The organism is Spirosoma lituiforme (assembly GCF_054776635.1).
Window position 1 is genome coordinate 1 of sequence record NZ_BAAHBO010000007.1, and the last position, 115,343, is coordinate 115,343.

93 protein-coding genes (1 of these 93 running past the window's edge) are annotated in these 115,343 nt (G+C 52.0%); 48 read left to right on the forward strand and 45 right to left on the reverse strand.

From position 1 onward, the window contains the following. Positions 1–669 precede the first annotated feature (669 nt). Together ACYU87_RS20915 and ACYU87_RS20920 are read left to right on the forward strand one after the other, a co-directional pair. Complete coding sequence (locus ACYU87_RS20915; protein ID WP_461136050.1) at positions 670–1,248, forward strand: cupin domain-containing protein; 579 nt, start codon at positions 670–672, stop codon at positions 1,246–1,248. 193 nt (positions 1,249–1,441) lie between these two features. Then, positions 1,442–1,837: a hypothetical protein gene (locus tag ACYU87_RS20920; RefSeq protein ID WP_461136051.1), complete on the forward strand. Its 396-nt coding sequence runs from the start codon at positions 1,442–1,444 to the stop codon at positions 1,835–1,837. A gap of 181 nt (positions 1,838–2,018) precedes the next feature. Here ACYU87_RS20920 and ACYU87_RS20925 read toward each other — a convergent pair whose 3' ends face one another. Continuing rightward, positions 2,019–2,423, reverse strand: a complete 405-nt coding sequence (locus ACYU87_RS20925; protein WP_461136052.1) for an arylamine N-acetyltransferase — start codon at positions 2,421–2,423, stop codon at positions 2,019–2,021. Between the two features lie 208 nt (positions 2,424–2,631). Here ACYU87_RS20925 and ACYU87_RS20930 point away from each other — a divergent pair, with 208 nt between their 5' ends. From ACYU87_RS20930 to ACYU87_RS20965, 8 genes are all read left to right on the forward strand, one after another. Continuing rightward, on the forward strand, positions 2,632–2,814 hold the full coding sequence (locus ACYU87_RS20930; protein ID WP_461136053.1) for a hypothetical protein: 183 nt from the start codon (positions 2,632–2,634) through the stop codon (positions 2,812–2,814). Positions 2,815–3,023: 209 nt separating this feature from the next. Then, positions 3,024–4,373, forward strand: coding sequence for a D-arabinono-1,4-lactone oxidase (locus ACYU87_RS20935; protein WP_461136054.1), 1,350 nt, complete (start codon positions 3,024–3,026; stop codon positions 4,371–4,373). Positions 4,374–5,028: 655 nt separating this feature from the next. Continuing rightward, entirely contained in the window at positions 5,029–6,675 is a 1,647-nt protein-coding gene (locus tag ACYU87_RS20940) for an immunoglobulin domain-containing protein (RefSeq protein ID WP_461136055.1), read from the forward strand. 320 nt (positions 6,676–6,995) lie between these two features. After that, on the forward strand, positions 6,996–9,269 hold the full coding sequence (locus ACYU87_RS20945) for a SprB repeat-containing protein (protein ID WP_461136332.1): 2,274 nt from the start codon (positions 6,996–6,998) through the stop codon (positions 9,267–9,269). Positions 9,270–9,303: 34 nt separating this feature from the next. Further along, positions 9,304–11,031, forward strand: coding sequence for a hypothetical protein (locus tag ACYU87_RS20950; protein ID WP_461136056.1), 1,728 nt, complete (start codon positions 9,304–9,306; stop codon positions 11,029–11,031). Positions 11,032–11,042: 11 nt separating this feature from the next. Then, positions 11,043–17,825: a fibronectin type III domain-containing protein gene (locus ACYU87_RS20955; RefSeq protein ID WP_461136057.1), complete on the forward strand. Its 6,783-nt coding sequence runs from the start codon at positions 11,043–11,045 to the stop codon at positions 17,823–17,825. A 9-nt stretch (positions 17,826–17,834) separates the two neighbouring features. Then, a complete protein-coding gene (locus ACYU87_RS20960) occupies positions 17,835–19,973 on the forward strand; it encodes a fibronectin type III domain-containing protein (protein WP_461136058.1) in 2,139 nt (712 codons plus the stop codon). Positions 19,974–20,222: 249 nt separating this feature from the next. Then, positions 20,223–21,272, forward strand: a complete 1,050-nt coding sequence (locus ACYU87_RS20965) for a methyltransferase (protein WP_461136059.1) — start codon at positions 20,223–20,225, stop codon at positions 21,270–21,272. Positions 21,273–21,299: 27 nt separating this feature from the next. On the opposite strand, the gene ACYU87_RS20970 is transcribed toward ACYU87_RS20965, so the two are convergent. From ACYU87_RS20970 to ACYU87_RS21000, 7 genes are all read right to left on the reverse strand, one after another. Further along, the gene (locus tag ACYU87_RS20970; protein WP_461136060.1) at positions 21,300–21,905 is read right to left on the reverse strand and encodes a DUF1684 domain-containing protein; all 606 of its coding nucleotides are present in this window, start codon (positions 21,903–21,905) and stop codon (positions 21,300–21,302) included. A 117-nt stretch (positions 21,906–22,022) separates the two neighbouring features. Further along, positions 22,023–24,788 carry a putative Ig domain-containing protein gene (locus ACYU87_RS20975; RefSeq protein ID WP_461136061.1) on the reverse strand — a complete coding sequence of 922 codons (2,766 nt, stop codon included), beginning with the start codon at positions 24,786–24,788 and terminating at the stop codon, positions 22,023–22,025. Positions 24,789–25,432: 644 nt separating this feature from the next. Next, positions 25,433–25,798, reverse strand: coding sequence for a VOC family protein (locus tag ACYU87_RS20980; protein WP_461136062.1), 366 nt, complete (start codon positions 25,796–25,798; stop codon positions 25,433–25,435). A 5-nt stretch (positions 25,799–25,803) separates the two neighbouring features. Continuing rightward, positions 25,804–26,841 (reverse strand): aldo/keto reductase, encoded by a 1,038-nt coding sequence (locus ACYU87_RS20985; protein ID WP_461136063.1) that lies wholly within the window; start codon positions 26,839–26,841, stop codon positions 25,804–25,806. A gap of 252 nt (positions 26,842–27,093) precedes the next feature. Then, positions 27,094–27,756: a mannitol dehydrogenase family protein gene (locus ACYU87_RS20990; RefSeq protein ID WP_461136064.1), complete on the reverse strand. Its 663-nt coding sequence runs from the start codon at positions 27,754–27,756 to the stop codon at positions 27,094–27,096. Positions 27,757–27,903: 147 nt separating this feature from the next. Continuing rightward, positions 27,904–28,215: a hypothetical protein gene (locus ACYU87_RS20995; protein ID WP_461136065.1), complete on the reverse strand. Its 312-nt coding sequence runs from the start codon at positions 28,213–28,215 to the stop codon at positions 27,904–27,906. Between the two features lie 29 nt (positions 28,216–28,244). After that, complete coding sequence (locus ACYU87_RS21000; protein ID WP_461136066.1) at positions 28,245–28,415, reverse strand: hypothetical protein; 171 nt, start codon at positions 28,413–28,415, stop codon at positions 28,245–28,247. Positions 28,416–28,839: 424 nt separating this feature from the next. Here ACYU87_RS21000 and ACYU87_RS21005 point away from each other — a divergent pair, with 424 nt between their 5' ends. Then, complete coding sequence (locus ACYU87_RS21005; protein ID WP_461136067.1) at positions 28,840–29,877, forward strand: LacI family DNA-binding transcriptional regulator; 1,038 nt, start codon at positions 28,840–28,842, stop codon at positions 29,875–29,877. A gap of 177 nt (positions 29,878–30,054) precedes the next feature. Then, positions 30,055–30,774: a DUF3108 domain-containing protein gene (locus ACYU87_RS21010; protein WP_461136068.1), complete on the forward strand. Its 720-nt coding sequence runs from the start codon at positions 30,055–30,057 to the stop codon at positions 30,772–30,774. A 125-nt stretch (positions 30,775–30,899) separates the two neighbouring features. Here the strand turns inward: ACYU87_RS21010 and ACYU87_RS21015 are convergent, their stop codons facing one another. Then, positions 30,900–33,380, reverse strand: coding sequence for a ribonucleoside-diphosphate reductase subunit alpha (locus ACYU87_RS21015; protein ID WP_461136069.1), 2,481 nt, complete (start codon positions 33,378–33,380; stop codon positions 30,900–30,902). A gap of 603 nt (positions 33,381–33,983) precedes the next feature. Between ACYU87_RS21015 and ACYU87_RS21020 the strand changes: the two genes are divergently transcribed. The 4 genes from ACYU87_RS21020 to ACYU87_RS21035 all read left to right on the forward strand — a co-directional run bounded on the left by ACYU87_RS21020 (position 33,984) and on the right by ACYU87_RS21035 (position 37,067). Then, positions 33,984–34,256 carry a type B 50S ribosomal protein L31 gene (locus tag ACYU87_RS21020; protein WP_460937723.1) on the forward strand — a complete coding sequence of 91 codons (273 nt, stop codon included), beginning with the start codon at positions 33,984–33,986 and terminating at the stop codon, positions 34,254–34,256. Positions 34,257–34,436: 180 nt separating this feature from the next. Next, positions 34,437–35,219: an acyl-[acyl-carrier-protein] thioesterase gene (locus tag ACYU87_RS21025; RefSeq protein WP_461136070.1), complete on the forward strand. Its 783-nt coding sequence runs from the start codon at positions 34,437–34,439 to the stop codon at positions 35,217–35,219. Positions 35,220–35,283: 64 nt separating this feature from the next. Continuing rightward, complete coding sequence (locus ACYU87_RS21030; protein ID WP_461136071.1) at positions 35,284–36,192, forward strand: 2-oxoadipate dioxygenase/decarboxylase family protein; 909 nt, start codon at positions 35,284–35,286, stop codon at positions 36,190–36,192. 17 nt (positions 36,193–36,209) lie between these two features. After that, on the forward strand, positions 36,210–37,067 hold the full coding sequence (locus ACYU87_RS21035) for a sugar phosphate isomerase/epimerase family protein (protein WP_461136072.1): 858 nt from the start codon (positions 36,210–36,212) through the stop codon (positions 37,065–37,067). Between the two features lie 53 nt (positions 37,068–37,120). Here ACYU87_RS21035 and ACYU87_RS21040 read toward each other — a convergent pair whose 3' ends face one another. The 7 genes from ACYU87_RS21040 to ACYU87_RS21070 form a co-directional block, all read right to left on the reverse strand. After that, positions 37,121–38,296, reverse strand: a complete 1,176-nt coding sequence (locus ACYU87_RS21040; RefSeq protein ID WP_461136333.1) for an exo-beta-N-acetylmuramidase NamZ family protein — start codon at positions 38,294–38,296, stop codon at positions 37,121–37,123. Between the two features lie 131 nt (positions 38,297–38,427). Then, positions 38,428–39,495 carry an aminotransferase class I/II-fold pyridoxal phosphate-dependent enzyme gene (locus tag ACYU87_RS21045; protein WP_461136073.1) on the reverse strand — a complete coding sequence of 356 codons (1,068 nt, stop codon included), beginning with the start codon at positions 39,493–39,495 and terminating at the stop codon, positions 38,428–38,430. Then, a complete protein-coding gene (locus tag ACYU87_RS21050) occupies positions 39,492–40,514 on the reverse strand; it encodes a dipeptide epimerase (RefSeq protein WP_461136074.1) in 1,023 nt (340 codons plus the stop codon). Before ACYU87_RS21050 ends, ACYU87_RS21045 begins: the two co-directional genes overlap by 4 nt. A 27-nt stretch (positions 40,515–40,541) precedes the next feature. Further along, positions 40,542–41,192, reverse strand: a complete 651-nt coding sequence (locus ACYU87_RS21055) for a response regulator (protein ID WP_461136075.1) — start codon at positions 41,190–41,192, stop codon at positions 40,542–40,544. Between the two features lie 257 nt (positions 41,193–41,449). Then, a complete protein-coding gene (locus ACYU87_RS21060) occupies positions 41,450–42,262 on the reverse strand; it encodes a sensor histidine kinase (protein ID WP_461136076.1) in 813 nt (270 codons plus the stop codon). Continuing rightward, entirely contained in the window at positions 42,238–42,876 is a 639-nt protein-coding gene (locus ACYU87_RS21065; protein WP_461136077.1) for a hypothetical protein, read from the reverse strand. The genes ACYU87_RS21060 and ACYU87_RS21065 overlap by 25 nt, the downstream gene beginning before the upstream one ends. A gap of 46 nt (positions 42,877–42,922) precedes the next feature. Further along, the gene (locus ACYU87_RS21070) at positions 42,923–43,135 is read right to left on the reverse strand and encodes a hypothetical protein (protein ID WP_461136078.1); all 213 of its coding nucleotides are present in this window, start codon (positions 43,133–43,135) and stop codon (positions 42,923–42,925) included. 468 nt (positions 43,136–43,603) lie between these two features. Here ACYU87_RS21070 and purQ point away from each other — a divergent pair, with 468 nt between their 5' ends. Beyond that, positions 43,604–44,290 (forward strand): phosphoribosylformylglycinamidine synthase subunit PurQ, encoded by a 687-nt coding sequence (purQ, locus tag ACYU87_RS21075; RefSeq protein ID WP_461136079.1) that lies wholly within the window; start codon positions 43,604–43,606, stop codon positions 44,288–44,290. Between the two features lie 114 nt (positions 44,291–44,404). On the opposite strand, the gene ACYU87_RS21080 is transcribed toward purQ, so the two are convergent. Continuing rightward, positions 44,405–44,959, reverse strand: coding sequence for a Uma2 family endonuclease (locus ACYU87_RS21080; RefSeq protein WP_461136080.1), 555 nt, complete (start codon positions 44,957–44,959; stop codon positions 44,405–44,407). A gap of 140 nt (positions 44,960–45,099) precedes the next feature. Continuing rightward, positions 45,100–46,191 (reverse strand): alkene reductase, encoded by a 1,092-nt coding sequence (locus ACYU87_RS21085; protein WP_461136081.1) that lies wholly within the window; start codon positions 46,189–46,191, stop codon positions 45,100–45,102. Positions 46,192–46,488: 297 nt separating this feature from the next. On the opposite strand from ACYU87_RS21085, the gene ACYU87_RS21090 reads away from it, so the two are divergent. After that, complete coding sequence (locus tag ACYU87_RS21090; RefSeq protein ID WP_461136082.1) at positions 46,489–47,058, forward strand: type 1 glutamine amidotransferase domain-containing protein; 570 nt, start codon at positions 46,489–46,491, stop codon at positions 47,056–47,058. 67 nt (positions 47,059–47,125) lie between these two features. On the opposite strand, the gene ACYU87_RS21095 is transcribed toward ACYU87_RS21090, so the two are convergent. Next, positions 47,126–48,907 carry an ABC transporter ATP-binding protein gene (locus tag ACYU87_RS21095; RefSeq protein WP_461136083.1) on the reverse strand — a complete coding sequence of 594 codons (1,782 nt, stop codon included), beginning with the start codon at positions 48,905–48,907 and terminating at the stop codon, positions 47,126–47,128. A gap of 267 nt (positions 48,908–49,174) precedes the next feature. Here ACYU87_RS21095 and nusB point away from each other — a divergent pair, with 267 nt between their 5' ends. The 8 genes from nusB to ACYU87_RS21135 all read left to right on the forward strand — a co-directional run bounded on the left by nusB (position 49,175) and on the right by ACYU87_RS21135 (position 55,325). Then, complete coding sequence (gene nusB / locus ACYU87_RS21100) at positions 49,175–50,311, forward strand: transcription antitermination factor NusB (protein ID WP_461136084.1); 1,137 nt, start codon at positions 49,175–49,177, stop codon at positions 50,309–50,311. A 98-nt stretch (positions 50,312–50,409) separates the two neighbouring features. Continuing rightward, on the forward strand, positions 50,410–50,712 hold the full coding sequence (locus tag ACYU87_RS21105; protein WP_461136085.1) for a YtxH domain-containing protein: 303 nt from the start codon (positions 50,410–50,412) through the stop codon (positions 50,710–50,712). Positions 50,713–50,802: 90 nt separating this feature from the next. Then, the gene (locus ACYU87_RS21110) at positions 50,803–51,255 is read left to right on the forward strand and encodes a DUF1573 domain-containing protein (protein ID WP_461136086.1); all 453 of its coding nucleotides are present in this window, start codon (positions 50,803–50,805) and stop codon (positions 51,253–51,255) included. Between the two features lie 12 nt (positions 51,256–51,267). Further along, on the forward strand, positions 51,268–51,591 hold the full coding sequence (gene yajC, locus ACYU87_RS21115) for a preprotein translocase subunit YajC (protein ID WP_461136087.1): 324 nt from the start codon (positions 51,268–51,270) through the stop codon (positions 51,589–51,591). Positions 51,592–51,594: 3 nt separating this feature from the next. Then, a complete protein-coding gene (locus ACYU87_RS21120; protein WP_461136088.1) occupies positions 51,595–52,284 on the forward strand; it encodes a hypothetical protein in 690 nt (229 codons plus the stop codon). A gap of 72 nt (positions 52,285–52,356) precedes the next feature. Next, positions 52,357–52,965, forward strand: coding sequence for a dephospho-CoA kinase (gene coaE / locus ACYU87_RS21125; RefSeq protein ID WP_461136089.1), 609 nt, complete (start codon positions 52,357–52,359; stop codon positions 52,963–52,965). 51 nt (positions 52,966–53,016) lie between these two features. Next, positions 53,017–54,684, forward strand: a complete 1,668-nt coding sequence (locus ACYU87_RS21130) for an amidase (RefSeq protein WP_461136090.1) — start codon at positions 53,017–53,019, stop codon at positions 54,682–54,684. A 71-nt stretch (positions 54,685–54,755) separates the two neighbouring features. Further along, positions 54,756–55,325 (forward strand): DUF4136 domain-containing protein, encoded by a 570-nt coding sequence (locus tag ACYU87_RS21135; RefSeq protein WP_461136091.1) that lies wholly within the window; start codon positions 54,756–54,758, stop codon positions 55,323–55,325. A 100-nt stretch (positions 55,326–55,425) separates the two neighbouring features. Here the strand turns inward: ACYU87_RS21135 and ACYU87_RS21140 are convergent, their stop codons facing one another. Then, positions 55,426–56,337, reverse strand: coding sequence for a nucleotidyltransferase family protein (locus ACYU87_RS21140; RefSeq protein WP_461136092.1), 912 nt, complete (start codon positions 56,335–56,337; stop codon positions 55,426–55,428). 592 nt (positions 56,338–56,929) lie between these two features. On the opposite strand from ACYU87_RS21140, the gene ACYU87_RS21145 reads away from it, so the two are divergent. After that, the gene (locus ACYU87_RS21145) at positions 56,930–57,367 is read left to right on the forward strand and encodes a MarR family winged helix-turn-helix transcriptional regulator (RefSeq protein ID WP_461136093.1); all 438 of its coding nucleotides are present in this window, start codon (positions 56,930–56,932) and stop codon (positions 57,365–57,367) included. A 17-nt stretch (positions 57,368–57,384) separates the two neighbouring features. Here ACYU87_RS21145 and ACYU87_RS21150 read toward each other — a convergent pair whose 3' ends face one another. After that, complete coding sequence (locus ACYU87_RS21150) at positions 57,385–59,721, reverse strand: right-handed parallel beta-helix repeat-containing protein (protein ID WP_461136094.1); 2,337 nt, start codon at positions 59,719–59,721, stop codon at positions 57,385–57,387. A gap of 160 nt (positions 59,722–59,881) precedes the next feature. On the opposite strand from ACYU87_RS21150, the gene ACYU87_RS21155 reads away from it, so the two are divergent. From ACYU87_RS21155 to ACYU87_RS21165, 3 genes are all read left to right on the forward strand, one after another. After that, complete coding sequence (locus ACYU87_RS21155; RefSeq protein WP_461136095.1) at positions 59,882–60,064, forward strand: hypothetical protein; 183 nt, start codon at positions 59,882–59,884, stop codon at positions 60,062–60,064. Beyond that, positions 60,061–60,942 carry a flavin reductase family protein gene (locus ACYU87_RS21160; protein ID WP_461136096.1) on the forward strand — a complete coding sequence of 294 codons (882 nt, stop codon included), beginning with the start codon at positions 60,061–60,063 and terminating at the stop codon, positions 60,940–60,942. The genes ACYU87_RS21155 and ACYU87_RS21160 overlap by 4 nt, the downstream gene beginning before the upstream one ends. Before the next feature lie 138 nt (positions 60,943–61,080). Next, complete coding sequence (locus ACYU87_RS21165) at positions 61,081–62,691, forward strand: alpha-amylase family glycosyl hydrolase (RefSeq protein ID WP_461136097.1); 1,611 nt, start codon at positions 61,081–61,083, stop codon at positions 62,689–62,691. On the opposite strand, the gene ACYU87_RS21170 is transcribed toward ACYU87_RS21165, so the two are convergent. Both ACYU87_RS21170 and ACYU87_RS21175 read right to left on the reverse strand, forming a co-directional pair. Continuing rightward, positions 62,684–63,373, reverse strand: a complete 690-nt coding sequence (locus ACYU87_RS21170; RefSeq protein ID WP_461136098.1) for a DUF421 domain-containing protein — start codon at positions 63,371–63,373, stop codon at positions 62,684–62,686. The two genes, ACYU87_RS21165 and ACYU87_RS21170, sit on opposite strands and share 8 nt — an antisense overlap. A gap of 7 nt (positions 63,374–63,380) precedes the next feature. Beyond that, entirely contained in the window at positions 63,381–64,070 is a 690-nt protein-coding gene (locus ACYU87_RS21175; RefSeq protein ID WP_461136099.1) for a DUF421 domain-containing protein, read from the reverse strand. Positions 64,071–64,334: 264 nt separating this feature from the next. On the opposite strand from ACYU87_RS21175, the gene ACYU87_RS21180 reads away from it, so the two are divergent. Continuing rightward, positions 64,335–66,074, forward strand: coding sequence for an alpha-amylase family protein (locus ACYU87_RS21180; protein ID WP_461136100.1), 1,740 nt, complete (start codon positions 64,335–64,337; stop codon positions 66,072–66,074). 59 nt (positions 66,075–66,133) lie between these two features. Here ACYU87_RS21180 and ACYU87_RS21185 read toward each other — a convergent pair whose 3' ends face one another. From ACYU87_RS21185 to ggt, 3 genes are all read right to left on the reverse strand, one after another. Then, entirely contained in the window at positions 66,134–66,700 is a 567-nt protein-coding gene (locus tag ACYU87_RS21185) for a TetR/AcrR family transcriptional regulator (RefSeq protein WP_461136101.1), read from the reverse strand. A 114-nt stretch (positions 66,701–66,814) separates the two neighbouring features. Continuing rightward, positions 66,815–67,297, reverse strand: a complete 483-nt coding sequence (locus ACYU87_RS21190) for a response regulator (protein ID WP_461136102.1) — start codon at positions 67,295–67,297, stop codon at positions 66,815–66,817. Between the two features lie 647 nt (positions 67,298–67,944). Next, positions 67,945–69,753, reverse strand: a complete 1,809-nt coding sequence (gene ggt / locus ACYU87_RS21195) for a gamma-glutamyltransferase (RefSeq protein WP_461136103.1) — start codon at positions 69,751–69,753, stop codon at positions 67,945–67,947. 202 nt (positions 69,754–69,955) lie between these two features. On the opposite strand from ggt, the gene ACYU87_RS21200 reads away from it, so the two are divergent. The 4 genes from ACYU87_RS21200 (at position 69,956) to ACYU87_RS21215 (ending at position 75,074) form a co-directional block, all read left to right on the forward strand. Continuing rightward, a complete protein-coding gene (locus ACYU87_RS21200) occupies positions 69,956–71,200 on the forward strand; it encodes an ABC transporter permease (protein WP_461136104.1) in 1,245 nt (414 codons plus the stop codon). A 689-nt stretch (positions 71,201–71,889) separates the two neighbouring features. Next, positions 71,890–73,041, forward strand: coding sequence for a fatty acid desaturase family protein (locus tag ACYU87_RS21205; RefSeq protein WP_461136105.1), 1,152 nt, complete (start codon positions 71,890–71,892; stop codon positions 73,039–73,041). A 46-nt stretch (positions 73,042–73,087) separates the two neighbouring features. Then, complete coding sequence (locus tag ACYU87_RS21210) at positions 73,088–73,948, forward strand: transglutaminase family protein (protein WP_461136106.1); 861 nt, start codon at positions 73,088–73,090, stop codon at positions 73,946–73,948. A 94-nt stretch (positions 73,949–74,042) separates the two neighbouring features. Beyond that, positions 74,043–75,074, forward strand: coding sequence for a hypothetical protein (locus ACYU87_RS21215; protein WP_461136107.1), 1,032 nt, complete (start codon positions 74,043–74,045; stop codon positions 75,072–75,074). Between the two features lie 148 nt (positions 75,075–75,222). On the opposite strand, the gene ACYU87_RS21220 is transcribed toward ACYU87_RS21215, so the two are convergent. The 13 genes from ACYU87_RS21220 to ACYU87_RS21280 all read right to left on the reverse strand — a co-directional run bounded on the left by ACYU87_RS21220 (position 75,223) and on the right by ACYU87_RS21280 (position 91,564). Further along, complete coding sequence (locus ACYU87_RS21220; protein WP_461136108.1) at positions 75,223–77,277, reverse strand: alpha-1,4-glucan--maltose-1-phosphate maltosyltransferase; 2,055 nt, start codon at positions 77,275–77,277, stop codon at positions 75,223–75,225. Between the two features lie 109 nt (positions 77,278–77,386). Continuing rightward, positions 77,387–79,057, reverse strand: coding sequence for a sensor histidine kinase (locus ACYU87_RS21225; protein ID WP_461136109.1), 1,671 nt, complete (start codon positions 79,055–79,057; stop codon positions 77,387–77,389). Positions 79,058–79,061: 4 nt separating this feature from the next. Continuing rightward, on the reverse strand, positions 79,062–80,075 hold the full coding sequence (locus ACYU87_RS21230) for an ATP-binding SpoIIE family protein phosphatase (RefSeq protein WP_461136110.1): 1,014 nt from the start codon (positions 80,073–80,075) through the stop codon (positions 79,062–79,064). Beyond that, a complete protein-coding gene (locus ACYU87_RS21235; protein WP_461136111.1) occupies positions 80,068–80,496 on the reverse strand; it encodes an anti-sigma regulatory factor in 429 nt (142 codons plus the stop codon). The genes ACYU87_RS21230 and ACYU87_RS21235 overlap by 8 nt, the downstream gene beginning before the upstream one ends. Then, a complete protein-coding gene (locus ACYU87_RS21240) occupies positions 80,474–80,857 on the reverse strand; it encodes an STAS domain-containing protein (protein WP_461136112.1) in 384 nt (127 codons plus the stop codon). Before ACYU87_RS21240 ends, ACYU87_RS21235 begins: the two co-directional genes overlap by 23 nt. A 12-nt stretch (positions 80,858–80,869) precedes the next feature. Continuing rightward, positions 80,870–81,754: an STAS domain-containing protein gene (locus ACYU87_RS21245; RefSeq protein ID WP_461136113.1), complete on the reverse strand. Its 885-nt coding sequence runs from the start codon at positions 81,752–81,754 to the stop codon at positions 80,870–80,872. Between the two features lie 254 nt (positions 81,755–82,008). Then, the gene (locus ACYU87_RS21250) at positions 82,009–83,517 is read right to left on the reverse strand and encodes a PA-phosphatase (RefSeq protein ID WP_461136114.1); all 1,509 of its coding nucleotides are present in this window, start codon (positions 83,515–83,517) and stop codon (positions 82,009–82,011) included. A 65-nt stretch (positions 83,518–83,582) separates the two neighbouring features. Beyond that, a complete protein-coding gene (locus ACYU87_RS21255; RefSeq protein WP_461136115.1) occupies positions 83,583–84,500 on the reverse strand; it encodes a hypothetical protein in 918 nt (305 codons plus the stop codon). 327 nt (positions 84,501–84,827) lie between these two features. Next, a complete protein-coding gene (locus ACYU87_RS21260; protein ID WP_461136116.1) occupies positions 84,828–86,375 on the reverse strand; it encodes a vanadium-dependent haloperoxidase in 1,548 nt (515 codons plus the stop codon). 18 nt (positions 86,376–86,393) lie between these two features. After that, a complete protein-coding gene (locus tag ACYU87_RS21265) occupies positions 86,394–87,224 on the reverse strand; it encodes a hypothetical protein (protein WP_461136334.1) in 831 nt (276 codons plus the stop codon). 96 nt (positions 87,225–87,320) lie between these two features. Then, positions 87,321–89,540: a TonB-dependent receptor family protein gene (locus ACYU87_RS21270; RefSeq protein ID WP_461136117.1), complete on the reverse strand. Its 2,220-nt coding sequence runs from the start codon at positions 89,538–89,540 to the stop codon at positions 87,321–87,323. A gap of 74 nt (positions 89,541–89,614) precedes the next feature. Further along, positions 89,615–90,730 carry a hypothetical protein gene (locus ACYU87_RS21275; protein ID WP_461136118.1) on the reverse strand — a complete coding sequence of 372 codons (1,116 nt, stop codon included), beginning with the start codon at positions 90,728–90,730 and terminating at the stop codon, positions 89,615–89,617. 294 nt (positions 90,731–91,024) lie between these two features. Next, positions 91,025–91,564: a hypothetical protein gene (locus ACYU87_RS21280; protein WP_461136119.1), complete on the reverse strand. Its 540-nt coding sequence runs from the start codon at positions 91,562–91,564 to the stop codon at positions 91,025–91,027. A gap of 204 nt (positions 91,565–91,768) precedes the next feature. On the opposite strand from ACYU87_RS21280, the gene moaA reads away from it, so the two are divergent. Further along, positions 91,769–92,749, forward strand: a complete 981-nt coding sequence (gene moaA, locus ACYU87_RS21285) for a GTP 3',8-cyclase MoaA (protein ID WP_461136120.1) — start codon at positions 91,769–91,771, stop codon at positions 92,747–92,749. Positions 92,750–92,774: 25 nt separating this feature from the next. Here the strand turns inward: moaA and ACYU87_RS21290 are convergent, their stop codons facing one another. Beyond that, positions 92,775–93,731, reverse strand: coding sequence for an ABC transporter substrate-binding protein (locus ACYU87_RS21290; RefSeq protein ID WP_461136121.1), 957 nt, complete (start codon positions 93,729–93,731; stop codon positions 92,775–92,777). Positions 93,732–94,008: 277 nt separating this feature from the next. Further along, positions 94,009–94,779, reverse strand: a complete 771-nt coding sequence (locus ACYU87_RS21295; protein WP_461136122.1) for an NUDIX hydrolase — start codon at positions 94,777–94,779, stop codon at positions 94,009–94,011. A 242-nt stretch (positions 94,780–95,021) separates the two neighbouring features. Between ACYU87_RS21295 and ACYU87_RS21300 the strand changes: the two genes are divergently transcribed. After that, positions 95,022–96,047 (forward strand): sugar phosphate isomerase/epimerase family protein, encoded by a 1,026-nt coding sequence (locus ACYU87_RS21300; RefSeq protein ID WP_461136123.1) that lies wholly within the window; start codon positions 95,022–95,024, stop codon positions 96,045–96,047. 157 nt (positions 96,048–96,204) lie between these two features. Here ACYU87_RS21300 and ACYU87_RS21305 read toward each other — a convergent pair whose 3' ends face one another. Both ACYU87_RS21305 and ACYU87_RS21310 read right to left on the reverse strand, forming a co-directional pair. Then, positions 96,205–97,152: a polysaccharide deacetylase family protein gene (locus tag ACYU87_RS21305; protein WP_461136124.1), complete on the reverse strand. Its 948-nt coding sequence runs from the start codon at positions 97,150–97,152 to the stop codon at positions 96,205–96,207. 193 nt (positions 97,153–97,345) lie between these two features. Continuing rightward, positions 97,346–97,633, reverse strand: coding sequence for a hypothetical protein (locus ACYU87_RS21310; RefSeq protein WP_461136125.1), 288 nt, complete (start codon positions 97,631–97,633; stop codon positions 97,346–97,348). 466 nt (positions 97,634–98,099) lie between these two features. Here ACYU87_RS21310 and ACYU87_RS21315 point away from each other — a divergent pair, with 466 nt between their 5' ends. From ACYU87_RS21315 to ACYU87_RS21335, 5 genes are all read left to right on the forward strand, one after another. Beyond that, positions 98,100–99,068 carry an NAD(P)/FAD-dependent oxidoreductase gene (locus tag ACYU87_RS21315; protein ID WP_461136126.1) on the forward strand — a complete coding sequence of 323 codons (969 nt, stop codon included), beginning with the start codon at positions 98,100–98,102 and terminating at the stop codon, positions 99,066–99,068. Positions 99,069–99,145: 77 nt separating this feature from the next. Beyond that, the gene (locus ACYU87_RS21320; RefSeq protein ID WP_461136127.1) at positions 99,146–100,915 is read left to right on the forward strand and encodes an L-lactate permease; all 1,770 of its coding nucleotides are present in this window, start codon (positions 99,146–99,148) and stop codon (positions 100,913–100,915) included. Between the two features lie 150 nt (positions 100,916–101,065). Continuing rightward, positions 101,066–102,022, forward strand: a complete 957-nt coding sequence (locus ACYU87_RS21325) for a D-2-hydroxyacid dehydrogenase (RefSeq protein WP_461136128.1) — start codon at positions 101,066–101,068, stop codon at positions 102,020–102,022. A 10-nt stretch (positions 102,023–102,032) separates the two neighbouring features. Then, positions 102,033–103,190, forward strand: coding sequence for a glycerate kinase (locus ACYU87_RS21330; protein ID WP_461136129.1), 1,158 nt, complete (start codon positions 102,033–102,035; stop codon positions 103,188–103,190). Between the two features lie 120 nt (positions 103,191–103,310). Then, complete coding sequence (locus ACYU87_RS21335) at positions 103,311–103,613, forward strand: hypothetical protein (RefSeq protein ID WP_461136130.1); 303 nt, start codon at positions 103,311–103,313, stop codon at positions 103,611–103,613. A 384-nt stretch (positions 103,614–103,997) separates the two neighbouring features. Here the strand turns inward: ACYU87_RS21335 and ACYU87_RS21340 are convergent, their stop codons facing one another. Next, positions 103,998–105,491: an FG-GAP-like repeat-containing protein gene (locus tag ACYU87_RS21340; protein ID WP_461136131.1), complete on the reverse strand. Its 1,494-nt coding sequence runs from the start codon at positions 105,489–105,491 to the stop codon at positions 103,998–104,000. A gap of 132 nt (positions 105,492–105,623) precedes the next feature. Further along, on the reverse strand, positions 105,624–107,741 hold the full coding sequence (locus ACYU87_RS21345; RefSeq protein ID WP_461136132.1) for a S9 family peptidase: 2,118 nt from the start codon (positions 107,739–107,741) through the stop codon (positions 105,624–105,626). Positions 107,742–107,885: 144 nt separating this feature from the next. Here ACYU87_RS21345 and ACYU87_RS21350 point away from each other — a divergent pair, with 144 nt between their 5' ends. The 6 genes from ACYU87_RS21350 to mraY form a co-directional block, all read left to right on the forward strand. Beyond that, positions 107,886–108,554 (forward strand): DUF3431 domain-containing protein, encoded by a 669-nt coding sequence (locus tag ACYU87_RS21350; protein ID WP_461136133.1) that lies wholly within the window; start codon positions 107,886–107,888, stop codon positions 108,552–108,554. A gap of 195 nt (positions 108,555–108,749) precedes the next feature. Beyond that, entirely contained in the window at positions 108,750–110,243 is a 1,494-nt protein-coding gene (locus ACYU87_RS21355; protein WP_461136134.1) for a M20/M25/M40 family metallo-hydrolase, read from the forward strand. Positions 110,244–110,336: 93 nt separating this feature from the next. Further along, positions 110,337–110,735, forward strand: a complete 399-nt coding sequence (locus ACYU87_RS21360; RefSeq protein WP_461136135.1) for an FtsL-like putative cell division protein — start codon at positions 110,337–110,339, stop codon at positions 110,733–110,735. Continuing rightward, a complete protein-coding gene (locus tag ACYU87_RS21365) occupies positions 110,725–112,857 on the forward strand; it encodes a penicillin-binding protein (protein WP_461136136.1) in 2,133 nt (710 codons plus the stop codon). The genes ACYU87_RS21360 and ACYU87_RS21365 overlap by 11 nt, the downstream gene beginning before the upstream one ends. A gap of 165 nt (positions 112,858–113,022) precedes the next feature. Continuing rightward, positions 113,023–114,501 (forward strand): UDP-N-acetylmuramoyl-L-alanyl-D-glutamate--2,6-diaminopimelate ligase, encoded by a 1,479-nt coding sequence (locus ACYU87_RS21370; RefSeq protein ID WP_461136137.1) that lies wholly within the window; start codon positions 113,023–113,025, stop codon positions 114,499–114,501. Positions 114,502–114,605: 104 nt separating this feature from the next. After that, positions 114,606–115,343: the 5' portion of a phospho-N-acetylmuramoyl-pentapeptide-transferase gene (gene mraY / locus ACYU87_RS21375; RefSeq protein WP_461136138.1), read on the forward strand. It continues 471 nt past the right edge of the window; only the first 738 of its 1,209 coding nucleotides appear in the window; its start codon is at positions 114,606–114,608; its stop codon lies beyond the right edge, outside the window.

A 115,343-nucleotide genomic window follows, 5' to 3' on the forward strand; every position in this document is an offset into this window, starting at 1 on the left:
GTTTCCCGAGCGCGCTTATTTAGTCATGTGCTGTTTCACACAGCGCATCATGCCGGACAGATATCTCTCACTTTGAGCAGAGGAAAGAAAATGCTACAGTCGTAGTCAACTGGTAAAGTTGGACAGATATTAAAAATCAGCGTCTCGGAAAAACGCTCCCTGTGAGACAAAGAGAAATTTATATATTCTCGATTTGGGCATTTGTGAAATAGATTTCCCAAGAGTCAAGATTACAACGAAACGGGTCGCATTAGCGAATCATACTGGACCTAAAACCTATAGGCCAGTATGATTCGCTAATGCGACCCCGCTTTGTAGAAAACTCTTTACGATCCTGAACATCCCTGGTCCGGTAAGAAGCCGACACCCGTCTTTATCCAGCTAGAGAAAGGAAAGTCGTATTACGTCAAAATTGGGCATATTATGTATAGTCAACATGTAGATATCGAGGAAATGACGGAGCGTGCTTTTCAATTGTACATTGGCCTAAACGAATTGACAGGTCATATCAAGAAATACAAGTTGAGTACTTCTAACGTAGCCTTAATGAGTTCCAACTAAGGCTCCTTTCCAGAATTACTTTCCACTCCCTCAATACCTTTCCTGATCAGTGATAAATGGTGGTAGACTTGCTCCCCGAATCTATTTTAGCTTAGATAAACAACCAACATGATGAAGCGAATCCGTTTTCTCAACATCTGTTTAACCATGGGCACTTCCCTGGCTTCACCTTTCCTGTGGGCTGCCCAAACCATCCGAAGAGTCCGGGTAGAGAAAGGCTTTAAGGTAGAGGCTGGTAAGGACAGGTTTAATCAACCTATTTCGCTGTTTGATGGGGATACATTCATGACAAAAGTATCTACAAAAGATACGAATGCAGATTTATATGTCTATGAATCCCGACGGGTTAAGGAAGGAGGGCCTGCCCTGCATGTTCATTTCGATCAAGATGAACTATGGTATGTGTTGGAAGGGGAATTTCTGATTAAGGTTGGTGATGTCCTTCATCAGGTGAAAGCTGGCGATACCGTATTCGGTCCTCGGAATGTACCTCACTGTTTTGCCAAAGTGGGATCAGGCGCAGGCCGTTTGTTAATGACCTTTCAGCCAGCGGGCAAAATGGAAGAGTGCTTTCAGAAGATCAGTGCCGGAGCGCTAAAAAACCTGAGTGAAGCCGATCAAGATACGTTTCGGGAAGCGCATGGATTCAAGCGAGTCGGTCCACCTATTAATCAGCTCAAACAGTAAGGTTGGCTGATTCGTAGTCTCATCTCAAGCCCTAATCAATACCCAAAACTATAGCTCTTCAAACGCTGGTTTATTACTAGTTGTCTACCTCATTCAGTCGCCTAGGGTGAAATCAGGTAATTATACGCTAAAGCCAATTAGCCTGGCTGAATAAATTTGGCCTTCCTTCAACGACTCATTACTACTTTACCTGATGAAACCATTCTTTGTCATTACTCTTCTACTAGCAGCGAGCTTAACGGCTACTGCCCAGGTGAAAAACCAGTTAGCCAATACCGCCTGGCAAGGAACGGTCGAGACGAGCAAAGTCGTGGATGTTGTTCTTCGGTATGGAGCCGACACGATGACGATGTATACAGTAGCCGACAAGCAGTTGCTCGAAACGATGACTTATAGGATGAAAGGCGATTCGCTGACTTGGAAAAAAGTAAGTGGGACTAGTCCCTGCGACACCCAAGCGATTGGGATCTATCAGGTGCTGATCAAGAATGAGGAGATGGTTTTGAAACTACTCAAAGATGATTGTCCATTACGAGCCGGTTCATTGCTACCAAAGCCCTTCAAGAAGGTGGCATTCATCAGTAAATAGCTCAGAATTTGAGGGGTGTGAAATGACTTTTACGGGATGAAGGTGAAGTTATGACTAGTCAAAATGGTAGTAGCGAAGTGTATGCGACTGATGACCGGTCCGCCGGTGCGGTTTGACAGATAGAAAAAACATAACCGTCTCCTGAAACGCTCCAAAAAGAGACGAAAACAGAGTTGCTTATCTATAACTCGGGCATTTCATGAGACGGACAAGACAAGCAATTCTGTATTTTGCTGACGCCCAGTTTGTAACTACTAATTAGGTAAAGGGATGAAAAGCAGATGAAAACTGAATTTTGTCGGTAAAGTGAAATATCTATTGCAAACTCACGCTTAAGAGTTTGGATCAGCTCACTTTCGCTAGTTAGTAACAAGACATTTTTTTGATCACCCTCTCGCAAGGTTAGCTTGTTGTTAAAGAGAGTTTTGCGGCCTAGTAAAGTCGGTTTGGTATACACGATATTTTTTACAAAGTGGGCGCTTTCACTAGTTTGTTTAAAGTAACACAGCTCTTGAAAATTGTGAATGGGTACCTCAACTAGATGAAAAACGTATTTTTCTTCAAAAGCTATTTCGTCGGGTGACATCCAAAGACTAAGGTACTGAGCCGAATGATTGTGGCCACTTTAGTTTTTATGAATATAAAAACTCCACCATTTATCTTAAATTTGCCGCATCCCTCTTTAGGGTATTCATGTAAAGTAAAATACCAGAACCCGGTGGCACGGAGTAGCCGAAGAAGGTATTGCCTTTAGGAATATTACCGAGCTCATCTGCCGACGACTGAACCTGCCGGTGGTTAGTCAATCTCCCGAAAAAGCCGCTACGCATTTTGGCTGGTTTGCGCGCTTCGCCACACTGGATATTCCGTCCTACCGCCAGCAAACACAACAACGCCTGAACTGGCATCCCACGCAACCGGGGCTACTGGCCGACCTTGACCGGGATAGCTGCTTCACGGGCGCTGGTCTTTATTAAGTGCCTGATTTTAGGGCAGGAAACCACCTGCGTGAGCCAACCAGGGAAGTGCGACCAATGAGTTGCGTTGAATTCGTACTATCCGGGGAAGTAAAGCTGTTGAGGTCAGTTCTTTAGGAAGTAAGACAAAATCGCGCAGAAAGCACGCCTTCTGGTGAACGCCGATTTCGATAGTTGTCTACCTTACCAACCCTATACGCCCCCTGACTATGAACAAAAGAACCTTTCTTAAATTATCGTCTACTCTTTTGGCAACACCCGCATTATCTCCCCTGGTTGACCTGGTCGCCGACGAAAAGTTAAAAAACTGGGCTGGCAATTATGAATACAGTACCGACCGACTCTACCCGGCCAAATCAATCGGACAAGTTCAGGAGCTTATTAAGAAATACCCCAAGCTAAAAGTGCTGGGCACTCGCCATTGCTTCAACGGGATTGCGGACAGTAAAGACAATCTGATTTCGCTCAAAGCGATGGACGACGTGGTTGCGCTGGATACAAAAGCCCATACCGTGACGGTTGATGCCAGCATGAAATACGGTCAGCTGGCCCCTTACTTGGACGAAAAAGGATTCGCCCTTCATAACCTGGCATCGCTGCCCCACATTTCCATTGCCGGTGCCTGCGCAACGGCAACGCACGGATCGGGTATCAAAAACGGAAATCTGGCAACGGCCGTGTCGGGTATGGAAATCATTACGGCGGCAGGCGATGTACGAACCTTATCCCGCGCTAAAGACGGTGACGACTTCCGAGCGGCCGTTATTCATCTGGGCGCACTGGGCGTTGTTACGAAAGTCACCCTCGATATTCAGCCTACGTTTCTGATGCGCCAGTATGTGTACGAAAACCTGCCCATGGCGCAATTGAAAGATCACTTCGAGACCATTGCCTCGGCGGGTTACAGCGTGAGTTTGTTTACCGACTGGCAGAAGGGCCGCATCAACGAAGTCTGGATTAAACAGCGCATCGACAAAGGTGCCAGGTCAGAACCCGCAGCCCCAACTTACTTCGGGGCTACACTAGCTAAGAAAAATCTGCATCCCATTGCTGAGCTTTCGGCCGTGAACTGCACAGAGCAGTTGGGTGTGCCCGGCCCCTGGTACGAACGTATGCCGCACTTCCGCATGGGCTTCACACCCAGCAGCGGCAAGGAATTACAGTCCGAGTACTTCGTTCCCCGAAAAAATGCGGTCGACGCCATTCTGGCTGTGGAGCGACTACGCGATCAGGTAAGCCCCCACCTGATGATCTCGGAGCTGCGTACAATCGACGCCGATGATTTTTGGATGAGCCCCTGTTACAAGCAACCCAGCCTGGCCATTCACTTTACCTGGAAGCAGGACTGGGCCTCGGTCAAAAAGGTCTTGCCCCTGATTGAAAAAGAACTGTCGCCCTTCAATCCAAGACCGCACTGGGGTAAGCTGTTTACAATGGCTCCCAAACAACTACAATCTCGCTACGAAAAGCTTCCGGCCTTTAAGCAACTCGTGAACGAGTACGATCCGACGGGTAAATTTCGGAATGCGTTTCTACAAACGAATCTGTACGGGGCTTAGTCAGGCAATATAAACGCACCAATGGCTCTGCCCTGCGGCCAACCGGTTTACAATCGGCATTAACGTTGACTTATCAATTACCGGATCGGTGAGCGTTCATCGGCCCTTCCATGCCACCTCTTGCCGGGGTGGCATTTTCTTTATCTGGCTAGTCGTATTCAAATCAGACACGTATTGAGCGAATACGACCGGGTATCACTACAACTTGTTTGTGCGGGATGGCCCGAAAGCGGCTTCGACCAGAAGCATGGCTGAGGTTCCTCATCGAATTAATTACACTGGTACCTGCGCCAGCAAAACTAGTCAGACTAAACGTCCCATCTACCTGCTATCAGGTATAGATTCATCAAGTAATCACCCTCAACTTCGCAGGTACTATTGTAAAGTCTACAAGCTGACAGATTAATTTATCATTATGTCTATAGAATTTCTGTTTTTATATACTGATCATCAAGCTGCTATACATCGTATAGTGCCTTAGTCGCAATTCAATTGCGAATCGCCTATGCCTTGTTCTTTTATGTACTGGTTTTACCTGCTGCTGTTGGGTCTTGATAGAAATTCTACTCAGTGTCAGTTCACCCCATTCCGGTAGATCGAGAAACGTATCTAGTCAAATCAGATCGCGGGATCTAACCAACCACCTTCGCTTATTATGCCCTTTCCTTTACTCATTCGGTACAAAAACAGCCAGGTATCGGCTATCAATCTTCGTTCATTGATCATACCTAACCGAGGAGCGATCTGGTTCACGCGTTTACTTGTGGTTGTGCTATGCAGTTTTATCTGGACACAAGAAGGGCTGGCCCAATGTTCGCTGGCGATTACCCAACAACCCGCAGGAGCCACCAAGTGCGTGGGTGATACGTACACCTTCACGGCAACCGTGACAGGTACGGCGACTTTCCAATGGCAGAAAGACGGTGTTGACCTGGACGACAATCCAGGTGATATTGATGGAGCCACCACTCCCCAACTGACGCTCACCGACCTGTGCGCCACCTGCGATCCGGGTCAATACGTGCTCATCGTCTCAGGAATAGGCAGTTGCAGCGCTACCCAGCTCAGCACCCAGGCCGCCCAGCTAATCGTCAACACGCCCGTTGCCATCACCACCCAGCCCCAGCCCGCCACCGTCTGCGAAGGCAGTTCGGCCACCTTTGCCGTGCAGGCCAGCGGCTCCATCACCAGCTACCAGTGGTTCCGCAACGGCACGGCCATCAGCGGGGCCACCGCGGCCAGCTATCAACTGTCAGCCAGCCCGGCCAACCACAATGACACTTACAAAGTAGATGTAGTGGGCAGTTGCGGCACCCTCACCAGCAGCAGCGTGACCTTGACGGTCAACTCCAAGCCCAGCCTCACCGCCCAGCCCGCAGGCGCCACTAAATGCGTGGGCGAGAACTATACTTTCTCCGCTACGGCCACCAATGCTGGCTCATACCAGTGGCAAAAGGACGGCAACGATCTGGTCGATAAGGCGGGCGACATCAGCGGAGCCACTACTTCCCAACTGACGCTCACCGACCTGTGCGCCACCTGCGATCCGGGCCAGTACGTGCTCATCGTCTCAGGAATAGGCAGTTGCAGCGCCACCCAACTCAGCACCCAGCCCGCCCAACTGGTAGTCAATACGCCCGTTGCCATCACCACCCAGCCCCAGCCCACCACCATCTGCGAAGGCGCATCAGCGACCTTCGCTGTGCAGGCCAGTGGCTCCATCACCGCTTATCAGTGGTTCCGCAACGGCACGGCCATCAGTGGGGCGACTTCGGCCAGCTATCAACTGCCAGCCAGCCCGGCCAACAACAATGACACTTACAAAGTAGACGTGGTGGGCAGTTGCGGCACCCTCACCAGCAGCAGCGTGACCTTGACGGTCAACTCCAAGCCCAGCCTCACCGCCCAGCCCGTAGGGGCCACTAAGTGCGTGGGCGAGAACTATACTTTCTCCGCTACGGCAACTAACGCTGGCTCATACCAGTGGCAAAAGGACGGCAATGATATTATCGGGGCTACGACGGCTATGTACACCATCGCAGCCATTCAGCCGGGAGACGCGGGTACGTATCGGGTACGGCTAACGGGTACGGCTACCTGCAGTGGCAACGCGCTGGTCAGTACCGAAGCTACGCTGGTCGTTAACGTACCCATCGTCATCACCACATCAGTTGTTTCGCAGACTACCTGCGAGGGTAGCTCCGTCACATTTGCATCCGCGGCCAGCGGCACGAGATCACAGGTTACCGATGGTACCGGAACGGGCAACCGCTGGGTACTACCGATCGAATCTACACGCTGACAGCTACGCTGGCGAACCAAAACGATAGCTATCGGGTCGAACTGATCGGCCCCTGTGGCACAGTCACCACCGCCGAAGCCACCCTGACTGTTATCCGGATTGAAACCCCAACGATTACCACCGATAAACCCGATGGCCTGTGCGTAGGCGATCAGACCACCCTGACGGCAAAGGGATGCACCGGCGCTGTTACCTGGTTTCTCGATGACAATGCCGTTGGGCTAGGTTCCACATTTACCACCGGGCAGGCGGGTGCGTATACGGCCTCCTGCGCCAATCAGGGATGTTCACGACAACCGCGTAGTAACGTTATTCAGGTCATTCAGCTATCACCCGTCACGTTTACGGCAACCGTACAGAACGTAACGTGTTTTGCGGGCCAGAACGGGTCAGTTACCATTATCCCTGGTGGAGCAGCGGGCGCGCCCTACAATGTGCGCTGGACCAATCCAACCGGCATTACCAACGCAACCGTCAAAGAGTTGGGAGTAGGAACCTATACCTTCACCATCACCGACCGGGCAGGGTGCACCGCAACTGGTAGTCAGCCCATTACGCAACCTACGCAACCCACTGGCAGCGTAGTGGCTACCGACGTAACCTGCAACGGACAACAGGACGGCCGTCTGGCTATTACCGCTCGCAGCGACTACGGGGGGTACGCCTACAGTGTTAACGGCGCTCCTCCCGTCGCTTTTGCGGCTGGTGCGACTCAAACCCTGACCAATCTGGATAAAGGCACGTACACGATTCGGGTCATCGACGCCCGAAGCTGCGACGTACTTACGCCTACGCTGGTAAGCATTAACGAACCCTCAGCCCTGACGGCCCTTATCGGCACGGTAAAACAACCGCTCTCGGCTGATTCCAGAGACGGCAGCATCGAAATGAGCGCATCGGGAGGGACAGGTCCCTATACCGGGCGCTGGTACGATGCCAACGGAACCCAACTAACTACCCCTGTACAGACAACGGCCACCAGCACGGGCATTACCAGTCGTCTGTCGCCTGTTGATGGCGGTCTATACCGGTTTGTGGTGACCGACAGGAATGGATGCGAGCGGTCACTGACTCAGACGCTGGTGGCTCCTCAACGACTGATCGCTACGATCACGACGGAGCCGGTTACCTGCTTTGGCCGCACCGACGGAACCGCCACGGTGTCGGTAACCGGCGGGGTAGCCCTGACGAGCCAGCCGCCTTATCAAACGATCTGGCGCAGGCAGGGAACGACCGCCATTATTGGTCAGGGACTAGCCATTACCGGACTGGCACCTGGTTTCTATGAGGTTGCCGTTACCGATGCCAATGGCATTTCAACGACCGCCACGGCCCAGGTGATTGAGCCCGCTCTGCTAAAAACGACCGTCAGTCAGATACGGCCCAATTACTGCACCAACCTGCCCCTGGGTGAGGTAACGTTGCAAACCGAAGGCGGGCGGGCACCCTACCGCATCATCTGGAATGGAAATACGCTATCAGGCAGCACGATTACCAAAATACCCGGCGGGCGACAAACCTTTACCGTAACGGATGCATCGGGTTGCATAGCCACCACCGAAGCCGTTGTGCCCGACAGTGCCGCTACGTTCACGACGCGTATTGCCTACACCGCCCCAACCTGCTTTGGCCGCTGCGACGGAATGCTGACGTCGACGGTACAGGGTGGTACGGCTCCCTATCAGTATAATTGGCGAAACCTGTCTGTCACTACACCAACAGCGCTCAGTGTGTGTGGCTCCGGAGAAACGGCCCTGACCATTCAGGATGCAAAAGGATGCGTCATCACCTCCACTGTAGTCTCCTTGACGGCACCGGCCCCGCGTGTGCTGGGGCTACCCGGTACCCAGGAAGTGTGCCCGTCCAAACCGTTCGAACTTAGTGCGGCCTCGCTGACATGGGGGAAAACCTTCATCTGGACACTGCCCAACAGCACCACCCAGACCGGCGCTACCATTCAGGCCAGCGCGGTCGGTACGTACCAGATCACGGTGCTCGACGAAAACAGTTGCGGTGGACAGGGTACGATACTAGTCCGGCAGTTTACTTATGTGAACCAGCTCTTTACCGTTCCCAGTGAGGCCGTAGCGGGCAAATCCGTTGTAGCCGTTGACCTGACCAGCCCCGCGCCAGCCAGTATTCGCTGGGAGTTGCCGGGCGGCACCATCGTTAGTCAGAACACCTATCAGGCCAAGCTGAGTTTTGCCCAGGTGGGTACGTATAACATCACCGAAATTGCGACCGTTGACAATTGCGACTACCGCCTGACCAAGACCATCGACATTAAAGCCAGTCTCGATGACAATGGCTTCCCCCGGCCAATGAACGCAGCGCCCCTTGAGGTAACGGTCATGAGCAATCCCACCGTGAGCACAACCCTACAACTGGCCATTACCAACCCGGCCGACGAGGATTTTCTGGTAACGGTGCAACCCATCTCGGGCCATCAGCGCGTCTTCGGTCAGGAATACAGCAAGCATGGTTCCAACCCGCTGACGGTCAACCTGCCCAATACGGTCACCGCCGGTCTATACGTCCTGACGGTGCAAACGGCTACCGTCCGCATTACCAAACACATTTTGATCTCCCAATAACCTGCCTTCACCCGTCTTCTAATCGGTTCGTTTAATGCAACAACTACATCATTTTCGCAATGGGCTGAGCCTGTTGCTGTGCCTGAGTGGCTGGCTGATCGGCCAATCGGTGCTGGCGCAATCCGTTAACCTCGGTACTGTCGGCAAGGCCAAGCCCCTGGTGGTATCGGGGGGACTGGGGGCTAATGCCATCTTCAGCGCGGGGCTACCCAATGCAGATGCTCCTTTCAATTATTTTTTGTCGGGAAACCTGAACCTGAATTTCTTTGGGACAATCAACGTGCCGCTGACCTTCAATTATTCGGACCGGCGGCTGGATCTCTCGCAGGGCTATTCGTTTAACCAATTCAGTCTTCACCCGACATATAAATGGGTAACGGCGCACATCGGCACGAATTACATGACGTTTTCCCCGTATACCCTCAACGGCCACCAGTTTGTGGGCGTGGGCGTGGAAGCGACACCGGGCAAGTGGAACGTGCAGGCCATGGCCGGGCGGCTGTTGCGGGACCAGTACACCGACACCACGATCACCGGCCCTACCTTCCGGCGAATGGGCTATGGTCTGAAAGTGGCTTACAACCCCGGCAAGTACCTGTTGGGGATGACGCTCTTCGGCGCCCAGGATGACCCAAGTACGATCCCGGAAACCCTCCGCCGGTTTGATGACCAGGTCGTAACGCCCAAAGAAAATAGGGTGGTAGGCCTCAATTTTGGTACCACGCTCTTTCACGCCCTGCAACTCAACGCCGAATACGCCAACAGTGTCATCACCAAAGATCAATCACCAAACTACGAGCGGGTGCCGGTGCGGTCGATGGCGGGCCTGTTCGTGCGGGGTAACGCGACCTCCGAGTCGTACAATGCACTTAAAGTAGCGGTCAATTACAACATAGCCCGAACAAAAACCATCGTGGGTGCGGGTTACGAGCGCATCGACCCAAACTACACCACGCTGGGCGGTTATTATTTCGTTAATGACCTGGCCAACTACACCGTTAACGCAAGCCAGACATTGCGTGGAGGAAAACTGCAGCTAAGCACCAACGTAGGGCTTCAGGAAGACGACATCAGGAAGCAGAAAGTTATGCGGCAGCACCGGCTTGTGGGATCACTGGTGGCCAGTGCCCAGTTGCAGGAAGGCTTCTCGATGGGCATTAACTATTCGAATTTCCGGTCGTACCGCTTCCTCAATGATACCTATTCGCGGCTGGTGCGGGTACCGGGGCAAATTATCGATACCCTGGCCTACTCACTGGTATCGCAAACAATGGGCTATACCATGAACAAAGTGCTGGTCAAGACCGAAACCCGGTCGTCGCAGCTTAACGTTGTGGTTACCTATGTGGGGTCGCAGAGTGCACGCGCCAACATCAAGGATACGGACAGTAAGACGCGTATCCTAAATACCAGCCTGACCTATTCACTGGGCTTTTTACCGCAGAAAGCGGCTCTCAATGCGTCGATCTCGTATTTTCGCAACGCCCTGCCCACGGGCATTATCCAGGGTATCGGCCCCACCATCGGCATCCAGAAAACCTTTCTGGAGAGCCTGAATACGACGTTGACTGTATCGGCTCTGAATGTCAATACCAACCTGACTGGTCTGGAAGGGGGCACTACCTCACTAGCCCTAAACGCCCAATTGCTGGCCAATATGCGGGTCGGGCGGCATCATGCCTTTAACTTCCTTACGGCGGTGGTCAGCACGCAGCCCGCTACCTACGTCAACGGCAACGTTGGCTATAACTTCTCGTTTTGATAACCCACCTTATGCCAACTTTACGTTCTCTCTTTCTTTATCAAGTGTATCGGTGGCTGCTGGCCGGACTGCTGCTGCTGGGATACGCGCCCGTGCAGGCGCAGGAATTTTACCCGGTAGTAGCTCGATTCACGCAGTTGCCGCCCTACCCCGTCTATCTGGCCGATTTTAGCAACCCCTCCCAGACTAACCTGTCTATTCAGGTGCAGCAAAACGACCGGTCTATTGCCTCGCGTCCCTTCCGCATTCGCGTCTACATCGAAGGGCAGGGGTTTCAGGTTCAGAGTACCGATCTGGTGCAGGGAGAACCCCCGCTGACGCTCAGTTTCGGGCAGGTGTACAGCCTTCCCGCCGAGCAGGTAGCCAATTATTTCAAGCAGTACAACCTGAAGATCAGTGCAGCGCAGTACGCCCGTCCCTTTAGTGAGGGGGCCTTCCGGTTTGGCGTCGAAATTATCGACTACGCCACGAACCGGCCCATTTCGGGCGTACAGTGGGCGAACCCCGTCTGGATTACCATCAACGAGCCACCCGTCTGGATTATGCCGCAGAACGCCCTCACCATGACGCCCGTTCTGCCCCAGAACATTATTTTCCAATGGTCGCCACGCCACACCAATGTAAACGACGTTGAGTACGAATTCACCATCACGGATTTGCTGATCAGCCGGGGATTTAGTGGTAATGTGCAGAACCTGTTTCTGGCTCAGCCCCCCTATTATAAAACCCGTACCCGCACAACGACCCTGGTATACGACCCCACCATGCCGCCCCTGGTGCCCGGCCGTACGTACGCTTACCGGGTAGAAGCCATTGCCAAACGCGGCCGCGAAGACGTGGGCGTATTCCGCAACAACGGATTTTCCGAAATTCAGTACTTCAACTACGGCACCCCATTGTTACCCCCCTCGAACTTGCGGCTAACGTGGAACGACGCGAACACCACCGAAGCCAGTTTCAACTGGAAAGGTGAGTCAAACCACCAGTCATTTGTGGTCGAAATTCGGGAGAAAGGTAAAAACGGTCCCTGGCGCAGCACCACCCTTAACCCACAGGCGACGGGTCTTTACAGCAGCTTCACGTTCAATGGCCTCGACCCTACCAGGCCCTATGAAGCGCGGGTAACGGCCGCCGGGGGCGATGGGCAGCGGGCCATTTCCGAAGTGGTTCCTCTCAGCAGTCTGCAACTGGTGAACCAAACCGGCTTTTCGATTAGAGGCCATGTGAACTGGGCCTTTAACAGCACCGAAGAAGCCTTCAGCAAGCCAGGTACGCTCTTCGGTACCAGCAGCACCATTACCCCCCGCCAGATAGTCAGGCAACCCTGGCCGGAGCAGCAGGCGGGGGATCGCCGGTTTGCGCTGAACGACGCGATTATCAGCCTCTATAATACGGGCAGTACCCCCGTCGATGCCAGCACGTTTGCCCGGCAACGGAGCAGCTACTCCCTCATTCAGACCGTATCGAGCGACGCACAGGGTAATTTCGAGTTCAAAGGCGAAACCATCAAGCTGCTGCAACAGGCAGAGAATCTGTTTCTGGTAGCCCGCTTCAAAAACAACGCCTTTGGTGAAGCGATGACGCCGTTTAAAATACCCACCAAGCCGGAGGGTGTGCTGAAGTCGCCTGATATGACGCTGATTGCCAATACATTCCGCTACGCACCAACGTTCCTACTGCCCGCCGGAGACCAGGCAGTAGCCGACGCAGTGGAGGAAGTGGCTCTTTACCGGCTGAAATCGGTTGTGGAGGCCGCGCCCTACCTGGCTCAGGAAGGCAACGCCAGTACCCGTACCGAAGTGCGCTTTAACAACGAGGCTTACGTAAAAATGGCTACGTTCAATGGCAATCAGGCATTGTCCCGTCTGTTCACCAACCACCTTTTCAACGATCAACTCCTGGTAGTCGTGCGCCAGAAGGGCCAGGAACCGCAGTTCTTCCCCATTACGGGCATAGAGGAAGTCAAGGCAGGCCAGAGTCTGACGGTTAACGATCAATTTCGCTATCTATCCTCTTCCCGACGCATTTGGGGAATAGTGGGGCGGGGTACGCTGGCCAGTCCTGTTGCTAATGCGACGGTGCAGGTAGCAGGCCAGCCTTATACAACCGACAAAAATGGTCGCTATGAGGCACTTGTACCCGCCAGTATCAAACCGGGGCAAGCCATTACGGTCACCGTACCCGACCCGCTCGACAACAGTATCCGGCTGACACAAACCCCTGCTTTTTCGGGTACCAGTCTGGAGCAGAACATGTTGCTAACGGATAACGCCGTGCATGTGGTCGGTCTGGTGCACGACGAGACCAAACGCCCGCTGGCCGGGGCGGTGGTAACGATGGGAGCCGTCAGTGTGAAGACGCAACCCAACGGCTATTTTTCGCTGGTGCTGGATGAGCCAGCCCTATTGGCACTGGATGCCAGAAAAGACAGCGTACGAATTATGGCCGATGCGTATGCCCCGCTGAAACTGTCCCTGAATGCTTTTGCCCGAACCGCCGTGGCGGGTAGCAGTGCCGACAACCAGGACAATTGGCTGCGGGCACTGGGGCAGACAAATAGTCTGAAAAATGCCCCCCAGTCCGAGGGTACACAACCGATTGTGACAGCCGAAACCTACGGACGTCTGTTCACCAGCGCCGGAAAACGGGCCGTAGCGATTCATGAAAAAGCGGATATCCAGCTCACGTTGGTACAGAAAAAGTACCGTATTCAGCTCTACGTCGCCGATGACAAACGGACGCTGGGTCTGCGCAGTCTAACCGATTCACTGACCAATCAAACGTTTCTGCCAGCCGACACGGAACTTCTGGTGGAGAATACGCCCGTAAAAAGTGGCGGGCAGGCGGGATACGTGGCTACCACCACCGGCACCACGGTGACAGTGGCCTTTAAGAACAAGGGCGCGGGCAGTCTGTATTCAGAAGTAACCCAGACCGTCAAACTGCCCGCCAAACCCCATAAACGAGACACTATCTATACGTTTGCAATTCGGCTCCGGCCCGCTGCTTATGTCCGGGGTATGGTGCTCGACAGTACCCTGTTTGTGGCGGGATTACACACGGACAAAGACTCATTGGTTGTACCGGGCCCCGATCTGGCCAACCGGCTCCGCCCCATTGCCGGGGCAAAAGTAGAGAACGAAGGCGTGGGCGAAGCGGAAACCGATGCCAAAGGCACGTTCCGTATTTTGGTTGAAAAAGGGCGGGAAAACACCCTGAAGCTATCAAAGCCAACGACGTACGTGATTCGTGATGACGTCCGGGCAGGGAAAGCCATAAAAGACACCAGCCAGATTATTGCGTACAACGATGTCCAGATGAGCGTGAGCGAAGCCGACATAAACGCCTTTGCAGCCAGCGACCCGGTGGCCTTTGCCAAGCTCATTGAGGGAACGCCCAACCGGCTTCAGTTCAAGCGGGGCTACCTCACCCGGCGGGAGCGAAGTGTGCCAACGTTCACGAAACTACTCACCTTCGATGCCACCGTTGAGCAGGCCGTGCGCAACAGCGGAGCCGATGCAGGCAAAGGGGGCGAAACGTACAAAATTTCGGGAAAGATTCAGCTCGACAAGTGGGCTAAAAACAGTAAGGACGGTAGTACGCTATTTGGCATAACCAAAGGCAAAGAACTGACGCTAACCTTCAAAGACGTTATTGTTAAAGCCGACCCGAAAGATAAGACCAACGCGGTGCCGGTGCTCAGTTCGGTTAACCTGGTCGAGACCGAGTTTGATGCCTTACTGTTCGGGTTTGCGCCCGTTAAGGTAGAAGGTAACCCGGCGGGCGAACCCTTCATCCGGCTTCAGCAGGTGGCCGGGCAGGCAGGTCAGGGTAAGGTGGGGGGAGCCACGTGGCAGTTTATGCAGACCCAGCTCGCTGGCTTCAATTTCGGCAAAATGGAACTGACTAAAAAGAAGCCCGACAAAGTGGCCAAGGCCGGGGATTTCAACGATAAGGATGCCGTCGATGATGCCAAGGACCAGAAAAAACTGGCGGATAAGCGGGCCGGTAAAAAAGACGAGAAAAAAGACGATAAAGCCAAAATTCCGGAGAAAGAACCTTACCTGGTTGCCTTTGCTACGAAGAACCTGGAGGATATGAAAGACGACGCCGAGTACGCGGTCGAATTCATTACCGGGGGGTCAGCAAGGCAGAGCGAAAAGGCGGCAGCCGCTGGCAGCAAAAACGTACAGTTCGACCCCAATTACGCCCGGTTTCCGCTGGGTAACGCGCCCCAGGGGCCGGGTATGGTGCAGAACACAGTTGGTAACTACCTCAACACACTGGTTCCCTACGTCAACATTGAACGAAAGGAAGTGGTCCTGAAAAAGTCGGGCATCAGCATGAAAGGATCGCTCTCGCTGCCAACCATCCCGTACGTAGCCTCCGACTCCGCCAAGCTGATACTGGAGAAACTGGAAATCGATAAAGAATTTAAACTCAAGCAGGCGACATTTGCCCTCGACGGCAAGAAGAACATCTGGGAGGCCGTCGCCGGTGGTAAAACAACCAGCGGTTTTCTGCTCGAAGTAAAGTCGTTTCAGATTGTCAACGATTTTAAAGGCTACGGCATCTCGGGGCGTATCTCGAATGACAAAGACAATTACGTTGACGTCAACTCACTGACATTCAATGTAGTGGACGGCACATGCTTTCCGGCAACGGAACTCTCCCTGCCCAATCAGGGCTTCCGGGTCAAGTCGATTCGCTTCCGGCCATCGGGTAAAAAAACCATTGTATTTAAGCGAAATACGAAAGACAAGAGCTATGAGCTGGAAACCTCGCTGAACGTCGAATACGACGGTTCTGCGCCTAAAACAGCCCTGACGGACTCCACCGATAAATTTGGCAAGAGCCTGACCGAAGCGGACCAAAAGGCGCTGGCTGGTCAGCCTAAACCAGCCCAGCCAACCGATGCGACTCCAGCCAGCGGTGGGGTTATGAGCAGTGTCTTTCCGTTCGAGTTGCAGAAGTTTGTCTGGTCGACAACGGGGAAATGGGTTGTCTCGGCCAAACCCCGACCCATCGATCTTATTCCCGGTCTGGTGAAACTCAATATTCGGCGGCTGGTATTCACCAAAGCGGGCAAAAAACCCGACGGCTCGGCCGACGCGCTGAAGAAAAGCGAAGTGAACGATTTGCTGGCCATGAACGAAGAAGAAGTCAACCAGATCAACCGCACGGTAAGCTTCAATCAGGCCAACACGACCATCAAGAAAGATTCGCTGGGCAACGCGGCAACGGACAAAGATGGTAACCGGTTGCGTGAAGGAGCGCTCAGCAAAGAATCCCAGACGCTACGGGGCAACACCAGTTCGGAACGCCTGACCATTAAGGAACTGGCCGAGAAAATTGTCAAGGCCGATCCACCGGCATCAATGGCTTTTGGCTTTGCGGGTGGTTTTTCCACCGATGCCCAGAAAGCCGACGGTATTAAATTCGACTCCGACGTGTCGTTGGTGGTGGGCGACTTTGGCGAGGGCTGGGAAACCAGCATCAACGAGATCATGATCAAGATGGAGTCGACTGCCTTCAAAGCTTTCGGGAAAGTGAAAGTCTCGATGCTGGAGAAGAAAAAGGGCTTCGAAGGGGCCATCGACCTGGAAACGGCCGATAACCGGTTTGCCGCCAACCTGAAGTACTACAAACTACCCAAAGGCATCGAGTTGGGTGCGGGCTTTCAGGCCTCGTCGGCCGTTCCGATGGGGCCCATCACCTGGTCCTCGCTCGGGGGCGGTTTTGACCTGAACACGGAAGACCAGAAGTATAAAGTGTTCCTGATTGGGTCGGCCGTACCAACGCCGACAATGACGAATCCTAAACTCTGCCAGTATAAAAATATCCGGTTACTGGTGGAGTTCGATAACAAAGCCTGCGGGGCCAAGCCTGTCATAAAAGGCAACGGTGAGATGTTCGTCAATGGCGACAAATACTGCGAAACGCAACTCGAACTGGACTTCTGCCGGACCCGGCTGATGGCTAAACTCAATTGCGAAATTGAGGTCTCGAAAGAGTCGAAAGCCGAAGTCAATGCGCTGGTTATTGCCGACCCATCGATTGGTATTTTTCTGGGTGCCAACGTGCGGGTGGCCGCGCTGGGTGGCCTTGCCAATGGGGTGATCGGGGTGCCGATTGTGTTCCGAACAACGGCGGGGGTAGCTGACGGCATGCCCCCAGAACTGAGTCTGTATACCAGCAAAATTCCCGCTTACCTGCTCCAGGCTGACAATACGACGGCAACGGGTAGCTTTCTGAAGATGGATATGAGCCGCGAGTTCAAATGGTCAGATCGCGTATCGGTAGCGGGCCTGAGCCTGGTTGAGGCCAACGTGGAAGCCGTTTTGCGGGGTGACTTGGCGCTGGGCGTCAATTTCCGCACGGGCTCTTTCCGGGTGCTGGGTCAGACTATTTTCGATGCCGAAGGACGCGTATCAATCATTGGCCTGGCACTGAATGGAAAAATGGGTCTGGGCCTGACGCTCGATGGTGGCTTTATGGAAGACAAAGGCTGGAACTTTGCCGCCCAAGCGCGGGGTGAACTCCAGGTCTGGCGCGATAACAGCGCGTCGCTTGGCTGTAATGACTACAAAATAGAGCGGGAATGGTACTGGGACGATGTGTGCGTTGACCGATCCTGGTGGGGTGGCTGCAAACGCACCGAGCGGCAGTGGGTGCCCTACCCCGCCTACCGGCTAGACAAACTAACAACAAAAGTAAAAGTATGCCTCAGCGGTTCCTACGGGGCGCAATACCAAAGCCGGGGCGGAAATGCGGGCTGGAAACTATTAAAATAAGGCATTGACATGAACCAGTTTATTTATTCATTACTCAGTACGTTGCTCGCCACGGGTGTGTTTGCCCAGCAACAACCGGTGTACAACGTCATGACGTACCCATCTCCCAGGGGGATCTATGTACAGGTAACCCTGGCCGATACAAACGATTTATACCAGAAAGCCCAGTCGTTTGCTGTCCGGCGTACCGAAAAGGGAACCGATTCCGATCAGGGTCGGCTTGTGGGTACGCTACGGCCTACCACCTCGGCTGCCCAGTTCGAAGACCTGGTCGGTAGCGCTAAGTATAACCAGTTTGTTCGGACGTTTGGGTTTACGTCAAAGGCTGAAGTTGACCGATTCCTCACCGATCCGGCCCGGCGAGATGCTCGCCAGTTGTTATCTGCTACTGACATTGCTTTTTCGCGGGGATTGGGCGAGGTTTTTCTGGATACAGAAGTAAAACCCGGCGGCTTTTACGGCTACCGGGTGGTGCGGCTCGATAAGGCTGGTGTTGAGCAGGAGGTTGACCGGCGCGTGGTCCTTAACCAGGCCAACCCCGCGATCCGCAGCGTAAAAACCGACCTACGGCGCATTGTTGGCACCGACAGTGCCGTGCGCTTCTCCTGGAACGTATCGTACCCACCCATAGCCCTGCCCACCGATCCGGCGTCTCTGAGCGTCAACAGCTTTGCTGAATTAAAAGCGGTTGCCTTACAGCGCCCCGCTCTATTTTCAACTTTTCCGGTGGGGGCACTCAATACGACTTTCGCGGTGTATTACCGACTGAACAACGAGGCACGGTGGCGTTTTCTGGAGAAACATACCGCCACTGCCGACAGCGCCGGGCAGTTCTACACCACGGCCCGCATCGGTTGTAAGCCCGACGATGTGGTTGAAACCAGGCTGATTCCCGAAGACTACGCGGGTAACCAGGGCGACACGTCAGCAGTGGCGCGTGGCGTGGCCGTTACCAATAGCAAGGTCGAATACATCTACGGACTTAACAGCCGTGACACGACCAGCGCCATTTATCTGTGGTGGAAAAAACTATCCGCGAAGCCCTATTATTCGGGTATCGAGTTGTCGCGTACCTCGGCCAATACAGCCCCGAAAGTACTGGCCATTCTGCCCGTCGATGCCACCAGCTATACCGATCCGGACGTGTACCCGGCGGGTGAGTTGTTTACGTATTCCATTCGACCGCTGTTTGTTCCGTTTCAGGATTTAAAGCAGGAAATTCCGGCCATGACCGCTCAATCCTGCACTAAATTCCGGCGACCAACCCCGGCCTTCAACCTACGCGTTGACACGACAGGACGCTTACCTCGCCTGGTTTGGGATACGGCCGATGATAAATCAGGGTACGCCTTCCATGTGTACCGTGGTCAAAGCCCTACGGATATGGCTCCCATTGGATTGCCCGTGAAGGCCAGAGAATTTGTCGACTCAGCCAACTTTCTTTCGCCCCGGGTCACGTATTTCTACGCCGTACAGGCCATGAACCTAACCCAGGACGTCAGCGTCCTGTCGGATTACATAACCTACCGTCCCACCGTTGCCTATGCGCCAGTAGAGTTTTCGTCGCCCAACCTGATTCAGCATGAAATCATCAATAACGATGCTTTTCTAAGCTGGTCGGATATGCGACTGAACGACAATTACATCCAGGGGTATGCCTTGCAGCGCAAGCGGCAATCCGAACCCGACAGGGCTTTCAGAACGCTGCACGACGGTACGTGGACGCAGCCTAGTTTTACGGATACCACGTTTGTGCTGGGCGTTGCCTACGTGTACCGGGTCGCTTCGGTGGGACTCTCCGGCGAGCGGGGCCAGTATTCTCTACCCGTCAGCGTATATGGGAATCCCGTAGCCAGTGAGCTGCCTGCTATTGAGGAAGTTTCCCTGGTCAATATGTCGACCAGCATCCGCGTGTCGTGGCCGCCGATAGAGCCGGGTGGGATCGTAGGATACCGGGTGGTACGGCGCGAGCCCACCCAACGTACGTTTACCACTGTGGGAAAACTGAGCCAGGGTACGTTCGATTTCAACGACCAGGGGGTCAAGCCGGGCAAAACGTATGTCTACGCAGTGCAGTCCATCGGCCCCAACAAGCAGGAATCGCCTATTCGCACCACCCGGTCAATTTATCGGCAGGCCACCCGGTAGATATAACTGTTTCCTACCCCACTTAATTTATGTAAGAAAACGTGTCTGCCTCCCGAATGCAGGTATTCAGCGGGAATCATTGGACGCCGGTAGCCGGACGGTTGCTTATGTACTTTCTGCTATTTCAGGTCTTTTGCCAAGGTGGTCAGTCTTAACCCCATTTTGGCGAAAGGCCTCTTTTCGGGAAACCGATGGTATCTTTGGCATTCGCCCGAACTGGCTAATCCGGTCAGCAAACGTAGAACCAACATGCTCAACACTCCTCAACTCGATCTGGCTCCCATTACGCGACATCTACGGGCTATGTATGGCTCCCGCCTGTTAGTTGCCGCCGTTCATCACCTGCCTGTATTTGACCAATTAGGCGATAAGCCGCAGTCCCTGGCTGACATCAGCCATCGGCTGGGCCTCAGCGAACGCCCGGCTATGGTTCTCTTTCCGGCTCTGTGCGCCATGGGTCTACTCACGTACGACGAAACGGACCGACTGGCCATTACCGCGCTGGGCCGTTACCTGACGGAGTCGCAAACGCCTAATCTGACGGGCTATACAGGCCTGGAGAAAGAGGACAACGGCGTTGTTGAGATGGCGGCCCGACTCCGGAACGATGGCCCCCTGGATACAACCGAGGGCATTTCGTTCGTGAAGGAAGGAGAAGGCCCCTCGCCTATGGACGACCCGGATCTGGCCCGCAAATTCACGCTGGGCCTGGCCGGACGAGCCCGACACCTGTCACCCATTGTGGCGGCCAACCTCACCAGGCGCGAAGGGCATCTGCTCGACGTGGCCGGAGGAACCGGCTTTTACACCTACGAATGGTTGTTAGCCAACCCCACCTCAACCGCGACCATTCTCGACAGACCGGCCGTGCTGGCCGTAGCCGCTGAGATACTGGACGAATTCAGTCAAAGTGGCCGGCCGGGCGCGCATACTATACGGGATCGGGTACGTTTTCAGCCGGGCGATATGCTGACGGATGATCTTCCGCAAACGGATATTTTGCTGGCTGCCAGCCTCTTTCATGACTGGCCTGTGCCAACCTGTCAGTGGCTGGCGCATCGCTTTGCCTCGGCCCTGCGCGACGGTGGAGAACTATGGGTACACGATGCCTTTCTGAACGATACACTCGATGGACCATTACCCGTAACCGACTATTCTGCCCAGCTTTTCTGGGGAACCAAAGGCCGGTGCTACAGTCGGGCCGAGTACAGAGGCTGGCTGGCCGAAGCTGGCCTGAAGCCCACGGATGAAAACATCCCAACGCAAATGGACTACGGACTAATCTGGGCCAGGAAGTAATTCTGACGCGCAGGACGCCCCTGGCCATTAATGCTCCTTCCCAAACGTTTTTTCACCGGCCTCGACGGGTACCGTCATCCGATTGTTTTTGGGTGGTATTGGGCAGGGATATCCCTCTTTGAAGGCACAGTAAGGATTATAGGCTTTATTAAAATCCAGCGTCACGCGCCCATTCTGGATGTCGCCCGTGCGTAGGTCAAGGTAGCGACCGCCCCCGTACGTTTCTTTTCCAGAGGTGCTGTCCTTGAAGGGCAGAAACAAATAATCACGGTATTCCGGTATCCGAATAACGTTCAGATTTCGGTAAAGGGTTAATTGCTGCGGCTTGCCGCGGAGCACAAATGAGAGCAATGCGTAGGCAACGTGCGGTCTTGTCATGCCGTTGTAGGTTGGCATGTCGAAGGGTTCGGCCTTCGGTATCCGCTCCACCGTGGCCGTTATGCGATAGGTTGAGTCGGCTGCGTAAAACTGAATATAGGCTAAATCTTCCTCGGCGGTCAACGGTCCACCAGCGGAAGCCATCAGGTCTTTTTTGTACGTCTCGCGGTGTTTGTCCAGTTGTTCAGCAAAGGGGGTTTGCGCAAGAACCACCCTAAAGGACAAACAAGACAGCAGAATTAACAGAAGGCGCATATCGAGTTTGGTCAGAAAATGAAAGCAGGCTATTTATCAGCCGCTGTGCCGACCAAAGGTAAGAAATGATCGGGAAGGTCAGCCAGGTAGCTTCGTGACTAATCTGGCTGACCTTTGCTATTGTTTGAGTAGTTTCAGGCTGGCTATGTGTCGGCCGTCGGCTTCGATACGCAGCAGGTATAATCCCGTTTTAAACTGGCTCACATCCACTTTGATCTGATTTGCCAGCGTGGTATAGCCCAGTGGTTTCGTCAATCCGTCCAGTGTTGCAACGCTTACGTTCAGTTTCGCTTTCTGATAGGCCATCGGAATCATCACCAGGGCATAATCGGCCGTTGGGTTCGGTAAGATCCGCCACGCCAGGGGCTCCTCGTCTGCCAATGAAGCGGCCAGTCGGGAACCCGCATTGCAGTACACGGTTGTGGCCTGGAACGGATTGGCGGCCCCAACGATCTGCAAAACAACCTGATGCGGTCCGGCTGTTGTCAGGTTACCCGGTGCGTCATAACTAAACGCGTGCTGCCCGTTATCGCCAAAAGCGGTGGCCAGATCCTGACGGTACGCATTGGCCGTCAGCGTAGTTACCGGAATACCATCCCAGTTGACGTTTACCTGCACCGCAGCGTTGGGGGTGCCCGCGTCCCTGGCCCAGCCGTACTGCCGGCTGCAATCAGAAATATCGACCCATCCCTGCGGACTCACCAGCGTTGTGGGCAAGGGCGTAGGTGTTGTCGGTACGGGTGTTGTCGGGGGCGGTGTCGTTACCGGGGGCGTTGTGGGCGTCGTTACAGGTGGGGCGGGCGTGGGCGGCACGGCATTACCAGCACAAGTCAGGGTAAATGTACCGCCATTCAATACGTAACCACTGTTCTGAACGCGAACCGTAACACTGATGTCACTGCCGGTTTTTAACGCATCAGGCGTATCGAAGTTATAGCCGTGATAGCCATTGCCTTTACCGGCGGCAACCAGGTCGGGCCGAAATTGAGACGCAGTTTGCGTCGATACCACCTGGCCACCGGCAACGACTTCAATCACAACGGCATCGTTAGCCGCTGAACTCGTATAGATCCAGCCATTCAGGGTAGAGCAACCTTTTCCGTCTACGTATCCTTCGTAATTACCGGTCGCCGTTGGCTGTCCGCCGTTAATGACCAAGGTAGCGGTTGTCTCGACGTACAGATTGGCGGGGTCGGTGGCCCGAATGCGTATCGTATACGTCCCCGTCTCCGAAGGGGTTCCACTGATGGTCAGACCCGAAGCGGACAAGCCAGCCGGTAATCCACTAATGGTATATGTTAGCGCTGCGTTTTCGGGATCGGCAAACGTATTGCCCGAAATCGTTGCCTCGTACCGCTGATTTCGCGTTGCGGTACCCAGGTTTACCGACGCTGACACGGTTGGAGCCTGATTGGAGGAGGGCGGCTGCGCTGGATTCGTGGGGTTCCCCGTTGGTCTGTCGCCTGTTTTATGGGCCGTAAATAGTTCCGAGAACTCCCCCGTCCAGGCGGGTGAACTGGATTGAATCCGCACCTTCACCCGGCCATCTGCCCACACGGGCAACACGAATTCCAGTACATTCCCGACCTGGCTGGCGGATACGTTATCCACCAAACTGCCCCCTTCAGTATACACATCTATGGTGTACTGATTGCCGGAGTTAATGGGCGCGGTAACCATGTACGGGAGTTGAATGGGCTCACCACCGTTCCGATTGATCGGGAATACGTAGCCGGCCGTAATGCTGGGTGTTGCGGAAGGCTGGCTGGGCTGGCACTGCGAGAAGAAGGCATCGGAAAGGGCCTGATTCCACCAGTCGGCTACCTGCGGGTATACCGCATCTTTGAAGTGCAACCCATCCGACCGCCAGTCGGGCCCGATAAAGCCATCGGTCGATATGCCGGGAAAGCAGTTGTTAACCTGACTGATAAGCTGCTCCTGGGCGTTGATGATGTTTTGGTCGTAATCGTGTCCATTACCAGGAAAGTACGATACTTTGGAGATAACCCAGCTTAGGGCACCCATGCCCGACTGCGATCGGCTTTTGTTAATAACAGTCGTTAGGTTATTGACATAGTCCCCCTGCGAAACAGCGCTGTTATCGGACTCGCCCTGATGCCACAAAACCGCCCGAACCCCACTGCGTTTGATGTAGTACATAATGGCTACCCCAAACGGACGATACGGTGACGATTTGGTGAACGAGGCAACATTTTCGACTCCGTTCGCGGCATCGCGCCATTCCGACGAGGAGGTTGCCCCGTAGGAAGCCCCCAGAAACATAACCGGCACACCCAGGCGAGCCACCAGTCGGTCGCCCAGACCACCCCAGATGTACATGGCCCCGTGCGGTCCCGACTGCGCGCCGTTACCGGCCTGTACCAGCTGTTTGGGCAATGCCGTTTCATCAATATTTCCCTGCGGCCAGTTGTAGTAACCCAGCACCGATACCCGATCGTCCTGGGCGTTGAGGTTATTGGCATAAGGAGAACCGTACTGGTTCGACTGCCCGGCCGTAATGAAGACTTCACCCACGCCTACCCGATCCAGGGTCCAGTTTCCCACCTCGGAGCCGCCCGCCAGCGCCCGAACCTGAAGACTATACCAGCCCCCCATCAGGGGTAACGAACCGGAGAAGGCGCCGTTACCGGCCGATCCGATGGTTGTCCAATCGACCGATTGCCCGCCGTTGAGGGCTGTAGCTTTAACCTGAAAACTGGAAGCGGAAGCCGGGCAATTGCCCTGAATAGGCACCTGGGCACGATTGCCATTATCACGTTGAAAGACCATCCGGGAGAGCGGCATGGTAATCTGCGAATAGCCACGCAGAGGCAGTAAAAAAAAGAGCGCAGAAATAGTCCAGTAGAAACGGTTCATGGGCATAAAGCGGCTTGGTTAGTAAAGAGGAATGAAAATCAGTCATCGGATGGTGGTGTTTATAAGTAAGCAGTCAGCGGAATCCCGGCTGGGGCCCCGTAACAAATTCATCGCTTGTTTTTGGTGGATTGATAGCCTGTAGGAACTGACAGGCTTTTATAAGACTATTCGTTGCCTGGCAAAAAAATACCGCAAGAACAGGAAGCTGTAGAAGCACCACCCGTCGGCTCGCAAGATCAATTGATGATCCATGAACGGGTGTTACTTAGTAGCGAATTGGGTGAAAAGGAATGCTTACTATATAGGCTTACTCCGTTTCAACGCAAAAGTCGGCGGTTGCTTATACGAACCTGATGCAACGGGCAGCCACGATCCGAATCAGCTCATGTAAACGCACGATGGATTTGTTCGTTCTTCTTGCATCTAGATTGTCCGTTTTGGGTTCTAACGGCGTTCAGACTACGAAAAACTCCCCATCGGCAGGGTACCGAAACGACATACACCTGCTTACTTAATTTTAATGTATTTTTAATATAAGCGTGCCCATTTCTGTCGTCAGTCCACCTTGCTTATGTGGTCAACGATAGAAATGGGCATGCTAAACCGCAATAGTATCCAGAAGTTATGTTACCGGGCGCGGACTAATCCCCCTACACGTTTGGGCCGTTGAAGGAAAGCAACTCGATACGATTCCCAAACGGATCGCGGAAGAAAAACCGCTGGCGTCCGTCGATGTCCGATGAGTAGGCAATAGCCACACCTTTTCGCACCAGTTCCTGCTTTGCCGCAGCCAGATCGGCGACTTCAAAAGCCGGGTGCCGCAGCGACAAACCCCCTCCTGTTTCTTCCCGCAGGTGCAGTTGTATATTGGCAATCTCGAACCAGATGGCTCCTCCGGGGTGCTCGCCCGGAATCTCAGTAAGGCCTAAAACTTGACTGTAAAACGTTCTGGCCTCGGTTGTTCTTCCTTCCGGAATAGGCAGCAGTATATGGTCGAATCGCGTAAACTGAATCATTGGAACTAGTAGAACCTGGGAGGTGGATTCAAGGTCAGGTTCTGACGCTGATGCCAATACGGATAAATGGTCGGCACATCGCTGGCGGCATCCAGTTTCTTCACTTGGTCGATGGTCAGATTCCAACCGACGGCATCCAGATTTTGTTTGAGTTGCTCTTCGTTGCGGGCACCAATGATAATGCTCGATACGGTTGGCCGTTGCAGCAGCCAGTTGAGCGACACCTGCGCCACCGACTTACCTGTTTCGGCGGCTATTTCTTCCAGCACATCCGTAATAGCGTAAAAGACCTCTTCCGAAACCGCCGACTGCGGCACCGGACTTTTTCCTTCAGATACCCGACCTTCGGTGGGTGCGGGCTTGGTACGGCCGTATTTACCGCCCAGACGGCCACCCGCCAGCGGGCTCCAGACAAAGGCACCCACCTGCTGATCAAGGCCCAGTGGCATCAGCTCCCATTCGTACTCCCGGTTTACCAGCGAGTAATAAACCTGGTGGGCTACAAACCGATTCCAGCCGTATTTCTCGGAAATGGCCAACGATTTCATCAGGTGCCAACCCGAATAATTCGAGCAGGCAATGTAACGAACCATGCCGCTCTGCACCAGATCATCCAGCGTACGCATGGTTTCTTCCAGCGGAGTGACCCCGTCGAAACCATGCATGTGGTAAATGTCGATGTAATCGGTTTTCAGGCGTTTCAAACTGCTTTCGCACTGCCTGAGCAAGTGAAACCGCGATGACCCCTGGTTATTGGGGCCTTCACCGAAGGAGAACGTAGCCTTGGTTGAGATCAGCAACCTGTCACGCTTTCCGGCAGTGGCCTGACCCAGAATTTCTTCCGCGAGCCCATCCGAATAAACGTCGGCGGTATCGAACAGATTAACACCTGCATCAAGGCAAAGATCGACTAGCCGCGTAGCCTCGTCGGCCTGCGTACTGCCCCACCCTTTAAAAAATTCGTTCCCCCCGCCAAACGTAGCCGTACCGAAACTTAGTACCGGCACCTGCAATCCTGATCCTCCTAATTGTCTGTATTCCATGAGTTGAGTCATTTTCAGACTTTTACAGCCTGCTTTTCTGACAAAACCCCGTGGCTCAGCTAAAGGTTATTTCTGTGAAGCAAGTGGTGTCTGTTTTAAAAAACGAATACCACTTGCTTCACTTACTCCTAGGCTCGTGTCCTCCCGGGCCGCACTTTCATGTAGACACAAAACGGTTCGCGAAGACATGAGCCCAGGATACGGATCCAAGCTGAGGACACAACTCCGGTAAAAGTTATTTCCGGTACTGCGTCAGGCCATTACGCCTTTGTGCAGTTCAGCCTCTTCCTCCCAGAAAGCGCAAAGGGTTTGTTTCAACGAAAAAGCAAGCCCATAACAGGCAATCTGATTTCGGTATGATTTATACGGGGCCACAAACTGCGGGAACGAACGCAGATTGGCGGGAGCTAAAGGCGAGATGGCCAGAACAGACAGCACATCACCTTCCCGTAGCAACGTCCAGTCAGAAGCGGTAAGTTGTGGCTCGTCCACCAGATAGTCCTGTCCTTTATCATCGACCCCCGCTTGCAGATAGTGCCCGTAAGCCGCCAGCAAAAACGCCAGTGACGATACATCTTTCCCCTGATCGAGCCGGTCGAGTAGCGTTGGAATGACGAATGCCTGTAGTTTAGATGCGCCATCGCGGCACAACCGGCTCAGCGAGTCACTTTCATCCAGACTGGTCAGGCAGTTTACTAATTGAATAATCGTTTCCTCTACGTCTTCAGAAAGATCCATAGAGGCCAGCGTCTTGCCCGTTGTCGTTAAAAATGTACGCAGATAGGTGTTAATGTGTCCATCTCCCATAGCTTCCTGCACGGTTCGATGGCCGGCCAGAAAAGCCGGATACGCCAGCACACTATGCGAAGCCGTTACGAGGGGGCGTGTTGAAGCCTCCTGAGTGGTTGTAAACATAAGAAGTTGATGTTGAGTAGTATTGATGTCGAATCAGCGCGTGCTTGTTTCACCATGCCGGACATGGCGGGCAATACGAACGAACCGGAGACATACATGTGCCGGTGTTCGTACTGCCCGCTATTCCTGACAGGAAAAGAACGTTACTTACGCAAAAAAACTGGGTCTTCTGAACGTCCCGGCTGGTTGCCAGCTAGCATCCCGACGACGCAAAGCCTGTGCGATCGTAATAATCTGATCGGCCAGTTTACCCTGCTCTTCAATATCGCCCTGGTCGTAGTTTTTTTGCCGACCCGGTTCCCATTCGAACAGTTCGGTCTTGGCGTCGTAAATACCAACGGGGATCCGTTTTGTATTTTTTGACAGATTTTGTAGAACGGACATGGCCTCTGACTGAGTAGACGCGCCAAGGTGATGATACTGTCCGTTAAGCATATATAAAACAGAGAAACGATTCATGTTGATGAAAATTAAATGTGTGTTATGGTTTAGCGATTGCCAGCCAGAAATGACCCACCGAATGGAGTCTGATGACGGGACAGTGCTTCGAAAACCCCGGCATGCCGATTGATAAATAACAGAATTGATTCCCGGACCAGGTTGCGCAGGCTGCCTGCCGTTGCCTGGTTCGTTGTGTTATGATTGTGTATGAAGTTCATCTTTTTGCCTGTTTAGCGGTCCAGTCCGGGAATGTGTTTTATACTCGTTTAAGCTTCCCGAAAAATAGACCTGTTGATATGCCAGCGAATGCCTTTCTTATTCATTTCTGAGCCGCCATCTACCTCCTCTACGCGTATACATACACCAGATAAGCCGCTCTTTAATAAGCTGATTCACATTGACATGCTATTCGTTTATCAGCTATAAAACCCCAACAAAATTAGTTTGGTTTAAACGTTTCAACGTTTCAGGCTCCAATCGGCAAAAGTTCTTTATATAGCAATCTAACCTTATTAAAATAATACAATTATATAGCTTATTTTATTCCTTTTCTATGAATTTTTTAATCTCGAATGAATATCACGAACAATTCGATTGTTTAAACGATTAAATTATTTATTGCCTTTTTCCTATATTCGCTGCATGATCAAGAAGACATCGCTGAAAGATATTGCTCAGTTGGTGGGCGTATCGACAACGCTTGTTTCCTATGTGCTTAACAATCAGAAGATAAATAGGATCAATAAACAAGTTGCCCAGAAAATCCGGGAAGTTGCCAAATCATTAAATTATCAGCCAAACCAGATTGCCAAGAGTCTTAAAACAAACAGGACTTACACAATAGGCCTGGTTGTATCTGATATTTCGAATCCGTTTTCGTCGTCACTGGCGCGCATTATCGAAGATGAAGCGGATACGCACAACTACACCGTTCTTTTCGGCAGTTCAGACGAGAAGCTTCCGAAAGCCCAGAAGCTGATTACGACGCTGCTCAACAGGCAGGTTGATGGGTTATTGATTGCTCCCCCCGAAGGCATTGAGCCGCAGCTCGCCGAGTTGCAGCAGCAAGGCACTCCGTTTGTGTTACTTGACCGCTATTTTCCGGAACTCAAAACCAATTATGTGGCGCTGGACAACTACAAAGCGATTCACAAGGCGGTACAGCACCTGATCGACTCAGGGTATCGGCGTATTGGATTGATCACGTTTCAGACGAGTTTGATCACGCTGCTGGATCGCAAGCAGGGTTACCTGTCGGCGCTGAAGGATAACCGGATTCCAGTTCGGAAAACGTGGGTGAAAGAGTTAGGCATTGGGTCAATAGAAGCCGATGTCCGAAAAGCAGTGACCGACCTCACCACGGGAGCAAGACCCGTCGATGCGCTCCTGTTTGCGTCCAACACACTTGCTTTATATGGGTTGCAACAGCTCAACGCGCTGCACCTGAGCGTTCCTGAACAGGTAGCCGTTGTCAGCATCGACCAGGCCGAATCCTACAACCTGTTTCAGACCCCGATAACGTACATAAAGCAGCCTCTGCTGGAAATGGGCCAGCTAGCCACCAAAATTCTGCTGGATGCTATCAAGAAGAACAACACCATCACGCAGGCCAATCTCGAAGGCGAGCTGGTGATTCATGAATCAACACGGGCGGTTGACAGAGTAACAAAGTTGACGTAGTACTTAAGCAAGGCGTACGACTTACTAGGCCAGTTGGGACTTCCATTTCAGCGTTTTAGTTGACACAACGCCTGTCCCGAAGTCAGCCTGTAATCCTGTTCTTTAGCCGCTCGTACTATAGTCAACCCTTATTGTTGCGGGGGAGAACATTTTGCCTCGTCAACCAATAACAAAATTATGAAATCTTTATTAAGCTTTATTTTACTGGGCTGTTATAGCCTGAGTCACGGTCAATTGACACCATCCACTAAAAGTGTTGAAAAGCGATGGATTAAGAACGAAGCCTATAAAATGGCATGGTATATGGTTCGCGATACAGTACAGACGGAAATAGGTACCGTATCCACTCAGTTGATGACGGACAAAGATCGCTTGATAGCGGTGACATCGGTGACAATGAAGGGTATGAAGGGAGATTGGATCGATTCGTCTATTTGTGTTCGGAATACATTGAGTCCGGTTCGTCATGCGTCTTACAATAGGCAAAGAGATATGGTCCTGAACTTTGGTAAGGTCGTTACCGGATTCTATCGAGACAAGATGCGCAAGAAGGCTACGACCATTAACGACACCACCGTAATCCCCTATTTCGATAGCAACCTCTACCCGGTTCTGATTCGTTGGTTACCACTTAAAGAGGGCTTCACCCAGCAAATCGCCATATACGATTATAACCCGTCTGCCAAAATTGGCGTAATCAGCGCATCAGTTAATGAGGTAAGCAGTGATACGTATACCAGTAAAACATCAGGTCTTAGAAACGTGTGGGCAGTCAGTGTTACGGATGAGATCAGCAATGGGAAAAGCACCTATTTCATTGACAAGAAGGATCGTAGACTCTGGAAACAAACGATAGAAGCAGATGGACGCAGCATGATGATGGTTATCATCGAGTAACATCTTATACTTGTTACAATAAGAGCCGTAGCGGGTCATCTGATTGACTTACTGCATGGGCAATAATAAACATGCCACGACTGATAAGCCGTGGCATGTTTATTATCTTAGAACATGTTGGTCCATTAACTACCGCACATCTCGCAACCTTCCGGATCGTCGAGTGAGCAGGTCATGGCGGCATACTGCTGTTCGAGGTCCGTTACCATCGGTACGGGTTGTGGCGTCATGTGTTGAGCGTGCTCCTTGGCGTACTGCACGTAATCGAGGGGTTTTTCGACGGTGACGGCTTCGGCCATGACCGGCTCCAGCTGGGGCTCGGCTTGTGGCTGTACCACCGTAAACTTCACCGCGTCGGAGGCCGCTTTCGTGCGGAGATAGTACATACCCGTTTTCAAGCCCGCTTTCCAGGCGTAGAAGTGCATGGACGTCAGCTTGCCAAAGTTCGAATCCTGAATGTGGATGTTCAGCGACTGCGACTGGCAGATGTACGCACCCCGGTCGGCAGCCATGTCGATGATGTGCTTCTGTTTGATCTCCCAAACCGTTTTGTACAGGTCTTTGATGTTCTGCGGAATGTTCGGGATCGCCTGGATCGAGCCGTTGGCCAGAATCAGGTTGTTCTTCATCGCATCGTTCCAGAGACCGAGTTTGACAAGATCTTTCAGCAGGTGCTTGTTCACCACCACGAACTCGCCCGACAATACACGGCGGGTATAGATGTTGCTTGTGTATGGCTCGAAACACTCGTTGTTACCCAGAATCTGCGAGGTCGAAGCCGTTGGCATGGGTGCCAGCAGCAGCGAGTTCCGAACGCCGTGTTCAACGACATCCTTCCGCAGACTCTCCCAATCCCAGCGACCTGATTTTGGCTTCACCCCCCACATATCGAACTGAAACTGGCCTTCCGAAATCGGCGACCCTTTCCAGGTTTCGTAGGGACCTTCTTCTTTGGCCTGCTCCATCGACGACGTCATGGCACCAAAGTAAATGGTCTCAAAAATATCTTCGTTCAGGCGACGCGCTTCATCCGATTCAAACGGCATCCGCAGCATGATGAATGCATCGGCCAGTCCCTGCACACCAATGCCAATTGGCCGGTGGCGCATGTTGCTCCGGCGAGCTTCTTCAACCGGGTAATAGTTGATGTCGATGATCTTGTTGAGGTTGCGGGTGGCCGTTTTGGTCACGTCGTACAACTTCTGGTGATCGAACCGCATGATTCCGTCCGGATCGCGCTTGATAAATTTCGGTAACGCAATGGACGCCAGGTTACAGACCGCTATTTCGTCGGGTGCCGTGTACTCGATAATTTCGGTACAGAGGTTCGATGACTTAATGGTACCAAGGTTCTTCTGGTTCGACTTTTTATTGGCCGCATCCTTGTACAGCATGTAGGGCGTACCGGTTTCGGTTTGCGATTCCAGAATTTTGAACCACAGCTCCTGCGCCTTGATCGTCCGGCGGGCACGGCCTTCGCGTTCGTAGCGGGTATACAACGCTTCGAATTCATCGCCGTAGCAATCCGCCAGACCGGGGCACTCGTGGGGGCAGAACAACGACCAGACATCGTCGTCTTCCACCCGCTTCATGAACAGATCGGGCGTCCAGAGGGCGTAGAACAAATCGCGGGCGCGACCTTCTTCTTTACCGGAGTTCTTTTTCAGATCCAGGAAATCGAACACATCGGCATGCCAGGGCTCCAGATAGATGGCAAAGGAGCCTTTCCGCTTACCTCCGCCCTGATCTACATAGCGAGCCGTGTCATTGAAGACGCGCAGCATCGGCACAATCCCGTTGGATGTCCCGTTGGTGCCTTTAATGTAGGTACCCGTAGCCCGTACATTGTGAATGCTCAGGCCAATTCCCCCCGCCGACTGCGAAATCTTGGCGGTTTGTTTCAACGTGTCGTAAATACCGTCGATGGAATCATCTTTCATCGTCAGCAGGAAACAGCTCGACATTTGCGGCTTGGGTGTTCCGGCATTGAACAGCGTTGGCGTAGCGTGCGTGAACCACTTCTCGGAAAGCAGGTGATACGTCTCGATGGCCGCATCAATGTCATCCTGGTGAATACCAACGGCCACCCGCATCAGCATGTGCTGCGGACGTTCGGCAATCCGGCCATCCAGTTTCAGCAGATACGACTTCTCGAGGGTTTTGTACCCGAAATAATCATAGCCATAATCCCGGTCGTAGATGATCGTCGAATCCAGAAGCGCTGCGTGCTTGCGTACAGCTTCATAGACCTCTTTCGAGATCAGTGAGGCATTCTCGCCGGTTTTTGGATCTTCGTACTGGTACAGTTTCTTAATCGTCCCGGAAAACGACTTGTTCGTTTCCTTGTGCAGGTTGGAGATAGCAATCCGGGCGGCCAGAATGGCGTAGTCCGGGTGCTTGGTCGTCATCGACGCAGCTGTTTCGGCAGCCAGGTTGTCGAGTTCAGTGGTTTTTACACCGTCATAAAGACCACTAACGACTTTTACGGCTACCTCGACCGGCTGCACATAAGCCGGATCAAGGCCGTAACATAGTTTCTCGATCCGAGCGGTGATTTTGTCGAATTTAACCGACTCCCGGCGGCCATCGCGTTTAACTACAAACATGAGCGTTTGGGTAAGTTTAAGAGTATAAAAAAGATGACTAATTCAATTTAAAGTAGAAGTATATAGGTTCGGGAGTAACAGTAAGGGGCTATTGCTCTTTCTGAAGGCTATTGATGTATACCATACCCGAACAAGATCAACCACAGCCAAAGGCTATTACTGAATCGAATGGCGTTCTAAAGTTCTTTTGAAATAGACGGAAAAGCAACCCATATGGTTCGGGTACATTGATCAATTCCGGAGAGGTTCAACTCTACCAATCAGGTTAATAAATTGTTAAGGCGTCAGTACTAGGCACTTAACAATATCCTTTTGGCAAGCTGATTTGGGAAATAAAAAACAGATTTTATTAATCGGGTAATAAAGTGAAACGTACTTGGTGTAGCTCAGCAAAGGACGTATACTTCATTGGAAAAATACAGAGAAAGATAGAAAGCAGCAAGGCTCCATTACTGGATTATTAGGAAACGGTACAGTTTTAGTTGTCTCATAATCACCCCATAAAAGAAGCTAGAAAAGCCTTGGCTATTCCATCGAAAGGCCGTACATTTGCAGTCCTTTTCGGTCGGAAACCGAGAAGATGATAAGAAACTGAGATCAATCATGAAAAAGGGCATTCACCCGGATTACCGCGAAGTGGTATTCCACGACTTGTCGAGCGACTATAAATTTCTGACCCGCTCTACCGTTCAAACCAAAGACACCATCGAGTACGAAGGCCAGACCTATCCGCTCGTGAAAATTGAAGTTAGCTCGCAGTCGCACCCATTTTATACGGGTAAAAACGTACTGCTCGATACGGCCGGTCGTGTGGACAAGTTCCGCAAACGTTACGGTACCAAAGAAAACGCAACGCCAACATCGACTGCCCAGTAGTCCGTTCGTTCGCTTGAAACTCCCCCGTTGCGGCCAACGCAACGGGGGAGTTTTTTTTGTGCCAGTATGTTTTCCGGTGTTCGCAAAAACACGAATCTCGGAGACAGAATATACATAACTCATCAGGTATAGGTTTATCGCTACCGGACCAGCAAACAAGATTAGTCGTAGCTTTACACCATGGCTTTTATCCAGACAGATACCTTCACCGTGCGCGGCTACGAGTGCGATGCTTTTGGCCGGATGAGCATTCCGGCCCTGATGAACCTGATGCAGGAGTCGGCCAATCGCAACGCTATTAATTACGGCATCGGCATTTCCGATCTGGCTGGCAACGGTTTTGGCTGGATGCTGATGCGCTTTTGCCTGCGAATGCACCACTACCCGCGTTACGGCCAGACGATCCGGCTGATGACGTACCCCACCACAGTCGACAAGTATTTTATTCATCGCGATTTTCGGGTGGTTGCCGACGATGGAACCCTGCTGGCCGATGCCGGTAGCACCTGGCTTGTTTTCAGTATGGAAAAGCGGAGTATGGTGCCGCTACCCGACTTTATTCGGCGCCTGAGTCCACCAACCGACGTTGATGCGTTGCCTACGCTACCCCTTAAACCCGATTTCCAAACAGCTGCCTTTTTGCCAACGGACACGAAACGCGTTGAGGTTGGCTGGTTGAGCATTGATCAAAACAAGCACGTCAATAATGTGGCTTATGTCCAGTGGCTGCTCGAAGCAGTTGACGCCAACGTATTGCAGACGCGGGAAATTGCTGAAATTGATTTAGTTTACCGCATTGAAACCCATTGGCACGATTGGCTGGAGATTCAGTCAGCGAACGAGACCGAGTCGTCGATACGCCATCGAATCGTACAGACCGAGTCCGGTAAAGATGTATTGCTGGCCAGGAGCCAATGGCGGGAAAGTATTCAGGACCAGACAGGCTCCGACTGTTTGAGTTGACAGGGAAAATGGATTCGTTTTACAGCAAACAGCCGGAGTCTGTTTGAGCATCTTCCGATCAAATATGACCAATTCACCAACAACCACCACACTAGACGATGTACTGGCTGGCCTGATGCGTCGATACCGTGAGCGGGTTCCCGATGTGCAGAAAGTACTGGACGCTATGCTCGATGCGGGCGTTATTCAGTCGCCGGATGAGGTTGAGAATGATCACATTGCCTTCCGGACAATGGGCGTACCCAATCTGGGACTGGCCTCGTTCGAGAAACTATTTCTGCACCTCGGCTACGAACGGCGCGACGCCTACGACTTCGTTGAGAAAAAATTATCGGCTTACTGGTATAGCCCACCCCGGCAAGACTTACCGCGAATTTTCGCCAGTGAGTTACGCGTCGATGAATTATCGGCGGAGGCCCGGCGTATCATTCACCGATACACCGGTACCGTCACGAGCGATCCCGTCGATTCGCTGAATTTAAACGACGCCAACGCGATCGATCAGTTTCTGCACCAGCCCCTTTGGGAAACACCCACGCTGGCCGACTACCGGACGCTGTTGACCGAAAGTGAATATGCGGCCTGGGTAATTTACAACCGCTATTACCTGAATCATTTTACCATCAGTGTGCATAACCTCAAGCCGGGGTACAACACCATCGACGAGTTTGTGGCCTTTCTGCAGGAGCAGGGTATACGGCTCAATTCGGCGGGCGGCATCATCAAAGTTAGTCCGGATGGTGATCTGCGCCAGGCCTCTACCGTGGCCCAGATGATTGATGCCCGATTTGCCGATGGTGAAACGTTCCGCATCGCGGGTTCTTACGTGGAGTTTGCCGAACGGCGCGTTTTACCTCCTTTCCGGAACCTCCCCGCCGATCAGATCACCCGCCAGCACCGACGCGAAGGCTTCGAAACAGGCAACGCCGACAAGATTTTTGAGAGTACGTTCACCACCCAGACGGGTAACTAGTTTACGGTAAAACAAGCATGACAAACACTCGCTCCATGAACGCAAAATCGATGTGCTTACTGGCCGGGCTGCTGCTGGTTGGTCTGGTTGCCCTGGCGCAGAAACCGGCCCCTGTGGGCCTACAGCTGTATAGTTTCCGGACGCAGTTCGCGAACGATGTGCCGGGAACCATGGCAAAGGTGAAAGCGATGGGGTTTCGGGAAGTAGAGGTGGCGGGTACGTATGGCCTGAGCTTAACCGATTTCCGGAAGTTACTGGACCAGAATAACATCAAGGCCATCAGCACGGGAGTCAGTTATGAGGATCTGGACAATAATGTGCCCAAGATCATTGCCGAAGCCAAAGCTCTGGGAGTGAAATACGTGGTTTGTACCTGGATTCCACACGCAGGTGATGCGTTCACCATTTACGATGCCGACCGGGCTATCGACGTGTTCAATACAGCCGGGAAACTACTGGCGGAGAATGGACTTACCTTCTGCTATCACAATTACGGTTACGAGTTTCAGACGTACAAAGACGGCACATTTTTCGATTATCTGGCCGAGAACCTGGACCCCAAATCCGTTAACTTCGAGATGGACGTTTTCTGGGTGAAAGCCCCCGGCTACGATCCCGTTGCGCTTCTGCAGAAATACCACAAACGATTTTTGCTGATGCACCTTAAAGACCGTAAACCCGGCACGCCCGAAAGCAACAATGGCCATTCCGACGTTGAGTCCAACGTGACGCTGGGACAGGGCGATGTAGGCATTGCAGCCATTATGAAGCAGGCCAGAAAATCGGGAGTGAAACACATCTTCATTGAAGACGAATCGTCGCGATCAATGGAACAAATGCTCCCCAGCCTGGCCTTTTTATCGGGACTGCGGTGAAACACCCGGACAAAAGTTGCATTCGTGTCTGATCAGTAATTCTCTCCCGACCATTAGGGATAGAGCAGGTACTTTTTGCGTAACGTCTTGAATGCCGAAAGCCCCGGCTCCCAGCTTTTGCGAATCTCAGCTTCCGGCGTACCGGCAATAATTTGCTTTCTCAGGTTCTCGGTGCCCGCCAGCTTGTCGAAGTTGCCTATTTGCTTGCTTTGGGTGCCATCGAAAAAGCGTTCCTTGTCGGGATAGGCTTTGTATAACTCCATCAACCAGGCCAGATTAAGCTGTTTACGTTTGCGAAGGCTAGCTGTATCGTACTGGCGCAGATCGAGCCCGTAACAATCTGTATCCTGATGGAGTGGTGTTTCGCTCATACCTTTCAGACTGACCGGCTTGAACGAGAACGCATATTTCCCTTTGAGAGCAGGTGCGCCCAACACTGTAAACGGCATGTAGGTACCTCGTCCCTGGCTGATAATTGTCCCCTCGAACCAGCAAATACTGGGATAGAGCAGGATTGCCTGCTGTGTGTTCAGGTTGGGCGACGGAAACACAGGCAACGCATAAGGCATATCGTGGGTGTAATTGGCAACCTTAACAATTCGCAGTTTACACTGGGCCCGATTCGGTAGCCAGCCCTCGCCGTTTATCAATTGCGCAAATTCGCCAATGGTCAGGCCATGACTGATCGGAATGCGGTGCATACCAATACCCGAATGCAGATGATCTTCCAGGATAGGGCCATCGACCAGGTAGCCATTGGGGTTGGGTCGGTCCAGAATCAATAGCTCCTTACCATTCTCAGCACAAGCCTCCATAACGTGATCCAGTGTATTGATGTACGTATAGAAACGGGCACCCACATCCTGAATATCGTAGATCAACAGGTCAATGTCCGCCAGTTGGTCGCGGGAGGGTTTCTTGTTCTTGCCGTATAACGAGATGACGGGTATACCGGTTTTAGCATCCACTTCGTCGCTGACCTTCGCGCCGTTGCTGGCATTTCCCCGAAAGCCGTGCTCAGGCCCGAAGACTTTCACGATTTTAACACCCCGACTCAGCAGACTGTCGACACTGGGACGGCGGCCAATGATGGAGGTCTGATTGACAACCAACCCAACCCGCTTGCCGTTGAGGTAAGGCAGGTATTGGTCCACCTGATCGGCACCAGTCAGAATGGGGGCGGGCGGCCCGGACGTAGCCGTCGGCGGCACTACAGAAACAGTTGACATCCCCAGAGACAGGATGATGAGCGCTAGTATGGGCGATGTAAGCAGGCGTTTGACTGGTTGTTTCATGGGGTACGTTTTTATGGTGGACAACAGATCGGCCCGGTCAAGATAGGGTCAGCAATTCGACTACACTAGCTGGACATCGACGCGGCCAGCCGTTCAATATCCGCTACTTCATGAAATGCACTGATCACGATGCGGGTATTGGCCCGGTCGGCTGCCGTTGGGTAAGCGAACGAGTAAATCAGGATATTTTTCTGCAGCAATTGCGCATATAACGGATCATGCTCGGTAAAAAATACGGGGTACCCACTCGCATGATGAAATAATCCAGTTGGCAACAGGTGTTCTTCAGCCAACTTTACATTCCGTTGAAGCCGCTCCCGCCCTTCGGCGTACAGGGCATCGGCCCGCAAGAAAGCATCCAGACAGGCTGGTGGCATAGGCGAACAGGCCCCGAAAAAAGCCGTTTGCCGGATGAGCGTTATGGTAGCCATATCCCCAAAAACCACCCCGCCCGGCAACCCCATTCCTTTGGCCAGCGACCCGGTACCGACCACACGAATTGGCGCGGGATCATCGCCTGATATACGCGGGATTGAAGACCAGATACCCCGGCCCTCATTCAATACGCCCAGACCGTGGGAGTCATCGACCACCAGCGTGATGGGCCGGTCATTGGGCAAGGTATTGACCCAATCGAACGTGTAATAGTCGGAACAAACGGCGTCCAGTGAATTGACCAGAATAGCCACCGGACCCGGAGGAAGCCGGTTTAGTTGATCGGGCAATTGGGCTGTCCAGTCAGAAAAGGGCAATGAGGGTAGTGTGACCGTCGGTGAGTGCCAGAGCGCCGGATGTGCTTTGGGAGCGTAGACAAAGGTACAGTGCTGGCTTTGCAGCCAGTTAATAACAACCTGACCGGCCATCATACCCGATGAGAGCGTCAGGGCTGATTCGGCTCCGATGCGGGTAGCCAGCTTCGATTCGGCTTCTTCATACACACCGATGCGCACGTTTCCATTCCGGGAACTACCAAAAACCGTACCATACCGGCGCATACTTTCCATCATCAACTGGTGAAAACCCGGATGCTGGGGTATGCCCAGATAGGCGGTTCCACTAAAGAAAAGATACGCCTGGCCGTTATGGTCTATCGTTCGGTTGGGAAGTTGATCTATGTGAAAAACAGCACTCATTCGCTCATCAATAAGGTTGCGCCGGTGCCATTCTCCTGAGCGTAAACGACTCTGCCCTGATCGAATGTAACGCCCGTGGCCGGGTCGTTGGCAAGTAGCATGGCTCCATCCAGATCGGCATAATCGAGCAGGGGCAGTAATTGCGCAATGGCCGAAATGCCAACGCTTGATTCGGTCATGCAACCCACCATGACACGCAAACCCAATTCGCGCGCCCGACTAATCATGCGCCGGGCGGGGGTCAGCCCGCCACATTTCGTCAGTTTGATATTCACTCCGTGAAAGTGCCCCGCACACCGGTCAACATCGCTTTCCACAATACAGCTTTCATCGGCCATAATAGGCAGGGCGCTTTGTTCGTACATCTGCTTGGCCCCCTCCCAATCATCGGCGGGGAGGGGTTGCTCGATAAACTCAACCCCCAACGCTTTCAGTTGCCCGGATTTAGCCACGGCGTCGGCCGCCGACCAGCCGCCGTTTGCATCCACCCGAAAAACAGCATCGGTGTGCTGGCGCAAGGCGTTGACAAGCGCTATGTCGAGTTCGGGACGTCCCAGTTTGATTTTATACAATGGCCAGGGGCATTCCTGCATCTTTTCGATCATCCGTTCGGGCGTATCCAGCCCAATGGTATAATCGGTCAGCGGGCTATTGGCGGGGTCCAGCTTCCAGAGTTTGTAGAGTGGTTGCTGCTGTTTTTTTGCCCATAAATCCCAGGCGGCCTGATCGAGCGCGCATAAGGCGAATGGATTTTGTGCCAGGTACGGCTGTACCTCCGTCCAGAAACGTTCGGGGTCCGTGAGCGAGTGGGTTTCTATCTGGTTTCTTACGGCTTCGAGGGCTGCCACCATCCCATCCATGGTAATACCATAGTAGCGGGTTGCGGTGGCCTCGCCGAATCCGCGGTACGCGCCATCCCGCAACTCAACGATCAGCGTTGGCTGTACATCACGGCTGTCATGCGCAATGGTAAAGGTGTGTCTTAGCCGAAGATCGATCCGGTGAACGAGCAATTGCATAGTGTAAAGATAGGAGAAAGGGCGCTTCTACAACGTTATCAAACCGCGCCGGAGTCCTTCAATAACCATACCTACGCGGGTTTTCACATTCATTTTCTGGAAGATAACCTCCCGATAGCCATCTACCGTACGCGGACTTACGCACATTATATCGGCAATCTCGGTGTAAGTCAGTTCGCTGCACGCACTTTTCAGAAATTCAAGCTCGCGGCCATTCAGCACAAAAGGCAACTTGGGGCTGCTTTCGGGAGAAGCATTCAGGTTTCGGATCAGTTGGGTGGTCAGGAATTCGGAGTAGTAGTAGCCCTTTTCCATGATCTCGTCCAATGCCAGACGAAACTCGGATGGACGGCATCCTTTCAGTAAGTAGCCACGGGCTCCGTCGCGGATGATTCGAATGATGTGTTCTTCCCGGTCATCCATTGACAGAGCCAGTATTTTTATGGTCGGGTACAGCTTCCGCAGATGCATGGCCGTTTCGAACCCGTCCATAACCGGCATGCTCAAATCCAGCAGTAAAATATCGGGTATCTGGGTACTGGTAGCCAGCTGATCCAGCAGGTCGCTCCCATTCTCGGCAACAAGCGACACGTCGTAATTCTCGAATTTCCGGATCATGTCTGACAAAGCAGCAGCCAATAAAGTATGATCGTCAGCGATGGCTATAAGGGCAGACATGGGTAATATACGTTATGAGTGCCTAAAAGTATAAGCTAAAGCGGTATACACAATGGTCTGCTCAGCTTATATCTACCTCAACCCTACCCCAGGGAATTATTATAGCAAGCCAGAAATTGTGCCCGTAAAGCACAAAACTGGCAAAAAGCCTTTTTTGTCTAGAATTTAGTCTATATTTTTTAAAAGGTAACCTATTAATGGCTCTACTAGCAGCCTCTGGTGAATCGATGCCGATCCGTGGTTGGTAACCCAACTTTTTATACTTCTTTGATTGGGGGATAGGGCATTCGAATGTCGACTTGTGTACCAGCACCGGGCGTACTGGTAATGATACAGGTACCGCCCAGCAATCCGGCACGCCGGTACAGATTACTCAACCCCGCCCCCGACTCATCAAGTTGCCGGGCTGTGGCTTCTGTCACGCTGAACCCGCGGCCATCGTCACTGATTGTCAGCAAAAAGCTATCCGCTCTGAAATCGACTGCCACACGGACATGCTTCGCCTGTGCGTGCTTGAGGGCATTGTTGAGCGATTCCTGGGTCATCCGCAGTAAAACGATTTCCGTTTGCTCACCTAACGGGTACGGTTCGCCGTGGGTAATCAGTTCGGCGTGGATTCGTTTGGTGCGCTGAATTCGCTCCAGTTCGAGGGTCAGGCTGGGCAGCAGCCCAAACCGGCGTACGGTATCATGATCGAGCGTTTTTGAGAGCGCCCGCACATCGGCGATAATGGTCTGTACCAGTTCACGCGTTTGTTGCACCTCCTCCTGTTTTGCGGGTTCACCTACGTCGTCTTCGAGGTCGTTCAATCGCATAACAACTACCGTGAGCAGTTGCCCGACATTATCGTGCAGATCGTTGCCAACCTGCTGAAGCGTCTGGTTCTGGATTTCGAGTTGAGACTGAAGGAGTTCGCGCTGGTACAGACTCTTCATCTGTTCTTTATCCTGCAGGTACCGTACATACTGGCGCTGGTGCATCATCACGAAGGCAATCGGAGCCACGGTGATGAGCAGTAAAAACACGGTAGCAATACTGACAATTTCTATTTCTCCGATGAGGCTTTGCATCGCATACCAACAAAAAAGTAAACGCACATGATCAGGAAAACGACGTTATGAATTTTCCAGATTACACCAATGTTGGCGTAGTTTCGACTAACCAGTGAGTTATAGGTCAGGAAAATGAAGAAATTACTGGCGTAATAGGTGAAGATACCGTTGACATACCAGAAATTCCTGACCGTCAGTATATTTTCTCTGGGTTGCCCGGCCAGTTGTTGCAGGTAATAAGCCAGGCAGGCAACCGTAATCAGCAGGCTGATCGACCCGAATGATACGCTGTTGAAGTCAGCTACGGTACTCGATATCTGCACCGTATGCAGTAAATTCAACTGATACAACGCGGCAAGACCCAGAATAAACCATTCCCATTTTCGGGAGGCATAAAGCCGGGAAAAATACAATGAGAGGATATAATAAGACCAGGAAAAATTCAGTGAATAGGCGAACAGATTGTCTCGTTTCAGTTCGTTTAACCAATTGGCGTATCCATTAAAAAAAAATTGACCCGCCAGGTACCATACGATATAATCCCTCCCCTGCCGACGCATCGTGGCAAAGGCCAGGATGAGTAATAACAAAGGAGGAATAGTATCGAAATAATCAATAGCTTTCGTGACCATCAGACGTTGAGTACAGTAATGATTGGGCTAACGCTGTTGCCGCCCGTTAACCGCAGCCGGGAGGCCGGGGGCAGCCGTCGATCTCGTCCGTCGTCAACTGACCCGAATTGTCTTCGCAGTAGGCGGTGATAAAGGCCGGGAACGAGTCACCGTTTTTGTGACCAAACTTCAGCCTGACCACAACATTTCCCTCGTCAGGATCGCCCGATTCGTCGATTAATTCAATCAGTTCAGATTTCTTAAATACAAATTCCAGCATAGTTCAAGAATTAAAAAAAAGAGTCGATAAAATGATTGGGGTAAAGGTATGCATACAAGCACAGGTGAGCAAAACCCATTCCCGGCACTAAATATCAGCACACATATCTGACTATCAGTTTATTAAGTAATATTAATTACATCACATTCATTAGAAAGGGGAAATCCCCCGTACTAAGTACCGTGTTTTCCCCAATTAATATTGGTGCATTTCCCCCTGCCCTAAACCAAATTTATCGATCTACTTTGTAGAGTTATTTCTATCTACATACATACCACATCGCCTTCTTATAGATTGTTGACCGCCGGGCACAACCCGGCGGTTTTTTATGGCTACCCACTGGCCGATTTTACAGGCAATCAGCCTGTCTAGTAGGGCTAAATTAACCACAAGACAACCGTTAAGTCGTTGAAGTAGCGATTGAACTGTTATCTTTGTGTATTACTTCGATTTAGCAATTCTCCCGCTATGAAATTTGGCGTTGTTGTTTTTCCCGGTTCCAACTGCGATCAGGACGCAGTTGACGCACTGGAACTGATGGACCAGGAAGTTGTAAAGCTCTGGCACAAAGACCATGACCTGCAAGGCTGCGATTTTATTATCCTGCCGGGTGGCTTCTCCTACGGCGACTACCTCCGTACAGGAGCAGTAGCCCGCTTTTCGCCGATCATGAACGAGGTTATTGCGCATGCCAACCGGGGTGGTTATTTGATGGGTATCTGCAATGGCTTTCAGATTCTGGCCGAAGCCCGGCTGGTGCCGGGTGTTTTGCTCCAGAATAGCAGCCAGAAATACGTTTGCAAAAACATTTATCTGAAACCCGAATCGACCGACGCGCTGCTAACCGCCGACCTGACTCAACCCGCCTACAAGATACCGATTGCTCATGGCGATGGCCGTTATTTTGCCGATGCAGATACGCTTAAAGCGCTCAACGATAACAACCAGGTACTATTTCGGTATTGCGATGCAACCGGCGCAGTGACCGAAGAGGCTAACCCTAACGGGAGTCTGGAAAATATTGCGGGCGTAGCCAACAAGAGCAAAAACGTATTTGGCATGATGCCCCACCCCGAGCGGGCGGCCGACCCAGCCCTTGGCAATACCAATGGCCGACTTATTTTAGAGCAAATTCTGAAAGCCGTTCTGGTTTAAATCAGGACTAAGTTTACCTGGCTATACACGCCGAAGGCGTATCATGAACTCCTGTTTAACGGGTTACATGATACGCCTTCTACGTTTGTGTTATATACGGATATAAGAAAGAATCTAGGCGACAGAGGGTGCAAACAGATCGTTGACGGCAATCTTAAAGTCAGGCAGAACGGGAGCCGCTAAGCAAACGTCATCTTCCAGACAAATGGTGACGTGCTTTCGGGAGCTATACACATACACAACCTCCTGCTCCGGAATAATATTCCAAACCACCTGAACACCTGCTTTGAAGTATTCGACAATTTTTTCCTCAATGCGGTAAGCCTGATCCGTTTCCGACAATACTTCGATAACAAAAGCGGGAATTACATCTTCCCCTCGTCGGCCTTGTTGTATTTGCTCTTTCGTAAAATAGGCGATATCAGGTCGGCGCATCTGAATGGCTGTGAGCATCACATCCGGTTCAGCCATAAGGGTTCCTGTCTGATGATAGCCCTTCTCAATAAAAAGAGTATTCAAGACATCATAGATGTAGTATTGCTCTTTCTTCATACCAGAAAATCGGATAATTCCCCCATCGTTCCATTCGTATTTGTACCCGTCGATGGGTTCCCAATTCATGAATTCATCGAGTGTATGAGGAAGTGCCGAAGCAGCGGCTTGTAGCATGGCGATTATCGTTTAGGCGAATATAATCAAAACGCCGAAATAGGGACCTCGGTTCAGCGAGAGCAAATGCCCGTAACGCGAACGTGCCCATTTGACTAGTCAAATGGGCACGTTAATAGTAGCACAACTTAAATTCAGCATTAAGCCTTTGCTTCTTCCAGAACCGGATAGTCGGTGTATCCTTTTTCGCCGGGCGTATAGAAGGTTGATTGATCAGGATCGCTGAGTTCCGCACCTGTTTTCAGCCGCTCCACGAGATCGGGATTCGCAATAAATGGCCGACCGAAAGCAATCAGATCCGCCTTTCCGCTGGCCAGGTCTGCCTCGGCCCGTTCGGCGTCGTAGCCTCCGCACAAAATCAGTGTTCCCGTGTACTTGTCGCGAATCGCTTTGACAATGGCTGGATCAACCGCCGGGCTACCCATCGCTTCGTGATCGACCAGGTGAACATAGACGACATGACCCGACAGCTTTTCGGCAATGTAGTGATAGGTTTCATCATCGTCTGACGAGTAAGGCATATCATTGAACACGCCGTAGGGCGACAGCCGGATACCTGTTTTTTCTTTCCCAATGGACTGGGCTGTCTGCTCGGCAACGTCAAGGACAAAGCGGGCATTGTTCTCCACCGATCCGCCATACTCATCGGTCCGTTCGTTGGTGGCAGAACGCAGAAATTGCTCGATGAGGTAGCCGTTAGCACCGTGAATTTCTACCCCATCGAAGCCCGCTTCAATGGCATTTTTAGCAGCCTGTACAAATTCCTCTATCGCTTGTTTTACCTCATCGGTTGTTAAAGCACGGGGCGTTGGGTGGTCCTGCATGCCATCCGTATCGGTGTAGATCTGCCCTTTAGCAGCAATAGCGGAGGGAGCCACAATCTCGCCACCCAAGTGCATATTAACCGGGTGACCAATGCGACCCGAGTGCATCAACTGAGCAACTATTTTACCCCCCTGCGCATGAACAGCATCGGTTACAGTTTTCCAGCCTGCGATCTGTTCGTCGGTGTACAGACCCGGTACACGGGCATATCCATTGCCATTCGGCGACGGGGCAATGCCTTCTGTTACGATCAGGCCGGCCGCTGCCCGTTGCGCGTAATAGGTTGCCATGATGGGCGTTACGGCGTGATCTTCCGTTGCGCGGTTACGCGTCATGGGAGCCATGACAATGTGATTTTGAAGGGTCAGATTACCAAGTTTGGCTTCTGAGAAAAGTTTTTGTGCCATTTATTAGTACGCGTACTTGTACGGATTTTAGCGTGTAACGTTCGGGCATAAAACGTGTTGATACAGTTAAAGGTTTATTAATTCTACCTTCGTTAGCCCTGGTCAAGATCCGCCAGGCCGGGCATTTGACTCGAAACGATTTTTCAACCTTATGGTCTATCAGGCTAACGTAAGGATGCATTGCTTGCGAATAGTGTACTAATAAGCATAACCTTAGGTCCGCCTTTGCAGTTAATACTCTACCAGACTTGTTCCAAAAAGTCTGATACAACCAAGTTCTCAACGTATCAAAGTAGTATGGAAACGCAACAACAATTGCAGGGAAAGAAGGTAGCAATTCTGCTAACTGATGGATTTGAACAGGTCGAAATGACCGAACCCCGTAAGGCGCTGCAGGACGCAGGGGCCACCACGCACCTCATTTCGCCCAAAGGTGGTGATGTAAAGGGCTGGGACGAAACAGAATGGGGCGATAGTTTCCCCGTCGATCTGCCACTGGCGGCTGCTGATCCCAATCAATATGACGCCTTACTGTTGCCCGGTGGCGTACTGAACCCGGATACACTCCGGACGGAGCCAAAGGCAGTACAATTTGTTCAGCATTTTTTCGAATCGCAAAAGCCAGTAGCGGCCATTTGCCACGCGCCAATCATGCTCATCGAAGCCGACGTGGTTCGGGGTCGGAAGCTTACTTCGTTTCCATCTATCAAGACGGATTTGAAAAATGCCGGTGCCAACTGGGTAGATGAAGAAGTCGTAACCGACCAGGGGTTGGTAACCAGCCGCAACCCCGGTGATATTCCGGCGTTTAATCGCAAGATGATTGAAGAAATCAGAGAAGGAAAACACAAAGGGCAACACGCCTAATCAAAACGGGTCGATCCTGATGGATCGACCCGTTTTGATTTTTAGACTAATACCAAAACCCAATTCTTTAAGCTTCCTCCGTCTGCAACTGTTTTTCGTAGAGTTCGCGGTAGGCCCCGTTCCGGGAAATCAGGTCGTCGTGGGTGCCCTGTTCAATAATCGTCCCTTCGTCGAGCATGATGATAAAGTCGGCCAGCTTAGCCGATGATACCCGGTGCGAAATCACGACCGAGGTGCGGTCGGCCATGATGCGCTGAAGGTTGTTGAGAATGATGTTCTCCGTATTCGTATCCACCGCCGACAGGCAGTCGTCCAGAATCAGAATTTTGGGGTCGCGGGCAATGGCGCGGGCAATACTCAGCCGTTGCTTTTGCCCACCCGATAACGTTACGCCACGCTCGCCCACACGGGTATCGAACTGTTCAGGAAACTCCAGTACGTTCTGGTATAAATCGGCGTCACGAATGGCCTGGTCAACGCGCTCCTGCGGCAGTTCAGGTTTGCCAAACCGAACGTTGTTGCTGATCGTTTCCGAGAACAGAAATACATCCTGCGGCACATAGCCCATCTGTTCCCGCAGCGATGTCAGATTATAGTCTTTAATCGGAATGCCATCCACCAGAATTTCGCCGGAGGTTACGTCATACATGCGGGTCAACAGGTTTGCCAGCGTACTCTTGCCCGATCCGGTCGTTCCCAGAATAGCTACCGTTTCACCCGCCCGCACGTGCATGGAGAACTCTTTGATGGCTACGATACCCGAATCCGGATAAACGAAACGGACGTTCCTGAATTCAATTTCTCCCTTAATAGTACGCTGAACATCTTTTTGCGAGACAATGTCCGTTTTGATGTTCAGAAACTCGTTGATGCGAGCCTGCGACGCTGCCGCCCGCTGGGTTTGACTCGTAGTCCAGCCGAGGGCCATTACGGGCCAGGTCAGCATGTTTACGTACAGGATGAACTCAGTTATGTTACCTGGGGTAAGCCGCCCGGCCAGGATTTCCTGACCACCAACGAAAATGACCAGTACGTTGCTCAACCCGACCAGAATGGCCACGATGGGAAAAAACAACGAATCCACTCGTGTCAGACTTAGCGACTTACTCCGGTATTCGTCGCTTTCGATCTCGAATTTAGTAGCGGAGTTCGTTTCCTGCACAAATGCCTTCAGGACACGAATACCCGAAAAGGCTTCCTGTACATAAGTGGAAAGCCGCGACAGCGAGCGCTGAATTTCTTCCGACCGTCGAATGATAATGTTGTTCACAATGTAAATCGCGATCGACAAAACCGGCAGTGGCAACAGTACGTACAGCGAGAGACGAGCGTTGATACTAACCATGTACGTAATGACCAGAATAAACAAGACGATCAGGTTCAGACCGTACATGATACTCGGCCCGACGTACATCCGAACTTTGCTGACATCTTCAGAAATGCGGGCCATCAAATCGCCGGTATTATGCTGGCGGTAAAAACTCAATGGTAACGTCTGGTAGTGGTTATAAATCTCGTTTTTCAGGTCGTATTCCACATGCCTGGACATCACAATGAGCGTCTGGCGCACCAGAAACAGGAAGAACCCTTTCAACAACGCCAGCACCAGCGTGAGTAAGCCGAACAGCAGGATACTGAAGGCAAAAACGTCATAAAGACCCGATTGCAGGGGCGATTTGTCGTAGAGGTAATAGACATCCAGCGTTTCCCGAACCAGGTCGAGGGCGTAGCGAACCAATTGCGCCGGAAAAATACCAAACAGGTTGGAGATGACCGTAAACAGCGTCCCCAGAATCAGGTACCATTTATACTTAACGAGGTATTTATTGAGGTAAGAAAGTGATTTCACAGGACAGCCAGCAGCGTTTCATTCGTAACCGCCCCAATCGGCGAAAAGTTGCAGGGAATAACAGAGAGCAGGGGGCCGGACCCCGGTAGTCGAAACGGCGTATTCCGGCTTTCATAACCCCCTCACCTTAACCCACTTTTTACCGCGACCCTTGCCTTTCCCCCAAAAAAGTCATACTTTTGCACCCAATTCAAGAAGTTCTTTTCTTACTGGTAGCAATTAGACTTAGGCGGGATGCTCAATCGGCGACTACTCCGAATAAAGGTCATGCAAGCGTTGTACGCGCTTCGGCAGGCCGAATTTTCCAATCAACAACTAGCCATAGACGGCATTAATGACCTCTTCCAACCCGACCTGAATTCGATGCTGCCGCAGAACAAGCGGCAACTCGAAGGCTACCGAAAACTTGCCGGTCTGCTGTTCGAAGAGGCCGTAAAAACCAATCAATCTGCCCAGGACGACGACGCACCCCGCCATGTGCTCAAGGCCGCCAACGACGGGTTTGTCTTCTATCAGATACGTACCCGGAAAGATCGCCAGCACCTTGCCCAGATGATGATCAAGCAGGTCAACGGCATCTACGATGATTATTTGCGGGTGATGCTGCTGCTCGTCGAACTCGGTCATACGGCTCAACTGGATAGTGAGCGTCAGTACCGCGATGTGGATGAGACCCCCTTCCCATTTGAATCGAATTTAAGCGATAACCAGGTGATCAAAGCCCTGGCCGAACACCAGCCGCTTACCAACGAAGCCGTTCGCCACGGGATTTCCTGGGTCGACGATCAGCCATTTATTCGCAAAGCCCTTCGTGAAGCGCTCAAAACCGACGACGCGTACCGTACCTATTGCGAACAACGCAAGCATACAGCCGACGAAGATCAGGCCCTGGTCCAGCACGTGTTGCGTACCCTGATCTTCAAGCATGAGGTTATCCGGGATTATCTGGCTGAGATAGACCTGAGCTGGACGGAAAACAGCGAGGTTGTGCGGGGACTAGCCATCCGGACGTTGAAGTCGGCACAGAGCCCAGCGGGTCTCAAACTCGAACCACTCACCGACGATTGGGAAGAAGACGAACTGTTTCTCAACACCCTGTTTGAGAAGTCCATCGAGAACGATTCAGACTACGAGCAATTGCTGGCCGATCAGCTCCAGAACTGGGATGTGGAACGGGTGGCCATTATCGACAAAATCATTCTGAAACTGGCCGTTTGCGAGTTGCTCAGTTTCCCAAACATTCCGGTCAAAGTAACGATTAATGAATATATCGAGTTGGCAAAAGCATACAGTACGCCTAAAAGCGGTAAATTTGTCAATGGAATACTCGACAACCTATCCGAGAAGTTAGTAGCCTCCGGACGGCTGCGTAAAAGCGGGCGCGGGTTGTTGGATAATAAATAATTACGTTTTTGGTTTAAGGTCTATGGGAGTCAGCCACCGTGCGACGGACTGCCATAGATCACAAACCGTAGACCAAAAACCACAAACCTTCTGGAAAAATGAGCAGAACTGGACGTGATTTAACCTTTTTGCTGACCGGTATTGCCGCCGGTTCTCTTGTTGGCTTCTTGTATGCGCCCGAGAAGGGCAAGATTACCCGGGATCGGTTATCGTTCCGGTTGTCGAAATACAGAGAGCAGATTAATCAGTTACTCGACGAGTTGAGCAACTCGGTCGAATTACCCGAAAATTCATCGAAGAACGAAGGACAGCGTGTTGTTAATGATGCCCGTGAAAAGGCCGAACGTCTGCTGGAAGACGTAGATAAGTTAATGGCTCAGATCAAGCAGCAGAACGCCTAATCTTGGTTCAGGTGTAGAGTTTGTGGCGGTCTGTCGTTACGACGATACGCCACAAACCATCCATCAAAAACTACAAACTGACTACCAAAAATGCACCTAAACCATTGGCTGGCGGCCGTAGCCATAACCGGCATCAGTTTCGGTCAGTTCAGCTGCGATAACCGGAAGCAGGGACAGGAATCCAAAGAAACGGCTTCGGCTAAGATGCCCAGAATCACGTTTGCGGAAAAAGGCATTCACGACTTTGGCACACTCACCGAAGGCGACACCGTTGAACACAACTTTGCGTTTACCAATACAGGGGAGTTTCCGCTGATTATCAATAACATCACAGCATCCTGCGGATGTACTACCCCTGATTGGCCCAGGGAGCCAGTTGCACCCGGCTCAACATCGTCGGTGCGCGTACGCTTCAATAGCCGGGGCAAAATGGGTGAACAGAATAAAACCATCACCATCTTTGCCAATACGGAACCGGCCATGACCGACCTGCAATTCAAAGCCCTGGTCAAACCAAAGGGCGATACTACCAAAACGTCGTAAACTACCTGACTTATGCTGACTATTCTCTTACAGGCCGCAGCCGGCTCCAATACCTCAATGATTTATAACGTGCTGCTTTGGGTAGCCATCATTGGTGTATTTTATTTCTTCATGATCCGTCCGCAGCAGAAAAAGCAGAAAGATCAGAAGAACTTTGTCGAAAACCTCAAAAAAGGAGACAGCGTTGTAACAATTGGCGGCTTGCATGGCCGTATTGCTTCGGTAGACGGGGCAACGATTACGCTTGAGGTGGACCGGGGCGTTAAAATGACGTTTGAGAAAAGCTCCATCTCCCGTGAGGCAACAGTAAAACCGGTTGAAGCTGAGAAGCAGTAACCTGTGAACACCGCCCAAAACGTCCGCTCGTTTCAACCGACGAAAGCCCTGCTTTGCCTGGGTGCTGCCGCACTGTTCTGGTTTCTGAACGCCCTCAACAAACCGGGCTATACGCTCAATGTAGAGTATCCCGTCCGGTTCGTGTACGACGATTCACTGTTCATTCCAACGTTGCCCCTCCCCCACGCCGTTCGGGTCAACGTATCGAGCGATGGCTGGGGACTGTTGCGCCATTCGTGGTTGCCGTTCCGGGTTGATCCCGTTGATTACCTTGTGGAGAACCCTCTGCGGGCCACCGTCATCAATACGGCCTCGCTGGCAGCGGCTCTGGCCGAACAGGTAAAAAAACTGCATGTCAACTACGTTGTAGCCGATACACTGGCGATGAGTTTCGACCGGCGTTTGACCAAAACGATTCGTCTGGTTCCTGACAGCCTGCATCTGAACATGGCTCCCCGGTACATGGTGTCGAGCGTTATTAACATGACACCCCGCACCATAGAAATCAACGGGCCCGCCAAGCTGGTCCGGGGCCTTCCCGACACCTTGTGGGTAAAGATTCCGCGCAAACGGATTTCCGACAATTACGACGAAGAGATTCCGTTGAATCAGTTGCGCCATCCCCTTCTGCGCACCAGCGCCGATCGAGTGGCCGTTAGCTTCGAAGTTGGCGAATTATTATCCCCTCAATAAAAGAGCGAAAGAGTGGCTTGCCAGATCACAGCAGACAGATCGCTCTTTTTCTCTTTCGCTCTTTCACTTTTCATGAAAACTCCCCTCCAGATTGGTGTGACGGGTGGTATCGGATCCGGTAAAAGTGTCGTTTGCGCTGTGTTTGCGGCTCTGGGCATCCCGGTTTATGTCGCCGACGAACGAGCCAAGTGGCTGACAGAACACGATCCAATCCTGAAAGCGGACATCCAGCGGGTTCTCGGCCCAAATGCTTACGACGCCGTGGGGCGCTACAATCGGGCGTGGGTAGCCTCACAGGTATTTGCCGACCCGGCTTTGCTCGCAGCACTCAATGCGGTCATTCACCCGCGCGTGCTTGCCGATACGGCGGCCTGGGTGGACGAACAGGTTGGTAAACCCTACGTTATCAAAGAAGCAGCCTTGATGAAAGCCGCCGGCTCCGGAAATTCACTCGACAGCGTAATCGTTATACAGGCACCCGTTGCGCTTCGCATCGAGCGCATTCGCAAGCGCGACCCTCAACGCTCCGAAGCGGAAATTCAACAGATCATTGATCGCCAGATCAGCGATGACGAGCGCGCGCAGCTGGCGAATCATGTAATCGAAAACGATGAAAGCCAGTTACTATTACCGCAGATAATTCGGTTACACGATCTTTTTTCGCAACAAGTATCAAATTAACATCATCTGTGCCGTAATTTGGTCTATTTCTTTGTCAATAAGCCAAATTGAATGAAACGGACCTTTCTCTTGCTTGCTGCCTGCACCAGCAGCTTTCTACTCGGTGCATTGATTACCAGCGACGATTCTAAAAAGCCACTCACGGCTAACATGGTCGACATAGCGTCGAAGGTATTTGATCTTGACTTTACGGCTGCGGAACGCGACTCAATGCTCGACAATCTGAACAGTGCCCGCACGAATTACGAGGCTTTGCGCAAGATTGATCTGCCCAACGATATAGCACCCGCCCTGTATTTCAATCCCCTTCCAGCAGGCTTTCGTATGCCAACCGGCCCCTCGTCGTTTAAAGCATCTTCATCCGGGAACGTCACGCTACCGGCCAATCGGGATGAACTGGCTTATTACACCGTTGGCCAGTTAGGCACGTTGATCCGCACGAAGCAGATTTCGTCCGTGGATCTCACTAAATTTTTTCTGAACCGCCTTAAAACATACGACCCTACCCTGCACTGCGTCATTACATTGACGGAGGACTTAGCGCTAAGTCAGGCCAAACGTGCCGATGATGAATTGAGAGCCGGTACATACAGAGGCCCGCTCCACGGCATCCCGTACGGAGCCAAAGACCTGCTGGCAAAGAAGGGCTACAAGACAACCTGGGGAGCCGCCCCCTACAAAGACCAGACGCTCGACCTCGACGCAACCGTTATTCAGCGACTCGAAAAAGCGGGGGCCGTGCTCTGTGGTAAAATGACCCTCGGTGCTCTGGCCATGGGCGATGTCTGGTATGGGGGTATGACCCGTAACCCCTGGAGTACCACGGCGGGCTCCAGCGGCTCATCGGCGGGGTCCGCATCCAGTGTGTCGGCGGGGCTATTGCCCTTCGCCATTGGTACCGAAACCCTGGGCTCAATCGTTTCACCATCAACTGTTTGCGGGACCACCGGCTTACGGCCGACCTTCGGGCGGGTGAGTCGGCACGGAGCCATGGCCCTGAGCTGGAGCATGGATAAGATTGGTCCGATTACCCGGTCGGTGGAGGATTGCGCGCTGGTATTCAACGCCATTTATGGACCCGATGGCCATGACCCTACCGTTATGGCGGCCCCGTTCCACTATGCTCCGCTCACTACGCTCAAGGGCGTACGTGTTGGTTACGTCAAAAAAGCCTTTGAGAGCAACTACCCTAACCGGGCAAACGATTCACTCACCCTCCGGACACTCCGTGAATTGGGGGCCGACCTGGTGCCGTTCGATTTACCGACGAGCGTACCGGCGGGCAGAATATCGTTTCTCTTGATCGTTGAAGCCGCAGCCTCGTTTGATGAACTAACCCGCTCGGGCCGCGACGATCTGATGGTACGGCAGGGGAAAGGAGCCTGGCCAAACGCGTTTCGTTCAGCACGCTTTGTTCCGGCGGTCGAGTACATTCAGGCCAACCGGGCCCGGACCAAACTCATCAATGAGATGGCGGCTCAATTGAAAGCGGCCAGGATCGATGTGTACGTCTCACCCGCTTATGCGGGCGGAAACCTCACCCTGACTAACCTCACAGGCCATCCGTGCGTAGTATTACCCAACGGCTTTACAAAGCAAAACTTGCCCACCAGCATCACCTTTATGGGGCAATTGTTCGAAGAAGGCAAGGTGCTGGCCGTAGCGAAAGCCTATCAGGATGCTACCGTATGGAATAAAAAACACCCCGTTCTTCAGTAAGCGATTTCCTCATAAAATCAAACCTTCAACTTGAAAACGCGTTAGGTAGAGTGAACAAACAACGCTACGTTATGAATCGCTTACTAAGCATTTTTACTTTTTTAGTACTTACGTCCAGTTGCGCCCCCCGAGTTACCGTCGATCAGAATAGCAAAGCTGATTTCAGTAAATACCGAACATTTACCTGGATGGACAGTGACGTGAAAGCCGGACAAAATCCATTGTATTATAACCAGATAGCCACTGAAAACGTCGAAAATACAATGAGTAACGTCTTACAGGAGAAAGGCTTTAAAGAGACAACAACCAAGCCCGATCTACTAATAGGCTATCATTTTTTCGTCGAAAACAAAACGCAGACGGTAGCAACTCCATCGCCGGTTTATGGCCCTTACATGGGCTGGGGCCGGTGGGGCTATGGTGGCTGGGGACCCGGTTGGTGGGGCTGGGGCGGTCAGCAGTATACCCAGCAGCAGTATCAGGCCGGTACGCTGGTTGTTGATATGGTTGATGCCCGCACGCGTAAATTAGTCTGGCGTGGTTCTGTTCAGAACGCTGTTGGCGATCCGGCCCGCATTGCCGCTCAGCTACAAAAAGAAGCCGAACGCATCATAGAGAAGGTTCCGGAGCGCAACAGCTAGATAACATTCCCGCATCACGTAAAGAGGCCCCAATAATTCGTTATCGGGGCCTCTTTACGTGATGCGGGAATAGCATTAGACTATGAGCTTATGTCAGTACTTACCACAGTTTAGTTGGGTAGGCTCCATCGTCGTGCAGTTGCTTTAGCGCAGCCTGAACAACGGGCTTATCTTCCGGATAGGTTACCCCAAACCAAGCCGACTGACTGCGGAATACCTTGCAGTGGCCCGTATCGGTCTGGATCAGGTTAGACATAACGGTCGGAATGTAAAATTCCGCTTTGGGAGAATTGATGTTTGCAAACGCATAACTTTCGAACTGGTGTTCCACCAACATAAATACGCTTGGCTTGAACCCCCAGAAGTTCATGGATACGGGTGTGTTAGGCTCCAGCGTCGTCAAATTGCCGTTCTCTTCGAAAACAATCTTTTTGGCTTCCGAACCGCTCTCCTCTTCATAGATTTTCGTGCGCTCGATAACCGATACCAGGTTGCCATTTTCGGCCACTTCGCAAACCCCTCTGGATACCGAGCCGTTCTCCGATAAGGTGTTTTTCACTTCGTAACCCACCATGGCATGCAGCATATCATCCGTGTCGGTTGTCAGAAAGTTACTGATCAGTTGAAACGCTTCGAGCCCGTAAAAATCATCAGCGTTGATAACCGCGAAGGGTGTTTGGGTATGGTTTTTAGCGCATAGCATAGCATGACCCGTTCCCCAGGGTTTCGTCCGGTTCACCTCGCCCAGCTCTTCCGGCACAAACGAATCGAGCGCCTGAATAGCATAGTCGACCTCAATTTTTCCCGCCAGCTTACCAGCAAAAACTTCCTCAAAGTCCTGTCGAAGTTCTTCGCGTATGATAAAGACAACCTTTCCAAAACCAGCTCGTATAGCGTCGAAAAGTGAATAATCTATAATCGTCTCGCCATTCGGCCCGAATTGGTCGAGTTGTTTGATACCACCGTAGCGGCTGCCCATACCGGCCGCCAGAATCAGAAGGGTAGGTTGCATTTCAGTTATCACCGGAAGGCCGGCGCGTTAAACAGTTATCAATGGTTTATGGCAGCATATGTTGCCCGCCAAAATTAGAAAAAGGCTGTGTGCTTTTCTATTTAATGTAATCTTTAGGTCTGTTTATCCTTTTGTACTCCCGATAACGAAATCGAATCCAAGCCATATACAATTTGCCAAAGTTGCCCCTGTTATTACTTGCTAAACAAGAATTGTGTTAGAAAATAAAGCAAATTCGTCGAGTAGCTAACCCGACGTAATCTATGCAGTTAACTAGCTGGTCAGGAAAAATGGTTATTAAGCCATGCCTTTTTATCGGACACCCGGCCCGATTTCATTCAAACACCATACACAATTTGCCTGACCTGATGGCCGCTCGGCGTTCTGGTCGATCGTGAAGAAGCCATTGCTGAAACTACCCTAAGTCATTAACCGTTTCCGAAGACAATCCTTCATTATCAACTTCCACGAGCAACGGTATCAATCCGTGACACAAATCGAAGAAACGTCAGAAAGCTTATTAGTTAGTTAGATTGGTTATTTTTGTCAGTTGCCCCCGTTGCATTCTGCTAACCGATTTTGATTACGGCCAATGACCCACCCATCCGATACGCGTGCTTATTTTTTCAAGATTGATACGACGATCAAAAAAATTCGGAATGCGCTGCAAAAGCAATTCACCGATGCAGGTTTCGACCTAACCGTCGATCAGTGGGTAATCATTGATCACTTGTATCGCAATCCGGGCATCAGTCAGAATACGATTTCAGACATGACCACTAAAGATGCCCCAACGGTTACGCGCATTATCGACCTGCTCAGTCAGAAAGGCTTAACGGAACGGCGCCTGGCCGATACCGACCGGCGTAAGTTTCTGGTTTACCTGACCGCAGCCGGCGAATCGAAATATGCCGAAGTGCTGCCCATCGTATCGGCCATGCGACGCAAAGGCTGGGGCGACCTGAGCGACGATGACTACCAGCATTTTGTCCGGATCATGGACTCGATTTACAACAATGTCAGTGCATAAAAACGGTTGGCAAAGGGTTACTTCAGGGGTAACGTCAAGCCCACAGCCTGTTGATTTCGCATAATGGTCACGGGCAGGCGTCCTGTCCAGTTTATCTGCTGCTGAATAGCCATCAACCGGCCAATAGTCGGTACCTCTTCGTTGTTGGCCGTTCTGATCACATCTCCTTTCTGTAGCCCCGAATTGGCCAGTAAACTCTCTTTCGGGATACTCACAACAACGACACCCGTTTCGTCGGGAAGGCCGAAAGCTGACCGGTCGCCCAAGCCCTTCACATTGCGAATGGTGGCACCGAGCCAGACCATTTCGCTGACAATTTCGTTCTGTTGCGCCGTGAGCAGTATAGGTAACTTGGGCGTTTCGGCAATGAAGCGCAAGGCAGGCCGTTGGACACCAAACTGATTCATCACAAAATTCTGAAAGCCAATGTTCAGCGCGGGACTGTCGGGCATCACCCGATAATCGCCCTTGGCCGCATTCATAAATTGCGGATCACCCGCCAGACTATGCGCGTCAGTACCATTTTTCTGCGCGTTCAGTAAGGCCGCCTGATCAGGAAATAAATTAAAATCTACCTCCTTCCCCCACTCTGTGATACCAATTGGCGCGTAGGGTCGCATAACGATATTCCGCCGAAACACATCGCCACTACTCTTAAACCACACATGCGGGTGAAATGAGTTATTCACCAGAATGTTATTTTCTGCTACCCGGTTGAATCCTTCCCGAAACTTGAGGCCGCCGTTTAGGCAAACGTTGTTCGTAATAAAGTAATTACTGCTGCCATCATCCAGGTCAATATCCCAGCCATGATCGCAGCGAAACCGGTTATTCCGGATGATCGTTGTCGTTCTGGCATCCAGGTCAATCTGCTCAGGATGAGCCGCCACCAGGCTATCCATTGTGGCCCGGTCAGGATGCCAGAACCGGTCACGCCCCCACGAGTTAAACGAGCCGTGGTCGCCCGTTTCGAGAACGGTATCAAATACATCATTGTACTCCAGCAGGTGCCCGCCCCAGGTACCCTCGCTGATATTTATTCCGGCCCGGGGCACCTGATAAATGGAATTATGTCGCACGACGATACCGGCCGCCATCGAAATCTCAACCCCGGCCGCCTGCTTTTCGAGCTGCCCGATGTGATGAATCAGATTATCCTCCGCCACGCACTGAGCCGGATAAGCCGCATTTTTGGGACCTGCCTGCCGATCCTGCCGGGCATAGGGCACAAAGGCCTCGTACCGAAAAGCAGGCGACCGAACCGCCGACGAGTCGCCTACGAAACAAATAGCACTCGCACCGATGGCGTGAAAATAAGACCCCTTCACCACAGATTTTCGATTGTAGCCACTCATAAACAGGGCGTTACCACCCAGCTCCGTAAATTCACAATTAGTGAACTGGCAGTTTTCGGTGTTCTCCAGAAAGGCGGCTGCGCCCCGGTAAATCATCCAGTCGCTGCGTAAAAGTGGCTCATTAGTCTCCATGAATGTTCGCTCGGCATTAACAAACCGAATGCTGTGGATGTGCACGTTTTTGAGCGGTACAGTCGGGCTTCCTTTCAAGTCAATCAACCCTTTCAGGCGTGACACGTCGATGCGGGCGGTTGCCAGATTAACGCCCGGTGGTGGCATGAGCGACAGGACATGGGTCGTTCGGTTGTAGTACCACTCGCCCGGCGCATCCAGCTCTTCGGCTATGTTTTCGACAAAGCGTTCTTTCGGGTGCATAGGGGCCGGGCGGTTGTTCTGCCAGCCGCCTTCCAGTTTCAGCTGACCAGCTTCTTTCCCCACTATCCGGTAATGAAAATCACCCCACTCGCCGTTGTGCAAGGCGTGCACATAACCCCCTCTGGGCGACTTCCAGCGGCTAATGCGTTCGTCGCTCAGTGCATCGGCGGCCGTACCGTTGTAGACACGCGCTTTGGCATCATAATTTGGGTAGCGGGCCAATATCTGTTTCTGGCCGTTGACAAACACCTGTTCGAAAGCAGGCCCGGTAACGAGGGCAGTCCAGATACCATTCGGATTCTTTTTCCAGCGCAGCTGCAACCGTCTTCCGCCACTCAACTGGGCCGTTTCAGTTTGGTAATTACTGATGGTCAGGCTCTTTCCCTGCGTAATCTGTGGGTCGATATGAACCGTTTTGGGTAGGTAATAAATGCCCTTCCGTAAATAGATATGAACCCTATCGGAGGGGGCCGATTTCACTTTTGTCAGCGCCTTTTCCAGGCTCGCCAGTGGACGGGCAAGCGTACCCGGATTCGAGTTGCTGCCCGATGGCGCGACAAACAGCTGGGTCTGGGCGTAGAGCGTTGATGTTGTCAGATAAAGAAGAAGAATCAGGCTTTTCATGGGTGTGTGAACCGGCTTGATGCCATGCATTATAACGGGAACCAGTAGCGAATGTAGACCGATTAGGCTATCATTACCAACAAGTCAGTTCGCTATTCGTGCGAGTAGGCAAACATACTAAAGACTACTTTTATTATGTATAGAGCCATAGCCTGCGCCAATGCCCGGCAACTACGGATCGCTGCTCGAACAAAGCTGGCAGGAAGAACGCCCGCCCCAGTTGTCTCACGCATCATCCCGGACATTTCTGGCCAATGGCGATACAATAGCCTCACGGGGCCGGGGTTTTCAACACGGTTACCTGGCCGATTTGAGCGCTGTAACAGCAATTAGTCAATTATGAAAACAATCAATCCAGCCGATCTGCAACCTAATGAATTTTACCGATTCATGATCGGAACCATTGGCCCAAGACCCATTGCCTTTGCCAGTACGGTAGCGGCCAACGGAGTCGTTAACTTAAGCCCCTTCAGCTTCTTCAACGTCTTTGGCTACAATCCACCCACGCTGGTGTTCGCCCCGAGCCGTAATCGACATGGCCACAAAAAGCATACGCTCCTGAACCTGGAAGACGTAGGTGAAGTGGTGATCAATATCGTTACCTATGCGATGGTTGAGCAAATGTCGCTGGCCAGTGCCGAGTTTGACCAGGGTATTGATGAGTTCGATAAAGCAGGGTTTACCGCCCTTTCGTCGGATCGGATACGCCCACCCCGCGTGGCCGAATCACCGGCTGCGTTTGAGTGTGTGGTGAAGCAAATTGTTCATACGGGCGATGGCCCCGGCGCGGGCAGCCTGGTCATCTGCGAGGTGGTGATGGGCCATTTCCACGACACTATTTTCGACGTAAACGGAGCGATTGATCCGCACCAACTGGACCTCATTGGCCGTATGGGGGGCGACTGGTATTGCCGCGCTCACGGCGATGCGCTGTTTGAAGTAGCCCGCCCGCAAGTCGGGATTGGGGTCGATCAGCTCCCCGCCGACGTTCGAAACAGTGCCATCTTATCCGGTAATGACCTGGGAAAACTCGGCAGCTTCCGGGCCTTGCCCACGGCCGATGAGGTGAAGGCCTATCGGGAGTCCGGCGCATTGACGGAGCTGATCAACGAAGCCCGCCATGGTTGCCAGTACCTACCCGATCTGCTCCACCTGAGTGCGAAAAAGCTCCTGACCGAAAACAAAGTCAAAGAAGCCTGGCTCACGCTGCTGACCATTTAGAGATAGGGTAGTCAATACGGCCGTAGTCTATGTACTACTTCCATAGTCCGTGTCTTCACAGACCGCCCTGCTGGCGAATCAGGTATAGTATATCCATTTTTATAGTCAACAAAATCAGGCTGTTACAAGTCCCAGCGCATGACCGACCGAACGCATAAACACCTGTGGTGGCAGGCAGGCATCATTTACCAGATTTACCCCCGTTCCTTTCAGGATAGTAAAGGCGATGGCGTCGGTGATATTCCCGGAATTATAACCCGACTCGATTATGTGCAGTCACTGGGCGTTACCGCCGTCTGGCTATCGCCGATCTTCCCGTCGCCCATGGCTGATTTTGGCTATGATATTTCTGATTACCAGGCAGTCGATCCACTTTTCGGTTCGCTGGCCGATTTCGACGACTTACTGACCGAAGTCCATAACCGGGGCATGAAACTGATTCTCGATTTCGTACCCAACCATACCTCCAGTCAGCACCCCTGGTTTCTGGAATCCCGTTCCTCGCGGGGTAATCCCAAACGAGACTGGTACATGTGGCACGACGCCCTGCCGGATGGATCGCCCCCGAACAACTGGCTTAGCGCATTCGGAGGCAGTGGCTGGGAATGGGACGAACCAACTCAACAATACTACTACCACGGTTTCCTGAAAGAACAGCCCGACCTGAACTGGCGTAATCCAGCCGTACAGGAGGCTATGTTTACGGCCATGCGTTTCTGGCTGGATAAGGGCGTCGATGGTTTTCGGGTCGATGTTATCTGGCACCTCATCAAAGATGAACAACTGCGCGATAACCCCGTCAACCCCGATTATCAGCCACATATGGCTACGTACGATCAGTTGCTACCTGTTTACTCTACCGATCAGCCGGATGTTCATGACCTGATCCGACAGATGCGCCAGCTCGTCGATGCGTATGAGGATCGGCTACTCATCGGCGAAATTTACCTGCCCGTTCAGCAGCTAATGACCTATTACGGCGTTGACGGTAACGAAGCCCATTTGCCGTTCAACTTTCAGCTATTGCTTTTGCCTTGGGATGCTCACCAGATTGCCACGGCCATCGATGAATACGAACAGGCGCTACCCGGCCAGGGGTGGCCCAACTGGGTACTGGGCAACCACGACCGGCCCCGCATTGCCAGCCGCGTGGGTGCCGAACAGGCACGAATAGCCGCCCTGCTATTGCTAACGCTTCGGGGCACACCTACGCTGTATTACGGCGATGAAATTGGGATGCGGGATGTCGCGATTCCGTTCGATGAGGTACAGGACCCGCAAGGCCTGAATATGCCGGAGAAGAACCTGAGCCGCGACCCCGAACGAACACCGATGCAGTGGAGCCATGAACCCAACGCCGGTTTCACAGAGGGGAAGCCCTGGCTCAGGCTGGCCCGTGATTTTGCCCGCCAAAACGTCGGCCAACAGCAGGCAGATCCGTATTCGATGCTTACGTTCTACAAACGGTTGATCAACCTACGGCAACAGGAGCCCTCGCTAAACGTGGGGGATTACAGGCCCGTTTATTCGGATGCGCAGCTTATTGCCTATATCCGACAGGCAGAGAGCGCACCCCGGTTCCTGATTGTGCTGAACCTCAGCCATAGTCCCGGTTACCTTACCTTAACCGATCGTTCCATCCGGGGCGTCGTCGAAATCGCGACCCTGCCCGAGTGGGAAGGCCTCTCGATTGGTGAAACTGTCAGTCTGGGTGGGGATGAAGGTATTCTGGTCAGGCTGGCTACGTAAGCGCCGGAACCCAATGAGTTCGTCCGCAGTTCGTACAGGCATCTGTTTTCGGACCAGCTTCCGGCTGGCGGTTTCCGCATCGGTAACAGACACACTGGTCAGGGGCTTTTTCCTGTTCCTCAATGAAGTCAGTATCCCATTCGGGCAGTAGCGAAAGGCCCGGCTTGGGTGCCGACTCTTTAATGAGCGTAAATTCCCCGTTTGCTTCAATGTACAGCCGTTTTACGTGACCCAGATGAATCAGTCCGCTTGACCGAAGCTCGGCGAAAAGCAATTCACGGGTCATTCGGGCGTCTTTCATCGCGGCCAGTTGAATAACCGAGTTCTCAACCAGCGTACTGTTTATGTCCTGGGAAATACCTTCAAATGCCTCATTTCTGGATGCCCAGTACGACACGATTCGTTGCGTACAGACCACCACCAGCGCAATGATCATGGCAGGAAGTAGCCCTCGGCTGGCATCCAGAATAGGAACTCCGATAGCGGCTGCCATCGAGACCATCGCGGCCATTTCGTTCCGACTCAGCTGCGATGACATCCGGCGCCCCATCAGGCGCATCGACACCACCAGTATGAGATAAACAACGGCGGCCCGGATCAGTATTTCAACGTAAAAACTCCCCGGCACTTCTCCGAAAAGAATCCGTTGCCAGTCGGCAATATGAATGGCGTCTTTTTTCATAACACGTTCAGCGAATCGCTTCTATCCAGTTAGTAGCCTGGCAAACGGCACAAGGGTCCGGTTTTGGCAGGGCAGGAACGGTGTTCCCGCAATTCGTGCAGGCGAGTGGCGTGTCTTCGGCACGCTCATGAATGCTGTGTACTTCCTCATCTGCCGGAGGCAACACCGACAAGCCGGGTTTAGTCTGCTCATTTTCGTAAATGCTAAACTCTCCGTAAGCCTCCAAATACAGCCGTTTCACCTGCCCCAGATTATACACGTTCTCGCTCCGCAACGCGGCAAAAATCTGTTGATGCGAAAGCCGGTTTGATCTCAGCTGCTCTAGTTGAATGATGCCATCCTTCACCAGAACAGTTTCTGTTCCGTGGATCAGCTTTTCGATTTTACTGCTTTTGAACCCCAGCCAGCCTGTTCCTCTCAGAAAAGCGAGCGCGCAAACCAGCGCCAGCACCGCTGGCAACAGCCCCCGGTCAGGAATCTGCATACCCGGGGCCATAATCGCTCCCATGGTGAGCATAACGGCCAGTTCGAGGTTGGTAAGCTGCCCGTTCATGCGTTTGCCTAACAACCGCATGATGACCAGCAGTACCAGATAAATCAGCGATGTGCGGATCAGGACCTCCAGCATGAATTCGACGGGAGCATCGCCAAACAGTATCCGTTGCCAGTCTTCCAGCCAGATAGTTTCCTTCTTCATCTCCTGTCAACTCTGCGTACAACAGAATTGATTAAGCATCGGGGGAAAATCTACCTTTATTCATATAACCATTCCGGAAAGTTCGCAAAGGGGTTGTTGAGGCTTGTTTTCCGGGGGCTTAAATGCTGCGTTTATCATCCCGACCGGTCCGCCCGTGCAAAAAGCGAGAAATCTCGTGAGCCAGACAATCGGGAAATGAGTAAACAATCAACAGGATGGCTTCCAAACCAGTTAGTCTACGTATAGAACCATCCTCCTATTTTCATGAAACAACTCATTCTTGTTTTCCTTGTCGGTATGCTTGCGGCCTGCCACACCAGCACGACAAAAACAGAAACAACCGAAACACCTGCGACCCCGCGTCCAACCGATTTCATCGAAGAACTTTGGTACAAAAATGGCCTTGTCTACAGCGTCGATGTGGAGGTGTTCAAAGACTCCGATCAGGATGGTATCGGTGATTTTAAGGGATTGACCCAACAGTTGGATTACCTCAAAACATTGGGTGTGGAAACCATCTGGCTGGCCCCTTTCCAACCCAGCCCAAACGAAGACGACGGGTACGATATATCGGACTTTTACGGCATTGATAAGCGACTGGGCACCAGTCAGGATTTTGACGAATGCATTCGCCAGGCCAGCCAACGGGGCATTCGGGTTATGATGGATCTGGTGACGAACCATACGTCCGATCAGCACCCCTGGTTTCAGCAGGCTCGTCAGCGCCAGGATTCACCCTACCGGTCGTGGTATGTATGGGCAAAGGAACGTCCGAAGAAATGGGACAAAGGCATGGTGTTTCCGGGTGTCCAGAAAGACATCTGGACGCTGGACAAACAGGCGGGTGAATACTATTACCACCGCTTTTACGAAAGCCAGCCAGACCTGAACATGCAGAACCCGGCGGTACAGCAGGAAATGCGTAAAATTGTTCGGTACTGGCTCGAAAAAGGGGTAGCCGGTTTTCGGGTTGATGCGGTTCCGTTTCTGATTGAGGTAGCCAACGCGGATTTTGACCCCGAAAAACCCGACCATCAGTTTGACATGATCACGCAATTGCACCAGTACATTCAATGGCACAAGCGCGATGCTATCCTGCTGGGCGAAGCCAACGTTGACCCGAAAGAACAGGAGCCTTATTTTGGAAACGAAGGGCAGGGCATGCAAACGATGTTCAACTTTTTCGTTAATCAGCATTTGTTCTACGCCCTGGCTACCGGCGAAACAAAATCCCTGAAAGAAGCCCTGAATGCGACAAAGGACATTCCGCCTACGGCTCAGTGGGCTAACTTTCTGCGGAATCACGATGAAATCGATCTGGGCCGGCTAAGCGATACCGAACGAAATGCCGTGTATGCCAAGTTTGGCCCCGACACAACAATGCAACTCTATGACCGGGGCATTCGTCGCCGGTTGGCCCCCATGCTGGGCGATCAGCGTCTGGTTAACCTAGCGTACAGTGTGCTTTTCTCCCTACCGGGGATGCCCGTTATTCGATACGGTGAAGAAATCGGGATGGGCGATGATTTGAGTCTGAAAGAGCGACTGTCGGTTCGGACACCGATGCAATGGTCGGCGGAAATCAATGCTGGTTTTTCAACCGCGGCCAGAACAGTTCGGCCCATCATCAGTCAGGGACCTTATAGCTACAAAACGGTGAATGTAGCCACTCAACGTCTCGATTCATCCTCTATTCTGAATCAGGTAATGCGGCTTGCCCGTATACGAAAACAATGTCCCGAAATTGGATGGGCTAACGGAAAAATCATCGACACCGGCTCCGAGCAGGTACTGGCCATTCAATACGACTGGCAGGGCCGCTCCCTGGTGACCGTCTATAATTTTAGTGCAAAGCCACAGCAATGTCAGTTGAAGAGCACCATCAAAACTGGCCTTATGGTGACTAACTTGTTCGATGCTACGACGAATACGATTGGCGATGACGGGACTCTTCCGGTCAGCCTAACGGGGTATGGCTCGGCCTGGTATCGTCTAAAAAAATAGGGTAGTCACCAAAACCGGTCAGTCTGGCTAGACGCAATTGACCGGTTTTGGTGACTACGTCAACGGAACCCATTAGCGTCATAGAAAGCCAGTCCTTCTTGGGTTAACAGACCACGGACAAAGTGGTGCTTTATTGTCGTTTCAGCATCTGGATACGGAATTTCCCACTGACTTTGGGTAACCCATAGCCAGGCCAGAGCGGGCTCATCGACATCGGAGCGGTACAATCCCTGCTCTATACCCCTGCGAATATTAGTCGCCAGGATTGTGTTGATGTACGTTATCCGGAATAGCTCAAACATACTCCAGACAGTTGGGTAATGGCGTTCTATATCGCGTAGCAGGTTCGGATTGGTCGTTTGGCGGTACGCAACAAGCCGGTCCCAGATGCGCAGGGCACCAACAATCGGATTCGAAGCCAATGTATGAATGGCCTCGGCTTCCCGTAAATTCTCGTCCAGTTGTGTTTCCAGTACCAGCCTGACGAGTTCTTCTTTATCGTGAAAATGTTGATAGAGCGTTTTCTTGGAAATACCCAGTTGGTAGGCAACATCGTCCAGGCGAACGGTACGCACGCCGAGTTGATTAAATAAATGCCTTGCTTCGGCAACAATCCGCTCTTTCACTTCCTTTAGTAGCCAGTGTCTGCACCAACAACTGCGGATTGACTGGCTATGTTTCAGCAATGATTTTTCGGAACGGTTATGTATAAACGCAAACCGGTTTTGGTAGATCGTACGTTATAAGATGTATTGCAAGGGAAGCAAACTCACTGTTTCCCACCAGTAGGTACGCAATTCGTGAAAATAATCGAGCCATTCCGCAAACGTTACTGGTTTTACCAGATAAGAAGCAGCGCCAATGGTATAGGCCTCTATGATGTCGTTGCAATCATCGGACCAGCTTAGCATAATAACCGGAACCTGACAGAAAGGAACAGGCATCTGTTTGATCTGCCTGAGTAGTTGCCAGCCAGCAGCACGACTGGGCAAATACAAATCCTGTATAATTAACTTAGGGATTTCCCATTCCTGATGCTGCCACTCATGCAGGAGTACCAGTGCCTGTTGCGAAGATACGGCCCGGACAGGAGTTATCTCTGGAAGACATTCCTGCATGGCACGTTCGATCAATAGCCAGTGATCATCACTATCCTCAACGATCAATACTTTCGCTCGTTTGAAATTGGCTTTAATTTTTAACTTGTCGTAAGAATTCTTCATAATGTATAGGGAGACATTAGTTCTATAAAGTTACGACAAGTCTGTTGAATAAATTTATCTTTTCTAATTAAGTATTTGCGCAACATATATATACCCGATGAGCATTTAACCTCCTTTATATACTAAAATTACCGGTGACGATCTAGTTAACGATCACCAACAGGACACGTTATTTTTGTCAACCACAACGGCTACTCTGTTACCTTCTTGAACATACACAACTGATACTCCTTAGATATAACCGATACATTACCAGTTATTTATGATTTATTTTTTTGTATTCCAATAGCTTATTCAATATGCTTTATGCTCGAAATACTAAACCAGTTTATGTCTCCATTTCTCACTACAACTATATAACGTCAGCTTATTGACTCAATCTAAACGTTAAATCTTGCCTACATCTTTATATCGTTTTTTAGTACCCCATTACCTTCATTTTTTCGGTATCGGAAAGTCTGTATACTAAATACTATTTAGACAAGTACGAAATGAGAAATCAAGCATCAACACTAATCAAACTAGCGTAATTTTTAGCGACAAAATATATCAAAAAATATATCGTAGTAAGTACACAGACAAGCCGCGCAGGAATCAACCTGCGCGGCTTATTTTACTAATAAAGAAACTAAGCCAGCGTGGGCAACTCAATAGCCACGGGCGGTATTATCGGCCCGCGGATCGGATGCTCCCTCATAAGAGCCATCGGGTCGAATCAAGACGCAATCCATCCGGCCCAGGGTGTTCGTCAGTTTTTCCAGCACATAACCCCGGCTTTTCAGCGCGTCTATAGTAGCGTCGGAGAAAGCCCCGTTCTCGAATATTGTTTTATCGGGAAGCCACTGGTGGTGGAACTTCAGGGCATTGACCGACTGCTGCATGGTCATACCGTGTTCGATCACGTTCAGAATGGTCTGGTACACCGATGTCATAATGGTTGATCCGCCAGGGGTGCCAACCACCATAAACAGTTTTCCGTCTTTCTCCAGAATCGTTGGTGTCATGGACGATAGCATTCGTTTATTAGGCGCAATGGCATTAGCCTGATTGCCAATCAACCCATACATGTTAGGCGCACCCGGCTTCACGCTGAAATCGTCCATCTCGTTGTTCATAAAGAAACCCGCCCCGCCAACCACGACACGGCTGCCGTATCCGCCGTTAAGGGTCGTCGTGATACTCACCGCATTGCCGTCTTTATCCACCACCGAGAAATGGGTTGTTTCCAGACTTTCGTAGCCGGGAATGGAGCCGCCCCGAACGGCCCGGCTATCAGTTGCTTTCGCCCAGGAGAAATCTGTCCAGCGGGTACGCAGGTAGTCCGGGCTCATCAGTTGCGTAGCAGGGACCTTCACAAAATCAGGATCGCCCAGGAACTTGGCCCGGTCGGCATACACGCGCCGTTCGGCTTCTATCATGACCTGCACCGTACTATCGCGATTCCATCCCCATTTGCGCAGCGGAAACGGCTCCGTAAAGCGCATCATCTGCACCAGGGCAATGCCTCCGCTGGAGGTGGGCGGCATTGTGATTACGTTGTAATTCTTGTAGGTCGCCTGAATAGGATCGCGCCAGACAGAGTGGTAATTTTTCAGGTCGTCTTCGGTGATCAAGCCCTTACCACGCACCATTTCGTCGGCCAGCAAACGCGCGGTTTCCCCTTCGTAAAATCCGGCCCGACCCTGCGTCTGAATCCGTTGCAGGGTTTGCGCCAGATCGGCCTGCACCAGCAAATCACCCTTGTGCCAGCTAACGGTGTCCGTAACTGCAGTATTCCTCAAAAAATAGGCTTTGCCCGGATTGATCGTCGTCAGATCGCCTTTGATCCGGTTCAGACCAGTGGCATCCCGTTCGGTGAGCGCGAATCCTTTCCGGGCCAGATCGACGGCGGGTTGCAGCACCTGCGCCCACGATAATTTACCAAAGCGCTTGTGTGCTTCGGCCATCCCATCGACTGAACCAGGTACACCACTTGCCAAATGACCGCTGATGCTAAGACCCGGCCGAACGTTACCTGCCGAATCGAGGTACATGTTCGGGGTAGCTCGTCCGGGTGCTTTCTCCCGGTAATCCAGCGAGTAGGATTTGCCGGCGCTTTCGCGGTATACCATAAAGCCGCCCCCGCCAATGTTGCCCGCTCCGGGGTAAACGACAGCCAGCGCAAACTGTACCGCCACGGCAGCATCAACAGCGTTGCCACCAGCCTGCAATATGGCAAGTCCAACCTGGGAGGCCTCCGGGTGGGCCGATGCTACCATCCCATTTCGCCCGATAACCCCCACCCGATCCGAGAAAAACGGTTTAACGGTAGGGTCTTCGTCGCGGTACTGATAAACCCCCTGGCTCTGGGCTACCTTCTTATCAGTGGTTGATGTAACCGGCGATTGAGTTTTACAGGCAGCGACCGCTATTGCCAGGAGAAGCCATAGGGCGTAAGGAGCGACACATTTGTGCATAGCGTGTTCAGGTTGCGGTTGTACAGTAATTTACAAAAATAACGTTATCCGACTGATACCCAAATCAGCCATTTATCCGCCCGGGGGTTACGCTTGTCCGAAATGGTTTGGTGGATACTCGCCCATATCGTACTTTCCGTTGGTGAAGTCGTTCGGATACAACGCGCTTTGCTTCTTTCACCCTTTCGCTTTTTCAATCCGCGTGAAGTTCCTTCGTCAGACCTTTGAAAGTTTTCGATTTGCGTGGCAGGCGCTCCGGTCGAATCTGCTGCGTACTATGCTCTCGCTGCTGGGCGTAACCATTGGTATTTTTGCCATTATCGCGGTGTTTACGCTGGTTGATTCGCTGGAACGAAACATCAAGGAAAGTCTGTCATTTATTGGTGATAAGGTGGTTTATGTTCAGAAATGGCCCTGGTCGTTTGGGAGTGGCGAATATCAGTGGTGGAAATACTTTCAGCGCCCGGAGCCGACCTATAAGGAATACAAGTTTTTGCAGGAGAAACTCGAAAACGCTCAGGCCATTGTGGCCATGGACTTTAAAAATCGGGTAACCATCAAGAACAACAACAACAGCATGTCGGCGCTTATTCAGGGCACTACCCTCGACTACAACATCATATCTGATGTTCCTATTGAACAGGGGCGGTATTTCACCCAACAGGAAATCGATGTGTCGCGAAACGTGGCCATTATTGGCTCCGATGTCGCCGAAAACGTTTTTCCTAACCAGGATCCGATCGGCAAAACATTCAAGATCAGCGGCCTGAATTTTACGGTTATTGGCGTACAAAGTAAAAAAGGCGAGAGTCTCATCAACGTGGGCGGTAACCCCGACATCAAATGCCTGATTCCCTACGGCGCTTTCGCCAAAATGTTTCACTCGATCAACCCGAGTATCGACATTGCCATAAAAGGGTATGATTCCGACGAGGGGTTGCTCGAGCTGGAGAGCGAAGTGCGTGGACTCCTGCGTACCCGCCGGGGAGTGCGCCCTTTGCAGGACGACAATTTTGCCATCAACCGCCCCGAAGCGGCCGCCCAGGCCATCAGCGGTATTTTTGTGGTGCTTACCCTGGCGGGTTGGGTCATTGGTGGCTTCTCGATCCTGATCGGCGGCTTCGGCATCGCTAACATTATGTTCGTCAGCGTAAAAGAACGAACGAATATTATCGGCATTCAGAAATCGCTGGGCGCCAAGAATTACGTGATTCTGTTTCAGTTTCTGTTCGAGGCCATTCTGTTAAGCCTTGTCGGCGGGCTGGTCGGCATCCTGCTGGTTTACCTGCTCACGTTCATGAGTCTGGGTAGCCTGACCCTCCAGCTGACGGCGGCCAATATCACGCTGGGGCTGGGAGTTTCGAGTGTGATCGGCATCCTGTCCGGTATTATTCCCGCCTTCTCGGCCGCCCGTCTCGACCCCGTAATTGCAATCCGGGCCAAGTAAAGCCTAACAGTACTTATCGGCAAAAAGTCTATACTCTATTGTTGTTAGCCAATGATTAATGGGTATAACAGAATTTTTTAATCCCGATAAAACCGTTTTGGCAAATATTATTTTTTTACCTTCCCATTCGTTCGGAACTTACCTGAAGGTAACATGGTTACCACTTCGATAGTAACTCGATTATCCTTGTCGCTATTTTCCTCCATTCGCCTGGCCCATTCTAGCTTTACTCATGTAGCTTTTGTCAGGTAAACTCATTAAAACAAAGCGACTTATACCCCACTTCTCTTTGTCATTTCCCAGTACACAACCGTCTAGATCTTTCCTCTATTCCACAAGTTTAAACAGCAAGGTTACCATTTTGAGGAAAGCTGATTTCGCGTCGGTGGGCATTCTCCAGAACTAACCCGGTAACCCATAGAGGAACCAAATTCATTTCACATCGGTCCAGGATTAGGCAACGTCCCTGTTTCGCTTCTGTTAAGATTTTCGACAGAATGCCGAAGAATAGCCGAAACGAGCTATCTTTCGAACCTGACTTGCTCTTAATTAACGTTACCCTGTTGATTGTCTCCATTAAATGAAGGTCTTTTAAGGGGTCACTGTATACTCACCGAACGAGGCCAACGGATCTTATCTCTATCAAAATGGGTGAAGCCGATTGGTCAAATCCTTAACTGCTATAATTGATGTCAAATCCATTAAAATTCAAAGACAAAAACCGATCACAATTTTTCCCTACCGTTCGTCGACGTGTGGACGCTTATTTCGCAGAAAACGCCATCTCCTCTCACGCCAACGGGGCTATGTGGGGGAAAGCAAGTTTCTTCCTGATTGGCTACGCCACGTTGTACGGTCTGATTTTATCCAATCAGTTCGGACTATGGACCATGCTGGGACTAGCGATTGTGCTGGGTATGTTTGCGGCTTTTATTGGGTTCAATGTATCGCACGATGGGCTGCATGGCTCTTTTTCGGGGCGAAGCTGGGTTAACCGGCTCATGGGCAATAGCTTTTACCTGCTGGGCGCCAACCCGTATATCTGGAAAGTGACCCATAACATCGTTCACCATACGTACACGAACATACCCGGCCACGATGAGGATATCGAACTGGCTCCGGGCCTGGTGCGTCTGGACGCTCAGGAAGACCTGCGCCCCTGGCATCGGTATCAGCAATGGTATACATTTCCATTGTACGCGCTGGCGTCGCTGTCGTGGGTATTTCGTAAAGACTTTGTCAAATTTTTCAAGAGCAAGATTGGGCATCACGATAACTCGGCGCACCCTCGTGCCGAATACATCAAGCTGTTTGTCTCTAAAACGATTTATTACATCGGCTTTCTGATTCTTCCTTATCTGCTGCTCGACCTGACCTGGTGGCAGCTGGCCATCGGATTCGTTCTGATGCACGTGGCGGAAGGGCTGGTGTTGGGCCTTGTCTTCCAGCTAGCCCATGCCGTAGAAGGCACCGACTTCCCGATACCCGACGAGCGGGGCGATATACAATCCGCCTGGGCCGTGCACCAGATGCACACAACGGCTAACTTCGCGCCGGATTCGAAACTGGCTGCGTTCCTGTGCGGTGGGCTGAACCGCCAGATCGAACACCACCTATTTCCGAAAGTTTGCCACATTCACTATCCGGAAATCAGCAAAATTGTGAAGGATACGGCTCATGAATTTGGCCTACCTTACCTGGTAAACCATAGCTTTGGTTCAGCGCTCGTGTCGCACTTCCGCCTGTTGCGGACATTAGGCCGAACGGAACCCGTTAAACCGGTATTGGTACAACCCAGTGTGTTACCGCTCACTCGGCGAGTACCTGAACCTTCTTTATAAGGTAATCAGGTTTGGTAAAAACCGTATTTGTTCTTCTTGCTTACCCATGTCTACCCGCATTGCTATTCATCATCACACGCAGTATGATTATGATCGGATGGTTTCCTTGTCGCCCCATTTAATCCGACTCAGGCCAGTGGCACACAGCCGGGCTACTATTGAGTCTTACTTACTGACGATTCAGCCCGCCAACCATATCGTTCATTGGCAGCAGGACCCCTTCGGCAACTTCATCGCCCGCGTCGATTTTTGGGAACCTATGCAGTCGATGTCCATTGATGTCGACATTATTGCCAGCCTGGAGCCGACAAACCCATTCGATTTTCTCCTGGACACCCACGCCATCTCGTTTCCGTTCGAGTACGAGGCCCAGCAAAAAAAAGACCTTGCGCCCTATCTGGAGGCTACCGAACAGGGTACGCAATATGACCAATGGCTACAGACAATTGATCGAACTACACAGAATACGATTGACTTTTTGATCGGTCTTAACCGCCGGATTTTCCAGGATATTGCGTATACAACCCGAATGGAGCCGGGTGTGCAAACGGCCGAAGAAACCCTCAACCGGGCCATTGGCTCCTGCCGCGACTCGGGCTGGCTCCTGGTTCAGACACTGCGAAGGTTTGGTTTAGCGGCCCGGTTCGTTTCCGGCTATCTGGCTCAGGTCGTACCTGAGGGACCGTCTGAACTAAAGGAGAATTCACTAGCCTTGCACGCCTGGGCCGAGGTATTTATTCCCGGTGCCGGATGGATCGGCCTTGATCCTACCTCAGGTATGCTGGCCACCGAAGGACACATTGCCCTGGCTTGTACCTCCGAGCCTACCGGTGCCGCTCCTGTAACGGGCACCTCCGAAATAGCCGAGACTACGCTCTCCTATCTGAATACACTGGTAAAGTTGTAAGTCAATTGCTTCTGCCATTGTTTGGGTGTATTTTGCCTCCAAAGTCAAGGCAGTTAATCATGTATTGACGCACCTTATTGAATGCTATATCCGTATGCCAATACGTCTATCGACCGTTTCTGTTGTTTTATTTCTTGGCCTGTTAGGGCTTTTTAGTTGCCGGCCATCCGATCCGGTCGTTCCCGGTATACCAGGAACCAGCACGCCTGAGGTCGACATCTATGCGTGTAAATTTTACGAAACCAAGACAAAGACGGTAAGGGTAAATGAAGTTGGTTACCCTGCCGGTACGTCCGAGGGCTATTCGCTCGTCCCTTTTTTCGATACCGTCTACACAAATGGGCGAACGGTCAGTACGTACAAACACACGTTCGATAGCCAGAAATTTCTTACCAAGCGAACAGCGTCTGTCAACAACCAGCAGACCAGTAACAGCGTCATAAATAGCCAGTCGGAAACTACGTATCAGTACACGTCCGGAAAGCTAACCAGCACCCTAACGTCATTCACGACGAGTTCAGGCGTGGTGTATACCAATTCGCAGCGGTACACTTACGACGCAGACGGAAAGGTGAACAAATACGTTTACACGGGCATCGACGGCAGTACTGACACACAAACATTTGAAGGAGGAATTTTACGATCGTACCGACTCGTTAACGGGCAGGGGGAGGTCGATGATCGAACGCCATACATTAACAGCCAGGGGCTTCTTACGCAGGTCGATTTCACGAAAGGGTCTTACTTTTCCCGGTTCTCGCATGATTCAGCCGGGAATGCCGTCCGGGTTGAAGAGTGGCGGCAGGGAAAGCTGGATGCGTACACAACCAATGAATACGGGGATAAAAGCAATCAGGCAAGTGCCGTTTTTGTGCACAAAGGGCATCCCATTTTACCGAGTGCGTTCTGGTCCGATGCTAACCGTATAATAAAATCGGCCTACTACAGCACGGCCAGTGGTTATAACCAACCCGTTAAGCGAAGTGAGTCCGATTACGTCTACGTAGTCAATGAGCGAGGCCTGATAGTGAAGCGAACACAAACTACGCGTTCGTTTTCGTTGGATGGCTCCATTTATCAGACCGATACAACCGAGGAACTGTATGGGTATCGGCCCTGTAAATAAACAGGTCGATCAATGAAGTTAGTAATCAAAAAGGGCCACTGGCATTAGCCAGTGGCCCTTTTTGATTCAATCAGTCAGTAGGATGCAGGTACGGTGAGCTGTCATGAAACATTCGCATCCGCCACTTCCTGTTTGCCAATCCAATCCGTTAGCGTTCAATCCGGAACAAGTGCATGGGCAATACGTAGGGGTCTAATTCCACGTAATTCTGTTCGCCCTGCCAGGTGTAGTAAGCTCCGGTGAGCAGGTCGTGCACTTTATACGGCTGATCGTAGTCAATGCCCAGTTGCCAGAGGGGTACCTGAACCATACCAGCCCGTCGTTGGTACGCGTCCGTGTTGACCACGATTAGTAGTCGATTATCCCCCGTCGTTTTCAGGTAGGCCATAATGGCGTCGTCGCTGACGGTGCAGAAGGTCAGGTTATTAGTTGTTTGTAACGCCACATTCTCACGCCGTATTCGATTGACGAGTGTGATGAGGTACGTCAGCTTGTTCGTTTTATCCCAGTCCCAGAGCCGGATTTCGTATTTCTCCGAGTTCAGGTATTCTTCTTTATTCGGGAATGGTATATGCTCCATCAGCTCGAACGATGGCCCATAAATGCCGTAATTGCTCGACAGTGTGGCCGCCATAAAGTAGCGAATCAGGAACTGTGGCTCATGCCCCGACTGTAGGCTGTAGGGATTGATGTCGTGGGTCGTAGGCCAGAAATTGGGGCGGAAGTAATGCTTCATTTCACCCTGCGTCAACTCCGTCATGTATTCCTGCAACTCAGCTTTTGTATTGCGCCAGGTATAATACGTGTACGAATGCGCAAACCCCCGTTTGGCCAGTTCCTGCATTACTTTCGGTTTGGTAAAGGCTTCGGACAGAAAAATCATATCCGGGTACTCTTTTTTGACCTCGGCAATAACCCATTCCCAGAAAACGAATGGCTTGGTGTGGGGGTTATCGACCCGTACAATTCGGACGCCCCAGGATGCCCACACCAGCAACACCCGCTTTAACTCTTCCCACAGGTTTCGCCAATCGGCTGTTTCGAAATAAACCGGATAAATGTCCTGGTACTTTTTGGGCGGGTTTTCGGCGTATTGAATAGTTCCGTCGGGCCGCTTCTTGAACCACTCCGGGTGTTCTTTAGCCCACGGATGGTCGGGGGAGCATTGGATAGCCAAGTCCATCGCGATCTCCATGTCGTAGTTTTTGGCGATGGCGATCAGGTGTTTAAAGTCATCAACCGTACCCAGCTCGGCGTGAATCGTATCGTGTCCGCCTTCTTCGGAGCCAATGCCGTACGGTACACCCGGCTCACCCGGCTGGCAGATAACCGAGTTGTTCTTTCCTTTCCGGTGGGCGGTTCCAATAGGGTGAATAGGTGGCAGGTAGAGCACATCGAATCCCATACCCGATATACGGGGCAGCAGGGCCTCTACATCCCGAAACGTACCATGCTGCCCTTCCTGTCGGGAAGCCGAACGGGGAAAAAGGCAATACCAGGTGCTGAATCCGGCGCGCGCCCGGTCAACGTCCACGCCCAGTTCGTGCTGATAGCGAGTGGTATGGTTCCGTTCGGGATAGCGATTGGCGTAGAATGTAAACTGATCGCTTTCGGCCACGGAGACCGCTTCGTTGTACTGGTCACCCTCGGGTGCGCCCGATCCGGCACGAAATAGAGCGGCCATTTCCCGAATCACTTTCGCGTCGGGCGTTTCTTCACTGACTTCGACTTTTTTCCTGCCTTTGGTTTTTTTCGCGGCTGTTTCAGCGTTATTTCCGCCAGCCCGTTCCAGTATGCCATCCAAATAGGTGGCACCGGCCAGCAACTCGCTGGTGATTCGCTGCCCGTCGGCTACTTTCAGGTGAATTTCGTGCTGCCAGGAAGCGGGGTGGTTGATCCAGGCTTCGAACGTATACAGGTAACGGCCCTGTTTCTCCACCACGAATGAGGCACCCCAGCGGTCATTCACCAGAGGGGCCATCGCCATTTCGGTCCAGTCGGCGTCGTCGGTGTGCCTGTACAACAACACCGCTGTCAGGTAATCGTGTCCGTCAGCAAAAATGTCGGCCTCTACGGCCACAACATCGCCAGGAATAGCTTTTATGGGGAATTGGCCACCGTCCAGTTCGGGGCTGACCCGTTCGATAACAACTCGGGACCGACCAAAATCAGGTTGTCCGGAAAGCGAATTAGGTAGGCTCATTACACAATCGTTTGACTAGTTAATCGTAAACGGTTGAGCAATGTTACAAAAAAAGCGGATTCCAGCAGGTCAGGTGTTTTGTTGATTGCCAAGCCGCCAGCTGTTTGTGTTACGGCAATGGCAGGTACAATAAGAACGTGGCTCCCTTACCCGGCTGGCTATGGGCCGTCAGGTAGCCACCGTGGTTATCGGCAACTTTCTTACAAATAGCCAGTCCAATGCCCGTTCCGGCGTATTCACTGCGACCGTGTAACCGCTGAAACAGATTAAAAATCCGGTCGACATATTTATCGTCGAAACCAATCCCGTTATCAACAATACTCACTTCAAGATAGCTGGTGGCTTTTCCGGCGGAGGATATGGGCAGTTGATCAACCGGAACGGTTCGGGCATTGACCTGGATAACGGGCACCCGGTCAGCGGGGATAAACTTCAGCGCGTTACTCAGCAGATTCTGAAACAGCTGCCTCAGTTGCAGGGTGTTGCCTTGAATAACCGGTAATCCACCAACCCGCACCTGCGCATTCCGGTCCCGAATGGCGGTTTCCAGATCACTCTGCACCTCATCGACCAGGGCCGACAGGGATACGGCGTGAAAGGATGGCTTTTCCGTATTCAGTCGTGAGTAGGCCAGCAACCCCCGAATCAACTCCTGCATACGCCCCGTAGCCGACTGCATCCGGCGAATGATGTCCTGGGCATTGGCATCGAGCGCGGGGCCGTACTGCTCGGTCAGCATACTGCTAAAGGCCTGAATCTTGCGCAGCGGCTCCTGCAGGTCATGGCTGGCTACGTAGGCAAACTGCGAGAGTTCGGTATTACTCCGGTTCAGTTCACCAATATCGTCGGCCAGCTGCTGCTGGCTGGTTTCCAGCTGACTTTTATTTTGCCTCAGTTCTTCGTTGTCCCGCAGGGTTTGTTCAACACCTTTCTGTACGTCGATATCGGCCAGAAAACCGGTCCAGTGAACGATCTCCTGATTGGCATTGCGGAGTGGCGTGGCGGAAACCAGATGCCATATATAGCTACCTGTCAGGCTATTACGAAGCCGTCCTTCTCCTCTAAAAGGTAAACCCGCGGCAACACTATCCGCCCAGGTACGCGTTATTTCAGCGTAGTCATCCTTATGAAAATTGTGCAGCCAGTTTTCCTCATTCAGGTCCTCCATCGATTTGCCCAGAAAACTGGTAAATCCTTGGTTCACGTACGTTAACTTTCCGTTGGATGTTACGGTAAAAATCAGCAACGGCAACGAGTTCGTTACTTGTCTGTATTGCTGTTCGCTCTGACTAAGCCGATCAGCAAGTTCCTGAAGCAGGTTGTTTTTACGTTTGATATCATCGTAGGGTGAAGCAGGTGGCTCATGCAGAAATAGTTTTTTCCACCCGTTGATGCGGTCTGAATTAACGGATTTCAGATCCTGAACCGCGCAATATAACTGAATGATGGTTCCCCTCCCGTTTACATCAATTGTTAACTCATCGACCAGCCGCCGGGCGTGTACCAGCGCGGGCTCAAACGTACCAACCGGGTAATCCTGGCTATCGTGTAGATACGCCAGAATACGCCAGCCCTTTGTGTCGTGACTACTTACGCCCAACCGCAGCGATGCGTGATCACCACTGATTACGGCCAGCCGGGCTACCTCCGAAACAGCCGTAGCGAAGGTAGTCTGGGCTGCCAGTGAAAGACCCGCCAGCTCCGCTAGTTTCATGCTGCGCTTATGAACCAGAATCAGGTCCATTTCATTGTCCAGCATCAACTTCGTTAACTCTTGCATAACGTTAGTAAAGTTTGCTCACCACAACCGACATGTCGTCTGTATGGCGGGCATATTCTTGATAAATTATGGCCGCCAAAATAGACGGATCATAATGTTTAATACCTGGATAGCGCGCCGGATTCCACTGTGTGTGTAGTCCATCCGACGTCAGTACCAGCCATTGATTGCGCTCGTAAGGCATCTCCTGATCAACCAGTTTTGTGGGTATATTGTGTCCAATAATACCATTTTGGGGCATATATCCTTTCACGCCCATTGAGCCGCTGAGCCGGGTAAGGATATTACCTACTCCACAAAACCGCCATTTGCGATCGATAAAATCGAAAACGGCGCAAGTACCCACCAGTCCCCGGGTATGGGCCGAAGCCTCATGAATCGTTTTTATCAGTACACCGGGACTCAGCGATCGATCCTGCGAAAGAACACGCACGGCCTGCTCTACGGCACGCTGGGCCAATATGCCGTGACCCAGGCCATCACCCAAAAACACAATCAGTGAGGAATCGGTCAGTTTGAAATAACCGGCATCTCCGCAGGCGGTTTCGCCGTTTTTTGGCACACAGATGCAGCGCACATCTGCCCGGGGCGGGTCTTTGGTTACCTCTTTCTGGTTTTCGTACAGCCGCACCAGCACGACCGTTCCGCGACCGGGTTGTGAGTACATATGAAACTCGCTGGACAGCCGCTTGATGGCCCCTAACCCCTGCCCCAGCGACCCTCCGGTCGATACCCCGTCGACCAGCATCTGGTTGGCATCGAGCATGCCGGGACCACTGTCGATACTGATCAGCTCAAGACTGGCATTATCGGGGTCGGGGGTGGCTTTTACGAGTAACTCCCCGTCGATAGCGTATTTGACCAGGTTGGATATCAGTTCAGCCAGAACAATATCCAGCTCACCCATTCTTTTCTCGTTGAACCGAAGCCTGCTTGCCATCAACCGTACGTCGCGTTTGATGCCTGCTCCGTAACTACGATCCGTTACGATAAACGAGCGATGGGGCGTATTATCCATTCGTCCATTTAATAATGGTCACGGTTGTGCCCTGACCAACTGTACTGTCAATAGAAAACTCACTGACCAGCCGTTTGGTACCCGGCAACCCCAGACCCAGCCCCCGGCCGGTGGAATAAGCATCCTGCATAGCTAGTTTTATATCGGCAATGCCGGGTCCTTTATCCATAAAAATCAATCGTATGCCAACTTGTTTACCCCCATTTACCAGGTCAATTTGCACATCACCCCCGCCTGCATAGTTGAGCATATTTCGGGCCAGTTCACTGGCGGCCGTCATCAGTTTGGTCTGATCGAGCAACGACATACCCAGGAGCCCGGCCTGCTTCCTGACATAGGTCGTCAGTTGCACCACATCCCGTTCGGTCTGTACAGTGATTGCTTCAGTAGCGGTAACCTTAATCGTCGGAGTCGGCATCATCGTCGGATACTGTCTTGCTACGCAGAAGTTCCATGCCTTTTTCCACATTTAATGCCGTATAAACGTCTTTTAACGGCAAACCCAGTTCCACCAGTGTAATGGCAACGGCGGGCTGCATGCCCACAACCACCGTTTCAGCATCCAGCACACGAGCCATACTGGCTATGTTACTCAGGATTCGACCCATAAATGAATCGACAATAGTGACCGCCGAAATATCGATCATGATACCGCTGGCGTTGTATTTTTCGATAGCCTTGATAATGTTAGCTTCCAGATCAAGTGCCAGTCGATCATACAGATCGACCTGAATCGTTACCAGCAGAAACCGGCCCATCTTCAGAATAGGAATTCGCTCCATTGCCGGTGGTGATTAAAAAGGGTTGGAATCGGGGGATAAGCTCGTAGTCGACGGCATCTTTTTTACCTCCAGACGCAACGTTCGAAAGGCATATTTGAGCGCACTGGCCAGCGTAGCTTTGGTCACCACGTTCGACAGATCGATACCCAGATGCACAATTGTCTGGGCAATTTCGGGTCTGATACCACTGATAATACATTCGGCCCCCATCAGGCGGGTTGCATTAACCGTTTTGATCAGGTGCTGGGCCACCATTGAGTCAACCATCGGCACCCCTGAAATATCCAGAATAGCAATGTCGCTGCCCGTATTAACAATCTCCTGGAGTAGGTTTTCCATAACCAGCAGCGTGCGGGAGCTGTCTATCGTACCGATGATCGGCATGGCCAGAATACCATCCCACACTTTAACCACGGGTGTCGATATATTGGACATTTCATCGGTCTGACGAAGAATGATTTCCTCGCGCCCCTGAAGAAACGTCTCAAACGTAACAACGCCCAAGCTATCAACAAACCGGTTGATTTTCCGGCTTTCCTGATAAAGGCGTTTCGGATCATTATCCAGATCGGCCTGTATCGTTTCCAAGAGCGCATCTTTTAAACTAAAGATATAGATGGCCGTTTCGCGGGGGGTGTACCCGAGCCGGGCGCGGGTCATTGATATATTGGACAGCAGACTTACCAGCGGTTCGATCTCGGGAGTATTTAACTGTGTAAGGTTAGTGTCGGTCAGTACCGAAAAGAGCGTTGTCAGAAGTTCATCAGACTGGTTTCGAAGCTGTTCGTTTGGCATCAGGTCATCCCGAAGAGCTTCATCGGCCAACTGCATTCTCATCCAGGTAGTTAAAATCTGTTTTTTCTTTTGCCGAAGCAGGTCGACGATCGAGTCGGTCATGTTGACGAGTTTTACTGTTTAGCAAATATACGTATTAACGAGTAGTCAATTGGCTACCAATTCGGTTGGTAGAGCGATGGATAACTCTATTGTGATCGTTACCGCTTTGCCAACCGGATGTAGGTATACCCGGAGCGCTATTGAGCAGAGTAATCGTTTACAGCAGATACTTCATAAGGCTGCGCAGGGCATAGCGTATGGAAGCCATTTATTGTACAACGGATTACCGATTCGTTGTACCGCACCTGCTCCTCTTATTTTGCCCCATCGGCTTTAGCACCAGCAACAGCCGTTTGGCCAATGAACCCGCCCAGTTTCGCGCCGGCTTCGGTATCGAACCGGAAGCTAGTCCCACCGTAAAGTTCGGCCAGTACCGACTCGCCAGCCTGCCTGGTCAGATTAGCGGACTCATCGGGAAACAGGTAAGCCAGTACGGTCGTGGCAGCCGAGGAAACCGCTGTCTGATCCGATACATAACCGGGTGTGTTCGGGATTACAGTTGCCGTTTTAATGGTGGCGTCGACCTGCGAGGGCCGTGGAGTAAAGTACCGGTATTTGGTATTCCAGGCCACCGTTATGGCATCCTGCATGGCCCGGTTCATAAGCGCGTACGTGCGGGCAGACCGAAGTTCATTCTGGCTATTCTGCCGGATCAGGTCTTCGACCAGAAAATTCCATTGGCCAGACTGCGAATAGGTATTGGTACCGTTGTCCCAGTAATTGGCGATACGCCACTGATCGCGCGAGCGCGTGGTGGCAATGTCGCGTACTTCACTCAGCGCTTTCTGAAATTCAGCGGAACTAGTGGCCGGGGGTGCTGCCGGAACAGCCTGGAAAACAGCCGTTGAGTCGAACCAGGTTTTCACCGTACCCGCCAGCGGCAAAATCGGTGAGCGGGCAGGTAACTCCAGGCTACGCCATTTCTGATCGTAGGGAGCCGCGGCCAGCTTTGTCTGCCAAGTGTTTGTGGCGTCGATGGACTGGCTGAATCGGTCGGTTTTTGCCCGATCAATGACAGTAGCCGCTACGGCAGCCGCCAGGTCTTCACCCGCTTTCACATCACTGGGCACGTTGGTACCCGCCCAAACGCGGCTTTGTTTGTGTTCAGCTGCTTTCGCCTTCAGAAAAGCTACTTCATTTGGGAAAAGATACGCCAATACCTGACACGACGCTTCGGCAATGGCCGCGTCCTCCGACGGGTACGAGGGGACATCCAGCACCGGCACCCGGGTGATAACGCCCTGCTTTTCCAGAGATGCCCGATTATACTGGTATTTGGCGCGCCAGGCAACAACCAGCGCATCGTACTGGGCTACGCTCAGGTACGCATACACCCGGGCGGCATAGGGCGACCCAGCGTATTGGTTGGCGGTAGCAGCGGTAACGACCTGCCCCGTTGCGTTATCATAACCGGGCGGGGTATTGTACTTCGCTACGAGTTGACGGGCAATCTGATTCCAGCGCAAAACGCCCCCGGCTGCCCAGTAGTTGACCGCCGTGTTTTGTTCAGGCGTAGAACTGAGCAAGCCATTTTTTACGTCGCTCAACTCCTTCTGATAGGCATCGGACGTAATGGCCGTTGGTTGTGGCACGGTAATAGCCGAGGCTGATTTGAGGGCAATTGTGCGCCAGTTACCCCCGTCGGCATCGGGAGAGCCGGGAGACGTGAAGGGCAGAATACCTTCGTCGATGGTTGGCTCTTTGCAGGCCACGGCCCCAATCAATAAGGCACCCAGCAGTATAGATGATAAAAGCGTTTTCATAGTTATAGACCTTGTGCTTAACACCCGATCGGGAGCCGGTGGAAGCATTCGAAAAGTGGGAAAGACTAGTTATTGGCGGTCCAGTGACCGATCACGATGCCGCCATTGACCTGCGTCGTTTTGCCAATGTTACTCCCATCCAGGGTGGCACTGTAGCCCGCCACCAGCCCAAACTGCTTGAGCAGACGCACGTAGGCGGTTGCCCCTACCCGGGTGAAGCCAACGGCATTGGTTGGAAAAGGAACACCAGGACCAATGTCTGTTCCCTGGTTATAGGGTGTCTGCCGCTGTCCCCAAACATCTACGTTGAATACCTTGGATACGATTCCTGCGCGGACGATGATCTCGGTAACGTCGGGTACATTCACGACCGAACCACTATTTGGGTTAAGCTGACTGGGATCGTAGTAGTTAACGGTATGATCGAGCGTTACCTGCCCGTTTCGGATGTACCCATACTGGCCCGTTATAAAAAACGAACGGGCTTTAAAATGCAGCATAGTACGCCCATCGAGGTTACGTGACCCTCGGCCAATGGCAACCAGCGCATCGTTCACGTAATTTTCGACCGGTACCGAATAGCCTACAGCAAATAGCCAGGATAGTTTGGTCTTGCCAAATTTGTAATCGAATGCTTCCCAGCGTAAGGTAGCCGAGGCATCCTGGAAGCCCTCCTGTTTGGGTGAATACCCCGCGCTGGCCTGCGTACGAACGTAGGGAACCGCCACAATCAGGTCAAGGTCATAACCGAGCCCATAGGTGCCCACAACGGTCAGAGCCTGGGTCGTGACGGTACCGAGGTTCGGATTTTTAGTTTCGGCCCGGTTAACGTAGTACGTGTCGAATGTCGATTGGGAGCCGATTATGGCTAAACTGGCCTTTCGCTGGCCGCGCATAAATCCGTCGATCAACCCCTGCGCCTGGGTTGTCGAAGCGAGGGTCAGAAGTACCAGAACGCTGGCAGTAACGGCTGTAAATCGCATAAATCCATTTTAGGTTGAACAAAAGTAGTCGTTCGGGAGGAGCCTATCGTATGAACGACCATTTTCCTTGTTAGTGGTTAACCGGAAGCCGGATTTCTTCAACTTTCTCGCAAAAGCGTGGTTTCGTGGTGATTCTGTGGTGTCCGTTTTAAGAATCGCACCGACGACCTGACTGACACCACGGAAAAACGGACACCACAGAATCACGGGAATCACTTCTCAAACCGACTTGCTGCACTATTTTCAACCCAACAGAAAAAAAGTACCCCGGCCATAAGATGGCCGGGGACTAGCAACCTAACCTATGATAAATACCTTAAAAATCAGCTACAAGCCCGAGCCATCGGCCTTGCCCCGCGCTACGGCGTAAGCACCAATATTTTTACCGGCGGCAAGCCCCGCCGAACAATCGAACCGATAGTGAATTAATCCGTACACCCGCGAATCTGATGCTTCCTGCGCTTTTGTCCAGAAATCGTCAGCCTGATCGGGGAAGATGCTGGCCAGTACAACAGCGGCAGCCGCTGAGAAGGTCGAGTGACCTGACGTGTAGGACGGGAAATTAGGCAACCCTACCGACGTTTTCATGCCAAACTGCTGGGGCCGGGGGTAGTAGTAGTACGACTTGGTGTCCCAGCAGCAAATACCCGCATCCATCACCGCCGTGGCAACCAGCGCAAATGTCCGGGCCATCCGGACCTCGCTGAATTTGGCATCGTTAGCGGCATTGGCCGCGGCCCGTATCCAGTGACCGGGCGGTGTGTATGTACCGGCGCCGTCGGCCCAGTAATTAGCAATACGTGCCTGTTCGCGGGTTTGGCCTTTGTTAATCGTTTTCAGTTCGTCCATTGCCGCCGTAAACTCCGGGCTATCGAGGGCAGGTGGCGGGCCGGGCCGTAGTTTAACTTTCGTAGCCGCATCGAAATTCCAGGTTTGTACAGCCCCGTAATTAGGCAGCATCGGCGGACGGGCAGGTATTTCCTGGCTCACCCACGCTTCGCGTAGCCCGCGCGCTTTGGCATCGGCAGCCATACCCGCCGTAAGGCTTTGGTTGTTGGCCGCACTCATTCCATCTGTTTTAGCACGGGCCATCACTTTAGCGGCAACCTGACTACCTAAATCGCCACCGGCGTTCAGATCGCTCATCACGTTCATACCGGCCCACAGGCGGCTGTTGCGGTGCTCGGCCAGTTTGGCATCCAGATACGGTACTTCGCCGGGAAACATGGCCTTCAATACCGTGTAGGACGCAGCCGCAACAACGGCATCCTCGGACGGATACGTCGGAATCGTCGATGTGGGCAGAGCAACCCGAATGGTAGCATCTACTTTAGATGGAGCCGCCCGCTTAAACGTGTATTTATAGTTCCAGGCAGCCACCAGTGCATCGTACTGGGCTACGCTCAGGTACGCAAACATACGGGCCGTATACGGCGGATTGGCAAACGGAAACCGAGGGTCGGCCAGTGGGTTAGCGGCATCGGGCACCGGGTATTTCCCATCAGGTGTCGATGCGGGCGGTACGTTGTACCGGGCAGCCAGTTCACGGGCGATTTCGTTCCAGCGGTAGGCCGCTCCAGTGCCCCAATAGGCAACGGCTTCCTGTTGTTCCGTTGTCAGGCTGGCTGATTTTGATTTGAGATCGGCTACTTCGGCCAGGTATTCGGTCGACGTTACCGATGTCGGCGTCGCCACCGTCACGTCGGTGGGTGCCGTAAGAACATACGTTTTCCAGGTACCTGCTTTCTCGTCTACACTAGCCGGTGTATAGCCAACGCGCAGTGGTTCGGAGATATTTTTATCGCAGGAAATTACGGCGGCTGACAAACCGACCAATACGCAACTGAGCGTAAGTAACTGACTATATTTTTTCATGACGCTACGGTAGCTTACTTATTTCTTGACATTAATTTGATACAACAGACCCACCATGTAGCTGGTGCTCTGACCAACATTTAACCCGTCGACTACATAGCCTACGCGGGCATTGATCCCGATATTGTGCGGCTGCACTTTGGCGTACCAGCCCACCGATGTCGCCTGCATGTTATTCGTTGGAAACGGCATGTCGTTCCGGCGAATATTGTCGCCACTGAGGCAGGCCGTACGCTCAGCCCAGAATTCCGTTTGCCAGCCCTTACGCAACACCCCCAGCCGAACGGCCGCATCGTACGTGTTAGGCACCTGCACCTGGTTGGTGTTGTACACGCGATCGTTGGCCTGGTACGCGTCCTGATCGATTTTCGTATTGCCCCGCCAGCCGTAGCTGCCGTGAGCCGTCAGGTAGAGGCCGGTTTTGGGTTCCCGGTAGTTTGCCAGCAGGCGTCCGGTAAAAGTGCGGCACTGCAACCCAATCGACATGGGAAGGAAACTCGGTACGTAAGTACCCAGCGGAATCGATCCCCCAACAACTGCGTTGAGCGAAAATCCACCTACCCGAACCGCTTTCACTTTCAGCCAGGCCGACAGGTCCTGCACGCCATGCTGGCCCATGAGGTTGCCCGCGCTGTTACTCGTCCAGACGTACGGCAGGCTCAGAATAACGTTAACCCGCTTGGTGATACCGATAACCGGCATCAGCATAAAGCTCTGGGTTGTTTGGGTACCAATGTTCAGATTCTCGCGTTTGAGGGTGTTCTCCCAGTATTGATTCCAGGAACTGTGGGTGTACATACCGGCCACGCAGACCTGGTTTTTATTCATGTAGATAGCATCCTGCGGCATCTGGGCTTTGGTAATAAATGGCGCCAGCAGGAAAGCGATGAGCAGGTAATGGATTGTTCTTTTCACAGGTTTATTTGGTTTTCGGTACGATGGATATTAAATGGATAAGCCAACGGTCAGAACCGCGCTCCGGCCGTCGGATGGCCAGACGCCCGGGCCCGGATAAAAGGTCGGGCGTTTGGTAAAGTATTGCTGATTCAGAAGGTTGTTGATGCTGCCACGGATCGTTAATCCGTGCCTGCTGTGCCAGGTGCCGTTCAGATCCCAGAGACTGTAGGCGGGAACCGGGCCAACGGCACCATTGGCCGAAGCAACGGTCGTATTCAACGCATCGGAAAACGTCTGGCTTACGTAGCTGTATTGCAGCGTCAGGCTGGTAGTTCCGTAGCGGGCAGTCAGCCCGTTGCGGCTGGTCCATTCCGGTGCCGACTCCACCTGGTTACCCGCTACCGACCGGTTTTCGGTGCCGGCCGAAACGCGGCCGTTGAGGTAGCGCGCTTTGTTGAACGACGTTGAGGTAAATCCGCTCACCAGAATCTTCTCCGTCCGAACAAGCTGGGTTTCTACGAGTGCTTCTATGCCCGTGCTCCGGCTATCGCCAATGTTGGTGCGGAAAATATAATTGGATCCATCGGTGTTGGCCAGAAGCAACGTTCCCAAACGATTCCGGTAGAGTAAGTCAAAAACGGTAACGTTAAGGTGCAGCCCTTGCCAACGGCCATCGACGCCAATCTCGGCGTTGTACCCGTGGGCATCTTTCAAGTTCTTATCGATCCGTTCGTAAACGGATGTTGGAATGATGTCCTTGAAAACAACCGGACGATATGCCTGCGACCAGCCACCATACACCTTAACAGCCTCATTGAGTCGGTACTCGCCATTGACGCCCAACAGCAGGAAGTGGTGGCTAATATCGGTCGGCAGGTTTTCCGGCGCATAATACGTAATCGTACCGCGCATCTCCGTCTTACCACTCTCCAGCCGCATACCCGGCGAAACCGTCAGCCGGTTCGTCAGATGAAACTGATTCTCAGCAAAAGCCGCAAAATTTCGGGTTCGGTAATGCAGGTCACGTCGAAATGGGCTGGTCAGCGATAGATCAAAGTTTGTATCAGTGGTACCGACGCCGAGTTGCCGACGATGCAGGTCATTATTCATTAATTGCACCCCCGCGGCCAGATTCGAATTCATGTTGCCCAGTTTGTACTGATGCAGCAACCGCCATTCGGAGGTATAACTATTGAAATTGTCGATGTCGACCTGGCGGGCTCTGTACTGGCCCGTTACCCGACTGATGGTGTCGGGAACGGTAGCAAAAGCATCCAGCTGAACGCTGTTCCGGGCGCCCAAAACGGCCGATACCGTCCAGAGAAGCCGGGTTTGGTCAGATAGTTGCCAGTCTGTTTTTACCGATGGAATATAAATGTCCGGATTGAAATAGTTCCGGCTCCGGGTCGACTGGCGCGGATCCTGCGCAAACATGGCATCCGTTAAGGGACCAGGAATCTGGTAGGTATAAGTCGACCGGCCCAACTCAGCCGTGAATCCCAGCCGTTGGGTTGCCTGATAGTGGAGACGACCAAACTGGGCGCTGGCATCGGAGCGGCTGTTTTGCCGATATCCGTCCGAATGGCGTCGGTAGTAATACGCATAGTACGTCCACTTCCCGACACGACCGCCAATCGCATTAAAGGTGCTCAACAGACCGTACGTACCCGCCGAACTGACGGTCTCGAAACCAAATCGGCGGGTTGTGTCGGCTCCTTTGGTTACGTAGTTGAGCATGCCACCAAACTGAGCCCCGAATTGCAGCGAGGCCGTACCACGAACCAGCTCGATCCGGTTGATGCTTTCCATCGGGGGCGAGTAGTGACTGGCCGGATAGCCGTACATGTCGGAGTTGGTAATGACGCCGTTCTGGCGGATGTTATTCTCCCACGACCGATGTGGGTCGAGCCCACGAGTTGCCATATTGATCTGGTTACCGGTACCATCCATGTCATAGACGAATACCCCCGGAATCCGCGCAAAGAGCTGGCGGGGCGTTTTCTCGGCTACGTTGGCATCAATATCAGCTAGTTGGATAACCTCGTTTCGTTTTCCACCCATCAGGTACGTGCCGTGTATATTCGGCAACGACTCAACCACCGTCGAGCGAAATCCTTTCACCGTAACCTGCTTCAGCGTACGGCTGGGTAATGAGTCTGCTTTTTGTGAATAACTTGGGGATTGATTAATCGACTGAGCGAGCAAGTTGCCAGAAAGGTAGGTGGCCATACCCAGCATCCAAAGTTGTTTTATGCCTTTATTCGTCATGGTCAGGTTGTAGATGAAACTGGAGAGACGACAGGTGGCCCCATCGCCCCTCACGTATTAATAGTCCCTGTTGGTTAAAACCAGCGAGATACGTTAATTGAAACCAGGTAGTCGGCAAAGGCCGCATCGCCATGCTTCAGGCCCAGCGGATCAAGCCGATCGGCATAACTCGTGATGCGGTTGCGATAAACAGCGACCGGCACAGTGGCCGCAATCGATGTTTTGTGACGCATGTAGGCCAGGCCCGGCTCTACTGACACGATATAGCCAGGGCGACGAAAGCCGCTACTCCCCCCGAAGGCATCAATGGCGGGTACACCTTCTACGCGGCCACCCAGCATAACGGACAGTCCCGGAATGGCTCCAATCGACTGGCTCAGGCCAATGCGAGCCGCAAACTGATCGGCTACAGAAAACGTGCCCGTTACGAGGTCAATCGTTGTGGCCTCCGGGTTGCGCACGGTACCGTTCGTCTCGCGCGGATTGAACAGGTAAAAGCCATTTGCATAGGCGGTTAGCGTTTTGGTAAGCGATACATAGCCCTGAAGCTCAACGCTTACGCCCACACCCCCATCACCCAGCTGAATCGACTGATCGACCGGTTTATTGATCGTGTAGTCGGTACCTTCTTTCGTCAGCTTGTGGAAATTATCGGTTGCCGCGTAGTTACCGGTTGGCAGCTTTACGCCCAGCCCCACCGACAAATTAGCTTTGGGTAACTTCGCCGGGTTTATGAGCCAGTAATTACCCGAAATACGCAGATCACCAATGCCCTGCGATTTGGTATCGAACCGTTTCTGCTGGGGATTCTGGGCAAGGGCGTTGCCGTAATGTTCATAGAGCGATGAACGGTCATTGTACTGAATGGGTAGATTGACCGAGAACGACAACCGCTGATTGACCATATACGTGAGCCCCAGATCAATAGCGTGTGAGATGTTAATTACGTTTGTGCCCTGCTCAACGCGCTGCTTCTGTTCTTCGTCGCCAACAAAGTGCTTGTAGGAACGAAAGAACCGATAGCCTGCCGACACCTGCCAGTGACCGCTTCGCTGTTTGAAATAGTCGGCCGAGCCTGCCGGAGCGGCACAACTCATGTGGCGAACCGCTACGCAACCCTGCGCTGACGCCGACGTGTGTAAAATAAGGGTATAGGCAACCGCCAGAACGATTGTATAAATCGATTTCATAGATAACGAATGTCTGAGAAAGGATGAATGGACTCAGGACTTCTGTTGGCAGGCTGGTACAGCCTCCAGCCGGTAAACGGCAGGCTGACGGTGGAAATCGCCTGTTGGCCAGAAAAGAATTCCTACACTCGTGTACGAAGCTAATCAACGGATCACCTGGTCATGTAAGCATTCCGACAGCCTAAACACACGCGTCGAAGTGCATCATGTACAGCCTGTTTACGCAACAACGCGTAGCAGAACTACCAGCAAAAGCCACCGAAAAACAACCGAAAACACGATCAAAAATTCACCTCAGACTTCTGGAGGGGGCGAGTGAACGGGGAGGGCGCGGGCCGCAGTCACGAACAGGACGTTCGGAATGTGCACAGCTTCACGCCAGACGGGAGAGAAAAATTTGAAGATGGCTCGCGGAGTGGGCGAGTATTCCTTGAGAAGAAACTTAAGTAATTTAGTGGCTTTTTTGTGCGAATCTGATGCACCCGACACGTGGTCATTCATGAACGACAGCAGGTCGCTCTGCCAGAACGAATGACTTTCTGACTGTAGACCGGTAATGTGCAGCACATCGCCCTGAATCTCCAAACTAACAACACTATAATACTGTCCATGATAGCTGAAGCCGTCGGAGGTAGTACGGGTGAGGGCGCTCGCATCTGGCTTGTCTTTCAGAGGTATCTGAAACTCTACCATGCTATCGACCGAGCGATACACCATGAGCCGCTCCGACAGGTCATGCTCTGCCTGCCACCACGTACCCACAAACACCAGCACATAAGCCAGGGTGTGGTAGAGGAACAAGCCAAAGAGACCGATGGAAACCGCTTTCTTCAAAACTGTAGCTAATCAAAGTTTCCTCAAAAATAATACAAATTTTTTAACAAAAGCTACAACAATCGGGTTGGCTGCTGATTTCGACCAATTTTGGGTGTAAAAAACAAACTCTTGATCCCGATGGGTCAAAATGAGCCATCCCGGTAGCTATTACCCGTGTTGGCTGTAATCAAAAGCCGTAGATTTGTGTTAGTACACTACCGAATGATTTACGATAACCACAACCGCCCCATTACGTACGTCCGGCTGGCCGTAACGGACCGCTGTAACCTGCGGTGCTTCTACTGTATGCCTGAAGAAGGCATCAAGTATTTGCCGAAGCACCAAGTACTGACCTATGAAGAAATGGAGCGGCTGGTACGCGTATTAGCCAAATTGGGCGTTCAGAAAGTGCGGCTTACGGGTGGCGAACCTTTTGTACGAGCGGGCCTGATGGATTTTCTGCATCGACTGGCGGCCATTGATGGATTGAATGACATATCCCTGACCACGAACGGTGTCCTGACTGCTCCGCATGTTGGCGCGCTGGCGGCTCTGGGTGTTAAATCCGTCAATCTGAGCCTGGATACGCTCGACCGGAAGCGATTCCACCAGATTACCCGGCGTGATGAACTGCCCGCTGTTCTGAAAACACTCGATGCCCTGCTGACCGCCGGGATTCATACCAAGATAAACGCGGTCGTGATGGATGGGCAAAATACGCAGGATCTGATTCCGCTGACGGAGATGACCCGCATGATGCCCGTCGACGTTCGGTTTATTGAGGAAATGCCTTTTAACGGGGAAGGTAGCCATTACCCGGTGCTCCACTGGACGCACCGCCGAATTGTGGAGGAAATACGGGCCCACTTTCCGGATTTGCAAAAGTTACCGGACCCGCCGTTTTCTACTTCAGCCAATTACCAGGTTCCGGGCCACCAGGGTACTATCGGCGTTATTGCGGCTTTCAGCCGGACGTTCTGTGGCACTTGTAACCGTATTCGCATGACGGCTCAGGGCACGCTCAAAACCTGTCTTTATGACAATGGCGTGCTGGATGTTCGGGCATTGCTTCGGGGTGGCGCTTCGGACGACGAGCTAACAGCGGCTTTTCTGAAAGCCTTTTCTCATCGCCCGGCCAATGGTTTCGAAGCAGAACAGCAACGGGATACCGTCACTGAGTCGATGTCTACCATTGGCGGGTAACACGAGAGAACAATAGCTGACTGTCTTACCGCGTCATGGCGGGAACACCATCCAGAAACTTATTCGTGAATAACGTATCGACATCCATGCGCTGGATCAGCTCCCCGTCCCGGTCACTGAGCAGGTGATTGCGAATCATCCAGTTCACGAAAGACACCCACACATTGCGGTGCATGGAGCCCCAGTGACCTTCGCCATCCAAATAATAGCCCGAGACCAATTGCTGGCTTTGCTCCAGAAAATTTCGTTTGGTAAGTGTTGGGTGATTAGCCGTTTTCATTAATAACCGAACCGACTCATCCGGGGTTTTTATGGCGAACCGATAGCCTGCTGCTGTTGCTTCCAGGAATCGGCGCAAGGCATCGCTATTTTGTTCCGTCCACTGGCGATGTGCCGTCAGCACAGGATTGTAGCCGTACGGGATCTCGTATTCGTCGAACAAAAACTGATTCAGGTCAATGCCTTCTACATCAGCCTGTACGCCCTCCCAGGTCAGCCAGCACCAGGCTGCGTCGACTTCGCGGGTTAAGAGAGCCCGCCAGATGCCGCCCCAGCCCAATTTATGCGATACGAACTGCCCACGTCCGTCATCATTCTGAATAAGCTGACGAATCATATCGTCTTCATACCGAGCTCCGTACGAGCCGTATACTTTTCCGTCCAGTTCCCGCGGACGGCTGATACCACTTTCTTTCAGGGTAACAATGGCGCTGATATCCCGTGCCAGCACAGCAGCAACCGCTATCAGAGGCACCCCGTTTGTCTGGTAGCTTACTACGCTCTCGGAAGGCGTAATGGCCAGTTCAGCCTCCCCCCTCGACACACGACGGGCGGGCGTTGTCCGGTAATCGTCCTGATCGGGCGATATGAGGTCTACGTCGAGACCGGCCTGACTATAAAGCCCTTTGGCCAGAGCAACGTAGAATCCGGTATGGTTCGTGTTTGGCGTCCTATCGAGAGCTAAACGAATGCGCGTATTCATACTAATGGAAGGTTACGGTTTTTTGTGTCAGGTCAAAAATAAACGACACCATTCAGGTTACTAAAAAAAATCAAATAACTGATTATAAACCAGTTGACCAGTTAAAAATCAACAGTGCCAATCCATTTATCGATTGCCACTACTTAACCATACAGCCGATGTAAGGTTTTTGAAATACGGGGGTCTGAGCAAGAAAAAGGGCAATAATCGGCTAATTTGGTTTTAATCTCAAAAACCGGCGACGTCCTCACGCTATCATTCCCTCTTTCTGGATCGCTCAGCCCACAAACAGGCTTTCGTCCTGCAAGGCCTTTTCGTATTTCTCCCGAACAAACCGGTACAAATACGGAGCCTTGTGGGCACCACCCGTTTTGCGCTCCTCCAGTCGCTCAAGAATATTGTACCCAAGCATCCGTTTTTGAAAATTTCGACGGTCGAGTGGTTGCCCCAGTATGGTTTCGTATAGCTGCTGCAGATCAGGCATGGTGAATTTATGCGGCAGTAAGGTATAGCCAATAGGCTGGTAGCTAAGTTGGCGACGAAGTGTTTTTAAGGCCAGCGCGATCATGTCGTTGTGATCGAAGAGTAAGGGCGGAATCTGAGCAATATCCCACCAGCGGCACTCCTCGGCAAAAAAATCGGGGGAGGGCGTCACTTCCGCAAACTCAACCAGCGCATAATACCCAACCGATACATCACGCGTAATAATTTCTTTTCCCACTTCAATGGGCAAACCCAGTTTGGTCAGGGTTTCCTGAAGCGTAAAATTTTTGTACCGTTGTACATCGCCGAAGGTGTGAAACTGTTGCAGAAAAATTTCGCTCAGTCCGGTTCGTTTCTGCAAACTACGGTGGGCAGCATCGTCCAGATTCTCCCCATACAGCACCCGACCACCCGGTAAGCACCAGTCTTCGGTTCCTTTCCACCGCAATAATAATACCTTTAACTGCCCACCGTGGAACCCGAATATGGTGCAGTCGAGGGAGACATTCGGCAAATAATTCTTTAACTCATCGATAAACCGCCTTACTTCATTTTGGTACTCCATACGGGAAATTTAAACCTATTTATAGTGTGTAAAATCAACACAATGAAAAATAACCTTATTATTGTGCTACGTTATGATCCGATAAAAGGGATCGGTCAGGCCATTGTTTGTATCAGACCGACAGGTGTTGTCCGAGCAGTAGTAACGACGTTGGCAATACGTGTAAATCCATCCTGCATAGCTTTCTAACCAAACGTACCTCCTTCTCTCTCTACCGGGGAAAAGATTTATTTTGTTCAACCATGACACAATCTCGTCGCACGTTTCTGAACCAACTTGGCCTGACGGCCGCCGGCCTGGGGATGGCTTCCGCCTTGCCAACTGACTTGTTTGCCGAAGTGGCTCCCTCAAAATTTACGTTCGATATCTCGTTAGCGGAGTTTTCCTTCGCGGGTGAACTGATGTCGGGGAAAATGACCAACATGGACTTCCCGGCCAGAACTAAAAACGATTTTGGTATTAACGTACTGGAGTACGTTTCTATGTTCTTCAATGATAAACACACCGACAAAACCTATCTCAAAGAGCTTAAGCAGCGTTGTGATGACCTCGGGATGAAGAATAACCTGATCATGGTTGATGGCGCCAACATTGCCGATCTGGACGCAACGAAACGGAAGAAGGCCGTCGAAGCGCATTATGCCTGGGTTGATGCCGCCAAGTTTCTGGGTTGCAGTGCCATTCGGGTCAACCTGGGCGACACATCCAAAGCCATGACGGGCGTAGCCGACGACCCAGCCGATGAGGCCGCCAAGTCGGCCGCCGACGGGTATCATAGACTGCTCGACTATGCCGCGAAATCGAACATGAACGTCATTGTTGAAAATCACTTTGGCAATTCGACCGATATTGACTGGCTGGTGGGCGTGCTCAAACAGGTAAACATGACCAACGCGGGCCTCCTGCCCGACTTCGGTAATTTCTGTCGGCAGCGCAGTGCACCGGAAACCAACGATATCAAGGGCATTATGGGCACCAGATGCATCAAGGAGTATGACCGTTACGAGGGCGTCAGAAAGATGATGCCTTACGCCAAAGGTATTAGTGCCAAAACGCACAAATTCGATGCCAGCGGCAATGAGACCGAAACGGATTTCCGGAAGATGTTCAAGATCATCAAAGACGCTGGTTTCAAGGGCTACGTCGGCATTGAGTACGAAGGAGGGATCATGAGCCTGTATAAGCCAGATGGTGGGTATCTACCAACCACGGAAGGTATTCGGGCCACCAAAACGCTCCTCGAACGCGTCCGCACCGAGTTAGCCTGATGTACGGACAGACACCATGTGATGTCAGTTTCTTAAAACTGACATCACCCAAATACCCAACTGAACTCCTCTCCATTTGGTTGATGGAATAGTTTTAGCTGGAAAACGACAAAAGCGGCTTCGGCCGCTTTTGTCAGTCAAGACGATTTCTGGATCGTCAATCAAAACTCTGAATCATGTTCCGGTACATGGTTGTGGCCTTCCACTGTCCACCGGCAATGATCCGCCGAACCGTATAGAGCGGCATACTATCGTCGCGCTTGTCGGCCAGCGTAAAGGCGGCTGCGTAGCCCCGCTGCTGCAACTCTGGTAGAGCCTGCTTGTTCCAAAGTCCAAATGGATAAGCAAAGTACTTAACGGGCTTACCCACAATGGCTTCCAGCTTCGCTTTGGGTTCTTCAATCTGAATCTTCCAGTCATCGCCCTGATATTTTTTCACATTGTGATGGTCCCAGGTGTGGGCGCCAATGGTATGCCCCCGGTCAGACAGGTCCTTGATTTGTGTTTTGTCCATGTAAGGCTGTTTGCCATGACGACCAATGGCCACGGTCATGATAAAGAACGCCCCTTTGAAACCATGTTTTTCCAGTTCGGGAGCCGCTACGGTATACTGATCGAGGTCACCATCATCGAAAGTGAGCATAATCGGTTTGGAAGGCAGGGGCGCTCCGGTAGCCAGATAAGCATAGAGCTGGTCGGGCAGCACCGTATGGTAACCGCTATCGGCCAGCATCTTCATCTGTTCGCGGAAAGCCGCCACGGGTATGATGTAATCCTTCGCCGATTTAGAGTCGCTCGGGCGCCAGTCGCGAATCTGGTGGTAACACAAAATAGGAACCTGCGGACGCGCCAGAATCGTAGCCGCATTGGCTATTTTGCTGGCAGGAATACTGGCGGGTGAATCAGTTGCTGCGGTTGTCTTTTTCTCCGCGTCATTATCCGTCGATTTTTCGGCGGCTGTCGCGCTACCCGACGAATCAATGGCCGAATCAGTAGCGGTTTCGGTGGCAGCCGATCCTTTCGACTGGCAACTCGATAATCCATTGGTAACTAAAACAGAGAGGCCAACGGCCAGGGCAAGCGGTAAAAACTGACGACTGAACATAGTATATAAGTATGCGTCAAACATAGTGAAAACTATAACGTCGCCAACAGAAACATGCCGAACCGAATAAACTTTAATTCTGATTATACAGGCTAACTAGTGCACCTAAGGTCTGTTCAATTGACCTGTTGAGCGATACAATAGGTCATGCCTTGGTCAGCTAACAGCGACATAGTGATCGTTTCTGCGTCACCTAATCTGACTTGGTCGACGGATTCTTGTGGGTAGCGGTAAAATCACCTTTCAACCAGCGAGGTTTGGGCGTCATACTATAATCCATCAGATAGTTACCCGTCTTCGTGTCCAGGATGATGGTACTACCCTTTTCGCCCATAACAACCTGAAAGCGCCGAATTTCATCGAAAGAATCAGCCCGATGTTCATCAGCTTTGTTAAAATTTGACAACGACACAATCGCGAGTACGCTTAGCGCACCAACACAAATGGATTTAAGATCGAGGGTAATGGTTATGTTTTTCATAGACGTATTTGGGGAGTAATGCGTTGACGAACAAAGCATGTAGAGACGCAACCCTTTGCGTCTCATAACCAGGCAATTTCGGTTGACGCCAATAAGACACAAAAGGCTGTTTAATAAGACACAAAGGGTTGTGTCTCTACTGAATTAACGACAAAACAGCATAGTAGTACGCCATCATAAAGGAGAGTTTCAACTACTCCGTATTTGCACCAATAAATTACATTTTTAATCGCTCCCGTATAGAATTATACGGAGCCTTTCCGTACCGAGTGCCACCCTGCCTGAGTTTTGTGAATTTCCGGATATAGAAGGCTGATCGGGCCTGATCAATAGGGAGCATACATGGGCAAGGAATGAACGCGTAATTATAACCGGATGCCTAAGTAAACGGATAGATTAAATAGATAACCCACTAAACTGAACGGTTTAAGTCGTAAATCGCATCCTGAAAAGTAACGTTAACCAAATGCCATCTTCTTTAATTATTGGTGCGGGTATGGCGGGCCTTACCGCGGCCCGCGAATTGACATCTCAAGGGTGGGATGTTGTTGTGCTGGACAAAGGACGGGGAATCGGCGGGCGGATGGCTACCCGCCGGATTGAACAGGCCCGACTGGACCACGGTGCTCAGTATTTTTCGGCGACAACGCCCGACTTTCAACAGATCATCCAGCCGTTGGTTGAGGATAACGTCGTTGGACAATGGCCTCTGGAACAGACCGATGCTGCCGATTCGGCCTTCCATTATCCGTATTACATTGGTCTTGACGGCATGAACGCTGTCGCCAAAGCGCTGAGTCGAGACCTGACCGTGCTGACGGCCGAAACCGTCGTTTCATTTCGGATAGCTGATGCGCAGTGGCTTGTTGAGACCGAATCGGGGGGGCAATACCGGGCGGATGCCTTACTGATTACCATACCGGCTCCCCAGGCACTCACGCTGATTGAGAAAAGTGGCTTTCCGTTATCTCCGTCCGACCGGTCAGCGCTCAGTGCCATAACATATCGGCCCTGTATCGCCGTAATGGCAACGCTGCATCAGCCGAGCACAATACCCGCTTCCGGTGCTGTTCGGTACGAAACCGGCGACATTGCCTGGGTTGCCGACAATGCGAAGAAAGGCATCTCACCTGGTCAACCGTCCGTTACGATTCATGCCAGTACCGACTTCAGCCGAACCCATTTCGATGATGATCTGGCAAAGATCGGTCAGCAACTGATTGACCAGTTACCAACCTTGATTCCTGCCGATAGCATCAGTACCGTTCAGGTCCATCGGTGGCGCTACAGCCTTGCCGATCAGCGTCATCCGGCGCCCTTTCTGATAGTCGAGGCCCCGCTCCCGCTGCTTTTTGGGGGCGATGGGTTTGGGATGGGCAATGTTGAAGGCGCCTTTCTATCGGGCCTGCAACTGGCGAAATCAGTCAACGGGTAACTTTCGGACGGCCAGCTTGAGTAAAGCGGAAAGATGCACGTGCTTTGGTCACATTAAGCCATCAATCACGTTACATCATGACCTGGAAACAAGTTATTGATCCGTTTGGAAACATCACGCTGTCGGTACTGGTCGCAGCCTTGCCCATCCTGTTTATTTTCTGGGCGCTGATTATCCAAAAAATGAAAGGGTATCAGGCTAGTCTGGTGGCCACGGGCATTGCTATGCTCCTGGCGACGTTGGTATATGGTATGCCCGTCAAACTCGCCTTCTTGTCGGCAATACATGGGGCGCTTTACGGACTATTTCCCATTTGCTGGCTCGTGGTCATGGCCGTGTTTCTGTTCAATATCACGGTCAAAAGCGGCCAGTTCGAGATCATCAAGCATTTCCTGGGGTCAATTACTGCCGACCGCCGATTGCAGGCGCTGTTGATTGCGTTTTCCTTCGGCTCTTTTCTGGAAGGTACGGCGGGCTTTGGCGCGCCGGTTGCCATTACGGCGGCCATGCTGGTTGGGCTGGGGTTCAACCCGTTGTACGCGTCGGGTATTTGCCTGATCGCAAACACAGCGCCCGTTGCCTTCGGCTCTATCGGTATTCCGATCACGGTAGCCTCACAGGTATCAGGCATTCCCGAACTGCCTATTTCGCAGATGGTGGGCCGAACGCTGCCTATTCTTTCTGTTATGCTTCCCTTTTACCTGGTGAGTATCATGGCGGGGATTACCAAAGCCCTGGAAATTTGGCCTGCGGTGGTGGTTTCTGGTGTTTCGTTTGCTTTGCTCCAGTATGTCTCGTCCAATTTTTTAGGCCCCGCCCTACCCGATGTGATTGCCGGTCTGGGGTCTATCATTTGTCTGATCACCTTCCTGCGTTTCTGGAAACCCAGAACGATCTGGCGCTTCAATAATGAACCGGCGGCAGTCAACAACTCCTCCGTCAGCTACACGGGCGGCCAGACGATCCGCGCCTGGTCGCCGTTTCTTGTTCTGACCATCCTGATTATTGCCTGGGGTATACAACCCATAAAAGATGCGCTCAACGCCACCGGGATGGGCCAGTTCGAGTTTCCGGGTTTGCATAACGCCATTCTTGGGAATGATGGCAATCCTATTCCCAAACTAGTCAAGATCAATTACTTATCAGCTGCCGGAACAGCTATATTAATCGCTGCCCTACTCGCCATTCCGCTGGTTGGCTTGACCTATCGACAGGGTATCAACGTCTTCGGGGATACCCTTAATCAGTTGACATTTCCCATTCTCACCGTAGCCGCGGTGCTGGCATTTGCTTACGTTGTCAACGACTCCGGCATCACGCTCACACTGGCTAATGTACTGGCTCATACTGGCTTTTTATTTCCGTTTTTTGCACCCATACTGGGCTGGCTGGGTGTATTTATTACGGGTTCCGATACCTCCGCCAACGCACTGTTCAGCAAACTACAACTCGCTACGGCTCAGTCGATTGGTATCGATCCTGTCGTAACGGTTGCGGCCAACGTGTCAGGTGGTGTGGTGGGCAAAATGATTTCGCCACAATCCATTGCGGTGGCTGCGGCAGCCGGTAACCTGGTCGGTAAAGAATCGCAGTTGTTCAGATTTACGGTGAAACACAGTTTCATTATGCTGATTTTTATTTGCTTGTTGACCCTTGCGCAGGCTTACGTTCTGAAATGGCTCATTCCCGTTTATGAGATGCTCGATGGATATAAAGCCGCAGCCGCACCGGACACCTCAAAAGGGTATTCGTATTTACTCATAGTGGCTGTTATTCTCACTGTGCTGACCATCGCCATCCGTTCCGTTGCCAGAAAAACGAAACAAACACCCGCCCCAGTCCATTAGTTGGCTTATAACTGCCTTAGGTGATGCCTTTTTCGGTCATCCCGACAAAGGAAGGATGGCCGAAAAAGTCGTACCAGCATCTCAGGTCAGGAGTAAGTAGCCTGTCGGCCAGGCAGACAGTTATCGACGAAAACGAAATCAATACAAACCATGAAGATTGTTGTCTTGGATGGGTACACATTGAATCCGGGCGATTTATCCTGGAAGGAACTGGAGAAGCTGGGCGACTTAACCGTCTACGACCGGACATCGCCCGATGAAGTCGTGCAGCGGGCCAACGATGCCGCCATCATTTTCACCAATAAAACGCCCCTGAGCGAGGCTACGATCACTCAACTATCATCGGCCCGATTCATCGGCGTGCTGGCAACGGGATTTAATATTGTGGATACGGTCGCGGCCCGCAAACAGGACATTATCGTCAGCAACGTACCGGGTTACGGCACCGCATCGGTTGTTCAGCTCACCTTCGCTCTGCTGCTCGAACTGACCCTGCACGTTCAGCGGCATAGCGACGCAGTGCGCGATGGCAAGTGGGCTCGCTCGGCCGATTTTAGTTTTTGGGACTATCCACTTATCGAACTGGCCGGAAAAACAATGGGCATCATTGGGTTCGGTAGCATTGGCGAGCAGGTGGCCGATGTTGCTATGGCTTTTGGCATGAACGTTATCGGCTCGAAACGGCACCGTACGGATCAGTCGCACCGTACCAATTTCAAGTGGGCCGACGTACCCGAACTGCTGGCTCAATCGGATGTGGTCAGTATCCACGCACCCCTAACACCCGACACCAAAGGTCTGATCAACAAAGATAACCTGGCACTCATGAAGTCTTCGGCCTTTCTGCTGAATACCGCCCGTGGCCCCATTATCCTTGATCAGGATTTGGCCGATGCCCTGAACAAGGGCATCATTGCCGGAGCCGGTATTGATGTACTATCGTCCGAGCCCCCTGCGGCAGACAACCCTTTGTTTACGGCTAAAAACTGCCTGATCACCCCGCACATTGCCTGGGCAACGCGGGAAGCCCGGACTCGACTTATGCAAATTACTGTCGATAATCTGGCGGCTTTCCTGAACGGGAACCCGGTCAACGTAATCAATTAATCAGCTGCTCATGCCACCCGTTCGTATTCTGATTGCCACCAACGCATTTAAGCACAGCCTGAACGCCCCGGCTGTAGCAGACGCTATTGAACAGGGGCTACTGCAAAGTACACTCAATTGCGTTTGTGAGTGCTTTCCGGTTGGCGACGGGGGCGATGGCACGGGGGCCTTAATGATTCAGAAACACGATGGCCTGCTCGTTTCCGCAACCGTCAGCGACCCGCTCGGCCGACCTACAGACTCGTCGTTCGGACTGGTGAACGACGGGCGCACGGCAGTGATCGAAATGGCAAGTGCATCAGGCATTCAGCTACTCAAGCCCGACGAGCTGGATCCGCTTCGAGCCACGTCATTTGGAACGGGTGAACTAATGAGGTTAGCGCTTGACCAGGGCGTTCAGGAAATTGTGCTGGCCATCGGCGGGTCGGCAACGGTGGATGGGGGGACGGGTATTCTACGGGCACTCGGTATCCAGTTTTTAACCGCTGACAATACAGTACTGACTATTCCTGACAGCCTGACTGACTTAGCCATCATTGATGTAGCTGGCCTTGATCCGCGAATCCTGACGTGTGCGATCACCATCCTCTGTGATGTTGACAATACGCTGATTGGCGACCAGGGATCAGCAGCCGTTTTCGGTCCGCAGAAAGGGGCCACTCCCGAAAGCGTAAAAAAACTGGATGCCGGTCTACGCCGGTTTGCCGACGTTGCGCACCGCCAAACCGGCGTAGACATGACTTGCCTGAAGCATGGCGGTGCTGCGGGTGGCGTAGCGGCCGGACTCCACACGTTTCTCCAAGCTAACCTTGTCAACGGCATCGACTTTTTTCTCGCGTTCACGAACTTTGAGAAAGCGCTGGATCGGGCGGACCTGGTCATTACCGGTGAGGGTAGCCTGGATGAACAGACGCTGCATGGAAAAGGACCTTTTGGTGTTGCGTCTCGGGCAAAGCAAAAAAAATTGCCCGTAGTGGGCATAGCGGGCAGAGTTCCGGCAGAGCCGAGCGACGCGTTGACGCAGTATTTTGACGTATTGCTGGCCATTGGTAATGGACCGGCCGATATCCATACGGCTATGCAATTGACCCGGCAGAATTTGACCCGTACGGCCCGGCAACTGGGCAATTTACTGGCCTTATCAAGTACCGCCAATCTGACAAAGTAATGTGGACGGATGTTGCTCCAACTAGTTGCCATTCGCTCGGTATCACCTGACAACGTAGCCTTTTTGTTCTGTTGGTAGTTACAGGAACAGAAATTGTGTAACCACGTTAAAACAACGGATATGAAAAGGTTGATGATAATGAGTATTCTGCTGGTTGGCGTAACGGCTTTCGGCACCGAAGCCCAAACGACTAACGCAGCTAATCGTAGCAAGACAACCGGTAAAGCAGGGCAACAGAAGTCAATCAGGCGCTCTCCAGACAGCAATCCCGTCGCCGATAGTGCGGCTATGATGAGTGCAACAGACGATGGGGCAAGCGGACAAAGTGGCCGACCAATGATTAATCCGGCGGTTCCGGTCAGCAAAGGAGACTCGCTGAAAAACAAAAAACAGGGCAACCGAAAAGCCAGACAGCGTTACTAATGAATGCTGGATGCAGGGCAGTACAGAAACGTTTTTGTTATCCTGTTACCTCGTCGTCGATGGAATAGCAAAAAACGAGAAAAGTTGTTTGTTCTATTTCTAAGTTGCGAAGGTCTATTTTATAAATTTTCATCCTGCATACTACCCTATTTCAGCAGTATGCAGGATGAAGAATTGACTACTAAACCAACTCATCCCGGACCACCCCAACTAAACTTACCCGGCAGCCCGATCAATGAATTAAGTAGCTTTTACGCAAATCCTACCGCTTACCTCAGGAGAATCTATGTGATTGACATCCGTTTGGATAAACTGACTGCTTTAGATCGACTGACGCGAAGGTAGACTGTGAAGACACGGTTCACAGAACGAGCAGAAGAACCATCAACGAGTTTTATTCCTCAGTACGATCAGGGGCAGGTGCGTATCCCAGGTTGGTTTTAGCCCTTCCTGAATGATAAACGTTTTCGAAAAGTTGCCCAGAATTATGTCAGCATCCCCGTCATTATCCCAGTCGTTCACATCCATGCAAATCCAGCGCCCGAGTCCACTGATGGGTGGGGCATGTGGTTGAAACTGTAAGGCTTTTCGCTGCTCGAACAGAAGAAAACTCTCAGCAGGATTGTACTTAAAATCGGCAAAGAAGGCGATTGTCGCTATATCCAGATCACCGTCCTGATCAAAATCGGTGGCGACGGCCTTTGTACAGCCGTTAATGGGGTAGAAATAAGCCTGTTCATAGCGCTCCCCGCCTTTGTTCAGATAGATGTACAGCCCGTGATACGGTTTCAGCACTTTAGAGTAGTCGCTGTTGTCGCCACAGGTGTACAGAATATCCAGTCGACCATCATTGTTGAAATCAACTAGCTGAAAGCTGGTAGAGCCGTAAACGGATGGGAACCGGAGCAGGTTTCGTTCTGTGAAGCCGCCCTTCTTATCGTTCAAAAATAGCCAGATACCCTCATCGGCGTGCGCAAACAAACCCATCAGGTCGGGCCAGCCATCGGCATTGAAATCGCCCACAACGGCCTGACTGGCTCCAGCTACCTCACGAATGGGCAACCTGGTAAATTGATGATTCGGCGTTTGCTTCAGCCAATATAGCCCCCCTTTGTTGTGTCCAAAACCGCAAACAACCCAATCCGTCAGCCCATCTTTAGTAAAGTCGGCAGATACCGATTGCAGGGGGCGGGGCAGGTCCGTAGCAATCGCCAACGAATCGGTTCCCTGCTTACCGTTCAGTGTCAATGAAACTAGTTCTCCTTTCGAAATATCAGCGGCCCGCATGGTACCCAGACAACTGAACAGCCCCTGCTCGCGGCCCGCTTTATCCCGAAAAAACGTAGCATTGACCGCAGCCGAATTCAGTCGATTGAACAAGGTTGGCTGCAACGTCCGATCCCAGCGACACAGATTATTTCGGAAGGCATCGCTCGAATACAACTGATGGCCAATTGTGTCCATTGCCACCAGGGTTGTCATGGCGGTTTGGCCGGTGTCGAGCCGGGGCTTTTCGAGCGAGAACATAGCCCAGTCAGTCGCTACCGACGCCGGTGGGTTGGCCGCTGCCAGCTTCTCCGGCGCCAACGTCTGGTAATAAGCGAGTAGTTTTTGCCAGCTATCGAACGAAATAGCGGCCTTGGGCCCAGCATAGTACACGCCACCAGGATATACCTCGAGCCCCAGGTTTGGCGCCATAGCGGGCAACACATGTTTTATCCACGTCTCCTTATCCAGCAAATCGGGCGATGGAACTACATGACAACCAGCGCAATGTTGCTGCGCCAGTTGTTTTCCCTCGGCAATCATCGGGTCATTCAGGGCCGCGTCCTTTCCCGACTGACAACTGCCAATGGCCACACACAGCGTTACGAACATAAACGCGTATGAGTACAACCGAAAAAAGGATTGCTTGAGGATAATCATTGTCCGATTAGGCGTACCCTGAACGGCCACGTACGGGAATGAGCTCCCCCGGCACGTGGACGTTCAGGTGTTCAGATCACTCGTTTACTGCTGTACGCCGACCAGATTCAGGATGAACGCGTATTCAAGAGCAATTTCTTTCAGGGCTTCGAAGCGCCCCGATGCGCCCCCATGACCCGCTTCCATGTTGGTATGCAGCAACAATTGGTTTTCGTCCGTTTTCATGACGCGAAGCTTGGCTACCCATTTGGCAGGCTCCCAGTACTGCACCTGCGAGTCGTGCAGCCCCGTTGTCACGAGCAGATTGGGGTAGGCTTTCTTCTCCACATTGTCGTAGGGCGAATACGACAGCATGTAATCGTAGTAGGTTTTGTTTTTGGGATTGCCCCATTCCTCAAACTCGCCCGTTGTGAGCGGAATGCTTTCGTCGAGCATGGTTGTCACAACATCTACGAAAGGCACAGCCGCCACAACCCCCCGATACAGTTGCGGAGCCTGGTTGATTACGGCACCCATGAGCAGCCCGCCCGCGCTACCGCCCATGGCAAAGAGCTTATCGGCATTGGTGTAGTTGTTTTTGATCAGGTAATCCGAGACGTCAACGAAGTCATTGAAGGTGTTTTTCTTCTTCAGCATTTTGCCGTCTTCGTACCACCGGCGGCCCATTTCCTGCCCACCCCGGATGTGTGCAATGGCAAACATGAATCCCCGATCCAGCAGGCTCAGGCGCGTTGAACTGAAGCCGGGGTCCGTTGAGTAGCCGTACGAACCATACGAATACTGAAGCAACGGAGCCGAACCGTCTTTCTTGGTGCCTTTTCGATACACCAGCGACACGGGTACGTTTGCCCCGTCGCGGGCCGTCACGAAAAACCGCTCCGATACGTACTGGTCCTTGTCGAATCCACCCAATACTTCCTGCTGTTTCTTAAGCGTTTTCACCTTCGTATCCATGTTGTAATCGAACGTGGAATTGGGCGTTGTCAGCGACGAATAGCTGTACCGCAGCACGTTGGTATTGAAATCGGGGTTGTAGCTGATGCCTGCCACGTAAGCTGGCTCGCCAAAATCGAGGTACTCATCGGCTTTGGTGAGTTGGTTAATCACCCGGATGTTGGTCAGTCCTGCTTTCCGTTCGCCCAGCACAAGATGTTTGGCAAACACGTCCATGTTAGCCAGATACACATCCGATCGGTGAGCAATCACTTCCTTCCAGGCAGTCCGGTCCGTCGTTTTGCCTTCGGGCACTTCCATCAGCCTAAAGTTCTCGGCCTTCCAGTTGGTCCGTACGTAAAACTTGTCTTTGTAATGAACGATGTCGTACTCGTGTCCTTTCTCACGGGGCAGAAACGTAGTGAAGTGACCGGTGGGCTTGCTGGCTTCCAGCAGTTGGTACTCGGTGGCTACACCATTATGATCGGAGCTGATCTCGATGTATTTCTTTGATTTTGAACGACCCAGTCCCATATAGAACTGGTTGTCTTTTTCTTCGTAGACCAGCACATCGCTTTTCGAATCGGTTCCCAGTACGTGTCGGTAAACCTGATAGCCAAGCAGCGTCTGCGGGTCTTTTTTGACATAAAAGAGCGTCTTGTTATCAGTTGCCCAGGCAAAACTTCCCGCTTCGGTATTTGGAATAGCTTCCGAATAGATCTTACCCGTTTTCAGGTTTTTTACCCGTAGCGTGTAGAGCCGGCGGCTAACGGTATCTTCGGCAAAAATGGCCAGCTCGTCATTGTCCGATACCTCGAAACCGCCGATCTGGTAGTAGTTGTGCCCTTTCGCCATCACGTTACCGTCGAACATGATTTCTTCGGCACCCTGCATCGAGCCTTTTCGGCGGCAGTAAATCGGGTACTCTCCCCCCGTAATGAATCGGGTATAGTAGTAATAAGCACCCTCTTTGTACGGTACCGATTCGTCCTGCTGCTTGATGCGCCCTTTCATCTCCTCGAACAGCTTGGCCCGCAAGTCTTTAACGGGTGCCAGCACCTGATCGAGGTAGGTATTCTCCGCGTTCAGGTATTTAATCACCTCGGGGTTTTCACGTTCGTTGAGGTAATAATAGTTGTCGGTTCGTTTATGACCGTTCGTAATCAGTTCTTTGGGTTTTATGGCCGCTTTGGGCGGTGTAACGGGTTGTGCCTGAGCCATGCTGTACAGCGTGAGAGAAGTAATGAAAAATAGACCAGTCCGTTTCATCGGGGACATCGTTTCAGTTTGTTTCGGCAGTTTATCCGTAAAAATAACGGTTGTTTAGGCGTAACGGTTAGCAGAGCGGCTAAAGAGACCATTAATTTCTTCGCGATCTTTGCGTAACTCTCCCGCCCCGGCGGTTATGATTCCATGCTCGAACTCGTTGTTGCTCATTATACCGAAAACCTCAACTGGCTGCGTAACCTGCCAACAGGGGTACGCAAAACGGTTTACACCAAAAACCCTGAGCCCGTAACTGAGCACCCCACCCTGCCGTTGCCCAACATCGGACGAGAAGCGCATACGTATTTGCACCACCTCGTTGATCGCTACGACACGCTGGCCGACTGGACGGTTTTCTGCCAGGGCAAGCCGTTCGACCATGCCTACGATTTCAAAAAAACACTGCGCGAATTCAATACGGAGCCCCCAGGATTTCGGTGGCTCGGGCATCTGATCGACACCGACGACAACCAGGGGCACCGGCTGTTTGTCCCCTGGAGTAAAAATGAGAACGGGCGAAATCTTGACCTGCTCGGGTTCCATCGGGCGTTATTCGGTACCGACGGCCCCGACCTGTACTCCTTCGTACTCGGCGCGCAGTTTGCCGTTCATAAAACCATTCTGGTAAGCCGGCCGCGTTCTTTCTATGAACACGCTCTGAACGTTTCGATTACTTTTCCGGATGCGGCCCACTGCTTCGAGCGGAGCTGGGATAAACTATTTAATGTAGTCGGGATTGACCCGATCTGGCTGGCTGGTAGGCATACCGTTCAGTTAAAAACGATGAAGCATCCACACGGAAACCCCGCTCTTTAACGTACCTTTCTGCGAACCAAGCCCCAAACGGGTACCTCTGAATAAAAATAAATGTGAAACAGGCCATTATACTTAAATTATATGTTTTTCCTGAAATAGGCCGAACGCTTTGCCCCTACTTTGCGTCTAAACTTTCGACCTCTAAACCTATCATTCATTTATCTATTTAGTTAGAAACTCTTCTACTGTTTTATCATGGCCCGCACATTCTACGTGCCTCGTTTTCGATTTATGTTGCTCTGCATTGGTACGGCCAGTGCATTAACTGCTTTTTACCCAGGCACGCTCCCCTTCCGGAAAGCATTCAGCCGCATAAATACGGAGGTATCCGAACACAGCCGCGCCTACGAAACACTGACCGATGCCTCCCAACGAGTCGGCCACCGGCTGACGGGAAGCCCCAGCGGTGCCCGCGCCGAAGCCTATGCCTTTAACCTGCTGGCGTCGTATGGATTTAAGGAAATTCGCTACGAACCGTTTGAGGTAGAATCCTGGATGCGGGATACCGTTACGCTGGCCATTGTCCCCTACAAAAGCGATAATTTTCGGGATGTTCCAGTAGTAGCGCTGGCTCATTCACCCGTAGAAGCCCACGTTCAGGGTGAAATTGTTGACGTTGGCAATGGACTGGAAGGGGACTTTGCGGCCTTAAAAAATAAATTAAAGGGCAAAGTTGCGCTGGTAAACATTGGCCTGGCGGCCCCCACACAGGGCGCTCGGAATCTTCACCGGTCCGAAAAAACCGCGCTGGCTATCCAGTATGGAGCTACCGGCGTCATCATGGTTAACTTGGTAGCGGGCAATGTTTTGCTGACCGGAACAGCCTCGGTAACGGGTAAATTGATCGCTATTCCGTCGGTTTGTATCTCGCTTGAAAGTGGTCAGGCCCTGCGGGCGTGGATGCAGGAGGAACCGCAAAAACTTCACGCGCAGATTCACATGACCAATACGAGCCGGAAGATACGGGCTCGTAACGTGGTAGCGACCCTGAGAGGCTCTACCTACCCCGATGAGAAAATTATCGTTGGTGGCCACCTGGACTCCTGGGATCTGGCCACGGGTGCCATCGACAATGGCATTGGCTCCTTCGCCATTATGGATATTGCCCGCACCTTCAAAGCGTTGAAACTGAAACCGAAGCGCACCGTAGAGTTCGTCCTGTTTATGGGCGAAGAACAGGGCTTGCTTGGCTCACGAGCCATGGTGGAACAGCTAAAAAGATCGGGCGAGTTAGACAAGGTTCGCTACATGATGAACCTCGACATGACCAACGATCCAACTGGCCTGAATGCGTTTGGCCGTAGCGACATGGTTTCGTTTTTGAATACCATCGGTGAAACAATGAAGGAAGTTGAACCGGCTTTCCTCAATCAAATGGAAAACCGGGCCGGTCTGCATTCCGACCACCAGCCGTTTATGCTGGAGGGCGTTCCGGTGGTGGGCATGAACGGCCACCTGTCCAGAGAGGTGCTCGACTGCTACCACGCCGACTGCGACCGCATTAACCTCGTCAATGCCAGCCAGTTGAAAAATACGGTACGGTATTCATCTATGCTGCTCTACGCGCTGGCCGACGCGGACGATATTCCGGCCCATCGGCAAACAGATACGCAGACCCGCGATTACCTGGTTACGCAGGGTCTGCGGACACCTCTGCAAATTGCCAACGAGTGGCGATGGAAAGAGTGAGTTAGCTCAAATTTTGCAAAATTTAGCCACGGGTGGTCGGGTCCCATCGCGATGATTTTGTTTCTTTGTACAGACATCGTACCCTAACCCATTATGGCTAAAAATACCTTTCGGCAACCCGAGCGGATAGCCAAGCAGAAAAAACAACGGCGTAAGCTTAGGCTGGCTTCCTGGCTCAATGAATTCATTGGGTTAGACCGTCTGTTTGGGGAAGATAACGCCTGGCCGATCCAGCACATTGACCGTATTTTGTGGGTCACGTTTCTGCTTATTCTGTACATTGGCCTGAATCACAACGCCGAACGACTCGTCCGGAGAACCCAGCGCGCCAAAGCCCAGGTCGATGAATTACGATCGCAGTTCACGGTACTGCAAGCCGACTTCAACAAAAGCGGCAAACAATCCGAAATTAGTAAACGGGTGGCGGCTCTCGGCCTGGCCGACAGTCAGACACCACCCCATAAAATAGTGGTCAAGACCGATGAACATTAAGCAGGATATCATTCAACGGGCGAATCACGTCTTTTACATTGTCATTTTCCTGGCCGTTGGTGTCGTCATCCGGCTGGTATCGGTGCAGTATTTCAAGAAAGATCTAAAAGGAAAATTCTGGCGGGAACGCGTGGCCGCAACCCTGATTCAACGGGATACGGTACGGGCAATGCGGGGCAATATTTATGCAAACGACGGCAGCCTGCTAGCCACTTCGCTTCCCACCTACGTGGTTGGGCTGGATCCTACGATGGCCAAGCCCGAGTATTTCAACAAAAAAGTGGATTCGCTGGGTCTATTACTGTCCCGCATTTACCGGGATCGTTCGGCGCGCGACTACACGGACCTTGTTCGGGATGCCCGCGCTCACAAGCGCCGGTACGTGTTGCTCAATCGTCGGCGGGTTACGTTTCAAGAGCGGCAGCAGATGCTCAAGTGGCCGTTCTTCCGGTCGTCTAACAAAGTGGTGGCACGGGGCGGGGTGCTCCGTCCATACTACGAACGCTATCATCCTTACGACCAGATGGCCGAGCGTACCATCGGTAACCTCAACGCCAAAACAGGCCGGGGTTTGATTGGTCTGGAGGCCAGTTTTCAGCCAGCTCTGGCGGGCCGGAATGCCGTAGGTCTTGTAGAGGTCTTGTCGGGGGGTATTCGCAAACCCGTTGACGACGGCCCCGAAATGAGACCCGAGCCCGGTATGGACCTGTACACGACAATCGACGTTAATTACCAGGATATGGCTGAGTCGGCGCTCCGGACAACGCTGGAAAAGTACAGTGCCTCCAAAGGCTGCGTTATTGTGATGGAAGTAGCCACGGGTGAAATCCGGGCGATGGCCAACCTGACAAAAGTGAAAGGCAGCGGTGGTGGCGATCGGTATGTTGAGAATTTCAACCACGCGCTGGCTGGCCGAACCGACCCCGGCTCTACGTTTAAACTGGCTACGATGATGGCCCTGATGGAAGAAAAAGCTATTTCCCTCAATCAGAAAGTTGAAACGGGTCAGCACGCGGTTCGATACAATGGTTTAAAAATTGTGGATTCCAATGGCGGTGGCTCGGGCACGCTCACGGCCCGTCAGGTCTTCGAAAAATCATCGAACATTGGTACGCATTTGCTGATGCGCAGCTATTTCTACAAACGCCCCGACCTCTATTGCCGCTACCTGCGCAAGTTTCACCTGACCCAGCCCACGGGCATTCACATGAAAGGAGAAGCCATGCCCGTTGTGCGCAATCCCGACATGAAAGGGTGGAGCAAGGTATCGCTGACGTCGATGTGCTATGGCTATGAGATGCAGATTACCCCATTGCAGATGCTGGCCTTCTACAATGCGGTAGCCAATGGCGGACGGTGGGTTCGGCCGGTTATCGTTAAACAAATCAAGCTGGCTGACGAATTGATTGAAGATAACAAACCATACATAGCACCCGACCCGATCTGTTCGAAAGAGACGGCGCGCAGGGCCCAGGAGCTCCTGCGGGGCGTGGTGGAAACGGGAACGGCGAAACACATCAACAATCCGTTTTATGCGATTGCCGGGAAAACAGGCACTGCACAGAAAGTTATCGATGGGCAGTATCAGGTTGGTCGTTATTACACATCGTTCATCGGGTATTTTCCGGCCAATAACCCTAAATACAGCATGATTGCGGTGGTCGACAACCCGCAGCAGGGCGAAAACAAGGGCAGCCTGTACGCAGGAGCCGTGTCGGCACCGGTTTTCAAGGCTGTAGCGGATCGAATTGTCGCTTACGATTACCAGATGCACGCGCCTATTCGCGCAAGAACCTCGCAACCGCGCTCGTCGACGGATTTGGTAGCGGGCTACGCCGACGATCTGCACACAATCAGTTCGGCCCTGAACCTCCCCAACGAACCATCGACCGAGGGCTGGGTTGAAACAGCTTCTGATGGACGCTGGAAAGGGCGGCCTACCCGCGCCGACCGGGTTCCCGATGTGCGGGGACTGCCCCTGCGCGATGCGTTATTTTTACTCGAAAACCGGGGCTTCCGGGTACTGGTTGAAGGGCGGGGCAAAGTAAAAGAGCAGTCAATAACGCCGGGACAGGAAACCGAAAAAACGATGGGGAAAGTTATAACCCTGACGCTTGGCTAATTCTTGTCTGTTGAATTAGAATGTAGTTTCTTGACGCGTCGCTCGCCCCACTTACTTAATCCATGCCTGGTTAGAACGTTTAAACCGCAGCAAAATTAGGTAGTCCTGGTGCTAATCTGTTTTTTTGCATTCGACAAACGAACCCGTTGTTCGTTCACCCCGCGGATGCAACTCAAAGACCTCTTCTATAAAATTCCACTGCTGGCGACATCCGGCAGTATGAACACCGACGTAACGAGTCTGACGATGGACTCGCGTAAAGCCGGGCCGGGCAGTTTATTCATTGCCGTACGGGGTACCCTCACCGATGGCCATTCGTACATAGAAACGGCCATTCAGCAGGGAGCAAATGCCATTCTGTGCGAGGAGCTTCCGGCTGTCATAAACCCGAACGTAAGCTATGTTCGGGTGCAGGACTCGGCCAGAATACTGGGATTGGCCGCGGCCAATTTCTACGGCCAGCCCTCGAAAAAGCTGAAATTGGTGGGTGTAACCGGCACAAACGGCAAAACCTCCGTGGCAACCTTACTATTCCGGCTGTTCCGTTCGCTGGGCTATCGCTGTGGCCTGCTCTCAACGGTACAAAACCAGATTGACGATGAGGTGATACCCGCCACCCACACAACCCCTGACGTCATTACTACAAACCAGTTGTTGACCCGAATGCTGGCCCATGGCTGTACGCACGTGTTTATGGAAGTAAGTTCGCATGCAGTCGTGCAGGAGCGTATTGCTGGTCTGGCGTTCACTGGTGGTATTTTCACAAACATCACGCACGACCACCTTGATTTTCACGGTACGTTCGATAAGTACATCCGGGCCAAGAAAGGATTCTTCGACCAGCTTCCTGCATCAGCCTTTGCCCTCACCAACGTAGATGATAAACGTGGCTTGGTCATGCTTCAGAATACGGCCGCCCGCAAAGAAACGTACTCGCTGCAAACCCTGGCTACGTTCAAGGGAAAAATTACTGCCGATAGCCTGTTTGGCCTGAATATGCTTATCGATGACCGCGAGGTCTGGTTCAAACTCATTGGCCGTTTCAATGCCTACAATCTCCTGAGTGTGTACGGAACGGCTCTGCTGCTGGGCGAAGATTCTACCGAAGTACTCACTTCATTATCAGGCATTACACCTCCATCGGGCCGTTTCGAGCAGGTAGTATCCGAGGAGCAGATTGTTGGTATTGTCGATTACGCGCATACCCCCGATGCCCTGCTGAATGTGCTGGAAACCATCAATGAGTTACGCACCGCCGACGAGCAGGATTACCTCCCGCAGGTCATCACGGTGGTCGGTTGCGGAGGCAATCGCGATGCCGCCAAACGCCCGATTATGGCCGATATAGCCTGCCGGTTAAGTAACCGCGTCATTTTGACCTCCGATAACCCCCGCCATGAAGACCCCATGGCGATTCTGGAGCAAATGCAGGCGGGTATTTCGCCCGTTGATGTCAAGAAAACGAGCACGGTACCAGACCGGCACGAAGCCATTCGCCAGGCCGTATCGTTAGCCCGTCCGCACGACATCATTTTAATTGCGGGTAAAGGCCACGAGACCTATCAGGATATAAAAGGTATCAAATACGACTTCGATGATCGGGTTGTGTTGCGGGAGGCTTTCACAGAACGTCGAAATCAGTAACTTTGGTCCGTACAAAGAGTGAAAGAGCGAAAGAGTGAAAGAGCGCCTATAAGCCGCTATTGCTTTCCCGCTCTTTCACTCTTTCACTCTTTCGCTCTTCAAAAATGCTCTATTACCTTTTCCAGTTTCTTGACGAACGCTATAACTTCCCCGGTGCGGGCGTTTTCCAATATATTTCTTTTCGGGCGCTGGGCGCAGTTATTACCTCGTTACTGATTGCGGCTATCTTCGGTCGGCGCATCATCGACACGCTGCGCAACCTGCAGATTGGCGAGTCAATCCGTGATCTGGGACTGGAAGGCCAGTTACAGAAGCGCGGCACGCCAACCATGGGCGGTTTTATCATTCTGGCTTCCCTGCTGATTCCGGCTTTGCTGTTTGCCAAACTATCGAACGTTTATGTTATTCTGGCGCTCGTCTCGACCGTCTGGACGGGTATGATTGGCTTTCTGGACGACTACATTAAGGTGTTCAAAAAAAATAAAGAGGGGCTGGAAGGAAAGTTTAAAGTAGTTGGGCAGGTAGGCCTGGGGCTGATCGTCGGATTGACACTTTACTTCAACGATTCGGTTAAAATTCGGGTGTATGCCCCCCGGTTGCTCAGTACCTCCAACGTACCCGATGTGTACACCGATATTAAATCGACGCTGACCACGGTACCTTTCATAAAAAATAACGAATTCGATTATAACTCCCTGCTATTCGGATTGGTACCGGATAGTTACACATGGATTATCTACGTCATTATCTGCATATTCATCATCACGGCCGTATCGAACGGGGCAAACATCACCGACGGCATCGACGGGCTGGCTGCCGGCACATCCGTCATCATCGGGCTT

Excerpts from the sequence above, each read along its gene's own strand:
- ACYU87_RS21045 (WP_461136073.1), bottom strand. The coding sequence starts at position 39,495 with ATGAGTGCTGTTTTTCACATAGATCAACTTCCCAACCGAACGATAGAC.
- ACYU87_RS21315 (WP_461136126.1), top strand. The coding sequence starts at position 98,100 with ATGCCATCTTCTTTAATTATTGGTGCGGGTATGGCGGGCCTTACCGCG.
- ACYU87_RS21290 (WP_461136121.1), bottom strand. The coding sequence starts at position 93,731 with ATGAATACGCGCATTCGTTTAGCTCTCGATAGGACGCCAAACACGAAC.
- ACYU87_RS21235 (WP_461136111.1), bottom strand. The coding sequence starts at position 80,496 with ATGATGCCGACTCCGACGATTAAGGTTACCGCTACTGAAGCAATCACT.
- ACYU87_RS21175 (WP_461136099.1), bottom strand. The coding sequence starts at position 64,070 with ATGAAGAAGGAAACTATCTGGCTGGAAGACTGGCAACGGATACTGTTT.
- ACYU87_RS21055 (WP_461136075.1), bottom strand. The coding sequence starts at position 41,192 with ATGTCTGCCCTTATAGCCATCGCTGACGATCATACTTTATTGGCTGCT.
- ACYU87_RS21260 (WP_461136116.1), bottom strand. The coding sequence starts at position 86,375 with ATGAAAAAATATAGTCAGTTACTTACGCTCAGTTGCGTATTGGTCGGT.
- ACYU87_RS20990 (WP_461136064.1), bottom strand. The coding sequence starts at position 27,756 with ATGTTTACAACCACTCAGGAGGCTTCAACACGCCCCCTCGTAACGGCT.
- ACYU87_RS21085 (WP_461136081.1), bottom strand. The coding sequence starts at position 46,191 with ATGGCACAAAAACTTTTCTCAGAAGCCAAACTTGGTAATCTGACCCTT.
- ACYU87_RS20920 (WP_461136051.1), top strand. The coding sequence starts at position 1,442 with ATGAAACCATTCTTTGTCATTACTCTTCTACTAGCAGCGAGCTTAACG.
- ACYU87_RS21325 (WP_461136128.1), top strand. The coding sequence starts at position 101,066 with ATGAAGATTGTTGTCTTGGATGGGTACACATTGAATCCGGGCGATTTA.
- ACYU87_RS21270 (WP_461136117.1), bottom strand. The coding sequence starts at position 89,540 with ATGACGAATAAAGGCATAAAACAACTTTGGATGCTGGGTATGGCCACC.
- ACYU87_RS21180 (WP_461136100.1), top strand. The coding sequence starts at position 64,335 with ATGAAACAACTCATTCTTGTTTTCCTTGTCGGTATGCTTGCGGCCTGC.
- coaE (WP_461136089.1), top strand. The coding sequence starts at position 52,357 with ATGAAAACTCCCCTCCAGATTGGTGTGACGGGTGGTATCGGATCCGGT.
- ACYU87_RS21070 (WP_461136078.1), bottom strand. The coding sequence starts at position 43,135 with ATGCTGGAATTTGTATTTAAGAAATCTGAACTGATTGAATTAATCGAC.
- ACYU87_RS21110 (WP_461136086.1), top strand. The coding sequence starts at position 50,803 with ATGCACCTAAACCATTGGCTGGCGGCCGTAGCCATAACCGGCATCAGT.
- ACYU87_RS21345 (WP_461136132.1), bottom strand. The coding sequence starts at position 107,741 with ATGAAACGGACTGGTCTATTTTTCATTACTTCTCTCACGCTGTACAGC.
- ACYU87_RS21005 (WP_461136067.1), top strand. The coding sequence starts at position 28,840 with ATGATCAAGAAGACATCGCTGAAAGATATTGCTCAGTTGGTGGGCGTA.
- ACYU87_RS21000 (WP_461136066.1), bottom strand. The coding sequence starts at position 28,415 with ATGAACTTCATACACAATCATAACACAACGAACCAGGCAACGGCAGGC.
- ACYU87_RS20970 (WP_461136060.1), bottom strand. The coding sequence starts at position 21,905 with ATGCGCCTTCTGTTAATTCTGCTGTCTTGTTTGTCCTTTAGGGTGGTT.
- ACYU87_RS21205 (WP_461136105.1), top strand. The coding sequence starts at position 71,890 with ATGTCAAATCCATTAAAATTCAAAGACAAAAACCGATCACAATTTTTC.
- ACYU87_RS20995 (WP_461136065.1), bottom strand. The coding sequence starts at position 28,215 with ATGAATCGTTTCTCTGTTTTATATATGCTTAACGGACAGTATCATCAC.
- ACYU87_RS21160 (WP_461136096.1), top strand. The coding sequence starts at position 60,061 with ATGAAAACAATCAATCCAGCCGATCTGCAACCTAATGAATTTTACCGA.
- ACYU87_RS21090 (WP_461136082.1), top strand. The coding sequence starts at position 46,489 with ATGGAAACGCAACAACAATTGCAGGGAAAGAAGGTAGCAATTCTGCTA.
- ACYU87_RS21155 (WP_461136095.1), top strand. The coding sequence starts at position 59,882 with ATGCCCGGCAACTACGGATCGCTGCTCGAACAAAGCTGGCAGGAAGAA.
- ACYU87_RS21040 (WP_461136333.1), bottom strand. The coding sequence starts at position 38,296 with ATGTCAACTGTTTCTGTAGTGCCGCCGACGGCTACGTCCGGGCCGCCC.
- ACYU87_RS21170 (WP_461136098.1), bottom strand. The coding sequence starts at position 63,373 with ATGAAAAAAGACGCCATTCATATTGCCGACTGGCAACGGATTCTTTTC.
- ACYU87_RS21210 (WP_461136106.1), top strand. The coding sequence starts at position 73,088 with ATGTCTACCCGCATTGCTATTCATCATCACACGCAGTATGATTATGAT.
- ACYU87_RS20940 (WP_461136055.1), top strand. The coding sequence starts at position 5,029 with ATGCCCTTTCCTTTACTCATTCGGTACAAAAACAGCCAGGTATCGGCT.
- ACYU87_RS21025 (WP_461136070.1), top strand. The coding sequence starts at position 34,437 with ATGGCTTTTATCCAGACAGATACCTTCACCGTGCGCGGCTACGAGTGC.
- ACYU87_RS21250 (WP_461136114.1), bottom strand. The coding sequence starts at position 83,517 with ATGAAAACGCTTTTATCATCTATACTGCTGGGTGCCTTATTGATTGGG.
- ACYU87_RS20950 (WP_461136056.1), top strand. The coding sequence starts at position 9,304 with ATGCAACAACTACATCATTTTCGCAATGGGCTGAGCCTGTTGCTGTGC.
- ACYU87_RS20925 (WP_461136052.1), bottom strand. The coding sequence starts at position 2,423 with ATGTCACCCGACGAAATAGCTTTTGAAGAAAAATACGTTTTTCATCTA.
- ACYU87_RS21105 (WP_461136085.1), top strand. The coding sequence starts at position 50,410 with ATGAGCAGAACTGGACGTGATTTAACCTTTTTGCTGACCGGTATTGCC.
- ACYU87_RS21220 (WP_461136108.1), bottom strand. The coding sequence starts at position 77,277 with ATGAGCCTACCTAATTCGCTTTCCGGACAACCTGATTTTGGTCGGTCC.
- ACYU87_RS21230 (WP_461136110.1), bottom strand. The coding sequence starts at position 80,075 with ATGGATAATACGCCCCATCGCTCGTTTATCGTAACGGATCGTAGTTAC.
- moaA (WP_461136120.1), top strand. The coding sequence starts at position 91,769 with ATGATTTACGATAACCACAACCGCCCCATTACGTACGTCCGGCTGGCC.
- yajC (WP_461136087.1), top strand. The coding sequence starts at position 51,268 with ATGCTGACTATTCTCTTACAGGCCGCAGCCGGCTCCAATACCTCAATG.
- purQ (WP_461136079.1), top strand. The coding sequence starts at position 43,604 with ATGAAATTTGGCGTTGTTGTTTTTCCCGGTTCCAACTGCGATCAGGAC.
- ACYU87_RS20955 (WP_461136057.1), top strand. The coding sequence starts at position 11,043 with ATGCCAACTTTACGTTCTCTCTTTCTTTATCAAGTGTATCGGTGGCTG.
- ACYU87_RS21330 (WP_461136129.1), top strand. The coding sequence starts at position 102,033 with ATGCCACCCGTTCGTATTCTGATTGCCACCAACGCATTTAAGCACAGC.
- ACYU87_RS21370 (WP_461136137.1), top strand. The coding sequence starts at position 113,023 with ATGCAACTCAAAGACCTCTTCTATAAAATTCCACTGCTGGCGACATCC.
- ACYU87_RS21065 (WP_461136077.1), bottom strand. The coding sequence starts at position 42,876 with ATGGTCACGAAAGCTATTGATTATTTCGATACTATTCCTCCTTTGTTA.
- ACYU87_RS21365 (WP_461136136.1), top strand. The coding sequence starts at position 110,725 with ATGAACATTAAGCAGGATATCATTCAACGGGCGAATCACGTCTTTTAC.
- ACYU87_RS20980 (WP_461136062.1), bottom strand. The coding sequence starts at position 25,798 with ATGATTCAGTTTACGCGATTCGACCATATACTGCTGCCTATTCCGGAA.
- ACYU87_RS20975 (WP_461136061.1), bottom strand. The coding sequence starts at position 24,788 with ATGCCCATGAACCGTTTCTACTGGACTATTTCTGCGCTCTTTTTTTTA.
- ACYU87_RS21145 (WP_461136093.1), top strand. The coding sequence starts at position 56,930 with ATGACCCACCCATCCGATACGCGTGCTTATTTTTTCAAGATTGATACG.
- ACYU87_RS21130 (WP_461136090.1), top strand. The coding sequence starts at position 53,017 with ATGAAACGGACCTTTCTCTTGCTTGCTGCCTGCACCAGCAGCTTTCTA.
- ACYU87_RS21245 (WP_461136113.1), bottom strand. The coding sequence starts at position 81,754 with ATGACCGACTCGATCGTCGACCTGCTTCGGCAAAAGAAAAAACAGATT.
- ACYU87_RS21320 (WP_461136127.1), top strand. The coding sequence starts at position 99,146 with ATGACCTGGAAACAAGTTATTGATCCGTTTGGAAACATCACGCTGTCG.
- ACYU87_RS21215 (WP_461136107.1), top strand. The coding sequence starts at position 74,043 with ATGCCAATACGTCTATCGACCGTTTCTGTTGTTTTATTTCTTGGCCTG.
- ACYU87_RS21140 (WP_461136092.1), bottom strand. The coding sequence starts at position 56,337 with ATGCAACCTACCCTTCTGATTCTGGCGGCCGGTATGGGCAGCCGCTAC.
- ACYU87_RS21035 (WP_461136072.1), top strand. The coding sequence starts at position 36,210 with ATGACAAACACTCGCTCCATGAACGCAAAATCGATGTGCTTACTGGCC.
- ACYU87_RS21360 (WP_461136135.1), top strand. The coding sequence starts at position 110,337 with ATGGCTAAAAATACCTTTCGGCAACCCGAGCGGATAGCCAAGCAGAAA.
- ACYU87_RS21305 (WP_461136124.1), bottom strand. The coding sequence starts at position 97,152 with ATGTTCAGTCGTCAGTTTTTACCGCTTGCCCTGGCCGTTGGCCTCTCT.
- ACYU87_RS21135 (WP_461136091.1), top strand. The coding sequence starts at position 54,756 with ATGAATCGCTTACTAAGCATTTTTACTTTTTTAGTACTTACGTCCAGT.
- ACYU87_RS21030 (WP_461136071.1), top strand. The coding sequence starts at position 35,284 with ATGACCAATTCACCAACAACCACCACACTAGACGATGTACTGGCTGGC.
- ACYU87_RS20935 (WP_461136054.1), top strand. The coding sequence starts at position 3,024 with ATGAACAAAAGAACCTTTCTTAAATTATCGTCTACTCTTTTGGCAACA.
- ACYU87_RS21350 (WP_461136133.1), top strand. The coding sequence starts at position 107,886 with ATGCTCGAACTCGTTGTTGCTCATTATACCGAAAACCTCAACTGGCTG.
- ACYU87_RS21060 (WP_461136076.1), bottom strand. The coding sequence starts at position 42,262 with ATGCAAAGCCTCATCGGAGAAATAGAAATTGTCAGTATTGCTACCGTG.
- ACYU87_RS21295 (WP_461136122.1), bottom strand. The coding sequence starts at position 94,779 with ATGGAGTACCAAAATGAAGTAAGGCGGTTTATCGATGAGTTAAAGAAT.
- ggt (WP_461136103.1), bottom strand. The coding sequence starts at position 69,753 with ATGCACAAATGTGTCGCTCCTTACGCCCTATGGCTTCTCCTGGCAATA.
- ACYU87_RS21240 (WP_461136112.1), bottom strand. The coding sequence starts at position 80,857 with ATGGAGCGAATTCCTATTCTGAAGATGGGCCGGTTTCTGCTGGTAACG.
- ACYU87_RS21165 (WP_461136097.1), top strand. The coding sequence starts at position 61,081 with ATGACCGACCGAACGCATAAACACCTGTGGTGGCAGGCAGGCATCATT.
- ACYU87_RS21355 (WP_461136134.1), top strand. The coding sequence starts at position 108,750 with ATGGCCCGCACATTCTACGTGCCTCGTTTTCGATTTATGTTGCTCTGC.
- ACYU87_RS21300 (WP_461136123.1), top strand. The coding sequence starts at position 95,022 with ATGACACAATCTCGTCGCACGTTTCTGAACCAACTTGGCCTGACGGCC.
- ACYU87_RS21020 (WP_460937723.1), top strand. The coding sequence starts at position 33,984 with ATGAAAAAGGGCATTCACCCGGATTACCGCGAAGTGGTATTCCACGAC.
- ACYU87_RS21335 (WP_461136130.1), top strand. The coding sequence starts at position 103,311 with ATGAAAAGGTTGATGATAATGAGTATTCTGCTGGTTGGCGTAACGGCT.
- ACYU87_RS21190 (WP_461136102.1), bottom strand. The coding sequence starts at position 67,297 with ATGAAGAATTCTTACGACAAGTTAAAAATTAAAGCCAATTTCAAACGA.
- ACYU87_RS21225 (WP_461136109.1), bottom strand. The coding sequence starts at position 79,057 with ATGCAAGAGTTAACGAAGTTGATGCTGGACAATGAAATGGACCTGATT.
- ACYU87_RS21265 (WP_461136334.1), bottom strand. The coding sequence starts at position 87,224 with ATGCCGCAGGATGCTATCTACATGAATAAAAACCAGGTCTGCGTGGCC.
- ACYU87_RS20985 (WP_461136063.1), bottom strand. The coding sequence starts at position 26,841 with ATGGAATACAGACAATTAGGAGGATCAGGATTGCAGGTGCCGGTACTA.
- ACYU87_RS21310 (WP_461136125.1), bottom strand. The coding sequence starts at position 97,633 with ATGAAAAACATAACCATTACCCTCGATCTTAAATCCATTTGTGTTGGT.
- ACYU87_RS20965 (WP_461136059.1), top strand. The coding sequence starts at position 20,223 with ATGCTCAACACTCCTCAACTCGATCTGGCTCCCATTACGCGACATCTA.
- ACYU87_RS21010 (WP_461136068.1), top strand. The coding sequence starts at position 30,055 with ATGAAATCTTTATTAAGCTTTATTTTACTGGGCTGTTATAGCCTGAGT.
- ACYU87_RS21275 (WP_461136118.1), bottom strand. The coding sequence starts at position 90,730 with ATGAAATCGATTTATACAATCGTTCTGGCGGTTGCCTATACCCTTATT.
- ACYU87_RS21015 (WP_461136069.1), bottom strand. The coding sequence starts at position 33,380 with ATGTTTGTAGTTAAACGCGATGGCCGCCGGGAGTCGGTTAAATTCGAC.
- ACYU87_RS21255 (WP_461136115.1), bottom strand. The coding sequence starts at position 84,500 with ATGCGATTTACAGCCGTTACTGCCAGCGTTCTGGTACTTCTGACCCTC.
- ACYU87_RS21150 (WP_461136094.1), bottom strand. The coding sequence starts at position 59,721 with ATGAAAAGCCTGATTCTTCTTCTTTATCTGACAACATCAACGCTCTAC.
- ACYU87_RS20960 (WP_461136058.1), top strand. The coding sequence starts at position 17,835 with ATGAACCAGTTTATTTATTCATTACTCAGTACGTTGCTCGCCACGGGT.
- nusB (WP_461136084.1), top strand. The coding sequence starts at position 49,175 with ATGCAAGCGTTGTACGCGCTTCGGCAGGCCGAATTTTCCAATCAACAA.
- ACYU87_RS20915 (WP_461136050.1), top strand. The coding sequence starts at position 670 with ATGATGAAGCGAATCCGTTTTCTCAACATCTGTTTAACCATGGGCACT.
- ACYU87_RS21050 (WP_461136074.1), bottom strand. The coding sequence starts at position 40,514 with ATGCAATTGCTCGTTCACCGGATCGATCTTCGGCTAAGACACACCTTT.
- ACYU87_RS21080 (WP_461136080.1), bottom strand. The coding sequence starts at position 44,959 with ATGCTACAAGCCGCTGCTTCGGCACTTCCTCATACACTCGATGAATTC.
- ACYU87_RS21340 (WP_461136131.1), bottom strand. The coding sequence starts at position 105,491 with ATGTTCGTAACGCTGTGTGTGGCCATTGGCAGTTGTCAGTCGGGAAAG.